Origin of the sequence: Salinispora pacifica DSM 45544 (genome assembly GCF_000378845.1) — a bacterium.
GTDB classification, from domain to species: domain Bacteria; phylum Actinomycetota; class Actinomycetes; order Mycobacteriales; family Micromonosporaceae; genus Micromonospora; species Micromonospora pacifica.
In genome coordinates this window covers 1,078,401-1,193,743 of record NZ_KB905359.1, presented here as the reverse complement: position 1 = coordinate 1,193,743, position 115,343 = coordinate 1,078,401, and the positions used below count along the sequence as shown (strand labels likewise).

General features: G+C 71.4%; 104 protein-coding genes and 1 riboswitch (2 of these 105 cut by a window edge). Of the genes, 93 read left to right on the top strand and 11 right to left on the bottom strand.

Annotated elements, in window-relative coordinates; genetic code table 11:
• From SALPAC3_RS0105340 to SALPAC3_RS0105315, 6 genes are all read left to right on the top strand, one after another.
• A protein-coding gene (locus tag SALPAC3_RS0105340) for a phosphatidylinositol mannoside acyltransferase (protein WP_018220235.1) crosses the window boundary here: on the top strand, positions 1-546 show its 3' portion. 387 nt of this gene lie to the left of the window's left edge; only the last 546 of its 933 coding nucleotides appear in the window; its start codon lies off the left edge, out of view; it ends in the stop codon at positions 544-546.
• Positions 547-562: 16 nt separating this feature from the next.
• On the top strand, positions 563-1,723 hold the full coding sequence (locus SALPAC3_RS0105335) for a glycosyltransferase family 4 protein (RefSeq protein WP_018220234.1): 1,161 nt from the start codon (positions 563-565) through the stop codon (positions 1,721-1,723).
• 63 nt (positions 1,724-1,786) lie between these two features.
• Positions 1,787-2,281: a hypothetical protein gene (locus SALPAC3_RS0105330; RefSeq protein ID WP_018815921.1), complete on the top strand. Its 495-nt coding sequence runs from the start codon at positions 1,787-1,789 to the stop codon at positions 2,279-2,281.
• A gap of 125 nt (positions 2,282-2,406) precedes the next feature.
• Positions 2,407-3,327, top strand: a complete 921-nt coding sequence (pdxS, locus tag SALPAC3_RS0105325) for a pyridoxal 5'-phosphate synthase lyase subunit PdxS (protein ID WP_018220232.1) — start codon at positions 2,407-2,409, stop codon at positions 3,325-3,327.
• A 73-nt stretch (positions 3,328-3,400) separates the two neighbouring features.
• Positions 3,401-4,006, top strand: a complete 606-nt coding sequence (gene pdxT / locus SALPAC3_RS0105320) for a pyridoxal 5'-phosphate synthase glutaminase subunit PdxT (protein ID WP_018220231.1) — start codon at positions 3,401-3,403, stop codon at positions 4,004-4,006.
• A gap of 240 nt (positions 4,007-4,246) precedes the next feature.
• Complete coding sequence (locus tag SALPAC3_RS0105315) at positions 4,247-4,996, top strand: YebC/PmpR family DNA-binding transcriptional regulator (protein WP_018220230.1); 750 nt, start codon at positions 4,247-4,249, stop codon at positions 4,994-4,996.
• A 74-nt stretch (positions 4,997-5,070) separates the two neighbouring features.
• On the opposite strand, the gene SALPAC3_RS0105310 is transcribed toward SALPAC3_RS0105315, so the two are convergent.
• The 4 genes from SALPAC3_RS0105310 to SALPAC3_RS0105295 form a co-directional block, all read right to left on the bottom strand.
• Positions 5,071-6,132, bottom strand: a complete 1,062-nt coding sequence (locus tag SALPAC3_RS0105310) for an ABC transporter permease (RefSeq protein WP_018220229.1) — start codon at positions 6,130-6,132, stop codon at positions 5,071-5,073.
• Positions 6,129-7,013, bottom strand: coding sequence for an ABC transporter ATP-binding protein (locus SALPAC3_RS0105305; protein WP_033662233.1), 885 nt, complete (start codon positions 7,011-7,013; stop codon positions 6,129-6,131). Before SALPAC3_RS0105305 ends, SALPAC3_RS0105310 begins: the two co-directional genes overlap by 4 nt.
• Before the next feature lie 89 nt (positions 7,014-7,102).
• The gene (locus SALPAC3_RS0105300) at positions 7,103-7,795 is read right to left on the bottom strand and encodes a response regulator (protein ID WP_018220227.1); all 693 of its coding nucleotides are present in this window, start codon (positions 7,793-7,795) and stop codon (positions 7,103-7,105) included.
• The gene (locus SALPAC3_RS0105295) at positions 7,792-9,084 is read right to left on the bottom strand and encodes a sensor histidine kinase (RefSeq protein ID WP_018220226.1); all 1,293 of its coding nucleotides are present in this window, start codon (positions 9,082-9,084) and stop codon (positions 7,792-7,794) included. The genes SALPAC3_RS0105300 and SALPAC3_RS0105295 overlap by 4 nt, the downstream gene beginning before the upstream one ends.
• A 435-nt stretch (positions 9,085-9,519) precedes the next feature.
• Here SALPAC3_RS0105295 and SALPAC3_RS0105290 point away from each other — a divergent pair, with 435 nt between their 5' ends.
• The 8 genes from SALPAC3_RS0105290 (at position 9,520) to SALPAC3_RS0105255 (ending at position 20,904) form a co-directional block, all read left to right on the top strand.
• Entirely contained in the window at positions 9,520-11,301 is a 1,782-nt protein-coding gene (locus SALPAC3_RS0105290) for a proline--tRNA ligase (protein WP_018220225.1), read from the top strand.
• 141 nt (positions 11,302-11,442) lie between these two features.
• Positions 11,443-14,976, top strand: a complete 3,534-nt coding sequence (gene dnaE / locus SALPAC3_RS0105285) for a DNA polymerase III subunit alpha (RefSeq protein ID WP_018220224.1) — start codon at positions 11,443-11,445, stop codon at positions 14,974-14,976.
• Between the two features lie 79 nt (positions 14,977-15,055).
• Positions 15,056-16,099, top strand: coding sequence for an aminotransferase class V-fold PLP-dependent enzyme (locus tag SALPAC3_RS0105280; protein WP_018220223.1), 1,044 nt, complete (start codon positions 15,056-15,058; stop codon positions 16,097-16,099).
• A gap of 177 nt (positions 16,100-16,276) precedes the next feature.
• Positions 16,277-17,038: an ABC transporter ATP-binding protein gene (locus SALPAC3_RS0105275; RefSeq protein WP_018220222.1), complete on the top strand. Its 762-nt coding sequence runs from the start codon at positions 16,277-16,279 to the stop codon at positions 17,036-17,038.
• A complete protein-coding gene (locus SALPAC3_RS0105270) occupies positions 17,025-17,717 on the top strand; it encodes an ABC transporter ATP-binding protein (protein ID WP_018220221.1) in 693 nt (230 codons plus the stop codon). The genes SALPAC3_RS0105275 and SALPAC3_RS0105270 overlap by 14 nt, the downstream gene beginning before the upstream one ends.
• A gap of 39 nt (positions 17,718-17,756) precedes the next feature.
• The gene (locus tag SALPAC3_RS0105265; protein WP_026185250.1) at positions 17,757-19,016 is read left to right on the top strand and encodes an ABC transporter substrate-binding protein; all 1,260 of its coding nucleotides are present in this window, start codon (positions 17,757-17,759) and stop codon (positions 19,014-19,016) included.
• A complete protein-coding gene (locus tag SALPAC3_RS0105260; protein ID WP_018220219.1) occupies positions 19,013-19,894 on the top strand; it encodes a branched-chain amino acid ABC transporter permease in 882 nt (293 codons plus the stop codon). The genes SALPAC3_RS0105265 and SALPAC3_RS0105260 overlap by 4 nt, the downstream gene beginning before the upstream one ends.
• Complete coding sequence (locus SALPAC3_RS0105255) at positions 19,891-20,904, top strand: branched-chain amino acid ABC transporter permease (RefSeq protein ID WP_018220218.1); 1,014 nt, start codon at positions 19,891-19,893, stop codon at positions 20,902-20,904. Before SALPAC3_RS0105260 ends, SALPAC3_RS0105255 begins: the two co-directional genes overlap by 4 nt.
• Before the next feature lie 84 nt (positions 20,905-20,988).
• Here the strand turns inward: SALPAC3_RS0105255 and SALPAC3_RS0105250 are convergent, their stop codons facing one another.
• Both SALPAC3_RS0105250 and SALPAC3_RS0105245 read right to left on the bottom strand, forming a co-directional pair.
• Positions 20,989-22,908 carry a helix-turn-helix domain-containing protein gene (locus SALPAC3_RS0105250; RefSeq protein WP_018220217.1) on the bottom strand — a complete coding sequence of 640 codons (1,920 nt, stop codon included), beginning with the start codon at positions 22,906-22,908 and terminating at the stop codon, positions 20,989-20,991.
• 14 nt (positions 22,909-22,922) lie between these two features.
• On the bottom strand, positions 22,923-23,705 hold the full coding sequence (locus SALPAC3_RS0105245; RefSeq protein WP_018220216.1) for a 3-hydroxybutyrate dehydrogenase: 783 nt from the start codon (positions 23,703-23,705) through the stop codon (positions 22,923-22,925).
• A 225-nt stretch (positions 23,706-23,930) separates the two neighbouring features.
• Here SALPAC3_RS0105245 and ruvC point away from each other — a divergent pair, with 225 nt between their 5' ends.
• The 8 genes from ruvC to SALPAC3_RS0105205 all read left to right on the top strand — a co-directional run bounded on the left by ruvC (position 23,931) and on the right by SALPAC3_RS0105205 (position 33,344).
• Positions 23,931-24,461 carry a crossover junction endodeoxyribonuclease RuvC gene (gene ruvC / locus SALPAC3_RS0105240; RefSeq protein ID WP_018220215.1) on the top strand — a complete coding sequence of 177 codons (531 nt, stop codon included), beginning with the start codon at positions 23,931-23,933 and terminating at the stop codon, positions 24,459-24,461.
• A complete protein-coding gene (ruvA, locus tag SALPAC3_RS0105235) occupies positions 24,458-25,060 on the top strand; it encodes a Holliday junction branch migration protein RuvA (RefSeq protein WP_018220214.1) in 603 nt (200 codons plus the stop codon). Before ruvC ends, ruvA begins: the two co-directional genes overlap by 4 nt.
• Before the next feature lie 55 nt (positions 25,061-25,115).
• Positions 25,116-26,174, top strand: coding sequence for a Holliday junction branch migration DNA helicase RuvB (gene ruvB / locus SALPAC3_RS0105230; protein WP_018220213.1), 1,059 nt, complete (start codon positions 25,116-25,118; stop codon positions 26,172-26,174).
• A 144-nt stretch (positions 26,175-26,318) separates the two neighbouring features.
• Complete coding sequence (yajC, locus tag SALPAC3_RS0105225) at positions 26,319-26,657, top strand: preprotein translocase subunit YajC (protein ID WP_018220212.1); 339 nt, start codon at positions 26,319-26,321, stop codon at positions 26,655-26,657.
• A 241-nt stretch (positions 26,658-26,898) separates the two neighbouring features.
• Positions 26,899-28,851: a protein translocase subunit SecD gene (secD, locus tag SALPAC3_RS0105220; protein WP_018220211.1), complete on the top strand. Its 1,953-nt coding sequence runs from the start codon at positions 26,899-26,901 to the stop codon at positions 28,849-28,851.
• Between the two features lies 1 nt (position 28,852).
• Complete coding sequence (secF, locus tag SALPAC3_RS0105215) at positions 28,853-30,037, top strand: protein translocase subunit SecF (protein WP_018220210.1); 1,185 nt, start codon at positions 28,853-28,855, stop codon at positions 30,035-30,037.
• An 87-nt stretch (positions 30,038-30,124) separates the two neighbouring features.
• Positions 30,125-30,691 carry an adenine phosphoribosyltransferase gene (locus SALPAC3_RS0105210; protein WP_018220209.1) on the top strand — a complete coding sequence of 189 codons (567 nt, stop codon included), beginning with the start codon at positions 30,125-30,127 and terminating at the stop codon, positions 30,689-30,691.
• Positions 30,692-30,884: 193 nt separating this feature from the next.
• Positions 30,885-33,344: a RelA/SpoT family protein gene (locus tag SALPAC3_RS0105205; protein WP_018220208.1), complete on the top strand. Its 2,460-nt coding sequence runs from the start codon at positions 30,885-30,887 to the stop codon at positions 33,342-33,344.
• An 86-nt stretch (positions 33,345-33,430) separates the two neighbouring features.
• Here the strand turns inward: SALPAC3_RS0105205 and SALPAC3_RS0105200 are convergent, their stop codons facing one another.
• Both SALPAC3_RS0105200 and SALPAC3_RS0105195 read right to left on the bottom strand, forming a co-directional pair.
• The gene (locus SALPAC3_RS0105200; RefSeq protein WP_018220207.1) at positions 33,431-34,264 is read right to left on the bottom strand and encodes a peptidylprolyl isomerase; all 834 of its coding nucleotides are present in this window, start codon (positions 34,262-34,264) and stop codon (positions 33,431-33,433) included.
• Positions 34,265-34,304: 40 nt separating this feature from the next.
• Positions 34,305-35,210, bottom strand: coding sequence for a peptidylprolyl isomerase (locus tag SALPAC3_RS0105195; RefSeq protein WP_018220206.1), 906 nt, complete (start codon positions 35,208-35,210; stop codon positions 34,305-34,307).
• Between the two features lie 240 nt (positions 35,211-35,450).
• On the opposite strand from SALPAC3_RS0105195, the gene SALPAC3_RS0105190 reads away from it, so the two are divergent.
• From SALPAC3_RS0105190 to SALPAC3_RS26690, 26 genes are all read left to right on the top strand, one after another.
• The gene (locus SALPAC3_RS0105190; RefSeq protein ID WP_018220205.1) at positions 35,451-36,167 is read left to right on the top strand and encodes an MBL fold metallo-hydrolase; all 717 of its coding nucleotides are present in this window, start codon (positions 35,451-35,453) and stop codon (positions 36,165-36,167) included.
• Positions 36,168-36,222: 55 nt separating this feature from the next.
• A complete protein-coding gene (hisS, locus tag SALPAC3_RS0105185; protein WP_018220204.1) occupies positions 36,223-37,551 on the top strand; it encodes a histidine--tRNA ligase in 1,329 nt (442 codons plus the stop codon).
• A gap of 148 nt (positions 37,552-37,699) precedes the next feature.
• On the top strand, positions 37,700-38,635 hold the full coding sequence (locus SALPAC3_RS0105180) for an acyl-ACP desaturase (RefSeq protein WP_018220203.1): 936 nt from the start codon (positions 37,700-37,702) through the stop codon (positions 38,633-38,635).
• A 227-nt stretch (positions 38,636-38,862) separates the two neighbouring features.
• Positions 38,863-40,686 (top strand): aspartate--tRNA ligase, encoded by a 1,824-nt coding sequence (aspS, locus tag SALPAC3_RS0105175; RefSeq protein WP_026185248.1) that lies wholly within the window; start codon positions 38,863-38,865, stop codon positions 40,684-40,686.
• A 190-nt stretch (positions 40,687-40,876) separates the two neighbouring features.
• Entirely contained in the window at positions 40,877-41,473 is a 597-nt protein-coding gene (locus SALPAC3_RS0105170; RefSeq protein WP_018220201.1) for an ArsR/SmtB family transcription factor, read from the top strand.
• The gene (locus tag SALPAC3_RS0105165; RefSeq protein ID WP_018220200.1) at positions 41,473-42,852 is read left to right on the top strand and encodes an MFS transporter; all 1,380 of its coding nucleotides are present in this window, start codon (positions 41,473-41,475) and stop codon (positions 42,850-42,852) included. Before SALPAC3_RS0105170 ends, SALPAC3_RS0105165 begins: the two co-directional genes overlap by 1 nt.
• Before the next feature lie 120 nt (positions 42,853-42,972).
• Positions 42,973-44,481, top strand: a complete 1,509-nt coding sequence (locus tag SALPAC3_RS0105160; RefSeq protein ID WP_018220199.1) for a replication-associated recombination protein A — start codon at positions 42,973-42,975, stop codon at positions 44,479-44,481.
• Between the two features lie 1,601 nt (positions 44,482-46,082).
• Positions 46,083-46,892, top strand: a complete 810-nt coding sequence (locus tag SALPAC3_RS0105155; RefSeq protein ID WP_018220198.1) for a hypothetical protein — start codon at positions 46,083-46,085, stop codon at positions 46,890-46,892.
• Positions 46,893-47,045: 153 nt separating this feature from the next.
• Entirely contained in the window at positions 47,046-47,507 is a 462-nt protein-coding gene (locus SALPAC3_RS0105150) for a DUF948 domain-containing protein (RefSeq protein WP_018220197.1), read from the top strand.
• Positions 47,508-47,537: 30 nt separating this feature from the next.
• The gene (locus SALPAC3_RS0105145) at positions 47,538-47,843 is read left to right on the top strand and encodes a hypothetical protein (RefSeq protein ID WP_018220196.1); all 306 of its coding nucleotides are present in this window, start codon (positions 47,538-47,540) and stop codon (positions 47,841-47,843) included.
• The gene (gene alaS, locus SALPAC3_RS0105140) at positions 47,840-50,518 is read left to right on the top strand and encodes an alanine--tRNA ligase (protein ID WP_018220195.1); all 2,679 of its coding nucleotides are present in this window, start codon (positions 47,840-47,842) and stop codon (positions 50,516-50,518) included. Before SALPAC3_RS0105145 ends, alaS begins: the two co-directional genes overlap by 4 nt.
• A gap of 64 nt (positions 50,519-50,582) precedes the next feature.
• Positions 50,583-51,044 carry a Holliday junction resolvase RuvX gene (gene ruvX, locus SALPAC3_RS0105135; RefSeq protein ID WP_018220194.1) on the top strand — a complete coding sequence of 154 codons (462 nt, stop codon included), beginning with the start codon at positions 50,583-50,585 and terminating at the stop codon, positions 51,042-51,044.
• Positions 51,041-52,246 (top strand): endolytic transglycosylase MltG, encoded by a 1,206-nt coding sequence (gene mltG / locus SALPAC3_RS0105130; protein WP_018220193.1) that lies wholly within the window; start codon positions 51,041-51,043, stop codon positions 52,244-52,246. Before ruvX ends, mltG begins: the two co-directional genes overlap by 4 nt.
• Positions 52,236-53,063, top strand: a complete 828-nt coding sequence (locus SALPAC3_RS0105125) for a shikimate dehydrogenase (RefSeq protein WP_026185247.1) — start codon at positions 52,236-52,238, stop codon at positions 53,061-53,063. The genes mltG and SALPAC3_RS0105125 overlap by 11 nt, the downstream gene beginning before the upstream one ends.
• 235 nt (positions 53,064-53,298) lie before the next feature.
• Positions 53,299-55,230 carry a delta-60 repeat domain-containing protein gene (locus SALPAC3_RS0105120; RefSeq protein ID WP_018220191.1) on the top strand — a complete coding sequence of 644 codons (1,932 nt, stop codon included), beginning with the start codon at positions 53,299-53,301 and terminating at the stop codon, positions 55,228-55,230.
• 87 nt (positions 55,231-55,317) lie between these two features.
• On the top strand, positions 55,318-55,860 hold the full coding sequence (locus tag SALPAC3_RS0105115; RefSeq protein WP_026185246.1) for an acyltransferase: 543 nt from the start codon (positions 55,318-55,320) through the stop codon (positions 55,858-55,860).
• Positions 55,853-57,598 carry a P-loop NTPase family protein gene (locus SALPAC3_RS0105110; RefSeq protein WP_018220189.1) on the top strand — a complete coding sequence of 582 codons (1,746 nt, stop codon included), beginning with the start codon at positions 55,853-55,855 and terminating at the stop codon, positions 57,596-57,598. The genes SALPAC3_RS0105115 and SALPAC3_RS0105110 overlap by 8 nt, the downstream gene beginning before the upstream one ends.
• Before the next feature lie 8 nt (positions 57,599-57,606).
• Positions 57,607-59,019, top strand: coding sequence for an O-antigen ligase family protein (locus tag SALPAC3_RS0105105; protein ID WP_018220188.1), 1,413 nt, complete (start codon positions 57,607-57,609; stop codon positions 59,017-59,019).
• Entirely contained in the window at positions 59,016-60,596 is a 1,581-nt protein-coding gene (locus SALPAC3_RS0105100) for a lipopolysaccharide biosynthesis protein (protein WP_018220187.1), read from the top strand. Before SALPAC3_RS0105105 ends, SALPAC3_RS0105100 begins: the two co-directional genes overlap by 4 nt.
• Positions 60,597-60,604: 8 nt before the next feature.
• A complete protein-coding gene (locus SALPAC3_RS0105095; protein WP_018220186.1) occupies positions 60,605-61,507 on the top strand; it encodes a sulfotransferase domain-containing protein in 903 nt (300 codons plus the stop codon).
• The gene (locus tag SALPAC3_RS0105090; RefSeq protein ID WP_018220185.1) at positions 61,504-62,766 is read left to right on the top strand and encodes a hypothetical protein; all 1,263 of its coding nucleotides are present in this window, start codon (positions 61,504-61,506) and stop codon (positions 62,764-62,766) included. The genes SALPAC3_RS0105095 and SALPAC3_RS0105090 overlap by 4 nt, the downstream gene beginning before the upstream one ends.
• A gap of 103 nt (positions 62,767-62,869) precedes the next feature.
• On the top strand, positions 62,870-63,352 hold the full coding sequence (locus SALPAC3_RS0105085) for a glycosyltransferase family protein (RefSeq protein WP_018220184.1): 483 nt from the start codon (positions 62,870-62,872) through the stop codon (positions 63,350-63,352).
• A 59-nt stretch (positions 63,353-63,411) separates the two neighbouring features.
• The gene (locus SALPAC3_RS0105080) at positions 63,412-63,978 is read left to right on the top strand and encodes a glycosyltransferase (RefSeq protein ID WP_408640410.1); all 567 of its coding nucleotides are present in this window, start codon (positions 63,412-63,414) and stop codon (positions 63,976-63,978) included.
• Positions 63,975-64,913 carry a glycosyltransferase family 2 protein gene (locus SALPAC3_RS0105075; protein WP_050563726.1) on the top strand — a complete coding sequence of 313 codons (939 nt, stop codon included), beginning with the start codon at positions 63,975-63,977 and terminating at the stop codon, positions 64,911-64,913. Before SALPAC3_RS0105080 ends, SALPAC3_RS0105075 begins: the two co-directional genes overlap by 4 nt.
• Positions 64,914-64,992: 79 nt before the next feature.
• Positions 64,993-65,658, top strand: a complete 666-nt coding sequence (locus SALPAC3_RS0105070) for a class I SAM-dependent methyltransferase (RefSeq protein WP_026185244.1) — start codon at positions 64,993-64,995, stop codon at positions 65,656-65,658.
• Positions 65,659-65,751: 93 nt separating this feature from the next.
• Positions 65,752-66,270 (top strand): DUF1990 domain-containing protein, encoded by a 519-nt coding sequence (locus SALPAC3_RS26690; protein WP_332308165.1) that lies wholly within the window; start codon positions 65,752-65,754, stop codon positions 66,268-66,270.
• A 45-nt stretch (positions 66,271-66,315) separates the two neighbouring features.
• Here the strand turns inward: SALPAC3_RS26690 and SALPAC3_RS0105065 are convergent, their stop codons facing one another.
• A complete protein-coding gene (locus SALPAC3_RS0105065) occupies positions 66,316-67,581 on the bottom strand; it encodes a cation:proton antiporter (protein WP_018220180.1) in 1,266 nt (421 codons plus the stop codon).
• A gap of 154 nt (positions 67,582-67,735) precedes the next feature.
• Between SALPAC3_RS0105065 and aroC the strand changes: the two genes are divergently transcribed.
• From aroC to nusB, 6 genes are all read left to right on the top strand, one after another.
• On the top strand, positions 67,736-68,914 hold the full coding sequence (aroC, locus tag SALPAC3_RS0105060) for a chorismate synthase (RefSeq protein ID WP_026185243.1): 1,179 nt from the start codon (positions 67,736-67,738) through the stop codon (positions 68,912-68,914).
• On the top strand, positions 68,914-69,417 hold the full coding sequence (locus SALPAC3_RS0105055) for a shikimate kinase (RefSeq protein ID WP_018220178.1): 504 nt from the start codon (positions 68,914-68,916) through the stop codon (positions 69,415-69,417). Before aroC ends, SALPAC3_RS0105055 begins: the two co-directional genes overlap by 1 nt.
• 199 nt (positions 69,418-69,616) lie before the next feature.
• Complete coding sequence (gene aroB, locus SALPAC3_RS0105050) at positions 69,617-70,690, top strand: 3-dehydroquinate synthase (RefSeq protein ID WP_018220177.1); 1,074 nt, start codon at positions 69,617-69,619, stop codon at positions 70,688-70,690.
• Positions 70,687-71,118 carry a type II 3-dehydroquinate dehydratase gene (gene aroQ, locus SALPAC3_RS0105045; RefSeq protein ID WP_018220176.1) on the top strand — a complete coding sequence of 144 codons (432 nt, stop codon included), beginning with the start codon at positions 70,687-70,689 and terminating at the stop codon, positions 71,116-71,118. Before aroB ends, aroQ begins: the two co-directional genes overlap by 4 nt.
• Before the next feature lie 96 nt (positions 71,119-71,214).
• Positions 71,215-71,772, top strand: coding sequence for an elongation factor P (gene efp, locus SALPAC3_RS0105040; RefSeq protein ID WP_011905742.1), 558 nt, complete (start codon positions 71,215-71,217; stop codon positions 71,770-71,772).
• A gap of 23 nt (positions 71,773-71,795) precedes the next feature.
• Positions 71,796-72,206, top strand: a complete 411-nt coding sequence (gene nusB, locus SALPAC3_RS0105035; protein ID WP_196231340.1) for a transcription antitermination factor NusB — start codon at positions 71,796-71,798, stop codon at positions 72,204-72,206.
• Between the two features lie 106 nt (positions 72,207-72,312).
• Here the strand turns inward: nusB and bldD are convergent, their stop codons facing one another.
• On the bottom strand, positions 72,313-72,801 hold the full coding sequence (gene bldD, locus SALPAC3_RS0105030) for a transcriptional regulator BldD (RefSeq protein WP_011905744.1): 489 nt from the start codon (positions 72,799-72,801) through the stop codon (positions 72,313-72,315).
• A 284-nt stretch (positions 72,802-73,085) separates the two neighbouring features.
• Between bldD and pyrR the strand changes: the two genes are divergently transcribed.
• The 19 genes from pyrR (at position 73,086) to SALPAC3_RS0104935 (ending at position 95,544) form a co-directional block, all read left to right on the top strand.
• Positions 73,086-73,667, top strand: coding sequence for a bifunctional pyr operon transcriptional regulator/uracil phosphoribosyltransferase PyrR (gene pyrR, locus SALPAC3_RS0105025; protein ID WP_018220174.1), 582 nt, complete (start codon positions 73,086-73,088; stop codon positions 73,665-73,667).
• Between the two features lie 58 nt (positions 73,668-73,725).
• Positions 73,726-74,652, top strand: a complete 927-nt coding sequence (locus tag SALPAC3_RS0105020; RefSeq protein ID WP_018220173.1) for an aspartate carbamoyltransferase catalytic subunit — start codon at positions 73,726-73,728, stop codon at positions 74,650-74,652.
• On the top strand, positions 74,649-75,926 hold the full coding sequence (locus SALPAC3_RS0105015; protein ID WP_018220172.1) for a dihydroorotase: 1,278 nt from the start codon (positions 74,649-74,651) through the stop codon (positions 75,924-75,926). The genes SALPAC3_RS0105020 and SALPAC3_RS0105015 overlap by 4 nt, the downstream gene beginning before the upstream one ends.
• A gap of 58 nt (positions 75,927-75,984) precedes the next feature.
• Complete coding sequence (gene carA, locus SALPAC3_RS0105010; protein WP_018810407.1) at positions 75,985-77,145, top strand: glutamine-hydrolyzing carbamoyl-phosphate synthase small subunit; 1,161 nt, start codon at positions 75,985-75,987, stop codon at positions 77,143-77,145.
• Positions 77,138-80,485 carry a carbamoyl-phosphate synthase large subunit gene (gene carB / locus SALPAC3_RS0105005; RefSeq protein WP_018220170.1) on the top strand — a complete coding sequence of 1,116 codons (3,348 nt, stop codon included), beginning with the start codon at positions 77,138-77,140 and terminating at the stop codon, positions 80,483-80,485. The genes carA and carB overlap by 8 nt, the downstream gene beginning before the upstream one ends.
• Before the next feature lie 43 nt (positions 80,486-80,528).
• Positions 80,529-81,545, top strand: coding sequence for a quinone-dependent dihydroorotate dehydrogenase (locus tag SALPAC3_RS0105000; protein WP_018220169.1), 1,017 nt, complete (start codon positions 80,529-80,531; stop codon positions 81,543-81,545).
• A 115-nt stretch (positions 81,546-81,660) separates the two neighbouring features.
• On the top strand, positions 81,661-82,935 hold the full coding sequence (locus tag SALPAC3_RS0104995) for an adenosylmethionine--8-amino-7-oxononanoate transaminase (protein ID WP_018220168.1): 1,275 nt from the start codon (positions 81,661-81,663) through the stop codon (positions 82,933-82,935).
• Between the two features lie 186 nt (positions 82,936-83,121).
• The gene (gene pyrF, locus SALPAC3_RS0104990; protein WP_018220167.1) at positions 83,122-83,958 is read left to right on the top strand and encodes an orotidine-5'-phosphate decarboxylase; all 837 of its coding nucleotides are present in this window, start codon (positions 83,122-83,124) and stop codon (positions 83,956-83,958) included.
• A gap of 177 nt (positions 83,959-84,135) precedes the next feature.
• Complete coding sequence (mihF, locus tag SALPAC3_RS0104985) at positions 84,136-84,453, top strand: integration host factor, actinobacterial type (protein WP_007458370.1); 318 nt, start codon at positions 84,136-84,138, stop codon at positions 84,451-84,453.
• A 26-nt stretch (positions 84,454-84,479) separates the two neighbouring features.
• Entirely contained in the window at positions 84,480-85,013 is a 534-nt protein-coding gene (locus tag SALPAC3_RS0104980) for a nucleoside/nucleotide kinase family protein (protein ID WP_018220166.1), read from the top strand.
• A gap of 43 nt (positions 85,014-85,056) precedes the next feature.
• Positions 85,057-85,323 (top strand): DNA-directed RNA polymerase subunit omega, encoded by a 267-nt coding sequence (gene rpoZ, locus SALPAC3_RS0104975; protein WP_013285517.1) that lies wholly within the window; start codon positions 85,057-85,059, stop codon positions 85,321-85,323.
• Between the two features lie 13 nt (positions 85,324-85,336).
• On the top strand, positions 85,337-86,548 hold the full coding sequence (gene coaBC, locus SALPAC3_RS0104970; RefSeq protein ID WP_018220165.1) for a bifunctional phosphopantothenoylcysteine decarboxylase/phosphopantothenate--cysteine ligase CoaBC: 1,212 nt from the start codon (positions 85,337-85,339) through the stop codon (positions 86,546-86,548).
• Between the two features lie 86 nt (positions 86,549-86,634).
• Positions 86,635-87,834, top strand: coding sequence for a methionine adenosyltransferase (gene metK / locus SALPAC3_RS0104965; RefSeq protein WP_018220164.1), 1,200 nt, complete (start codon positions 86,635-86,637; stop codon positions 87,832-87,834).
• Positions 87,835-87,893: 59 nt separating this feature from the next.
• On the top strand, positions 87,894-89,816 hold the full coding sequence (locus tag SALPAC3_RS0104960; RefSeq protein ID WP_018220163.1) for a primosomal protein N': 1,923 nt from the start codon (positions 87,894-87,896) through the stop codon (positions 89,814-89,816).
• A 256-nt stretch (positions 89,817-90,072) separates the two neighbouring features.
• Positions 90,073-91,056 (top strand): AAA family ATPase, encoded by a 984-nt coding sequence (locus SALPAC3_RS0104955; protein ID WP_018220162.1) that lies wholly within the window; start codon positions 90,073-90,075, stop codon positions 91,054-91,056.
• A gap of 157 nt (positions 91,057-91,213) precedes the next feature.
• Positions 91,214-92,479, top strand: coding sequence for a cytochrome P450 (locus SALPAC3_RS0104950; protein ID WP_018220161.1), 1,266 nt, complete (start codon positions 91,214-91,216; stop codon positions 92,477-92,479).
• A 47-nt stretch (positions 92,480-92,526) separates the two neighbouring features.
• Complete coding sequence (gene def / locus SALPAC3_RS0104945) at positions 92,527-93,084, top strand: peptide deformylase (RefSeq protein WP_018220160.1); 558 nt, start codon at positions 92,527-92,529, stop codon at positions 93,082-93,084.
• A gap of 7 nt (positions 93,085-93,091) precedes the next feature.
• Positions 93,092-94,018, top strand: coding sequence for a methionyl-tRNA formyltransferase (gene fmt / locus SALPAC3_RS0104940; protein ID WP_018220159.1), 927 nt, complete (start codon positions 93,092-93,094; stop codon positions 94,016-94,018).
• Positions 94,015-95,544: an RsmB/NOP family class I SAM-dependent RNA methyltransferase gene (locus tag SALPAC3_RS0104935; protein WP_018220158.1), complete on the top strand. Its 1,530-nt coding sequence runs from the start codon at positions 94,015-94,017 to the stop codon at positions 95,542-95,544. Before fmt ends, SALPAC3_RS0104935 begins: the two co-directional genes overlap by 4 nt.
• Before the next feature lie 156 nt (positions 95,545-95,700).
• Here the strand turns inward: SALPAC3_RS0104935 and SALPAC3_RS0104930 are convergent, their stop codons facing one another.
• Positions 95,701-96,579: a septum formation family protein gene (locus SALPAC3_RS0104930; protein WP_018220157.1), complete on the bottom strand. Its 879-nt coding sequence runs from the start codon at positions 96,577-96,579 to the stop codon at positions 95,701-95,703.
• Positions 96,580-96,853: 274 nt separating this feature from the next.
• Here SALPAC3_RS0104930 and rpe point away from each other — a divergent pair, with 274 nt between their 5' ends.
• The 20 genes from rpe to SALPAC3_RS0104830 all read left to right on the top strand — a co-directional run.
• Positions 96,854-97,534 (top strand): ribulose-phosphate 3-epimerase, encoded by a 681-nt coding sequence (gene rpe / locus SALPAC3_RS0104925; RefSeq protein ID WP_018220156.1) that lies wholly within the window; start codon positions 96,854-96,856, stop codon positions 97,532-97,534.
• Positions 97,470-98,516, top strand: coding sequence for a GGDEF domain-containing response regulator (locus SALPAC3_RS0104920; protein ID WP_018810416.1), 1,047 nt, complete (start codon positions 97,470-97,472; stop codon positions 98,514-98,516). The genes rpe and SALPAC3_RS0104920 overlap by 65 nt, the downstream gene beginning before the upstream one ends.
• A gap of 58 nt (positions 98,517-98,574) precedes the next feature.
• A riboswitch (FMN riboswitch) is annotated at positions 98,575-98,748 on the top strand.
• 159 nt (positions 98,749-98,907) lie between these two features.
• Positions 98,908-99,969: a bifunctional diaminohydroxyphosphoribosylaminopyrimidine deaminase/5-amino-6-(5-phosphoribosylamino)uracil reductase RibD gene (ribD, locus tag SALPAC3_RS0104915; RefSeq protein ID WP_018220154.1), complete on the top strand. Its 1,062-nt coding sequence runs from the start codon at positions 98,908-98,910 to the stop codon at positions 99,967-99,969.
• Position 99,970: 1 nt separating this feature from the next.
• Positions 99,971-100,672 (top strand): riboflavin synthase, encoded by a 702-nt coding sequence (locus SALPAC3_RS0104910; protein WP_018220153.1) that lies wholly within the window; start codon positions 99,971-99,973, stop codon positions 100,670-100,672.
• Complete coding sequence (gene pnuC, locus SALPAC3_RS0104905; RefSeq protein WP_018220152.1) at positions 100,672-101,370, top strand: nicotinamide riboside transporter PnuC; 699 nt, start codon at positions 100,672-100,674, stop codon at positions 101,368-101,370. The genes SALPAC3_RS0104910 and pnuC overlap by 1 nt, the downstream gene beginning before the upstream one ends.
• The gene (locus SALPAC3_RS0104900; RefSeq protein WP_026185240.1) at positions 101,367-102,629 is read left to right on the top strand and encodes a bifunctional 3,4-dihydroxy-2-butanone-4-phosphate synthase/GTP cyclohydrolase II; all 1,263 of its coding nucleotides are present in this window, start codon (positions 101,367-101,369) and stop codon (positions 102,627-102,629) included. The genes pnuC and SALPAC3_RS0104900 overlap by 4 nt, the downstream gene beginning before the upstream one ends.
• A 2-nt stretch (positions 102,630-102,631) precedes the next feature.
• Entirely contained in the window at positions 102,632-103,129 is a 498-nt protein-coding gene (gene ribH, locus SALPAC3_RS0104895; protein WP_018220150.1) for a 6,7-dimethyl-8-ribityllumazine synthase, read from the top strand.
• Between the two features lie 71 nt (positions 103,130-103,200).
• The gene (locus SALPAC3_RS0104890) at positions 103,201-103,464 is read left to right on the top strand and encodes a phosphoribosyl-ATP diphosphatase (protein WP_018215006.1); all 264 of its coding nucleotides are present in this window, start codon (positions 103,201-103,203) and stop codon (positions 103,462-103,464) included.
• A gap of 47 nt (positions 103,465-103,511) precedes the next feature.
• On the top strand, positions 103,512-104,357 hold the full coding sequence (gene hisG / locus SALPAC3_RS0104885; RefSeq protein WP_026185239.1) for an ATP phosphoribosyltransferase: 846 nt from the start codon (positions 103,512-103,514) through the stop codon (positions 104,355-104,357).
• A gap of 144 nt (positions 104,358-104,501) precedes the next feature.
• Positions 104,502-104,981: a PH domain-containing protein gene (locus SALPAC3_RS0104880; RefSeq protein ID WP_018220148.1), complete on the top strand. Its 480-nt coding sequence runs from the start codon at positions 104,502-104,504 to the stop codon at positions 104,979-104,981.
• Positions 104,982-105,319: 338 nt separating this feature from the next.
• Entirely contained in the window at positions 105,320-105,934 is a 615-nt protein-coding gene (infC, locus tag SALPAC3_RS0104875) for a translation initiation factor IF-3 (protein ID WP_018220147.1), read from the top strand.
• A gap of 20 nt (positions 105,935-105,954) precedes the next feature.
• A complete protein-coding gene (gene rpmI, locus SALPAC3_RS0104870; protein WP_011905775.1) occupies positions 105,955-106,149 on the top strand; it encodes a 50S ribosomal protein L35 in 195 nt (64 codons plus the stop codon).
• A 33-nt stretch (positions 106,150-106,182) separates the two neighbouring features.
• Complete coding sequence (rplT, locus tag SALPAC3_RS0104865; RefSeq protein ID WP_018220146.1) at positions 106,183-106,575, top strand: 50S ribosomal protein L20; 393 nt, start codon at positions 106,183-106,185, stop codon at positions 106,573-106,575.
• A gap of 29 nt (positions 106,576-106,604) precedes the next feature.
• Positions 106,605-107,603: a TrmH family RNA methyltransferase gene (locus SALPAC3_RS0104860; protein WP_026185238.1), complete on the top strand. Its 999-nt coding sequence runs from the start codon at positions 106,605-106,607 to the stop codon at positions 107,601-107,603.
• A 166-nt stretch (positions 107,604-107,769) separates the two neighbouring features.
• Positions 107,770-108,837, top strand: a complete 1,068-nt coding sequence (gene pheS, locus SALPAC3_RS0104855; RefSeq protein WP_018220144.1) for a phenylalanine--tRNA ligase subunit alpha — start codon at positions 107,770-107,772, stop codon at positions 108,835-108,837.
• A gap of 36 nt (positions 108,838-108,873) precedes the next feature.
• Positions 108,874-111,459 carry a phenylalanine--tRNA ligase subunit beta gene (gene pheT, locus SALPAC3_RS0104850; RefSeq protein ID WP_018220143.1) on the top strand — a complete coding sequence of 862 codons (2,586 nt, stop codon included), beginning with the start codon at positions 108,874-108,876 and terminating at the stop codon, positions 111,457-111,459.
• Positions 111,460-111,644: 185 nt separating this feature from the next.
• Positions 111,645-112,646, top strand: coding sequence for an N-acetyl-gamma-glutamyl-phosphate reductase (gene argC / locus SALPAC3_RS0104845; RefSeq protein ID WP_018220142.1), 1,002 nt, complete (start codon positions 111,645-111,647; stop codon positions 112,644-112,646).
• Positions 112,643-113,815, top strand: coding sequence for a bifunctional glutamate N-acetyltransferase/amino-acid acetyltransferase ArgJ (argJ, locus tag SALPAC3_RS0104840; protein ID WP_018220141.1), 1,173 nt, complete (start codon positions 112,643-112,645; stop codon positions 113,813-113,815). The genes argC and argJ overlap by 4 nt, the downstream gene beginning before the upstream one ends.
• Before the next feature lie 58 nt (positions 113,816-113,873).
• Complete coding sequence (gene argB, locus SALPAC3_RS0104835) at positions 113,874-114,761, top strand: acetylglutamate kinase (RefSeq protein ID WP_018220140.1); 888 nt, start codon at positions 113,874-113,876, stop codon at positions 114,759-114,761.
• On the top strand, positions 114,758-115,343 hold the 5' end (the start) of the coding sequence (locus tag SALPAC3_RS0104830; protein ID WP_026185237.1) for an acetylornithine transaminase. It continues 734 nt past the right edge of the window; 586 of the gene's 1,320 nt are visible here — the first part of the coding sequence; it begins with the start codon at positions 114,758-114,760; the stop codon falls past the right edge of the window. The genes argB and SALPAC3_RS0104830 overlap by 4 nt, the downstream gene beginning before the upstream one ends.

The following is a 115,343-nucleotide window of genomic DNA, read 5'->3' as shown; positions in this document are numbered from 1 at the left end:
GTCGCGGCGATGGGCTGGCCGATCGCCACGGTTGCCGAGCGGCTCAAGCCGGAGGGGATCTACCAGCGCTTCCTCGCGTTCCGGCGGGACCTGGGGATGGAGATCCTGCCCACTCACGGCGGCGAACGACCCGCCTTCGATGTGCTGGTCGACCGGGTGAAGGCCGGATACGTGGTACCCCTGCTGGCCGACCGGGATCTGTCGGCACGTGGTGTGACAGTCGACTTCTTCGGCTCCCGTACCCGGATGCCGCCCGGTCCGGCCCTGCTGGCCCTGCGCACCGGCGCGCCGCTCTACGTCGCCTCCTTGTGGTATGAGCCGGAGGTCGCGTGTGCCAGGATCGAGGGGCCACTGGAGCTGCCCGATCCCGAGCAGGGCCCGCTCGACGTACGGGTGCGGATACTGGCCCAGCGGGTCGCCGATGGTCTGGCGGCGGGCGTGGCCCGCCATCCGCAAGACTGGCACATGTTGCAACGGATGTGGCTGGACCAGCGCGCCACACCGAACGGCGCGGCGCGGCCCTCGCCGCCTACCGGACAGGTCTGAGGGGAGGGGCGCCAACGTGCGGATCGGCATCGTGTGCCCGTACTCCCTGGATGTGCCCGGCGGCGTGCAGAACCACGTGATGGACCTCGCCGAGGCGCTGATCGGGCTCGGGCACGAGGTGAGCGTCCTGGCCCCCGCGGACGAGGAGTCGCAGCTACCGCCGTACGTGACGCCGGCCGGTCGGGCGGTTCCGCTGCCGTACAACGGCTCGGTGGCCCGGATCGCCTTCGGCCCGGTCTCCACCGCGCGGGTCCGCCGCTGGATCAACCGGGGCGACTTCGACGTGCTGCACGTGCACGAGCCGCTGGCGCTGAGCCTGTCGATGCTCGCCGTGCTCTGCGCGCGGGGGCCGGTGGTGGCGACCTTCCACACGGCGATGACGCGTTCCCGGGTGCTCGCCGCCGCCCAGGGGGTGCTCCAGATCGTGCTGGAGCGCATCACGGCCCGGATCGCGGTGAGTGCCCTGGCCCGCAAGGTGCAGGTTGAGCACATGGACGGCGGAGCGGTGGAGATCCCGAACGGGGTCGCCGTCGCGAAGTTCGCCGATGCCCAGCCGCTGCCGGGCTGGCCGGGTCCGTGCACACCCGGCGACGGCGGCACGATCGGCTTCCTCGGCCGCTTCACCGAAGCCCGCAAGGGCTTCCCGGTGCTGCGAGACGCGTTCGTGTCGTTGGCCGGGGAGCGTCCGGGGCTGCGCCTGCTGGTCGCCGGCCCCGGTGATCCGGCCGACCTGTACGACCAGTTCCCGGCCGAGCTGCGGGACCGCATCACCTTTCTCGGGCTGGTCTCCGAGGCGGACAAGGCGCGCATGTTGCGCAGTGTCCACCTCTACGTGGCACCGAACACGGGCGGGGAGTCGTTCGGCATGATCCTCACCGAGGCGCTCGCGGCGGGGACCGCGGTGGTGGCGAGTGATCTCGACGCTTTTCGCCGGGTGCTGGACCGGGGCCGGGCCGGCCGGCTGTTCCGCACCGGCGACTCGGCGGCGCTGCGGTCGGCGCTGGCCGACCTCCTGGCCGACGCGGACGCACGGACCGAACTGACCGGGTACGCGGATCAGGTGGTGGCGACGTTTGACTGGCCCACGGTTGCCCGCCGGATTCTTGAGGTGTACGCCGCAGCGATCGAGGCCGCTGACGGCCGGGTGATCGACCAGGAGTGGGTGGGGCTCGGCTGACCGGTGGGACGGCGGTAGCGGGGAGGCCGGCGGAGGGAACGGAGCAGCACTACGATGCCGGGCATGTGGTGGTTGGTGGGTGCGACGCTGGTCGGCGCGCTGCTGGCGACGTACCTCGTCTGGACCGCCGGCCGGGTCGAGCGGTTGCAGGACCGGGCGGAACTCGCGGCCCGGGCGCTCGACGCCCACCTGCTGCGCCGGGCGGCGACCGCCGCGGTCCTCGCCGAACGTCGTTACGGCGTCGAGTTGTACGCGGCGGCCCGCGTCGCCCTGGACGTGCGGCCGGACGAGCGAGAGGCCGCCGAGAACGATCTCACCCGGCAGCTGCGGGCGTTGCAGCTGGATCCCGGCGATCCGGACACCGAGGCCATCATTGCCGCCAGCCGGCGGCTGGCCCTGGCCCGCCAGGTGCACACGGATCTGGTTCGGGACGCCCGCGCGGCCCGAGGCCGGCCGCTGGTGCGGCTGTTGCGGATGGGGCGGCGCCGCCCGTGGCCGCGGTATTTCGACATCGACGAGCCAACGCTGGCCGCCCCGGAGGGCATGGTCGAGGACTGACCGGGTACGTGATGGCGGACACAGGGCAGGCCACCATGGGTCTGATTGGCTGTCGGGCTGCCGGGGTGGCTCCTCGTAGCATTCGCACCAGCCACTCGCGCGCACGTCCCTAGGAGCGATGAACCGTGTCCGATTCCCAGACTTCCAATTCTTCCACCAACGCCCCGGTCACCGGCACCGCGCACGTCAAGCGGGGGATGGCCGAGATGCTCAAGGGCGGTGTGATCATGGACGTGGTCACCGCGGAGCAGGCCAAGATCGCCGAGGACGCCGGTGCGGTCGCGGTGATGGCCCTGGAGCGGGTCCCGTCGGACATCCGGGCCCAGGGCGGGGTCTCCCGGATGAGCGATCCGGACATGATCGACAGCATCATGGCGGCGGTCTCGATCCCGGTCATGGCCAAGGTCCGGATCGGTCATCTCGTGGAGGCGCAGATTCTGCAGTCGCTCGGTGTCGACTACGTTGACGAGTCGGAGGTGCTGACCCCGGCCGACTACGCGAACCACATCGACAAGTGGGCCTTCACGGTGCCGTTCGTCTGTGGCGCGACCAACCTGGGTGAGGCGCTGCGGCGGATCACCGAGGGCGCGGCCATGATCCGGTCGAAGGGCGAGGCCGGCACCGGCGACGTCTCCAACGCCACCACCCACATGCGGGGAATTCGTACCGAGATCCGCCGGCTCCAGTCCCTGCCCACCGATGAGCTGTACGTGGCTGCCAAGGAGCTCCAGGCCCCGTACGAACTGGTCAAGGAGATCGCCGAGACGGGCAAGCTGCCGGTGGTGCTCTTCACCGCCGGGGGTATCGCCACCCCGGCCGACGCCGCCATGATGATGCAGCTCGGCGCCGAGGGGGTCTTCGTCGGCTCCGGCATCTTCAAGTCCGACAACCCGGCCCAACGGGCCGCCGCGATCGTCAAGGCCACCACCTTCCACGACGACCCGGAGACGCTGGCCAAGGTCTCCCGCGGGCTCGGTGAGGCCATGGTCGGGATCAACGCCGGCACCCTGTCGCAGTCGGACCGCCTGGCCGAGCGCGGCTGGTGAGGGGAGCGCAGCCCCGGTCGACGCCGGCGGTCCGGCCGCCGGGGCTGCGCGCCACCCTCCGGAAGGAGCGAACATGACGGCACCCGTCATCGGGGTGCTCGCACTGCAGGGCGATGTCCGAGAGCACACGGCCGCCCTGGCGGCCGCGGGTGCGCGCGCCCGCCCGGTCCGCCGCCCCACGGAGCTGGAAACGGTTGACGGACTGGTCATCCCGGGGGGCGAGTCCACCACGATCAGCAAGCTGGCCGACCTCTTCGAGCTGCGGGAACCGATCGACAAGCGGATCGCCGACGGCATGCCCGTCTACGGCTCCTGCGCCGGCATGATCATGTTGGCAGGTGAGGTCCTCGACGGCCGTGCTGACCAGCGGGGCTTCGCCGGCATCGAGATGACCGTTCGACGCAACGCGTTCGGGCGGCAGGTCGCCTCATTCGAGGCGCCGGTGAACCTGGCCGGCATCGACGGCGGACCGCTCCACGCGCTGTTCATCCGGGCGCCTTGGGTCGAGCGTGTCGGCCGGGGCGTCGAGGTGCTCGGCACGGTGACCGAGGGCCCGGCGGCGGGTCGGATCGTCGCGGTCCGTCAGGAAAACCTGCTGGCGACCGCGTTCCATCCCGAGCTGACCGGTGACCGGCGCCTGCACGCGTACTTCGCGGACCTGGTCCGCGCCGCGATCTGAGCGGCCGTCGGTTCGGGTCCGGCGAGCCCCATTGGGTCGTGCCACCCACGACGCGACCCGGTGGGGCCGTGCGGCGCTCACGCCCGGCTGCGCGCCACCGGTAGGATTGCCGGGATTCGGCAGGGCCAGCTCTCCGCCGCGGCTTTCACCAGAGCCGGCCGGCACCCTCCGCGTACGTCGGCGGGAGCGGGCGAGTGCGGTGCGGTCGATGTAGACGGCGGGTAGCAACGGAGGTAGCGGATGTCCGGCCACTCAAAGTGGGCGACGACCAAGCACAAGAAGGCGGTCATCGACGCCAAGCGCGGCAAGATGTTCGCCAAGCTGATCAAGAATGTCGAGGTCGCGGCGCGTACTGGCGGCGGTGATCCGGCTGGTAACCCGACGCTCTACGACGCGATCCAGAAGGCCAAGAAGAACTCGGTCCCCAACGACAACATCGACCGCGCGGTGAAGCGGGGCTCCGGCCTCGAGTCCGGTGGCGCCGACTACCAGACGGTCATGTACGAGGGCTACGGGCCCAGTGGCGTCGCGCTGCTGATCGAGTGTCTGACCGACAATCGGAACCGCGCCGCCACCGAGGTGCGGACCGCACTGACCCGCAACGGCGGCTCGTTCGCCGATGCCGGCTCGGTGTCGTACCTGTTCAACCGCAAGGGTGTGGTGATCGTGGCCAAGGCCGGCACCACCGAGGACGACGTGATGCTGGCCGTCCTGGACGCGGGCGCCGAGGAGGTCAACGACCTGGGTGAGGCGTTCGAGGTGCTCTCCGAGCCGGGTGACCTGGTCGCGGTCCGTACCGCGTTGCAGGACGCCGGCATCGAGTACGAGTCGGCGGAGTCCTCGCTCGTCCCGAGCATGAGCGTCCCGGTGGACGAGGAGGGCGCCCGGAAGGTCCTCAAGCTGATTGATGTGCTGGAGGACTGCGACGACGTGCAGAACGTCTTCGCGAACTTCGACGCCTCCGACGAGCTGCTCGCGCGACTCGGCTGACCCGCCGTTGGTCGCGCGCACCCCGTGGATCCGGCCCGAGCCGGATCCACGGGGTGCGCTTTTCGGGGTGAGATTCAGTTCACCGTCTCTCGTTCCCGCCAGGCCGTTCGGAGCGAGGTGTTGCCGTTGGTCCGCAGCAGCGATCCCTCGTACACCCGGGCACCGGCGGCCAGGACGGCGAGCGCGGTGACCAGGAGCAGGGCCAGGGACAGTGGAGGTTCCCAGCCGGCGGCGTCCCCGGTGAACAGCCGGAGCGGCATCGCGGTCGGCGCCGAGAACGGCACGTAGGACAGCACCTGCATGGCGAACGCGTTGTCACTGAGGAAGATCACCCCGAAGAATGGGATCATTACCACCAACTGCACCGGCATGGCCACCGTGCCGATGTCTTCCAGTCGGCTGACCAGGGCCCCCGCCGCCGCCCACAGCGCGGCGATCAGGACGAAGCCGAGCAGGAAGTACGGCAGGAACCAGCCGATCGCTGGCCCGAGTAGGTTCAGCAGTTCGCTGTCACCGAAGAGTCGCAAGCCCACGACCGCGACGAGCGCCACCAGCGCGATCTGACCCAGGGCCAGCACGGTGCCGGCGATCATCTTGCCGACGAGCAGGGCTCGTACCGGCACGGCGGCCACCAGGATCTCGACGATCCGGGTCTGCTTCTCCTCGATGATGCTCTGTGCGATCTGTACGCCGAAGGTCTGGGACGTGAGCAGAAAGACGAACGCGAAGACGAACGGCACCAGGACGGCCCCCGGTGGTTCCGCCGGGGTGGGGTCCAGCAACCGTACCGGCGGTTCGACGCTGAGCGCCGCCACCACGTCGGCGGGAGCCTCCTCCCGGGCGAGCACCGTTGGCCCGGCGACCACCGCCGCGTCGGTCTCGCCGTTCCGAACCGCCCGTTCGGCGGCGGCGTCGTCGGGTACCTCGCGGACCTCGAGCCCGGCGGCACGCAGTTCGGCCGAGACCTCCGGGGTGGCGGCCACCGTGGCTGGGCCGCCGGACAGTAGCGACGGCAGCGTCGTCGCGGCGGCGGCGATGAGCAGGAAGATCAGCGTACTGAGGAGAAAGGTGCGGTCGCGCAGCTTGGCCCGGACTTCACGGGCCGCGACCAACTGGGTGGCGGCGAGGGTGTTCACAGGGCGACCTCTCGGAAGATCTCGGCCAGCGACGGTACGACGGGTCGGAACTCGCGGACGGGCCCACGGGCGAGCGCGGTGTGGAGTACCGGTTGCTCATCCGTCCCCCGGGGCAACTCGAACACGGCGCGGGCGCCCTCGAGCTCGACCAGGGTCACGCCCGGATGGTCGCGCAGCCAGCCGGCGTCGTGCTCCACCACCAGTTCGTAGCGGGGTGCGGTGTGTGTGGCCCGCAACTGCGCTCGGCTGCCGGCGGCGCGGATCGTCCCCGCGCTGATGATCACCAGGTCGTCGCAGAGCCGCTCCACCACGTCCAACTGGTGGCTGGAGAAGAGTACCGGTACCCCGGCGGCGGCCCGTTCCTTCAGCACGTCAACGACCGTGTCCACGGCCAGTGGGTCGAGGCCGGAGAAGGGCTCGTCGAGCACCAGCACCTCGGGCTCGGGGACCAGCGCGGCGACGATCTGGGCACGTTGCTGGTTGCCCAGCGACAGCTTCTCCAGCAGGTCGTTGCCGCGGTCGGCGAGACCGACCCGTTCCAACAGCGTATCGGTGTTGCGCGCCGCCGCCGGCGCGGTCATTCCGTGCAACCGGGCCAGGTAGACGAGCTGTTCCCGGACCGCCATCTTCGGGTAAAGGCCGCGTTCCTCCGGCATGTACCCGAAGCGCCGACGCGCCGCCCGGGTCAGCGGCGCCCCCCGCCAGGTCACCTGGCCGGCGTCGGCGGCGAGCACCCCGAGGATGATGCGCATCGTGGTGGTCTTGCCGGCGCCGTTGCCGCCGACGAAGCCGGTCATCCGACCGGCCTCCGCGTCGAAGGACACATTCTGGAGCACGCGGCGGCCACCGAAGCTGCGGTCGACGCCGTCGAGTCGGAGCATGTTCGTCACGCTGGCAACGCTAGATCACCTCGCGGCCCGCTCCGTCCCCCCACAGGTGGACGACCGGCTCCACCCCGCGACGGAGGCGGTCACCTCCCCGGCCGCACCACCCCGTGCTCGTACGCGAAGACCACCGCCTGCACCCGGTCCCGCAGGCCGAGTTTGACCAGCACCCGACTGACGTGGGTCTTCACGGTCGCCTCGCCGAGGCCGAGGGTGGCCGCGATCTCGGCGTTGCTCGCCCCGGAGGCGACCAGAACCAGTACCTCGTGCTCGCGTGGCGTGAGGTCCGGCAGCGCCCCGGCTGTCGTCGTTGGCTCGCCGCCCGGCCTGGCGAAGGCGGCGATCACCCGCCGGGTGAGTTCGGGGGCGATGAGGCCATCGCCGCGGGCGACCACCCGGATCGCCGCCACGAGCGCCTCCGGCGTGCCGTTCTTCAACAGGAATCCGCTGGCTCCGGCGCGCAGCGCGGCGAACAGATAGTCGTCCCGGTCGAAGGTGGTGAGGATCAACACCGCCGGGGTGTGCGGTCGGGCCACGTCCGTGACGATCCGGCGGGTGGCTTCCAACCCGTCGACCCGGGGCATCTCCACGTCCATCAGGACCACGTCCGGGCGGAGCGCCCCGGCCATGCTCACCGCCCGCTCGCCGTCCGCGGCCTCCCCGACGACGTGGATGTCGTCCTCCACCTCGAGGATGACCCGGAACCCGGTACGCACGAGGTGGTGGTCGTCGGCGAGCAGGATCCGGATGGCCCCGCCGGTCGCCGGTGCGGCGGTCACGCCGCCTGCCGCTCGGTCAGCGACAGCGGGAAGCGGGCCCGAACCCGCCAGCCGCCGACGGCGCGGGGGCCGACCTCCAGCGTGCCGCCGTGGGTGGCGACCCGCTCGCGCATACCGACCAGACCCACCCCGTCGGTATTCGTCGTGCCGCTGCTGCGGCCGTCGTCGGTCACGTCCACCTCCACCTCGTGCGCCAGGTAGCGGATCCGCACGTCCAGTGTGGTCGCCGCCACGGCGTGTTTGAGCGTGTTCGTCACTGCTTCCTGCACGATCCGGTACGTCGCCTGGGAGATCGACTCCGGGATCGGCACCGGGTCGCCGTACACCCCCAGCGTGGCTCCCAGCCCGGTCTCACGCGCCCGCTCGACCACGGTGGCGACCCGGCTGATCCCGGGAGGCGGTTCGACGGTGTCCGGCTCGTGGTCGCGGGCCCGGAGGACGCCGAGCATCCGGCGTAGCTCGTCCACCGCCGTGCGGGCCGACTCCTCGACCGCGGCCAGCGCGGTGCGGGCCTTGGCCGGATCCCGGTCGAGGACCCGGCGGCAGGCGGCGGCCTGCACCCCCATCACCGAGACGTGGTGGGCGACGACGTCGTGCAGTTCCCGGGCGATCCGCACCCGCTCCCCGACCACGGCGTGCGCTCTCACCTCGGCCTGCGACCGGCGTAGCTCATCGGCCTGCGCCTGGAGTTCGTGCTCGCGTCGGGCGGCCAGCCAGGCGATCTCACCGAAGAAGTAGGCGAACCCGAAGAACAGGATGTTGAGGAGCGCGTCGCTGAGCAGCGCGGCGATCAGCGGGGGAATCGGTCCCACGGCGTCGGCGAACGCCTCGGGCGGCGGGTCCGCCAGCAGACTGCCCAGATTGACCGAGTACCAGAAGCCGAGCCAACCGAACATGGCGACGATCAAGCCGATCCGAACCCGACGGGCCAGGCGGCGGTCCTGTCCCCAGGCGCCGACGGTGTAGAGGGCCGTGAACAGCACCCCCGTGGTGACCCGCGTCTCCGGTGCGGAGCGGGCCTGTGCCGCGACGAACGCGACCGAGATCACCAGCGTCGTCGCTACCGGAAATCGTCGCCGCCAGATCAGCGGTAGGCCCACCGCGACGGCCCAGAGCAGCTGTTCCGGGAACGATGGGGGCGGGCCGAGCAGGAACAGGCCCGTGCCACGGGTGAGGGCGAGGCTGGCTATCGCCAGCCCGGTCACGGCCAGCCCCACGATGAGGTCCCGCCGGCGCTGCTCCGGGGTCGGCCCGGGCCGCCGCCAGTGCGTCCCCGCCGCGGTATCCATCGGTCGATGATGCTATCTCGCCGCATCCGGCGCTGCTCCCGGCACGGGGCCCGGTGCCGGGAGCGGTCTCGCGTGGCCCGCCGGCGGCGTGCCGGCGGCCGGGGGGAGTTTCCGCTACAGTCGCCAGTGGTTGATGTGGAGGGTAGGCGCTGATGAGCGGCATCGAGCAGGGCGGGTCGAGCCCGGTGCTCGTTGTGCCCTCCGGCCCGCCAGCGCCTCGACCTACTCCGCCGGCGCCCCGCTGAGCGACGTTCCGTCGCCGGCGGGTGTCCGCGCCGGCACCCCTTCCGGCGGCTCGTCCTCTGCCGGCGACTGGGCCGCTTCGCGCCTGCCGCCTTCCCACGCTCGCACCCTGAGGTCATTCACCGCACGGACCCGGGTCATTTCGTAATCCTGAGCAGCGCCAGTCTGATTTGTGAGGACATCTCCATGAAAATGTCGACCATGTTCGGCGCCACCCTGCACACCGCGCCGGGACGTTCCGAGTCCGAGGGACACCAACTGCTTCAGCGGGCCGCCATGCTCCGGCAGGTCGGGCAGGGCATCTTCGCCTATCTTCCGCTCGGTTGGCGCACCATCCGCAAGATCGAGGGCGTGCTGCGAGCGGAGCTGGAGCGCGTCGGGGGACAGGAGGTCTCGATGCCGGTGGTGAATCCGGCGGAGCTGTGGAAACAGTCCGGCCGATACTTCACGGTCGGCCCGGAGCTGGCCCGATTCCGGGATCGTCGCGGCCGGGACCTGGTCCTGGCGATGACCCACGAGGAGTTGGTGACGTTCCTCGGCCGGTCGGAGATCGAGTCCTACCGCCAGCTGCCGCGGCTGGTGTTTCAGCTCCAGACGAAGTTCCGGGACGACCCGCGTCCGCGGGCCGGCCTGATCCGGGTACGGGAGTTCGTCATGAAGGACGCGTACAGCTTCGATGTGGACGCGGCGGGGCTGGCGGCGCGGTACCGGGCCCAGTACCAGGCGTACTTCACCATCTTCCGGCGGTGTGGGCTGCCGGTCGCGGCGGTCCGCTCCGACGTGGGCATGATGGGCGGCAGCCTGGCCCACGAGTTCGTCTACCTCACCCCGATCGGCGAGGACACCCTGCTGATCTGTGACTCCTGTGGCTTCGCCGCCAACCGGGAGGCCGCCACCTTCGGCAAGCCGGAGCCGTCCACCGCGCCGTGGGCGGAGTTGGCGGAGATCGCCACCCCGGGGGCCACCACCATCGCGGCGCTGACGGCGGCGCTGGACGTGCCGGCGGCCGAGACCGCCAAGGCGATCTTCCTGGCCGCGTCGCGGGAGGAGCACGACCAGACGGTGCGCACCGAGTTCATCCTGGCGGTCGTCCGGGGCGACATGGAGGCGAACGAGACCAAGATCGGTAACCTCGTGCAGGCGGCGGAGCTGCGTCCGATGACCGAGGAGGAGATCGCCGAGATCGGCGCAGTGGCCGGTTACGGCTCGCCGGTCGGGGTGACGGGCGCGACCGTCGTCGTTGACGAGCTGGTCGCCGCGTCCACGAACCTGGTCGCGGGCGCCAACCGGGAGGGCGTGCACCTGCGCAACGTCAACCTGGGGCGGGACTTCGTCGCCGATCACGTCGGCGACATCACCGCCGCCCGTGCCGGCGACGCCTGCGCGGAGTGCGGCAGCGAACTGCGGACCGCCCGCGGGGTCGAGGTAGGACAGATCTTCCAGCTCGGTACCCGCTACTCGACCGCCCTTGGCGCGGAGTATCTCGACGCCGACGGCGAGCGTAGGCCGGTGACCATGGGCTGCTACGGCATCGGCGTGGGGCGGTTGCTCGCCTGCCTCGCGGAGGAGCACCGAGACGAGCGGGGGCTGCGGCTCCCGGTCACCATCGCGCCGTACCAGGTGCATCTCACCCTCCTCGACGACCTGGCGTCCGCCGCCGGTGAGCTGGCCCGGCGGGTCTACGACGAGCTCTGGGCGGCCGGAGTGGAGGTGCTCTTCGACGACCGGGCCGAGCGGGCCGGCGTCAAGTTCGCCGACGCGGACGTGATCGGTCTGCCGCTGCGGCTCGCCATCGGTCGGCGCAGCGTCGCCGAGGGCGCGGCCGAGGTCCGGGACCGGGTGACCGGGGTCACGATGCGGGTGCCCTTCGCCGAGGTGGTGGCCGAGTTGGTCCGGCGGATCGCCGCCCTGCGGGCCGACATCGACGCGACAGTGGTCCCGGTGGAGCTGCCGGTCGAGGTGCGCGCAAACTGATCCCCGCCGGCGGGGCGCTTCTCCGGCGCCCCGCCCCCGGGCGGGCGCCCCGCGCGGCTCGCTGGAGCTGTGTCGGCGGCCAGGGATAGGGTGGGCCGACCGTTCTTCTCACCACCCATGAAGCGACCCGGGGGGCCACGCATGGGCGATTCGTTCGCGCATCTGCACGTGCACACTGAGTATTCGATGCTCGATGGTGCGGCCCGGCTGAAGGACTTGTTCGCCGAGGTCAACCGGCAGGGGATGCCCGCCGTGGCGATGACCGACCACGGCAACATGCACGGCGCGAACGATTTCTACAAGCAGGCGACGGCGGCCGGCGTCAAACCGATCCTGGGGATCGAGGCGTACGTCGCGCCGGAGTCGCGGTTCCACAAGAAGCGGGTACGTTGGGGGCGGCCGGAGCAGAAGAGCGACGACGTCTCCGGCAGCGGTGGTTACACCCACATGACCATCTGGGCGAAGAACAAGGTCGGTCTGCACAACCTGTTCAAGCTGACCAGCCGCTCCTTCACCGAGGGGTTTTTCGTCAAGTGGCCGCGGATGGACGCGGAGCTCCTCGCCGAGCACGCCGAGGGGTTGATCGCCACCACCGGCTGCCCCTCCGGCGAGGTGCAGACCCGGCTCCGGCTGGACCAGTTCGACGAGGCGCTGAAGGCCGCCGCGAGATATCAGGACATCTTCGGCAAGGAAAACTTCTTCCTGGAGGTGATGGACCATGGCATCGACATCGAACGCCGGGTCCGCCAGGAGCTGACGGAGATCTCCCACAAGCTGGATATCCCGCCGGTGGTTACCAACGACTCGCACTACACCTACCAGGCGCAGTCCGAGGCGCACGACGTGCTGCTCTGCGTGCAGACCGCGGCGAACGTGGCCGATCCGAACCGGTTCCGCTTCGACGGCAGCGGCTACTACATCAAGTCCGCCGACGAGATGCGCGCCGTCGACTCCTCCGACCTGTGGCTCGCGGGCTGCCGGAACACCCTGCTGGTCGCGGAGATGGTCGACCCGGCCGGGATGTTCGACTTCCGGAACCTGATGCCGGTCTTCCCGGTGCCGGAGGGGGAGACCGACGAGTCCTGGTTCCGCAAGGAGACGTTCAAGGGGCTCGCCCGTCGCTTCCCGAACGGCGTCCCGGAGGCCCACGTCAAGCAGGCCGAATATGAGCTGGGCGTCATCATCCAGATGGGGTTCCCGTCCTACTTCCTCGTGGTGGCCGACTTCATCCAGTGGGCCAAGGGTGAGGGAATCGCGGTGGGGCCGGGCCGCGGTTCGGCCGCCGGTTCGCTCGTCGCGTACGCCCTCGGCATCACCGACCTGGACCCGTTGCCGCACGGTCTGATCTTCGAGCGGTTCCTCAATCCCGAGCGGGTCTCGATGCCGGATGTCGACATCGACTTCGACGAGCGTCGGCGCGGTGAGGTGATCAAATACGTCACGGAGAAGTGGGGCGAGGACAAGGTAGCCCAGATCGCGACCTTCGGCACGATCAAGGCGAAGGCTGCGATCAAGGACTCGGCGCGGGTGCTCGGCTACCCGTACGCGGTCGGCGACCGGATCACCAAGGCGATGCCGCCGGCGGTGATGGGCAAGGACATCCCGCTGACCGGCATCTTCGACCCGAAGCACTCCCGGTACGCGGAGGCCGGCGAGATCCGTGGTCTCTACGAGTCCGACCCGGACGTCAAGAAGGTCATCGACACGGCGCGCGGGATCGAGGGGCTGATCCGGCAGACGGGGGTGCACGCCGCCGGGGTCATCATGTCCGCCGAGCCGATCGTCGACCACATCCCGCTGATGCGCCGGGACGCCGACGGGGCGATCATCACGCAGTTCGACTACCCGACCTGCGAGTCGCTCGGGCTGCTGAAGATGGACTTCCTCGGCCTGCGCAACCTGACCATCATCGACGACGCGCTGAAGAACATCGAGAGCAACCACGGGCGCACCGTCGACCTGCTCCAGCTGCCGCTGGACGACAAACCGACCTACGAGTTGCTGTCCCGGGGCGACACCCTCGGCGTGTTCCAGCTCGACGGCGGGCCGATGCGGTCGCTGCTGCGGACGATGAAGCCGGACAACTTCGAGGACATCTCCGCCGTTCTGGCGCTGTACCGGCCGGGCCCGATGGGCGCCAACTCCCACACCAACTACGCGCTGCGCAAGAACGGCCTCCAGGAGATCACCCCGATCCACCCCGAGCTGGCCGAGCCACTGGAGGAGATCCTCGGCCCCACCTACGGCCTGATCGTCTACCAGGAGCAGGTGCAGCGCGCCGCCCAGGTCCTCGCCGGCTACAGCCTCGGTAAGGCCGACCTGCTGCGCCGGGCGATGGGTAAGAAGAAGAAGGAGGTCCTCGACAAGGAGTTCGTGCCGTTCCGCGACGGCATGCGCGGCAACGGCTACTCCGACGAGGCCATCCAGACCCTGTGGGACATCCTCGTCCCCTTCGCCGACTACGCGTTCAACAAGGCCCACACCGCCGGGTACGGCCTGGTCTCGTACTGGACCGGCTACCTCAAGGCGAACTATCCGGCCGAGTACATGGCGGCGTTGCTCACCTCGGTGGGGGACGACAAGGACAAGATGGCGCTCTACCTGTCGGAGTGCCGCCGGATGGGCATCCAGGTGCTCCCGCCGGATGTGAACACCTCGGCCGGGCCGTTCACCCCGGTCGGCCGGGACATCCGGTTCGGCCTGGCCGCGATCCGCAACGTCGGCGCGAACGTGGTCACCGCGATCATGCGCTGCCGGGGGGAGAAGGGCGCCTACGCCGACTTCTACGACTTCCTCGCCAAGGTGGAGGCGGTCGTCTGCAACAAGAAGACCATTGAATCCCTGATCAAGGCTGGGGCGTTCGACTCGCTCAACCATTCCCGCCGGGGCCTGCTCACGGTGCACGCCGACGCCATCGACGCGTACGCCGACGTCAAGCGCAAGGAGGCCGTCGGGCAGTACGACCTCTTCGGCGCCGGGTTCGCCGACACCGACGCCGGACAGAGCACCACGGTGATGCCGGTCATCGCCGAGGGGGAGTGGGACAAGCGGGAGAAGCTCGCCTTCGAGCGCGAGATGCTCGGCCTCTACGTCTCCGACCATCCACTGTTCGGGCTGGAGCATGTGCTCGGCGCGGCGGCCGACACCACCATCGCGGCCCTCTCCGAGGAGGGCACCGTCCCCGACGGGACGGTGGTGACCCTCGCGGGCATCCTCTCCGGGGTGCAGCGCCGGGTCACCAAGCAGGGCCGGGCGTGGGCGTCGGCGACGCTGGAGGACCTCGCCGGCGGGGTGGAGACGCTGTTCTTCCCCAACACCTACGAGGTGATCGGGGAGTACATCGCCGAGGACGCGATCGTGGTGGTCAAGGGGCGGGTCGACCGCCGGGACGACACCCCGCGGATCATGGCCATGGACATGTCGATTCCGGATGTCAGCAGCAACTCGGCCAACAAGCCGGTCACCCTCACCATCCCGGTGACCCGCTGCACTCCACCGTTGGTGGAGCGGCTCAAGGAGACCCTGGTGCTGCACCCGGGCGACGCGGAGGTGCACGTCAAGCTCCTCAACGGCAGCAAGGTGACCCGGCTGCGCCTCGGCCCGTTCCGGGTGGCACCGACGACCGCCCTGATGGCCGACCTGAAGAGCGTCCTGGGCCCGGCCAACGTGGGTTGACCTTGACCGGACCGGTACCGGGCCGCCTGTTCCGAATTGGTCCTCTGTGGCGGCGGGCCCGGTCGCTAGCGTCGGTGCCATGCGGATCGAGCAGGCACAGCAGCTGTGGCAGCCCCATGAGGGCTGGCTGAACACCGCCAGCTACGGGCTGCCGCCCGACCCGGCGTGGACGGCGTTGCAGGAGGCGCTCGCCGGCTGGCGCACGGGGAACATGGGTGTGACAGGGGAGGGCTGGGACGAGGCCCAGACGCGCACCCGGGCCGCGTTCGCGCGTCTGGTCGGGGTCCCCGAACGGGATGTGGCGATCGGCAGCGCGGCGTCGCAGCTGTTCGCGCCGGTGGCCGCGGCGCTGCCGGCGGGCGCGACCGTGCTGGTCCCCGAGGTCGAGTTCACCTCCAACCTCTTTCCCTGGCTGGCCCAGGAACAGCGGGGCGTCCGGGTGCGCACCGTGCCGCTGACGGGGCTCGTGGACGCGATCGACGCCGACACCGACCTGGTCGCGTTCAGCCTGGTGCAGTCCGCCGACGGCACGGTGGCCCGGTACGCGGACATCGTCGCCGCGGCCCGGGCACACGGCGCCCTGGTGGCGGTTGACGCCACCCAGGCCTGCGGTTGGCTCCCGTTCGACGCCGCGCTCGCGGATGTGGTCGTCGTCGCCGCGTACAAGTGGCTGCTGGCCCCGAAGGGGACCGCCCTGGCGTACTACGCCCCCGAGCTGCGGGACCGGATGCGCCCCGACGCCGCCGGCTGGTACGCCGGAGCCGACCCACTGACATCCCTGTACGGTCCGCCGCTGCGCCTCGCCGACGGCGCCCGCCGCTTCGACATCGCCCCGGCCTGGTTCAGCTACCTCGGCGCGGCTCCCGCCCTGGAGCTGCTGCTGCAGGTGGGGGTGCCGGCGATCCACGCGCACAACGTGGCGCTGGCCAACCGATTCCGCGCCGGCCTGGGGCTACCGCCCGGTGACAGCGCGATCACCACCGTCGAGGTGCCGGAGGCGCAGTCGCGGCTGGAGCGCGCCGGCCTACGGGCGGCGGTACGCGCCGGCCGGGTCCGGGTCTCGTTTCACATCTACTCCACCGAGGACGACGTCGATCGCGCCCTCACCGCGTTGACCGGCTGACCGCCCCGAGCATCCGGCGTTCCGGGCGTCGTTCGGCCACGCATCCGGGTGTCGGAATGTGGTGTCCAGCAACATAGCCTCTCCTCGATCTACGGCCGTAGGTTTCCTGCACACCCGACGGACCTGTGACCCCAGTCACCACCTGTGTCCGTCGCCAGGCCGGGGAGAGGGGTGGCGATGGCCGGGCAAGGCCTCCTGTCGGCCCACGGGCTGACCCGCGACTTCCGGGGCTTCCGTGCCGTCGACGGCATCGACCTGGTGGTGGCCGAAGGCAGCGTGCACGCGCTCGTCGGCCCGAACGGTGCGGGCAAGACGACCCTGTTCAACCTGCTCACCGGCTTCCTGCCGCCCACCGCTGGCCGGATCGAGCTGGCGGGACGGGACATCACCGGCCTGCCGGCGGAGCAGGTCGCCCGCCGGGGCATCGCCCGCTCCTTCCAGATCACCAGCCTCTTTCCGCAGCTGTCCACCCGGGAACATGTCGAGTTGGCGTTGCAGAGTCCGAGCGGGCTGGGCTGGCGGTTCTGGCGGTCGGCGAAGCTGATGCGGCGCTACACCGAGCGGGCCGACGAACTGCTGGAGATGGTCGGCCTGGCCGAGCTGGCGGCGGTTCCCGCCGAGGCGCTCGCCTACGGCCGTAAGCGCGCCCTGGAGCTGGCGATCGCCCTCGCCCTGGACCCGAAGGTGCTGCTGCTGGACGAGCCGACCGCGGGTATGGGGCTGGAGGACGTCGACCGCACCGTCGAGCTGATCGCCCAGGTCCGGCAGGGCCGAACCGTGGTGCTGGTCGAGCACAACATGAGCGTCGTCGGGCGGCTCGCCGACACCGTCACCGTCCTGCAGGCCGGCCGGGTCCTCGTCGAAGGCCCGTACGAACAGGTTCGCGCCGACGAACGGGTGATCACTGCCTATCTGGGAGCAGCCGATGCTGCGCATTGAGAACCTCTCCGCCTGGTACGGCGAGGCGCAGGTGCTGCGAGACGCCGGCCTCCACGTGGAACCCGGCGAGGTGGTCACCCTGGTGGGCCGCAACGGCGCCGGCAAGTCGACCCTGCTGCGCTGCGTCATGGGCCTGCACCCCGGCTGGCGGGGCACCGTCGAGCTGAGCGGGACAGCGCTCGGCAACCTGTCGGCCGACCGGCGGGCCCGGCTGGGACTCGGTTGGGTCCCCGACGATCGGGGTAGCTACGCCACCCTAACCGTGACCGAGAATCTGACCCTGCCGCCCACCGTTGGGCCCGACCCGTGGTCGCTGGAGCGGGTGTACGAGGCGTTCCCCGCCCTCTACCAGCGGCGCAACTCGGCCGCCACGACGCTCTCCGGCGGCGAGCAACAGATGCTGGCGCTGGCCCGGGTCCTGCGGATGGGCGCCCGCGTGCTGCTCTGCGACGAACCGACCGAAGGGCTGGCGCCGCTGCTCGTACAGCAGGTCGGTGACCTGCTGCGGGAAGCCAAGCGGCACGGGGTGACGGTGCTGCTGGTGGAGCAGAACCTGCGCTTCGCCACCAGCGTCGCCGACCGGCACTACCTGCTGGCCGAGGGGCGCGTCACGGCGGCGATGGAGAACTCCGAGGTGCGGTCGCGGGAACGCGAACTGCTGTCTTACCTCGGCATCTGAGAGCTCAGGACCGATCCCGCGCGGTGCGCGGACGAAGGGATGGTCATGCGTAGGACGGTGGGTTTGGTCGCGGCGGCAACGGCCACGGCGCTCGTGGTCGCCGGCTGCGGTGGTGGGGGTCCCCAATCTGATGGGGACGAGAAGGTGACCGGTGGCGCGATCGTGCTGGGCGTCCTCAACGACCAGTCCGGTGCCTACTCCGAGCTGTCGGGCCGAAACTCGGTCACGGCCGTGGAGCTGGCGATCGCCGACTTCCAGGCGAAGTACGGCGACCGGGCGGTCACCACGGACATCAGCGTGCGCAGCGCGGACCACCAGAACAAGCCGGACCTGGCGAACAGCAAGGCCCAGGAGATGTACGACCGGCAGGGGGTCGACCTGATCCTGGACGTGCCCACCTCGTCGGCGGCGCTGCGGGTCGCCGACGTGGCGAAGGAGAAGCGCAGGCTCTACTTCAACATCAGCGCGGCGACCACCGACCTCACCGGCAAAAGCTGCAACAAATACACCTTCCACTACGCGTACGACACGTACATGTTGGCCAACGGCACGGGCCGGACCACCACCGAGCAGGTCGGCCGGAACTGGTACCTCCTCTACCCGAACTACGCCTTCGGTCAGGACATGGAGAAGAGCTTCTCCGCGGCCATCGCCGACGCCGGTGGGCGGGTGGTCGGCAAGGACGGGGCGCCGTTCCCGAACACCAGCGGCGACTACTCCAGCTACCTGCTCAAGGCGGCGACGCTGGACCCGAAGCCGGACGTCCTCGGCACCATGCAGGCCGGGGCGGAACTCGTCAACGTGGTGAAGCAGTACAACGAGTTCGAGCTGCGCGACAAGGGCGTGGGTCTGGCCGTCGGCCTGATGTTCATCACCGACATTCACTCGCTCACCCCGGCGGCCTTGGCCGGCACCACCTACACCGACGCCTGGTACTGGAACTTCGACCAGCAGAACCGGGAGTTCGCCGACCGCTTCCAGCAGGAGACCGGCACCCGGCCGTCGTTCGCGCACGCGGCGAACTACTCCGCCGCCACCCAGTACCTGGAGGCGGTGCAGGCGGCCGGCACCGACGACGCCGACACGATCGTCGCCGAGCTGGAGGGCAAGGAGATCAACGACGTCTTCCTGCGTAACGGCAAGATCCGCGCGGCGGACCACCGGGTGATCCACGACGCCTACCTGGCCCAGGTGAAGCCGCAGTCCGAGGTCACCGAGGAGTGGGACTACGTCCGGATCCTCGACACCATCCCGGCTGAGGAGGCGTTCCGAGCCCCGTCCCCAGACTGCACGCTGTGACCGCCTTTCTCCAGAGCACCTTCAACGGGCTGGTCAGCGGGGCGTTCTACGCCCTGCTCGCGCTCGGCCTCGCGGTCATCTTCGGGATGCTGCGGGTGGTGAACTTCGCCCACGGCGCCTTCTACATGCTCGGCGCCTTCGGCGCGTACGTGCTGCTGGCCGAGGCGGGGGTGCCGTTCTGGGTCGCCCTGGTGGTCGTGCCGCTGGCCCTGGCGCTGCTCGGCATGGCGCTGGAGCGGGCGTTCGTCCACCGGCTCACCCGGCTCGACCCGCTCTACAACTTCCTGCTCACCTTCGGCCTCACGCTGATCCTGCAGGACCTGGTGAAGCTCCGGTACGGGGTGCAGTCCAGCCCGTACGAGATGCCGGCCGGGCTCCGTGGTTCGGTCGACCTCGGGCTCTTCGACTTCCCGACGTACCGGGTCTTCATCCTCGGTTTCGCGGTGGCGGTCTGCGTCGGGGTGTGGTGGGCGCTGGCCCGTACCCGGGTCGGCATGGTCGTTCGCGCCGCGACGGAGCGGCCGGAGCTGACCCGGGCGCTCGGCATCAACGTCGGGCGCTGGATCACCCCGGTCTTCGGCTTCGGCATCGCGCTGGCCGGGCTGGCCGGGGTGCTCGCCGCGCCGATGCGGGCGGTCAACCCGCTGATGGGAGCGGACCTGATCATTGTGGTGTTCGCGGTGGTGGTGATCGGTGGGTTGGGGTCGATCTTCGGCTCGGTCGCCGCCGGCTTCGGGATCGGGATGGTGCAGGCGTGGGCCGAGGCCTACCTCTCCGCCTTCCCGATCGTGGCCCAGACGATCGTCTTCATCGTGATGGCCGCCGTGCTGCTCTGGCGCCCGGCCGGACTCTTCGGCCGGGCGGAGGCGCCAGCATGACGAGCACCGTGGAGAGCAGGTCCGAGCCGGCCGGGCGGGGGGCGCCCAGTGGGCTGGTCGCGGCGGCCCGGGCCCCCGGGTGGGTCCGGCACGCGCTGCTCGTCGCCGGCCTGGCGGTGGCGCTCTGGCTGCCGAACGGCCTGTACCCGGCGGTGGCGGTGGACATCCTCTGCTGGGCGCTCTTCGCCGTCGCGGTGGACCTGTTGCTGGGCTTCACCGGCTTGTTGTCCTTCGGGCACGCGGCCTTCTGGGGCGTGTCGGCGTACGCGACCGGTCTGGTGGCGATCCACCTGGGCCTGCCGTTTCCGGCTGCGGTGCTGGCCGGGGCGCTCGCCGCGGCGGTGCTCGCGGTGCCGATCGGCTACCTGGCGGTACGGCGAACCGGAATCTACTTCGCCATGGTCACCCTGGCCTTCGCGCAGCTGGTCTACTACGTCGCCAACGAGTGGCGGTCGGTGACCCGGGGCGAGAACGGCCTGCAGGGGGTGCCGCGGGAGTTGTTCGGGCTGGACCTGACCGACGACTACTACTTCTACTACGCGATCCTGCCGATCGTGCTGCTCGGTCTGGCCGCCGCCTGGCGGATCGTCCACTCGCCGTTCGGTCGGGTGCTGGTCGGGATCCGGGACAACCCGGCGCGCGCCCGGGCGCTCGGCTACCCGGTGCACCGGTACAAGCTCACCGTCTTTGTGCTCTCCGGCTTCGTCGCCGGCCTCGGCGGTGGGCTCTTCGCCGTCAGCCATCGCTTCGTCTCGCTGGAGGTCCTGCACTGGACCACCTCCGGCAAGGCGGTGATCGTGGTGGTCCTCGGCGGCATCGGCACCCTCTGGGGTGGCGTGCTCGGCGCCGGCATCGTGGTCCGCCTGGAGGATTGGCTGTCGTTCTCCGGCTTCGAGGCGATCGGGCTGGTCACCGGCGGCATCTTCGTCGTGGTGGTGCTGCTGTTCCGGCGGGGCATCTGGGGCACCGCGTCCGCGTTGGCCCGGCGCTGGTGGGGGCGCCGGGACTGACTTCGGCCGCCGGCCGCGCGCGGGCTCAGCCGGAGGGGACCCGATCGGGCTGGCTCAACCCGGGCGGGGCTCAACCGGAGTGCCTCAGCCGGGCGGTTGGCGGAGGCGGTGGAGCCGGAGTGCGAGCTGCACCTCGAGCACGCGCTCCGGCTGCTGCCAGTCGACGCCGAGGAGATGACCGACCCGCTCCAGCCGTTGGGTGACCGTGTTCACGTGCACGTGTAGCTGCTCCGCGGCGCGGGTCAGGCTGCTCCCCGCCGCGAAGTACGCCTCCAGGGTCCGCACCAGGGCGGTGCCCCGGCGAGCGTCGTAGTCGAGCACGGGCCCCACGGTGGCTGCCAGGAACCGGGAGACATCGCGGTCGCCGCCGATATCGACCGCGCCCAGCAGCAGACCGACGAAGCCCAGCTCGTCCGCACTGGCGCCCTCCCCGGCCCGCCCGAGCGCGCCGAGCGCGGTCAGGCAGCGCTCCGCCTCGCGGAACGCCGCTGCCAGTGCGGCCGGACCGGTGGCGGGACCAGCGCCGCCGGCGGTCACCCGACGACCGGTCAGCCGGGACAGGTCCCGCGCCACCGCGCGGGCGGCGGCGCCCGCGTCCGAGCCGGGCAGCATCAGCACCACCTTCCCGTCCCGGGCCGCGGCCAGCCCGCCGCGGGTGCCGGCGTAGGTGCTGGCCCAGGAGAGGGTCCGTTGCCGGGCCGAGTCCGTCGCGGCGACCGCGCCGTCGTGCACGCAGACCAGCAGCTGCGCGGTGTCCACGTCCACGTCGAGTCGGCGGGCCCGGTCGCGGAGCGCGTCGGTGTCCCGTGGCGGGTCGGCGATCAGGTCGTCGAGGAGTTCACCGCGGACCCGCCCCTCCGCCTCGGCGACCGTCCGCCGAAACAACAACAGCAGCGCGGTGACCAGGGCGGCCCGCTCCAGGATCTGCTGGTCGGCGTCGACCAACTCGTCGTCCGGGCGAAGCACCAACGCCCCCAGATTCTCGGCGCCGGCGACCACGGCGGCGTACCAGAGTGGGCCGCGACGCACGCTGCGCCCGGCGGCCCGGGACGCGGCCACCGCCGCCACGATCTCCGCCCGCCTCGGTTCGTCGATCGCACCGACCCGGGCCAGGAGCCGGCCCTCGGCGTCCAGGGCCAGTAGCGCCCCACCCAGGACTTCCGGTACGGCGGCGGCGACCTCCTCCACTCCGCCGCCGCGGAGCACCAGCGCGGTCATCCGGTCGTGGGCCGCCGCCGCGCGCTCTACCGACGCGCTGTGCGCCCCGATGGTGGTGTTGGCCGCCGACAGCTCCGCCAACGCGGAGCGGGTCTCGGTGAGCAACCGAGCGGTGTCGATCGCGACGGCGGCGTGCGCGGCCAGCGACGCCAGCAGGGCCACCTCCTCCCGGGCGAACGGGCGCGCCGAGCGGTTGGCCGCGTAGAGCACGCCGATCGAGATCGAGCCCAGCCGCAGCGGCACGCCGAGGATCGCCACCAGGCCCTCCTCACCGACGCCGGCATCGATCTCGCGGGTGTGGTGGAACCGGTCGTCCGCCGGATAGTTCGCGGTGACGTAGGGGGCGCCGGACTGGGCGACCAGACCACCGAGGCCGGCGCCCATCGGTAGCCGTAGCCGTTGGAACCGGGCGGACACCGAGCCGTCGGTCACCCGCATGTAGGTGTCGCCGCGCCGGTCGTCGTTGAGCGTCATGTACGCGACATCGGCGTCGAGTAGGTGCCGGGCCCGGCGCGCGATCGCCCGCAGCACGTCGTCCAGGTCGCGGAGCCCGGCCAGGTCGCTGACGGTGTCGTACAGCCCGGAGAGCTCGCTTTCCCGGCGTCGCCGTCGTTCCAGCAGCGCCCGCACCCGCAGCGCGACCTGCTTGGCCCGTTCCAGCTCGGCCAGCCGCTCTGGGGGTGCGCCGGTGGCGCGCGCGGCCACCAGCGGGCCCTCGAACTCCACCGCCGCGGCTTCGCGGACGAGTAGCTCCAGGAACTCCACCGGCGAGGACATGACGGCCATTGTGTGCCGCTGCCCTAGTTCGCCGTCCACCCCCCATCGAGCGCGATGGACGCGCCGGTGATGAACGCCGCCGGTGGTGAGCACAGGTACGCCACCAACTCGGCCACCTCCTCCGGTTCGAGCAGCCGCTTGATGGCCGCCCGGCCCAGCATGATCTTCTCGACGACCTCGGACTCCGGGATGTCGTGGCGGGCGGCCTGGTCGGCGATCTGGCGCTGCACCAGCGCGGTGCGCACGTACGCCGGGTTGACGCAGTTGGCGGTCACACCGTGCGCGGCCCCCTCCAACGCGACTACCTTGGACAGACCCTCCAACGCGTGTTTCGCCGAGACGTACGCCGCCTTGTACGGCGAGGCGCGCAGCCCGTGCACTGAGGAGATGTTGACGATGCGTCCCCAGCCGGCGGCGTACATGTGCGGCAGGGCCCGGCGGATGACCAGGAACGGGGCTTCGACCATCACCCGGTGTAGGTATTCGAAGCGTTCCATGGCGAGCTCCGGGACCGGGGCGACGTGTTGGAGCCCGGCATTGTTGACCACGATGTCGACCTTGGTGTCGAGGCGGTTGACCGTCTCCGGGTCCGCCAGGTCGGCACCGACGGCCCGGCCGCCCACCTCGGCGGCGACGGTCCGGGCGGCGGTGAGGTCCCGGTCCACTACGACCACGGCGGCGCCGGCGGCGCCGAGTCGGCGCGCGCACGTCCGCCCGATGCCGCTGCCGCCTCCGGTCACCAGGGCGGTGCGGCCGCTGAGATCGACCTGTACGACGTGGGGGGTCGTCCTCGGATCTGCCGTCATGGCGGATGAAACTACGACCTGTACGGTCAGGCGCACATGGGGTAGCGGCACATACTCGTTGTCGGTGCTGTGTGGTCGCAGTCGACATCGGGCGGATCCCGGCACCGCCGTCGGGCTCGGCGCCCGCACCGCCGTCGGGCTCCGGCGTGTCCCGCCGGCTGCGGCTCCGACGATCTCGATAGGGTGTCGAACACACGTACTGCTGGCGGTCGGGGAGGAGGCGGCGTGCGCGTGCTCGGCGTTGACCCGGGGCTGACCCGGTGCGGGGTCGGCGTGGTCGAGGGCGTGCCGGGGCGTCCCTGCACGTTGGTGGCCTACCACGTCGTCCACACGGATCCCGACGACGAGTTGCCGCTGCGCCTGCTGACCCTGGACCGTTCGCTTACCGCCCTGGTGGCTGAGCACCGGCCGGACAGCGTGGCTGTCGAGCGGGTGTTCAGCCAGCACAATGTCCGCACGGTGATGGGCACGGCGCAGGCCAGCGGGGTCGCGGTTCTGGCCGGGGCGCGGGCCGGCCTGCCGGTGCAGACCTACACTCCGAGCGAGGTGAAGGCGGCGGTGACCGGCTCCGGTCAGGCCGACAAGGCCCAGATGACCGCGATGGTGACGCGGCTGCTGCGGCTCTCCGCTCCGCCCCGCCCGGCGGATGCCGCCGACGCCCTGGCCCTGGCCATCTGCCATGTGTGGCGCGGTGGCACTCGCTCGAAGTTGGCGATCGCCGCCGACCGGGCCCGACGAGGAGGAGGAGGCCGATGATCGCCAGTGTCCGGGGGGTGGTGACGGCGACCGGTCCCGACCACGCCGTCGTGGAGGTCGGCGGGGTGGGCCTGGCGGTGCAGTGTGCGCCGGGCACGATCGCCGACCTGCGGGTGGGTCAGTCGGCCCGCCTCGCCACCAGCCTGGTCGTCCGGGAGGATTCGTTGACCCTCTACGGGTTCGCCGACGACGATGCCAAGGCCCTGTTCGAGCTCTTGCAGACGGCCAGCGGGGTCGGCCCCCGACTGGCCCAGGCCGTCCTCGCGGTGCACGCGCCGGAGGCGGTCCGGGCGGCCGTCGCCAACGCCGATATCGCCGCCTTGACCCGGGTGCCGGGGATCGGCAAGAAGGGCGCCGAGCGGCTCGTGCTGGAGCTGCGCGACCGGATCGGTCCGGCCCCGGTCGGTGCCGACGCCGCGGCCGGCGTCACGACCGGCAACTGGCCGGAGCAGGTGCGTCAGGCCCTGGTCGGGCTCGGCTGGACGGCGGCGCAGGCGGATCAGGCGGTCGCCGCGGTGGCGGAGACGGTGGACGGGGAGGTGCCCCCGGTGCCGGTCCTGCTCCGCCAGGCGATTCGACTGCTGGGCCGAGCCCGATGACGGGTGGGCGGAGCGCGTCGGGCGACCGCATCCAGGTCACGGGTGAGGAGTCGGGATGACGGGTGACAATCTGGTTTCGGCGTATGTCAACGACGCCGAGCGGGACGCGGAGGCCAGCGTCCGGCCGCGCCGGCTGGCCGAGTTCATCGCGCAGGAGCGGGTCCGGGATCAGCTTGACCTGCTGCTCCAGGGCGCGCTACGCCGCGGTAGCCCCCCCGATCACATTCTCCTGTCGGGCCCGCCCGGGCTGGGTAAGACCAGCCTGGCCAATATCGTCGCCGCCGAGCTGGGCACCAGCATCCGGGTGACCAGCGGCCCGGCGATCGAGCGTTCCGGTGACCTGGCGGCCATCCTGACCAGTCTCGGCGAGGGGGATGTGCTCTTCATCGACGAGGTGCACCGGATCGCCCGGCCGGCGGAGGAGCTCCTCTACAGCGCGATGGAGGACTTCCGGGTTGACGTGGTGGTGGGCAAGGGGCCCGGGGCGACCGCGATCCCGCTGGACGTGGAGCCGTTCACCCTGGTCGGGGCGACCACGCGGGCTGGGCTGCTGACCGGCCCGATGCGCGACCGGTTCGGCTTCGTCGCGCACCTGGACTTCTACTCCCCGGCCGACCTGGAACGGCTGCTGAACCGCTCGGCCCGCATCCTCGGTGTGCCGATCACCGCCGATGGTGCGGCCGAGATCTCCGGCCGCGCGCGGGGCACTCCCCGGATCGCGAACCGGCTGCTGCGCCGGGTGCGTGACTTCGCCGAGGTCCGGGCCGACGGCGTGGTTACCCGGGAGACCGCGCAGGCGGCCTTGACCGTGTACGACGTGGACGCGTTGGGGCTGGACCGGCTGGACCGAGCGGTGCTCACCGCGCTCGTGGACCTGTTTCGGGGTGGTCCGGTCGGCCTGTCCACGCTGGCGGTGGCGGTGGGGGAGCAGCCGGACACGGTGGAGGAGGTCTGTGAGCCGTTCCTGGTGCGGGCCGGTCTCCTCGCCCGTACCCCGCGGGGGCGGGTCGCCACCGAGGCGGCCTGGCACCATCTGGGGCGTACGCCACCGAATGGTACATTTGGCACGGATACCCCTCCCGCGGGTGACCTGTTCTCGGTGGAGCCTGATTAGCCGTGATGCGAACGTGATCTGTGCCGCATTCGGTGTTCCCAGGTGGAGCGACTAGACTCGCCGCGGTCTGTACAGATGTAAGAAATCGCCTTCACCCCGGTGCCCTCGTGCCGGTATGAGGGCCAATGGGAAGGTTTTACCACCGTGCTTTTGGCACAAGATGGCGGCGGCGCCGGCGGCTTCACGCCCATCCTTATGATCATCCTGCTCTTCGGAGTCATGTACTTCATGATGATCCGTCCGCAGCAGAAGCGGCGCCGAGAGGCGGCGAACATGCAGTCCTCGCTGGGGCATGGTGACGAGGTCGTCACCATCGGCGGGCTCTACGGCACCGTCACCGGCATGGACGACGAGACGGTGCTGCTGGAGGTCGCCCCCGGTGTGGAGACCCGGTACGCCCGTCCCGCGATCGCGCGGGTCGTCACCAAGGCGGAGGAGCCCGCTGAGGCGGCGGTTGACGACGCGGACGCCGTCAAGGAGTGACACCCCGCCCGCCATGCCGGCGGCCCGGGCAGCGCATGAGTTGGACGAAAATTTGACAATCGGGTCGGTACGCCGCGCACGGTAGGTGCAGGGTGTGGTGGCGTTCCGCGCCGGCGCCCCGTGCGCCGCTGCGGCGACCCCCACATAGCTTCGGCCGGTTCGCCCGGCCGACAGCCGCCGCTCGCGTGGCGGCGTGACCCTACAGGGAGACAGGACAGCCGTGGCACCACCTCAGAAACAGATGCGCCCCGGGCGGCAGCTCGCCGTGCTTGGGGCCATCTTCGTGGTCCTCTATCTTCTGGTCTTCTTCGGCGGCGGCGCGAGCGGTAGCTGGCAGGACCGGCTTGAGCCCAAGCTCGGTCTCGACCTGGTCGGCGGCACCCGGCTGACGCTGGAGGCGACCAACACCGTTGACGGCCAGGCGCCGACCGCGGAGAACCTGGAGGAGGCCCGGCAGATCATCGAGAGTCGGGTCAACGCCTTCGGGGTTGCCGAGGCCGAGGTCGTCACCGAGGGCGACCGGAACATCGTGATCTCCCTTCCCGGCGAGAACCGGGACCTGACCGAGGTCGGCAGCGCCGCGGAGCTGCGCTTCCGTAAGGTGCTCCAGATAGCCGACGGTAGCGGTGCGGCGGCGAACCCGGCGCCGAGCCCGACCGACACCCCCTCCGCCACGCCGTCCGGTTCCGCTGCGCCGTCTGACTCCGCTGCGCCGTCTGACTCCGCCTCGCCGTCCGCGACCGGCAGCGCTTCCCCCACCCCGTCGAGCAGCGTCCAGGTCACGGCCTCGCCGACCGGCGGTGCGGGCGGTGGTGCCGCGGCGCCGACCGAGACCCCCACGGCCTCACCCAGCGTCACGCCCACGCCGAGCGCGTCCTCCTCGCCCAGCGCGACACCGGCGGCGAGCGACAGCGCGACCCCGGTCCCGGCCAGCGTCGAGGAGCAGCGCAGGGCGGTCGAGCAGAAGGTCGGCGCGGCCGCCTGGGAGGCCGCGAACGCGCTCCAGTCGCCCAACGACCTGACCACCGACCCGTCGCTGGTCGAAAAGCTCAAGCCGTTCGCGTCGCTGACCGACCGCGAGGTCGCGGTGCTGCCGGCCCAGGTGCAGTTCAACGTCCCGCAGATCACCTGCGCCCAGCTCGACGCCCGCCCGCCGGCGTCGATCTCCGCCGTTGACCAGCAGGTCGTCGCCTGTGAGTTCGGCGGCATCAAGTACCTGCTCGACCAGGCGAAGGTCGTCGGCACCGACATCAACGACGCCAACGCCGTGCTCGACCAGACCAGCCAGTGGGTGGTCAGCCTGGACTTCACCAACTCCGGCCAGGAGAAGTGGACCGCGCTGACCCGCGAGGCGTTCAACAACGAGGGCGCTGCCTGCGACCCGAGCGCGCTCGGGGACAGCGGCAACTGCCGGGTCGCCGTCGTGCTGGACAACGAGGTCGTCTCCTCGCCGGAGATCCTGGGCGTGTTGACCAGCAACTCACAGATCACCGGCAACTTCACCCAGCAGGACGCCAGCGACCTGGCGAGCACGCTGCGCTACGGCGCGCTGCCGGTGACCTTCGAGCCGCAGGCACAGCAGAACGTCACCGCGACCCTGGGCGCCAGCCACCTGCGGGCCGGCCTGCTCGCAGCCGGCATCGGCATGCTGCTGGTGATCATCTACTCGTTCTTCTACTACCGACTGCTCGGCTCCGTGATCTTCCTGAGCCTCGTCCTCTCCGCGCTGCTCGTCTTCGGCGCGTTGGTGGTCCTCGGCCGGCAGATCGGGTTCACCCTCACCCTCGCCGGGATCGCCGGCATGATCGTCTCACTCGGTGTGGCGGCGGACTCCTTCGTCATCTACTTCGAGCGGCTCAAGGACGAGATCCGGGAGGGGCGCAGCCCGCGCAGCGCGGTGTCCCGGGCGTGGGTCCGCGCCCGGCGGACGATCATCTCCGCCAACGCGATCACCCTGATGTCCGCGGTGGTGCTGTACATCGTCTCGGTCGGCGTGGTCAAGGGCTTCGCCTTCGCGTTGGGCCTCGCCACGATCCTCGACCTGGTGGTGGTCTTCCTCTTCCGACACCCGATCATGACGATGTTCGCCCGCACCCGGGCGTTCCTGTCCCCGCGGGTCAGCGGCCTCGGCCGGGCGTTGCCGGCCCGGGCCAAGCCGGCCCAGCCCCGCAACCCGCGCTCGAAGGAGGCCTGAGATGGCCGGTGCTGGTCTCGCGAGTCGCCTCTACCGTGGTGAGGCCGGTCTCGACATTGTCGGCCGTCGCAGGGTGTGGTTCAGCGTCGCCGGGGCGCTGGCCCTGATCTCGGTGCTGAGCTTCGCGTTCCTCCGGTTCGACCTCGGAATCGAGTTCGCTGGCGGCAACTCGATCCAGGTGCCCGCCAGCGTCGGCACCCTGGAGCAGGCCGAGGAGGCGGTTGACGCCGCGCTGGCCGCGGAGGGCGGCGGAGCGGAGGTGGTCACCGCGCAGAAGGTCGGCGGTACCGGTGACGACTTCTACGAGATGCGTACCTCGCAGCTCAGCGCGGAGCAGGCCAACGCGGTCAAGGCGGCGGTAGCCCAGGAGTTCGGCCTCCCGGTCAGCGACGTCGGTGGAGAGCAGGTCAGCCAGGCCTGGGGTAGCCAGGTCACCGAGCGGGCGGTGCTCGGTCTGGTGATCTTCCTCGTGCTGGTGATGGTCTACCTGGTGCTGCGCTTCGAGTGGCGGATGGCGGTCGGTGCGGTCAGCTCCCTGCTGATGAACCTGGTCCTCAGCGCCGGCATCTACTCGCTGGTCGGCTTCGAGGTGACCCCGTCGACCGTGATCGGCTTCCTCACCATCCTGGGCTTCGCCCTCTACGACGTGGTGGTGGTCTTCGACAAGGTCCAGGAAAATACCCGCGGCATCACCGCGAACAACAACCAGACGTACGGCGAGGCGGCCAACCTGGCGATCAACCAGAGCCTGATGCGGTCGCTGAACACCTCGATCGTGGCGCTGCTCCCGGTCGGTGGCCTGCTCTTCATCGGTGCCGGCTTCTTCGGCGCGGGCACCCTGAAGGACCTCGGTCTGGTGCTGTTCGTCGGGATGGCGGTGGCGTTCTTCTCCTCGATCACCCTGGCCACCCCGCTGCTGGTGCTGCTGAAGAACCGGGAGCCGCGGATCCAGGCGCACAACAAGCGGGTGCTGACCCGCCGCGCCGCGCTGGAGCGCGGCGAGGGCTCGGCGAAGAACGCGCCGCAGCCGACGGAGAGCGCCGACGAGGAGATCGACCCGGAGGCGACGGCCCTCGCCGGTGCGGCGCCGAAGGTGGGGGCGCGGCCGGCGGGTAAGCGGCCGGCCGGGGCGCGCGGTGGGCGAGCCGCCGGTGGCGGCAACCGTCCGGGCGGCAAGCGGCGCTGACGCGCCGGTGAAGCGGAGCGACGGCGTCCTTCAGGCTGCGCGAGCGGCCGGAAGGGCGCCGTCGTCGGAACAAGGGAGCGAAACGGCGTGACAGAGACCCACACCACCGTGGTACGGGGGGACAGCGGCCGGGAGATGGCCGAACTGGTGGCCAGCCGGGTGTTGGACGTACCGGACTTTCCGAAGCCCGGGGTGATGTTCAAGGACCTGATGCCGCTCTTCGCCGATGGGGACACCTTTCGCGAGATCATTGATGGCATCGTGCGCCACCACGGGCGGGACTCGTTCGACACCGTGGTCGGGATCGAGGCCCGCGGGTTCGTGGTCGCGGCAGCGATCGCCTACGCGGCCGGCGTCGGTGTGGTGCCGGTACGCAAGGCGGGCAAGCTGCCCCGGGTGGCCTACTCGGCGTCGTACGCGCTGGAATACGGTGCGGCCACCCTGGAGGTGCACCAGGACGCGTTCACGGCCGGGCACCGGGTGCTGGTGGTGGATGACGTCCTCGCCACGGGCGGCACCGCTGAGGCGACCCTCGACCTGGTCGAGCGAGCCGGCGGTACGGTGGCGGGTTTCAGCGTTCTGCTGGAGTTGGGTTTCCTGGGCGGTCGCGAACGGCTGGCGCCGCGCCCGGTCCATGCCCTGCTGACCGTTTGACCGGTCTGTCGGGCGGATTACCCCAGCGGGGCCCGGGTCGGTGAGAACGCGGTACCCCGCCGGGTGCGGGTAGCATTGCGATTTGCTAAACCCAACGCCGGCCGGTGCGGTCGGTTGAATCAGACGTCGGCCGCCTGGCCGGCGCGTCCGGCGAGCGGTGAGGAGGCCGGTGTCTCACGATGTCGCCCCTCCGGTGGAGGACACGGTGCACCCGACAGGCGACGGCTCGGTGACCGACCGCAGTGGTGGCTCCCGCCCCGGGCCGGGCCCCGGTAGCGGTGCCGGAGTGACCGGCGCCCCCCGCACCGGCGCGGACCCGGGGTACGAGGAGGCGATCGTTCCGAAGCGGGGCGATCTGGCGTCCGAGACCGCTCCCGGCGGCGGATTCGCCCTCTCCAGCGCGCCGACCGGGCGCCGGGTGCGGGCCCGGCTGGCCCGGTTCAACGCGCCCTGGCAGTCGTCGCAGGTCAGCGAGGTGCTGGAGCCGCTGATCTCAAGTCACCGGGAAAATCACCCGAAGGCCGATGCGCGGCTGTTGCAACGCGCTTTCGACACTGCGGCCCGCTGGCACTCCGGCCAGTACCGTAAGTCCGGCGATCCCTACATCACCCATCCGCTCGCGGTGGCCACCATCCTCGCCAATCTGGGCATGGACACCACCACGCTGGTCGCGGCGCTGCTACACGACACGATCGAGGACACCGAGTACACGCTGGACCAGATGCGGGCCGACTTCGGCGGCGAGGTGGCGCTGCTGGTGGACGGGGTGACCAAGCTCGACAAGGTCAAGCTGGGCGACGCGGCGAAGGCGGAGACGATCCGCAAGATGGTCGTCGCCATGGCGAAGGACCCACGGGTCCTGGTGATCAAGCTGGCCGACCGGCTGCACAACATGCGTACCCTGATCTTCCTGCCGCGGCCGAAGCAGGAGCAGAAGTCCAAGGAGACGCTGGAGATCCTGGCCCCCCTGGCGCATCGCCTGGGTATGAACACGATCAAGTGGGAGCTGGAGGATCTTGCCTTCGGTACCCTCTTTCCGAAGCGGTACGAGGAGATCAACCGACTGATCGGAGAGCACCAGCCGCAGCGGGAGGCGCTGCTGCGGCAGGTGACCAGGAAGGTCAGCACCGACCTGAAATCCGCCAAGATCAGGGCGGAGGTGACCGGCCGGCCGAAGCACCTGTACTCGATCTACCAGAAGATGATCGTGCGGGGGCGGGACTTCAACGACATCTACGACCTGGTGGGTGTACGGATCCTGGTCGACACGGTGCGGGACTGCTACGCGGCGTTGGGTGTGATCCACGCGAATTGGCAGCCGGTGCCGGGCCGGTTCAAGGACTACATCGCGATGCCGAAGTTCAACATGTACCAGTCGTTGCACACGACGGTGATCGGGCCCACCGGCAAACCGGTGGAGATGCAGATCCGCACGTACGCGATGCACCGTACCGCCGAGTTCGGTATCGCCGCGCACTGGAAGTACAAGGAACACAAGGGCACCCAGGTCGTGGGCCCGCCGGCGCACATCGACGAGATGACCTGGCTGCGGCAGTTGCTGGACTGGCAACGGGAGGCGGCCGACCCGAGCGAGTTCCTGGACGCGCTGCGCTTCGACCTGTCCAGCCAGGAGGTGTACGTCTTCACCCCGAAGGGCGACGTCTTTCCGCTGCCGACAGGGTCAACGCCGGTGGACTTCGCGTACACGGTGCATACCGAGGTGGGGCACAAGTGCATCGGGGCGCGGGTCAACGGCAAGCTGGTGCCGTTGGAGTCGACGCTCTCCAACGGTGATGTGATCGAGATCTTCACCTCGAAGTCGGAGACGGCCGGCCCGACCCAGGACTGGCTGGGGTTTGTCAAGAGCCCGCGGGCGCGCACCAAGATCCGGCAGTACTTCAACAAGGAGCGGCGCGAGGAGGCGATCGAGGCCGGCAAGGACGCACTCGTCAAGGCGATGCGCAAGCAGGGCATGCCGCTGCAGCGGATGCTCAGCTCGGACAACCTGATGGCGATCGCCCGGGATCTCCACCTGGCCGATGTGGCCTCGCTCTACGCGGCGGTCGGTGACAGCCATGTCTCCGCCCAGTCGGTGGTACAGAAGCTGATGGCCTCCTACGGCGGTGAGGAGGGCGCGGTCGAGGACATCGCCGAGACCGCGGTGGCCACCCGCCCGCCGCGGAGCCGGGCCAGCAGCAACGACCCGGGTGTCGTGGTCCGGGGCGTCAGCGATGTGTGGATTAAGCTGGCCCGCTGCTGCACCCCGGTCCCACCGGATTCGGTGTTCGGCTTTGTCACCCGCTCCGGCGGAGTGAGCGTGCACCGGGACGACTGCGCCAACGCCGAGGACCTCAAGGCACAGGGGGAGCGGGTCGTGGAGGTGGGCTGGAAGCTCACCAGCGCGTCCACCTTCCTCGTCGCCATCCAGGTCGAGGCGCTCGACCGGCACAAGCTGCTCACCGACGTGAGCCTGGTCCTCTCCGACGAGCGGGTCAACATCCTCTCGGCGACCGTGACGACCACGCGGGACCGGGTGGCGGTGAGCCGGTTCAGCTTCGAGATGGCCGACCCCAAGCATCTGGGGCACCTGCTGGCCGCGGTGCGCAAGGTTGACGGTGTCTTCGACGCCTATCGGGTTACCTCCGGCTCCTGACCCGACCAGGAGGGGCGGCGCCCCCGGGCAACGACGAGCGCCCCCGGCAGGAGCCGGGGGCGCAGCGTGGTCTTTTCGCTCGGCGGTCAGCCCTGGGGCGCGCTCATCGTGAGGTCGGTGATGGTGACCTCCTTCTTCGGGTGCCCGCCGCCGGCCTGCTGTGCGTAGGCCTCGTCGTCGCCGGCCGCCGCGACCTCCTTGACGATGTCCAGCCCACCGGTGACCGTGCCCAGGACGGTGTAGTTCGGGGGGAGCGGCGAGTCGCCGTAGACGATGAAGAACTGGCTGCCGGTGCTTCCGGGCGCGCCGGAGTTGGCCATCGCGATAACGCCCTCCGGGTACGGGGGCCGCTTGTCCGTGGGCAGGTTCTCCTCGGCCAGCCGGAAGCTCGGCCCCCCGGTGCCGTCGGTCTCCCGCCAGCCGTCGCCGGTCGCGCTCGGGTCACCGCACTGGAGCACCTTGATTCCTTCGGTGACGAGGCGGTGGCACTTGGTGTTGTCGAAGAAGTCCTGCTCGGCCAGGTGGGTGAAGCTGGCGCTGGTGCACGGCGTCTGGGACCGGTCGACCTTGGCCGTGATCGGCCCGAGGTTCGTGTCGATGGTGAGGGTCTGGGTGCCGGTGTTCGGTTGCTGGGCACCCGGCAGGCCGACGTCCTTGATCTGTGGGGTCCGCTGGTCGGCGGGGATCTCGGTGAAGACGCACTCGGTGGCACCGGCGGTGGTGGTCGAGTCGGTCGCCGAGTCGTCGCCGAGGCTCGATACCAGCCAGACGGTGCCGGCGACCACCAGGAGGAGAGCCGCGCTCGCCCCGACGATCGCCTGGGTCTGGCGACGCCGACGAGCCCGGGCGGTCCGCTCGGCCATCTCCTTCTCGAGCCGAGCACGGGCCGCCGCGCGTTGCCGCTCATTGGTGGACGTCACGCCTGGATCCTCCTGCACGATGTGGGTTGGCTGGGATCGGTCAGCCGGCGCTCGGGTCGGCCGCCGGGGTGGCGGTCGGCGTCGCTGCCGGCTCGGTGACCGTCAGGCTCTGGATGACCACGTCGTCGTCCTGCGGCTTGACCTTCGCTCCGCCCGCATTCTCCACGGTCGGTAGCGCACCGATCTTCTCGACCGTATCCAGGCCACCGGTGACACGGCCAATGACCGTGTACGCCGGGTCGGCGGTGGTGAAGTCCTTGAAGAAGATCAGGAACTGGCTTCCGTTGGCGCCGGGCCGGTTGCCGACCATCGCGACCGTGCCCTTCGGGTAGGTCGCGGGCTGGTCGGCTGCCGGGCTGGCGGAGGCATCCGTCGGGGTGGCTGACGCGTCTGCCGGGCTCGCCGGGGCATCCGCCGGGGTGGGCACGTTCTCGTCGTAGAAGGAGTAGGCGGGTCCGCCCAGTCCGGTGCCGCTCGGGTCGCCGCACCGTACCGCACCCTCGGTGGTGATTTCGTGACACTTGGTGTTGTCGTAGAAGGAGTTCGCCGCCAGGTGGGAGATGCTCGCGACGGCGCACGGGGTGGCGGCAGTATCCAGCTCGGCGGTGACCGGGGCGCCCTGGTTCGTGACGACCGTCATCGTCCGGACCCCCTCGGTCGGCAGCCCGGTGGTGGCCGGGGTGCCGACGTCGGTCAGGTTGGTGTTGGCGGTGGCGTCCTCCGGGGTCCAGAAGCAGAGCTCCTCGGCCGCGGTGTTCTCGACCGGGTCCCGATCGAAGGCGCCCAGCGCCCAGGCGGAGCCGGCCACGATCAGAGCGAGGACGACCGCGACGCCCACCCCGGCCTGGACCTGCCGTCGGCGACGGGCCCGAGCGGCCCGTCGGGCCAGCTGTCGGTCGAGTTTTGCCCGCGCCAGTTTGCGCTGCCGATCCCTGCTGGAGGCCACCCGCGCTCCCCTTCCTCTACCCTGGTTCCGTGACGGGCGGCCCGACCGTTGGTCAGGTGTGCCATGCCACACGCCCGCCAGAGTGTACGGCCAGTGGCGGGGATTGTCGTGTACGAGGTGGCGTGGTGGTGACCCGTGGACCTCGCCGCACCCACCACCCGGGCCGCGCCGCGCGAGCGTGGTTGCCTCGGCGACTAGGCTCAGCAGACGACCTGACACTTCGAGGGAAGGGGCGCTGTCGTGCTCGTGGCCGGTTTTCCCGCGGACGCCTTCGGCACCAACTGCTATGTGGTCGCGACGGCGCCGGGGGAGCAGTGTGTGGTGGTCGATCCCGGCATCGGGGTACTCGACCGACTCGACGCCCTGCTGGCCGAGCACCGGCTGCATCCGGCCGCCGTCCTGTTGACCCACGGCCACCTCGACCACACCTTCTCCGTCGCGCCGGTCTGTGGCGCCCGTGGGGTCACCGCGTACGTCCACCCGGCCGACCGGGAACTCCTCGCCGACCCGGCGAAGGGGCTCTCGGCTGACCTGGCCGGGCTCTTCGGCGGCCGGCTGCCGTACACCGAGCCGGAGGACGTCGCCGAACTGACCGACGGCGCCACCCTCGACCTCGCCGGGCTGGAGATCACCGTCGACCACGCGCCGGGCCATACCGGCGGGTCGGTGCTCTTCCGGTTGCCCGGCGCGGACTCCCGCTGGGAGGCAGACGAGCTCTGCCTCTCCGGTGACGTGCTCTTCGCCGGCTCGATCGGCCGTACCGACCTGCCGGGTGGCAGCCATCCGACGATGCTCGCCAGCCTGCGGAGCAAAATCCTCCCGCTGGCGGATGACACGGTCGTGCTGCCCGGCCACGGTCCCACCACGACGATTGGCCGGGAACGCGCCGCCAACCCGTACCTGCTTGAGGTCGCGGGCGCGCCGGCGCGCCCGGCGGCCCCTGCCCGCGGCCTGTAGCCGCCGCACCCTCTTTCCCTCGCGCGGACCGCGCGGGGTTCGCGAACGGAGCACCATGAGTAAGCCCACGCCGATCTCCGGCTTCCCGGAGTGGACGCCCGCCCAGCGGATGATCGAGCAGTCCGTCCTGGAGCGGATCCGGGACACCTTCGAGCGGTACGGGTTCGCCCCGCTGGAGACCCGCGCGGTCGAGCCGCTCGACCAGTTGTTGCGCAAGGGGGAGACCTCCAAGGAGGTCTACCTGCTTCGACGGCTGCAGGCCGACCCCGACGGACCGACCGGCGACGACGCTCTTGGCCTGCACTTCGACCTGACCGTGCCGTTCGCCCGGTACGTGCTGGAGAACGCCGGCAAGCTCCAGTTCCCGTTCCGCCGCTACCAGATCCAGAAGGTGTGGCGGGGCGAACGGCCGCAGGAGGGCCGCTACCGGGAGTTCCTGCAGGCGGACATCGACATCGTCGACCGGGACACGCTGGCACCGCACCACGAGGCCGAGATGCCGCTGGTGATCGGGGACGCGCTGCGGTCGCTGCCGATCCCGCCGGTGCGGATCCAGGTCAACAACCGCAAGATCTGCGAGGGCTTCTACCGGGGGGTGGGGATCACCGACCCGGAGGCGGCGCTACGCGCGGTCGACAAGCTGGACAAGATCGGCCCGGCCCGGGTGGCCGACCTTCTGACCGCCACGGCCGGGGCGACCGAGGCGCAGGCGAAGGCCGTGCTGGCGCTGGCGGAGATCTCGGCGCCGGACGCGTCGTTCGCCGACGCGGTGAACGCGCTCGGGGTCAGTCACCCGCTGCTCGACGAGGGCCTCGCGGAGCTGGTCCAGGTGATGCAGACCGCCGCCGAGCACGCGCCCGGCCTCTGCGTCGCCGACCTGCGCATCGCCCGCGGCCTGGACTACTACACCGGGACCGTCTATGAGACGCAGCTGATCGGGTACGAGCGCTTCGGCTCGATCTGCTCCGGCGGCCGGTACGACAACCTGGCCAGCGCCGGTGCCGTCGCGTTCCCGGGAGTGGGCATCTCGATCGGCGTGACCCGCCTGCTCGGCCTGCTCTTCGGCGCCGGGGCGTTGAGCATTTCCCGCCCGGTCCCCACCTGCGTGGTGGTGGCGGTGACCAGCGAGGCGCAGCGGGCGGTGAGTAACCGGGTCGCGGAGGCGCTGCGGGCCCGGGGCATCTGCACCGAGGTCGCGCCGAGCGCGGCGAAGTTCGGCAAGCAGATTCGCTACGCCGAACGGCGAGGCATCCCGTACGTGTGGTTCCCCGGCACGGACGAGGGCGCGGACGAGGTCAAGGACATCCGTACCGGCGCGCAGGTGTCGGCGCGGGCCGAGGTGTGGCAGCCGCCCGCGGCGGACCTGCGGCCGGTGGTGAGCTGAGTCTCCGCGACCGCCGGCGCTCGTTCGGCCGGGGCGTGGATGTTTCGGCAGGAAGGCGCTGCTCGGAGGGCGCGCGTGGGACGCTACTGGCGCGTACCGACGATCGGACCTACGGTGGCGTAAGTTACGCCGCCGTAGGGAGACCCGCATGACCGTCCTCAGCCAGACCGCCCTCCTGCACGAGCTGGAAGTCGTCGTGGAGAAGAACCTCGACCGGCATCTGTCGATCGCGAAGGAGTGGTTCCCGCACGAGTACGTGCCCTGGAGTGAGGGGCGGACCTTCGACGGTCCGCTCGGGGGGCAGGCGTGGGCGCCGGCCGACTCCCAGCTGCCCGAGGTCGCCCGTACCGCGTTGATCGTCAACCTGCTCACCGAGGACAACCTGCCCTCGTACCACCACCAGATCGCCACGCTCTTTGGCCGGGACGGGGCGTGGGGGACCTGGGTGCACCGGTGGACGGCCGAGGAGGCGCGGCACGGCATCGCGATCCGGGACTACCTGACGGTGACCCGGGCGGTCGACCCGGTGGCCCTGGAGCGGGCCCGGATGACGCACATGTCGGCCGGCTACCGCAACGCGCACGACGAGGAGATGCTGCACTCGCTCGCGTACGTGTCGTTCCAGGAGCTGGCCACCCGGATCTCGCACCGGAACACCGGCCGGGCCACCGGCGATCCGCACTGCGAGGCGCTGTTGGCGCGAATCGCCACCGACGAGAACCTGCACATGCTGTTCTACCGAAACCTGCTCGCCGCCGCCTTCGAGGTGGCTCCCAGCCAGACGATGCGGGCGGTGGCCGACGTGCTGGCCGAGTTCCAGATGCCGGGCAACGGCATCGAGGGGTTCGCCCGGAAGTCTGTCGCGATCGCCCTGGCCGGCATCTACGACCTGCGCCAGCACCGGGACGAGGTGGTGCTGCCGGTGCTGCGACAGTGGGACATCTTCGAGGTGTCGGGCCTGGACGCGGAGGGCGAGGCGGCCCGGGATCAGATCGCGGCCCACCTCGACGGCCTGGAGGTCGCCGCGTCCCGGTTCGAGGAGAAGCGCGACGCCCGTCGCGCCCGACAGGCCGCCCGGAGCTGACGGCCCAGGTCGCGGTGCCACCGGTCCCGGCGCACGGCACCCACCCAGGTTTGGCGCGCGGCGGCTCTCCTTCCGCGCACCCGCTAAACGGCGGTGCGGTAGTCCTGACAGAATGCCGGGGCAGAGACATTCTGCCCCGGAACAGGCTGGAAATGAGGATGCGGCCCCGGGGCGGCCCGGCGAGGATGCCGGGCAGATTCATACCGCAGATGAGGGAGACGCACGCCGTGATCCGTACCCATGACGCCGGAAGCCTGCGCGCGACGGACGCCGGCACCACGGTGACGCTCGCCGGCTGGGTGGCCCGCCGGCGCGACCACGGCGGTGTCATCTTTGTCGACCTGCGGGACGGCTCCGGGGTGGCCCAGGTCGTCCTCCGCGAGGAGGACGCCCACGTGCTGCGCAACGAGTACTGCGTCCGGGTCACCGGCGAGGTGACCCGTCGTCCCGAAGGCAACGAGAACCCGGAGCTGGCCACCGGCGAGGTCGAGGTGACGGCGGAGGAGCTGGAGGTGCTCTCCGAAGCGGCGCCCCTGCCCCTGCCGGTGGATGACCAGGTCGAGGCCGGTGACGACGTCCGGCTGCGCTACCGGTATCTGGATCTACGCCGCAGTGGCCCGGCCAACGCCCTGCGGCTGCGTTCCGCGGCGAACCAGATCGCCCGTGCGGTGCTGCACGAGCGGGACTTCCTGGAGATCGAGACCCCGACGTTGACCCGCTCGACACCGGAGGGGGCCCGGGACTTCCTGGTGCCGGTCCGGCTGCAGCCCGGCACCTGGTACGCGCTGCCCCAGTCGCCGCAGCTGTTCAAGCAGCTGCTCATGGTGGGCGGGATGGAGCGGTACTACCAGATCGCCCGCTGCTACCGGGACGAGGACTTCCGCGCCGACCGGCAGCCGGAGTTCACCCAGCTGGACATCGAGATGTCCTTCGTCACCGAGGACGACGTGATCGACCTCGGCGAGGCGATCGTGTCCCGGCTGTGGCGGGACCTGGCCGGCCACCAGATCACTCGGCCGATCCCGCGGATCACCTGGCACGAGGCCATGGCCCGGTACGGTTCGGACAAGCCGGACCTGCGCTACGGCGTGGAGTTGACCGAGCTGACCGACTACCTGCGCGGCACCCGGTTCCGGGTCTTCGCCGGCGCGATCGAGGCGGGTGGCTACGTCGGTGCGGTTGTGATGCCCGGCGGTGCGGCGCAGTCCCGTAAGGAGTTGGACGGCTGGCAGGACTGGGCCAAGGCGCGGGGTGCGAGGGGCCTGGCGTACGTGGTGCTCGACGCCGAGACGGGCGAGGCGCGGGGCCCGGTCGCCAAGAACCTCTCCACCGAGCACCTGGCGGGTCTGGCCGACGCGGTCGGCGCGAAGCCCGGCGACGCGATCTTCTTCGCCGCCGGGGCGGAGAGCCGGGCGGCGCAGGAACTGCTCGGCGCGGCCCGGGTGGAGATCGCCCGCCGGGCGAAGCTGATTGACGAGAGCGCCTGGGCGTTCTGCTGGGTGGTTGACGCGCCGATGTTCGAGCGGGTCACCGACGGCGAGGAGGGCGGAGCGAGCGGCTGGACCGCGGTGCATCATCCGTTCACCGCGCCGAACGCCGAGTGGGTGGACCGCTTCGAGGAGGCGCCGGACCAGGCTCTCGCGTACGCGTACGACATCGTCTGCAACGGAAACGAGATCGGCGGCGGCTCGATCCGTATCCACCGCGGCGACGTGCAGCAGCGGGTCTTCGACCTGCTCGGGATCACCCCCGAGCAGGCGCAGGACAAGTTCGGCTTCCTGTTGGAGGCGTTCAAGTACGGCGCGCCGCCACACGGCGGGATCGCCTTCGGCTGGGACCGGGTCTGCATGCTGCTCGCCGGTGCCGACTCGATCCGTGAGGTCATTGCCTTCCCGAAGACCCGCGGCGGGTTTGATCCGTTGACCGCCGCGCCGACTCCGATCACCGCGGCGCAGCGCCTGGAGGCGGGCGTGGATGCCCGGCCCAAGCCCGAGGCGCGGGCGCAGGCCGGCACCGCCGGCCCGGCTGCTCCGGTGGCCGACCCCACCTGATCGCCTCGTTGGTCATTCCAGTGGCGGCTCGGCTTTGCCGGGCCGCCACTGTTGGGTGCGGGGTCTGGTCGGGACGGGCGCTGCTCAGCGCCCGGTCTGCCTGGGTGCGGGGCGGTCGACGTCGAAGACATTGCACAACTTTTCTGCACAACTCTTGTGCACAAGAGTTGTGCAGAGATAGTGTGCAAGCATGACTGATGATCGGGAACGGGCCGGGCCGACCCCGCGCGTGGTGCACATCGACCACCGGCAGATTCGGGTGCTGGCGCACCCACTGCGGATCCGGCTCCTCGGGGCGCTGCGGGTGCAGGGTTCGGCGACCGCCACCATGCTGGCCGAACAGCTCGACACCAACACCGGTGCCACCAGCTACCACCTGCGTCAGCTCGCCGATGTGGGGCTGGTCGCCGAGGATCCCGACCGGGGCACCGGCCGGCAGCGCTGGTGGCGGGCCGCGCACGAGATCAGCGACTTCGAGCCCACCGACTTCGACGACGACCCGGACGCCCGTGCCGCCCTGGAGTGGATCCAGGGCCACCAGGTGCGCCTGCTGACCGAGCAGGCGCAGCGGTGGCACGCGGCGCAGAGCGAGTGGTCGTCGGAGTGGCGGGACGCCTTCGGGATGGGCGACGCCTTCCTGACCCTCCCGGCAGACCGGCTGAAGGCGCTCAACGACGAACTCTGGCAGGTCCTGGAGCGATACCGCGAAGCAGCCGACCCGGCGGAGCCCGGCGCCGAGCAGGTCCAGGTCTACCTCGCCGCCTACCCGCTGCCGAAGGAGGCGTGATGGCCACCCTCTCGGTCCATCAGGTCCGGCATCGCTACCTCATCCTGCTCAGCCTGCGCTGGCTGCCGGTCGGCCTGCTGGTCCCGGTCTTCGTCCTGCTGATGCAGGAGCGGGGCCTCACCCTCACCGAGATCGGCGTGGCGTTCGCCGCCCAGGGTCTCCTCGTCCTCGTGCTCGAGTTGCCGACCGCCGGGCTCGCCGACGCCGTGGGACGCCGGCCGGTGCTGGTGCTCGCCGCGGTGGTCAACCTCGTCTCCATAGCGCTCTTCGTCGTGGCTGACTCGTTCGCCCTGCTGGTGGCGGTGTGGGCGTTGCAGGGGGTCTATCGGGCGCTGGACAGCGGCCCGCTCGAGTCCTGGTTCGTGGACAGCACCCTCGCGGCCGACCCCGAGGCCGAGTATGAGCGCGGGCTGAGCCAGGGCGGGACGGCGCTCGGTGTCGCCATGGCGGCCGGCGCGCTGCTCAGCGGCGGGCTGGTCGCGCTCGGACCGGTCGGCCCGTTCAGCGCGTTGACCATGCCGATCGTGGCCATCGTGGTGCTGCAGATCGTCGGGCTGGTAGCCCTGCTCGCCCTGCTGCGCGAGCGTCGTGCCGCCGCCGGGTCGTCGGCGCTCCGCGAGTCGATCGCGGAGGCCCCCCGGATGATCGGCCAGGCGATGGGGCTGCTGCGCCGCTCCCGGGTGCTGCTCGCCCTGCTCGCGGTCGAGCTCTTCTGGGGCTTCGGCATGGTCACTTTCGAAGCTCTCCTGCCGGTTCGGCTCGCCGAGGTGCTCGGCGACTCCGATCGAGCCGGGGCGCTGCTCGGGCCGGCAACCATGGTGGCCTGGCTCGCGAATGCCGGCGGCGCGGCGGCGACCCCGCTGCTCACCCGGCGGCTGGGCGCCGCGCCCGCCGCGGCGCTGCTGCGGATCGCGCAGGGCGTCACCGTGGTCGGGATGGCGCTGCTCGCCGGTCCGGTCGGCGTGCTGATCGCCTTCGTCGTGTGCTACGTCGTGCACGGCGCCTCGAACCCGTTGCACATGGGGCTGGTGCACCGGCAGGTCGACGGGCCATACCGAACCAGTGTGGTCTCCCTGAACTCGATGGTGGCCATGCCCGCCGGTGCCGCCGGGGGGATCGTGCTCGGCCTGGTCGCCGACCGGGCCGGGGTCAGCGTCGCGATGCTGGCCGGCGCGGTCGTGCTCGCGATCGCCGCGCCGCTGTACCTGCCCGCCTGGCGGGCGAGCCGCGATGCTTCGGTCGGTACGCCGACGGCCGCCGCCTCGCCCGAGCCTCCGGTGACCCAGCCCGAGGGCTCGGCGACGGTCAGCGGGCAGCCCGGCGCGCCCCCGGCCCGCGCTGGGGACCCGACCACCGGCGCGGGCGCGGCTCGGCGGTGAGGGCGGTGCCACCGGCCGCGTCGCGCTGCCGGTGGCACCGGCCGGACCGGAGGGGCAGGTCAGCGTTGCCCGGCGGCGCTGATTCTGTTGACCCCGGCCGGGCCCGGTACTGTTCCCGTGATGGATCCCGACGTCCTCTTCTCCTTCGGAGAACCCGCCGCCGCGGCTGTCGCGGCCGCGGGTACCGCCGGCATGACCGGGTTCACGCCGGTCGGTCAGGATGCGCCGCTGGCCGTCCGGATGCGCCCGACCGGGCTCGACGAGCTGATCGGCCAGGACCACCTGCGTGCCCCCGGCGCGCCGTTACACCAACTCGTCTCCGGGGCCGCGCCGATGTCGGTGATTCTCTGGGGGCCGCCCGGCAGTGGGAAGACCACCATCGCGCACCTCGTGGCCGGAGCCACCGACCGTCGCTTCGTGGCGATGTCGGCGCTGAACGCCGGGGTGAAGGACGTCCGTGCCGTCATCGACGTCGCCCGCCGGCAGCGCCGCGCCGGTGGCCCGCAGACCGTGCTCTTTATTGACGAGGTGCATCGGTTCAGCAAGACCCAACAGGATTCGCTCCTCGCCGCGGTCGAGGACCGGACCGTCACGCTGCTGGCGGCGACGACCGAGAACCCGTACTTCTCCGTCATCTCGCCGCTGTTGTCCCGGTGCGTCCTGCTCACCCTGCAGCCGTTGGGTGACGACGCGGTGCGCAGTCTGCTCCGCCGTGCGGTCGCTGATAGTCGTGGCCTGGGCGGCACGCCCGCCCTCGCCCCCGACGCCGAGGAGCATCTGGTCCGGCTCGCCGCCGGTGACGTCCGTAAGGCGCTCACCGCTCTGGAGGCCGCGGCCGCCTCCGCCACCGCGGTCGGCGCCAACCACATCGACCTGTCCACCGCCGAGCAGGCGGTGGACAGCGCCGCCGTCCGCTACGACCGCGACGGCGACAGCCACTACGACGTGACCAGCGCGTTCATCAAGAGCATGCGCGGCTCCGACGTGGACGCGGCGCTGCACTGGCTGGCCCGGATGCTGGTCGCCGGGGAGGATCCGCGGTTCATCGCCCGACGGATGGTCATCTTCGCCAGCGAGGATGTCGGCATGGCCGACCCGGGTGCGCTCGGCGTGGCCACCGCCGCCGCCCACGCGGTGGAGTACGTCGGCCTGCCGGAGGTCCAGCTCAACCTCGCCCAAGCGGTGATCCACCTGGCCACGGCCCCGAAGTCGAACTCGGCGACCACCGCCATCGGGGCGGCCCTCGCCGATGTCCGGGCTGGTCGGGGCGGGGCGGTGCCGCGCGGGCTACGGGACGCGCACTACCCCGGCGCCAAGGGGCTCGGCCACGGCACCGGCTACCGCTATCCCCACGACGACCAACGGGGTGTGGTCAACCAGCAGTACGTGCCCGACGACCTCGTCGGCACCGACTACTACCAGCCCAGCCAGCACGGGGCCGAGCGAGCCGTCGCTGATCGGCTGCCGCTGCTGCGCCGGATCATTCGCCGGTCGGCGCCGACGGCTGACCGCCGGCCGGCGGCGGCGCCCGGTGGCGCCGGGGCGGGTAACGGCCGCCAACTCGAAAGGCCGGGTGACGACGGGGCGTACGAGGGTGGCGCGGACGCCACTGAGGAGGGGCAGCAGTGAAGTCGCGAGGGGCGGACCAGCCCGAGGAGAGCGCCGACCAGCGGCGCAGGGGGCGCCGCTGGGGGCGGGGGAAGGCCGAGGCCGCTGCCGACGAACCGGTCAGCGGTGAGGAGTTCGGCTGGATTGACGACCTGCGTACGGCCAAGGCGCAGCGGGGGGAGTTGGGTCCGGAGGGCGGGCCCGGCCCGGCCACGCCGCCGCAGCGGCCCGGTGCTGACCCGGGCCTGAGCGGCACCGGGGCGGCACCGCCCGGTCGTCGAGACGTGCCCGAAGCGCCGCGTCCGCGTTCCGACGCTGACCGGCTCCCCGCTCCGGCTGGGCCTCCCGCACTGCCTGGGCCTCCCGCACTGCCTGGGCCTCCCGCACTGCCTGGGCCTCCCACACGGCCTGGGCCTCCCGCATCGCCTGGTACCCCCGCACCGCCTGGACCCTCGGCCGCGCGGACCCACGGGCGTGGTGGCCCGCCCGGTCCTTCCACACCTCCCCGGCCGCCCGCTCCTCCCGGCCCCTCGGCCCCCCAGACCCACGGGCGTGGTGGCCCGCCCGGCCCGCCGGCCGCCGAGCCGGTCGGCCGTGGCCGCCCGGCAGCGCCGCCCCGTCCTCCGGCCGCCGCCGCGTCCCAGCCGGGCCTCGCCCCACCGGCCGGCCGGGGTGGACGACGTGGCGCCGAGCCGACGGGCGCTCCGGGCACCCCGCCGGCCGTCCCCGGCCGGGCCGGCGACGACCCGACCGGCGGGATTCCTCCCGCCCCGGGTGGACACCGTGCCCCAGCCGAGGGCGGCAGGTCACCCGGCCACGGTGCTGCCCCGCCGTCCGGTGGTGTCGCTCGGCATGGCCGACGGGAGATGTCGGAGGAGGACACCGTTGTACCTCGGGGCCGCCCGCCCGCCCCCGGGGGTGGCCCGGGCCGGGCCACCCCCGGGGTGAACACCGAGATCCCGAGCCCGCGCACCGACAGCGCTGACCCGGCCACCAGCGAGGGGCGGCGCGCTCGACCGAAGCGGCCCGCCGACTGGCTACGGCAGGCCGGCCGTACTCCCCACCAGACCGATCCCACGCTGCGTTCCCTGAATCAACCGGCGGTCCCCCCCGGCTCGCCGGTAACCCCGCGAAGCGTGCCGCCCGCCGAGGGTCGGGTACCCGCTGACGGTCCGCGGTCCGGACCCGAACCGTCCCGGGGCGCTCCCGCCGCCGGCCGAGCGCGACCCGGCCCCGCTGGTCCGCCCCCGGGAGCGGCTGGCCCCGCGCGGCCACACCCGCCCGCTGGACCGGCTGCCGAGCGGCCCCGCCCGTCCGCCGCCGCGAGCGGCGCGATCGGGGAGCCACCCCCGTCCGGCCCGGGCGTTGTCCGTCCGGTCCGTCCGGACCAGCCACCACCACGGGCCGCCGCTGGGCCGCCCCCGGGCGCGGTTGCCCCGCGGCATGCCGGCCCGCCGACCCCGGCGACGGGCGGAACTGCGCCACCCGTCGTGGCCCGGCCCGGCGCCCCGGACGGTCGACCGGGGATGGCGGCCCCACCCGGCGTAGCCCGACCCGGCGATGCACCAGCTGGTCCGCGGCCCGTGGCTGCGACGGCCCGGCCGGCTGGGCCCCGTCCCAGCGTGGACGAGCGACCGTCGGGTCGCGCGCTGCCGCCACCCCGAGAGCCGGCCCGGGCCACGCCCCAGGGCGGCCCGCCGGCGCCGTTCGAGGCCGCGCCGGACGGGCCACCGCCCGGCGGCGCAGAACCCCCCGCGGTCGACACCACCACGCCGGACGGACCCGGCGGACCCCGCTCGTACCTGCGCCGGCAACCGCAGCAACGGCTCCGGACCGGAGCCCTGGCGCTGGCCAGCATCGTGCTGCTCGGTGTTGTCCCGGCCGTCTTCGGGCTACAGACGCTGAGCCGGGACCCGGTCTTTGCCTCCCTCGACCGGTTGGCGGTCCCCAGTTGGGCAGCGACCGAGACGGTGGACGATGTCAGTGGCAGCCGCTGGTGCCTACTGGACTGTCGACTGCGCGAGCGCACCGTGGCGTCGGAACGTTCTCCGGAGGAGACGGTCCAGGTCTACGAGGCGTCGCTGCGCGGGGAGGGCTGGCGGCCGTGGCGGGTCGACCGCTGCCCCGAGCAACCGGCGAAGGGCAGTTACACCTGCTGGCAGCGGGATGAGCTGACCCTCGACCTGTGGGTGCGCGAGCCAGCCTGTGTGCCGCCGCCAGTCGACGGCGAGCCGGCGCTCGTGCCGTCCCCGGATCCGTCAACCCAGGCGGAGGAGTGCGCCGGCTCGTTGGTATCGGTGAAGGTGCGTAACGCCATCGACGACGACCGGACGAGACCGCAGCCGAGTACCGACCCGTCGCTCACCGGTGAGGATCCCTACCCCACCTCGTCCGTGGATCCGCTCGGTGAACTGACCCCCTCACCATCCTGAGGCGGTCTCCATCACGGACGGTAGGGTCTGGGCTGGCAGGCCCGCCTGCCTCCGGTCAACCAGTGGCCGGGGCGCGCGGCACGGGCGTGGGGGACGACGGCGGCTTGCTGCGAGACGTCCGGTGCCCGCGGATTCGGCTTGAGGAGGACAGGCGTGGACCTTGGAGAAGTCGCGGCGCTGATCGCGGCGATCGCGTTCGCGATGCTGGTGTTGATCCTGGTGCTGCCAATCCTGCGGCTGCGGCACACCGTCGACGCGGCCACCCGGATGATCAACGACGTCAATGAGCGTACCGCGCCACTGCTCGGCGAGGTCGACATCACGGTGAGGAACGTCAACACCGCCCTGGATCAGGTGCAGACCTCGTTGGATGGGGTGAACCTCCAGCTCGCCAAGGTCGATACCATGACCAACCACGCGCAGAGCATCACCGCCAACGTCGCCAATCTCGCCACGATCATCTCCGCCGCTGCCGCGAGCCCGCTGGTCAAGGTGGCTGCCTTCGGCTACGGCGTGCGCCCGGCCACGGCGGCCCGCCGGCACGCGGAGACCGAACGTGAGGTGCGGGACACCATCAGGCAGCAACAACGGGGCCGCCGGCGCGGCCGCGGCTGAGCAGCGTCGGGGGAGCAGGAGGGGGAGAGCATGAGGCGGTTGTTCTGGCTGGGCATCGGGCTGGCCGTGGGCGTGCTGGTGGTTCGCAAGGCCACCCAGGCGGCCCAGGCCTACACGCCGGCCGGCATCGCCGGCGGGCTGTCCGAATCCGCTGGCGGCCTGGCCGATTCGGTACGTAGCTTCGTATCGGACGTCCGGATCGGAATGGCCGAGCGCGAGCAGGAGATTCACGAGGCCTTCGCGCGCGGCGAGGCGTTCGATGACACCGTCGCTGACCTGCGGGAATATCCGCGCACCGGCGACCGAGAGACTTTCCCGGAGGAGCACCAGCGATGAAGACGGCGGAGATCAGGCGGCGGTACCTCGCGCACTTCGAGGCGAACGGTCACACCGTGGTGCCGTCCGCTCCGCTGCCCGCCATCAGCGACCCGAACCTGCTGTTCGTCGCCGCCGGCATGATGCAGTTCGTCCCCTACTTCCTGGGGCAGCAGACCGCGCCCTACAAGCGGGCCGTCAGTGTGCAGAAGTGCCTCCGTACGCCGGATATCGACGAGGTGGGCAAGACCAGCCGGCACGGCACGTTCTTCCAGATGAACGGCAACTTCTCGTTCGGGGACTACTTCAAGGACGAGGCGATCCGGCTGGCCTGGGACCTGTCCACCAAGCCGGTTGCCGCCGGGGGGCTCGGACTCGACCCGGAGCGGATCTGGCCGACGGTCTACCACGACGACGACGAGGCGTTCCAGCTCTGGCGGTCGATCGGGGTGCCGGCGGACCGGATCGTGCGTCGCGGCAAGGCCGACAACTTCTGGTCGATGGGCATCCCCGGCCCGTGCGGTCCGTGCTCCGAGCTGTTCTACGACCGCGGCCCCGCGTATGGCCCGGAGGGTGGCCCGGCGGTTGACGAGGACCGCTACGTGGAGTTCTGGAACCTCGTCTTCATGCAGTTCGAGCGGGGCCCGGGCACCGGCAAGGAGGACTACCCGATCCTCGGTGACCTGCCGGCGAAGAACATCGACACCGGGATGGGCCTGGAGCGGATGGCGTCCATCCTCCAGGGCGTGGACAACCTCTACGAGATCGACGAGGTGCGGCCGATCCTGGCCAAGGCCGCCGAGCTGACCGGCAAGCGGTACGGCGCGCACTCCAGCCAGGTCGCCAGCGAGTCGCACCCGGATGATGTCCGGTTGCGGGTCGTCGCCGACCACGTCCGCACCGCACTGATGCTGATCGGGGACGGGGTAACCCCGAGTAATGAGGGGCGGGGCTACGTGCTGCGCCGCATCGTGCGCCGGGCGATCCGTTCGATCCGGCTGCTGGGCTGGCAGGAACGGGCGATGCCCGAGCTGCTGCCGGTGGCCCGCGACTGCATGGCCGCGTCGTACCCGGAGCTGGCGACGGATTTCGGCCGGATCGCCGACTACGCGTACGCGGAGGAGGATGCGTTCCTGTCCACGCTGCGCGCCGGCACCACGATCCTGGACACCGCCATCGCCGAGACCCGCACCGCGGGCGGGCGGGCGATCTCCGGCGCGAAGGCGTTTCAGCTGCACGACACGTACGGCTTTCCGATCGACCTGACCCTGGAGATCGCCGGCGAGCAGGGCCTGCAGGTCGACGCCGAGGGCTTCCGTCGGTTGATGGCCGACCAGCGCGCTCGGGCGAAGGCCGACGCGCAGGCCCGTAAGACGGGGCACGTGGACCTCTCCGCGTACCGGACGGTGCTGGACGAGGGCGGCCCGGTCACCTTCACCGGCTACCAGGAGGTCTCGCGCGAGTCGACGGTGCGGGCGGTGCTCGGCGCGGCCAGCCCGCACGCCGCGGCGGTGGAGGGCGAGACGGTCGAGCTGGTACTCGACACCACCCCGTTCTACGCCGAGGGCGGTGGTCAGCAGCCGGATCTTGGCGTGATCACCGTCGGCGGGGGCCAGGTGGAGGTCCTCGACGTGCAGCAGCCGGTGCCGGGGTTGATCGTCCACCGGGCCCGGGTGCTGCGGGGGGAGGTGCGGGCGGGTGAGACCGGCTTCGCCGAGATCGACACCGACCGCCGTCGGGCGATCTCCCGGTCGCACACCGCGACCCACCTCGTGCACCAGACCATGCGTAACTTCCTCGGTGAGTCCGCGACCCAGGCCGGTTCGCTGAACGCGCCGGGGCGGCTCCGGTTTGACTTCAACACCCCGACCGGGGTGGCGCCGAGCGTCCTGCGGGATGTGGAACAGCAGGTCAACGAGGCGCTCCTGGCGGACCTGGAGGTGCGTGCGTTCGTCACCTCGCTGGCCGAGGCCCGGCGGATCGGGGCGATGGCGCTCTTCGGCGAGAAGTACGGCGAGCAGGTACGGGTCGTCGAGGTCGGTGACTACGCGCGAGAGCTGTGCGGCGGTACCCATGTGGGCCGCTCCGGCCAGCTCGGCCTGGTGAAGATCCTTTCTGAGTCGTCGATCGGGTCCGGGGTTCGCCGGGTCGAGGCGTTGGTCGGGATCGACGCGTTCAACTTCCTTGCCCGCGAGCATCTGCTGGTGGCCCGCCTCGCCGAGCTGTACCGGGTCCCGTCCGACCAGGTCGCGGAGCGGGTGGAGCAGACCGTCACCCAGCTGCGTGACGCCGAGAAGGAGCTGGAGAAGCTGCGCGCGCAGCTGGTGCTCGGTGGCGCGGCGGCCCTCGCCGCCCAGGCGACCGAGGTGCGTGGGGTGGCGTACGTCGGGACCGAGGCGCCCGAGGGTGCGGCCGGCAATGATGTGCGGACGCTCGCGCAGGAGATCCGTGGCCGGATCGACCCGGCGCGTCCGGCGGTGGTCGCGGTGGCGGCCCGGGCGAACGGCAAGGCTTCACTGGTGGTGGCGGTCAACCCTGCCGCCCGCAGCCAGGGGCTGTCGGCGGCGGATCTGGTCAAGGTAGCCTTCGCCGGTCGGGGTGGGGGCAGCCCCGAGTTGGCCCAGGGGGGCGGTCTGCCGGCGGCGGAGGCGCCGGGGCTGCTCCGCACTGTCGAGAATGCCATCGCCGGGGCGTAAGGTGCCGGGGGACACCCGGTGCCGGAGGCGCAGCCCGCTCGTTCTCTCAGGGAGGTGACCATTCGTGGCGCAGTGGTCCCGGGGCGTACGCCTCGGGGTGGATGTCGGACAGGTCCGGGTCGGCGTGGCTCGGTCCGACCCACACGGCGTCCTGGCTACCCCGCTGGTCACCCTCGCCCGGGATCGCACCGCCGCGCCGGAGGCGGTCCCCAGCGACATGGCCGAGCTGGCCGCGTTGGTGACCGAACACGAGGCGGTCGAGGTGGTGGTTGGCCTGCCGGTGAATCTCGCCGGTCGGCAGGGCCCCGCCGCCGTACACGTGCAGACGTATGTCGGCCGTCTGGTCGAGGTGATTTCGCCTGTGCCGGTGACGCTCGCCGACGAGCGGATGTCGACGGTGGTGGCTAGCCGTAGGCTTGCTGAGCGTGGCGTTCGGGGCCGGCGGCAGCGCGCGGTGGTGGACCAGGCGGCCGCGGTGGAAATCCTGCAGAGCTGGCTCGATGCGCAGCGGAGGCGGATGAAATGATCGAGGAACTGGACCCCGGTTTTGATACCGATCGGGGAGAGAAGGGCCGGCATCGGCGCGGCTACGTGCGGAAGCGCCAGCGCGAACGCCAGCGCGGCTCGGGCGGCGGGCGCGGCAAGACCGTGCTGGCCCTGCTGCTTACCCTGACTCTACTCGGCGGCCTCGGTGGTGGCGCCTACTACGGCTTCGAACGGATCCAGGGCCTGCTCGGCACGCCAGACTACGACGGTTCCGGGACCGAGGCGGTGACGGTCGAGATCCCGGAGGGCGCCCCGATTGCCGCGATCGCGGTCACCCTCTACGAAGCCGGGGTGGTCAAGAGCACCAAGGCTTTCGTCAATGCGGCGGAGGACAACAGCCAGAGCAAGAACATCCAGCCCGGCCGGTACGAGTTGCGTAAGCAGATGAGTGGCGAGTACGCGGTGGCCGCGATGCTGGACCCGAAGAATCGGGTCGTGAACGGGCTCACTGTGCCCGAGGGGCGGACGGCGAAGAGCATCTACAAGCTGCTCGCCGAGGAGACCGAGATTCCGGCGGAGGAGTTCGAGGCGGCGGCGAAGGATCCGCTCGCGCTCGGTGTCCCGGAGTGGTGGTTCAAGCGGACCGATGACCGGAAGGTCGAGCCGTCGATCGAGGGTTTCCTCTTCCCCGACACCTACGAGCTTCCCCCGGATCCCACGGCGGAGTCGATTCTGGCGCTGATGGTGGAGCGGTTCCTCACCGTCGCCGAGGAGCTGGAGTTCGTCGACCGGGTGCAGAACGAACGCCAGATCGCGCCGTACGAGGCGCTGATCGTCGCGTCGCTCGCCCAAGCCGAGGCGGGTACTCCGGAGGACCTCGGCAAGGTCGCCCGGGTCGCCTACAACCGGGTCTACGGCGAATTCGACTGCAACTGCCTGGAGATGGATGTCACGGTCAACTACTACCTGGAGTTGACCGGCCAGGAGACCAAGACCTCGGCCGAGATGACCCAGGATGAGCTGCTCGACACCGACAGCCCGTACAGCCGCAAGCTCAGGGGCCTGATCCCCACGCCGATCAACAACCCGGGTCGGCTGGCGTTGGAGGGTGCTATGGACCCGCCGCCGGGAAAGTGGCTCTTCTTCGTCGCGATCAACAAGGAGGGGGAGTCCGCCTTCGCGGAAACCTACGAGGAGCAGCTGCGCAACGAGGCCAAGGCGAGGGAGGCGGGTGTCATCTGAGCGCAGGCGCGCGGCGGTGGTCGGCGCCCCGATCGCGCACTCCCTCTCCCCGGTGATCCACAACGCCGGCTACGCCGCGGTGGGCCTGGACGACTGGTCCTACACCCGCTTCGAGTGTGCCCAGGCGCAGCTGCCGGCTCTGGTCGCCGGCCTGGGCCCGGAGTGGGCGGGGCTATCGGTCACCATGCCGGGCAAGGAGACGGCGCTCGCGGTGGCCGCGACGGCGTCGCCGGTCGCGGCCGCTGTCGGCGCGGCCAACACCCTGGTACGTCGGCCGGACGGCTCCTGGTACGCGGACAACACCGATGTCGCCGGCATGGTGGAGGTGCTGACCGCGGCCGGGGTTGCCCCGGAGTCGACGCTGACGGTGCTCGGTGCCGGTGGTACTGCCCGGGCGGCGGTGGCCGCGGCGGCGGCGCTGCGGACCCGGACGGTGACCGTGGTGGCCCGGCGGAAGACCGCGATCGACGAGTTGCGTCCGGTCGCCGCGGCGGTGGGCGTGCCGCTGACCGGGGCTCCCTGGGCCGACGCGGTCGCGGCCTGCTCCGCCGACGTGGTGATCTCGACCGTGCCGGCCGGGGCCGCCGATCCGCTCGCCATGGCGGTGGCGTGGCGGCCCAGCACTGTGCTCTTTGACGCCCTCTACGACCCGTGGCCGACCCCGCTCGCGTCCGCGGCGCAGACCGCCGGCTGCCGGGTCTGCTCTGGTCTGGATTTGCTGCTGGCCCAGGCGGTCGGTCAGTTTGAGCAGTTCACCGGGGTGCCGGCGCCGCGGGCGGCGATGGCCGCCGCCCTCACGGCGGCTCGGGCTGGCTGACTCCCGTCGCGGCGACTCGTCCCGCGTCAGAGGCGACCCGGCGGTGCCGTGCGCCGAGCATGGGAGGCCGGGCGTGGTCGGACCGCTGCGGCGGCGGGGCAATTGCCAACCAATCGGTGGATATCGCTGACCGGGTGGGGCAAGGCACGCTACGCGAGTCCTTGCCCTGTGGAGGTGTAGCGTGCCTGACTTCTCGCTTCGTTGGCAGATTTCGAATCGCCCTGTTTGGACGGCTGTGGTTTGCGCGGTAGCCGTCGTCGCCGCGTTGCTCGTACCCACCGCGGCCGCGGCCACCGTCCCGCCGGTGCCCGAGACGCAGATCCTGGTGTCGAGCGATCCGGTTGACGAGACACCGCACGCCCGTGACGGTGAGGTCCGTGCCTTCGCGCAGATCGGCTCGACGGTGTACGTCGGGGGCACCTTCACGCAGATCCGACCGGACGCGACCGCGGGGTGGACCAACCGGCGCTACCTGTTCGGCTACGACAGGGCCACCGGGGCGATCTCGACGACCTTCCTGCCGGTGCTGGACGGCGCGGTGAACACCTTGATCGCCGGTCCGAACGACACGTTGATCGTTGGTGGGGCGTTCCGGAACGCCAACGGGGTGTCCCGGAAGAATCTGGTGGCGCTCGACCCGAGTACCGGCGCCACCGTCGCCAGCTGGGTGGGCCGCTCCGACGGCGGCACCGTGCGGGATATGGCGCTGTCCGGCGGCTGGCTCTACCTGGCGGGCGCCTTCAACTGGGTGAACGGCACTCCGCACGCCGGGCTCGCCCGACTGCACGCCAGTACAGGGGCGATCGACCCGACCTTCGCCGTCAACGCCACCGGGGGGCGACACGGCACCAGTTCGTATGTCTGGACCATCGACGTGTCCCCGGACGGGCAGACGTTGGTAGCGGGTGGCAACTTCACCGACATCAACGGCTTGTCGCGGAACCAGATGGCGCTCGTCGACCTCTCCGGTACGCCGAGTGTCCTCGACTGGAGCACGGAGAAGTTCGTGGCGCCGTGCGGTGGGCAGCCGGCTTTTTCCTACGTGCAGGATGTCCGGTTCGGCGGTGCCGGCAGCTGGTTCGTCGTCGGTACCAACGGCGGGTCGGGCTGGCCGGCGGGGTACTGCGACGCGCTCGTGCGGTTCGAGACCGCGGCCCGCGGCGACGGTCAGCTCGGCACCTGGGTGAACTACACCGGTCGGGACACCATCACCTCGGTCGAGGTGGTCGACAACGTCATCTACCTCGGCGGGCACTTTCGCTGGCTGAACAATCCGACCGCGTACCGGGGCGGCGCCGGCGACGGCGCCATTGACCGGCTCGGGATCGCCGCGGTCACCCCGGCCACCGGGATGCCGGTGAACTGGAATCCGCGTCGCAGCGGCGGCTCGTCGCTGCCCCCCGGCGCCACTCCGTGGGGCTCCACCGTGCCGGTGCTCTGGCGGGGCGACGACGGGCTCTACTTCGGGCACAACTCCGACGGAATGGGGGGCGAATACCATGGCCGGCTCGGGATGTTCCCCCGCTCCGGTGGTCGGACGATCATCCCGAAGACCCCGTCCACCGCGACCAGCGGCAACCTCTACCTGGGCACCGGGGAGGGCGAGCTGGCCCGGATTCCGTTCGACGGCGCCGGCATCGGCGCACCGACCACGGTCAGCCAGCCGAACTACACCGGCGCCGGGGCGACCTGGGGAATGGGTGACCGGATCTACTGGGCACACACCGTCGCCGGTTCCCCGACGGGCAGCCGGATCGACATCTCGATGTTCCCCGGGGGAGTTGTCGGTGCCCCGTGGAGGTCGTCCGGCTACAACGACTGGTTCGACGCGGCGGAGCTGACCGGCGCCTTCTTCCTCGGCGGTCGCCTCCACTACACCCGGGCCGACTCCGACGCCCTGCACTACCGGTACTTCGAGACGGATGGGAACTACCTCGGTGCCACCGAGTTCACGCTGCCCACCACCGGGGTCGACTGGTCGACGGTGCGGGGCATGGCGTGGGTGGACGGCAAGATCGTGTACGGGAACACCGACGGGAACCTGCGCGGCGTCCCCTTCCGGCCGGCGGTCGACCCGGTGGTGGACGGCGCGGAACGCGTCCTGCTCGTGACCGCGGGACCGGAGCTGACTTGGTCCACTCCACGACTGTTCTTCACCGTGCAGTAAGGCGACCGACGGTCGTCGATTATGGTGGGTGCTTCACGTTGGCTGACGGTGTTCTGTGCCGTCGTCCCCGGACGTGAGGAGGGGTCGTTGCGGGGCATCCGCCGTGGTATTGGGGTAAGAGCCGGGTTCGCGCTGAAGCGCGGCTGGTACCGGTTGCGCTATCCGGGGCTGAGCCTCGGCCGGGATGTGGAGATTCGTGGGCGGGTCCGGCTACGCCGTGGCGTGCGGGTGCGCATCGGTGACCGGACCCGGATCAACAAGCTGGTGCGGTTCGCTGGTCCGGGCGAGGTTCGAGTCGGCGCCGACTGTCTGCTGAGCGCGACCTGGGTCGGCGTCTGGACCTCGGTCACGATTGGGGACCGCTGCCTGTTGTCGAACTGTGAGGTGCGGGACAACGATTTCCACAATCTACGGCCCGAGGTGCGACACGACCCGCCCACCTCACGGACCCGAGCGCCGATCGTCCTTGAGGACAACGTCTGGATCGGCGCACACGCACTCGTACTGAAGGGTGTGCGGATCGGCCGGGACAGTGTCGTGGGTGCCGCCACGGTGGTGCGGACGGATGTCCCGCCCCGGGTGGTGGTTATCGGAAATCCGCAACAGACGGTGAAGAGTTTCGATGACTAACGCCGGTGGTGGCGGCTGGACCGCCGACGCCGCCGCCGGCGGGGGGACGCCGGGTCGAACGGTCACCCTGACCGACCTGCTCCGCGTGCCGCTGCACCGGATCCGGGTGCTGGCCGGTGCGGCCGTGCTCGGGCTGCTCGCCGCACTCGGCTACGTGCTGTTGGTGCCGAGCGCGGTGACCGCCGACGCCGTGGTGGCGGTCCGACCAGTGGTCACCGACGCCTTCACCCCGAGCGGCGCCTCCGCTGACCGCGCAGTGAACATGAACGTGGAGCGCGGCATCGCCACTGGGACCGAGGTGGTGCGGCGGCTGGTGGACGCTACCGGCCGGGACCAGCGTGACGTGCAGGACGCCCTCGAACTGGAGGTGCCGACCGGCGGCCAGATCCTGCGCTTCCGATTCACCGCGAACTCACTTCAGGAGGCGGTGGCGGGCGTCAATCTCGCCGCCGCGGCCTACCTCGACGTGCGCCGCACCATGTACGAGCAGCAGCGGGCGGACATCCTGCGCTCGTACGACGAGACCATCAGCGAGGTGCAGGCCCAGCAGGCGGCGTTGCAGCGTCGGATTGCCAGTGCTCGGGAGGGCGAGGCGGACGCGGCGGTGGCCGAGCTGTCCGGTGTGAACAGCCAACTGGTCCAGCTCGGCTCGGCCCGGACCGAGATCGCGGCGGTCGACGTCAACCCCGGCTGGGTCACCCGCGAGGCGGAGCCGGACCTGGTCTCCACCGGTGCTGACTGGCTCTTCCCCCTGCTCGCGGGACTCCTGGGCGGTGCGCTGCTCGGCGTCGTGCTGGCCTACGGGTGGGAGTCGGTGGACCGACGCATCCGGTCGGTTGACGACGGCCGGGACGCGACCGGCCTGACCCTGCTCGGTACCGCCCGCGGCCCGAAACCACGCAGCTCACCACAGGCCGTGGACGCTGATATCCGGTACGTGGCGATGGCCATCGCTGGGCGGACTCGGGAACCGACCCGAATCGTGTTGTTGACCACCCGGGGGGATCAGTCCGCGATGAGCGCCGGGCTGGCGGTGGCGCTCGCCGGGACCGGTCGGGAGGTGTACCTCGCCGATGACACCGGTCGCCTGGGGGGGTTGCGTAGTGAGGTGCTGGCTAGTGTGGCGCGACTGCCGGCAACGGCGCACTTCGCCCGGCCGGTGGCGCCGCAGCCGCGCCAGGGCCGGCGGACGGCCCCCGTTGATGAGGTTACCGAGCCGATTGCCGTCCGGCGACCATCCCCGCGCCCGAACGCTGCGCCGCGCCCGAACGCTGCGCCTCCGAACGCTGCGCCGCGCCCGAACGCTGCGCCGCACCCGACCGTTCTTCCCAGCCAGGCCACCGTCCACCGGGCGACCGGGACCGGTCACGGCGCTGCCACCAACCGCCCGGCCTCCGACGACCCGGATGGCACGATTTCGCTGCCCCGGATTGCATCCACCACGCCGAGCAGTGGAAAGAGCGCCGTCGCAGCGCCTGCCGACGCGGTTGTGGTGGGCGCCGGCACCATCCGGTTCGGCACCTGGGGACAGCGGGCCGCCAGCGGCTTGGTGCTGTTCAACGCCCCACCGACCGAGGCCGATGAGCGGGGCGTCGCGGCGGCCCGACAGGGCGTCGCGGTGGTGGTGGTCGAGCAGGACCAGACCCGGCAGAGCGAACTACGTCGGCTGGCGGAGCGGCTGCGAGCGGCCGGCGTGGTCCCGCTCGGCTTCGTCCTCACCCACCGCGGTCGGGGCTGACCGTGCCCGTGGGTGGGATCCCGGCGACGAGCGAGCCGGCCGGGGACGGGGCCGCCGACGTCCTAGCGCCGCCACCACAGCCCGCGCCGCCACCACTGCCACCACCGCTGCGGCTACCGATCTGGCCGCTGGCGCTGATGTTCGGCCTGGTGCCGATCTGGTGGCTGGCCGGTGCGTTCTATCTGGGCTGGCCGTTGTTGGGTGCCGTGCTGCTGGCCCTGCTGCTGGTCCGGGGTCGGGTTCCGCTGCCGCCCGGCACCGGGGTCTGGCTGCTCTTCCTCGCCGTGGTCCTGGTCAGCGCCACCCGACTGGGGTCGCCCAGTTCGGTGTTGACCTTTGGGCTACGGCTGGGGTTCTACGCCACCGCGCTGGTGGTCGGCGTCTACGTCTACGTGGTGGCCCGGGAGCGGGCCGGAGGCAGCGAGGTGCTCCTGCCCCTCTGCGCGTTCTGGCTCGGGTTGGTGGCGTTGGGCTGGCTCAGCGTGCTCGCCCCCCGGCTCGGCCTGACCACCCCGGTGGAGGTCCTGCTGCCCGATGCGATCGCCGCGGAACCATTCGTCCAAGACATGGTCCACCTCTCCACCGCCGAGTACAGCACCCGGTCACCGAACCCGGTCTACCGTCCCGCGGCGCCGTACGCGTACACCAACAACTACGGCAGCGCGTACGCGATGGTGTTGCCCGGTGTGATCGCGGTGATCATGCTGCGGCGGCGTGGGGTGCTGCGCTGGCTGCTGCTCGGGTCGTTGCCGCTGTCCCTGGCACCGGCTTTCCTCACCCTGAACCGAGTGATGTTCCTCAGCCTCGGTGTCGGCCTGCTGGTGCTCGGTGTCCGGGCCGGTTGGCGCGGCAACACCCGGGTCGCCACCTCGATTGTCGGGGTGGTGCTGGTGGGTCTTGTCGCCACCGTGTTCATTCCGGTCACCCAGCTGATCGGGGACCGGGTCGAGAACAGCGGCACCAACACCGACCGGCTCGCCCTCTACCGAGCGGTGCTCGGGCGGGTCGGTGAGTCGCCGTGGCTCGGCTACGGCGCTCCGGTGAACGTCGACACCGTCTCGGCCGAGGCGCCGATCGGCACCCAGGGGCAGTTGTGGATGGTGCTGTTCAGCCACGGGATCCCCGCCCTGCTGTGCTTTCTGGCCTGGTTCGTCGTGGCCGCCCTCCGCTGCGCCCGGGGGGTCTCCCCGGCGGGGCAGTGGCTGGCGATCATCCCGGTGGTGTGCCTGGTGCAGATCCCCTTCTACGGCATGGCCAACCAGAACCTCGCTGTCGCCTTCTACGCGGTCGCCTTCGCCATGGCACGCGCCGAGGGCGAACGGGCGCCACGGCACCGGCCCCCGCTGGACCCCGGCCCGGCTGGCCCGGCACGAGGGCAGCCCCCGCGGCTGCCGACGACTCTTCGCCGGGTGGCCGCATGACCGCCGGCACCGCTCCCGCGGCGGCGTCCGGCCGCGCCGTCGGGCAGCCGGACGAGGCGGAGCACCGGGGCAGTGTGCGCAGCGGGGTCGCTGGGTTGCTCGGCGCGGCGACCAGCGGCCTCTTCGGCTTTCTCCTTGCGGTGGTGATCACCCGCGGCTACGGCCCCACCGGCTCCGGCGTCTTCTTCGCCGCGATCGGGGTGGTCACAGTGGCCACCGCCGTGTGCACGCTGGGTGCCGAGACCGGTCTGCTGTGGGCGCTGCCGCGCCGCCGTGCGGCCGGGGGGCCGGGGGAGGCCGCCCGGGTGCTGCCGGTGGCCCTACTCCCACCGTTGGCGGTTGCCGTGGTGGTCGCGCTGATCGGGTGCTTCGCCGCCGACTCCCTGGCACCCCGGGTGTTCGGCCCGGCCGCCGGGTCGCAGCTGCTGGCGGTGAGCTTCGCCGCCGTTCCGGTGGTTGTCCTCCTGACGCTGCTGCTCGCCGCCCTGCGGTGTGTGCGGCCGATTCGGGCGTACGTGTCGGTGCAGTTCTTCCTCCTGCCGGTGGCCCGACCGGTCCTGGTCGGCGTCGCGGTTCTGGTCGGCGGTGGCCTGGTGGCCGGCGTGTCCGCCTGGCTGGTTCCAGCTGCCCTGGCCCTGCTGGTCTGCCTGGCCCTGGTCGGGGGGCCGCTGCGCATCGGGCGGGGTGCCCGGCTCCGCCCCAGACCGCAGGACTGGTCAACCTTCTGGCGGTTCGCGCTGCCCCGAGCCGTCTCGGCCGCCATCGATGCCGGCAACCTGTGGATCGGGGTGCTGTTGACCTCGGCGCTCGCCGGGGCGGAGGAGGCCGGGGTGTTCGGTGCCGTCGGCCGGTACGTCCTCGCTGGCCAACTCGCCATCCAGGGGCTGCGGGTGACGGTTGCCCCCCGGCTGTCCCGGCTGCTCGGCGCGGGCCAGACGGCCCTCGCGGCGGCCGTGCACCGGCGGTTGACCACCTGGGGGTTGGTGCTCTCCTGGCCGGTGTACCTGCTGCTCGCTGTCTTCGGGATGGCCTTCCTGGAACTCTTCGGGCCGGGATTCACCGCCGGAGCCACCGCGCTGACCGTCCTTGCCCTGGCCATGCTGGTGCGCACGGGATCGGGCAATGTGCAGAGCCTGCTGCTGATGGGGGGTCGCAGTGGCCTACACCTGGCCGCCACCCTGGGTGGGCTGCTGGTGACGGTCTCGCTCGGCCTGGTGTGGATTCCCGGGCATGGCGCCACCGGCGCAGCGATCGCCTGGGCCGCGGGCATCCTCACCGAGAACCTCACGGCCGGGACGTGCGCCTGGCTCGTGGTGCGGCACCCGCTGGTGGACCCGGCGATGCTACGCGCGGCGGCGATCACCGCCGCCGTGGTGGCCGCCGCCGCCGGAGTGGGGGTGCTGGTCGGCGGGCGGGGCATTCCCGGCCTGCTGGTGGCGGTGGCGGTGCTGGCGGTCGGTGGGGTCGGCACGTTGTCCCGAATCCGGCCCGTTGTCGGTGCGGTCCTGAGACAACTCCGCGGCGCGGGGGCGGCCGTCCCGGCCACCCCCGCCCCACCAGAGCAGAAGGACAGGTGAGGTCCGTCGTGTCGGCGATCCGAGACCGGGTGAAGTGGTTCGTGCCGAACCAGGTGACCGAGCGGGTGCGGGAGTCTCTCGTCGGCTACGGCGTGCAGACCAGTGACCGGCGGCCACTGCCAGATTTCCTGGTCATCGGCACCAAGCGGGGCGGTACCACGTCACTGTGGAACTATCTGGTCCAGCATCCGCTGGTGCCGCGGCTCTTCCCGGCCTGGAACACCAAGTCCACCCACTACTTCGAGGAGCACTGGCGGCGGGGCGAGGCGTGGTACCGGTCGCACTTCCCGACCCGGCGCCAGCGGGCGGCGCTACAGCGACGGCACGGCGGCCCGGCCCGGGCCGGTGAGGCCGCCCCGCTGTACATGTTCCATCCGCTCGCCGCCGAGCGGGTCGCCGCGTTGATGCCCTCGGTCAAGCTGGTGGTGCTGCTACGCGATCCGGTGCAGCGGGCCTACTCGCACTGGAAGGAGCGGCGTACGCACGGCATCGAGCCGCTGGACTTCGCCGCCGCCCTCGACGCCGAGCCGGAGCGTACCCGGGGGGAGCGGGAGCGGCTGGCGGCCGAGCCGGAGTACGTCAGCGAGGCGTACGACTGGTACACCTACCGGGCCCGGGGCCGCTACCTCGAACACCTTCAGCCGTGGCTGGACCGGTTCGACCGCACGCAGTTCCTCTTCCTGCGCAGCGAGGACCTCTATCGAGACGCCCGGTCGACGTACCGCCGTACCCTGTCTTTCCTCGGGCTGCCGGCGTACGACCTGGCGAGCTTCCGGGTCTACAACGACCGCCGCTCCGCGCCGCTGGACCCGGCACTTCAGGCGGAGCTGACGGCCTACTACCACCCCTACAACGAGGCGCTGCGGCAGCGGCTCGGAATCGCCCTCGACTGGCCGGGTGACGCCGGGTGACCGGGCGGGCCACGGCCTCAGCCGACCCGCGGACCCGTACCGATGGGTTGGGTTGGGTCACCCGGGCGGTCTTCGGTGCCGAGCAGGTCGGGCTCACCATGGCCGGCCGGCCGCCGACCGGGCACCGGACGGTGGCGCGGTACGCGATCGTGCCCTCTGTTCGGCGGGCCCGGTTTCTGTTGCCGTTGGGCGCCCCGCGGGCGACGGCGGCGTCGCTGCTGGCGTACAACGCGCTGCGACCACCCCGGGTGCGGGCGGCGCGGGCGGTTCTCGGTGGGCTCGCCCGGCTCGGTGGGCTGGAACTGGCCCGATTCCCGGTCCTGACCGTGTCGCTGCCCGACGCGGTCGCCGCGGAGGAGGCGCTGCTCAGCCACCGACTCGCCGCCGTGCTGGGCGGGGGAGCCGCGTACGCGGCGTGTGGGGTGCGACCGCCGGATCCGAACCACAAGCCGACCCTGCAACTGTTCGCCCCCAATGGCCGCCCGCTCGGCTTCGCGAAGATCGGCTGGAACGACGCCACCCGGGCCCTGGTGACCGCCGAGGCGGCGGCCCTGCGGGAACTCCCCGCGCTGGCCCGGGTGCCGGGCCACCCGGTGGCGCCGCGGCTGCTGGCCGAGCTCCGGTGGGCGGGGCGGTCCGTCGCGTTGGTGCAGCCACTGCCGCCGGCGGTCCGTGGGCTGTCCACCACCGCCGATCCCGAGGTCGCCGCGGTGCTCGCGGTGGCTCGCCGGGGCCGCCCGCCCGCCCAGCACCGGCCACTGGCCGGATCGAGCTTCCTGGCCCGGCTCACCCGGACCGCGCACCGGGCCGTCGCCACGATGTCGGCCGACACCCGGGCGGTCGTGGCGGCGGCGAGGCTCACCTCGCGGCACGGGGAGACCCTGGTCGAGTTCGGGCACTGGCATGGCGACTGGGTCCCGTGGAACCTCGGTCGGCAGGCCGACCGGCTGGTCGCCTGGGACTGGGAACACAGCGCCCCGGACGTCCCGCTCGGCTTCGACCTGGCCCACGACGCGTTTCAGCGGGCCCTGGTGCTGCGGGGTTCCTCCGCCGCCGCGGCGGCCGGCGCTGTTGACCTCCAACTCCGACGGTACGGCGACGCGCTCGGCCTGAACCAGGCCGGGCAGCGTCTGGTCGCTGACGCGTACCTGCTGGAGCTGTGGTTGCGGACCTGGCGCCTGGCCAACGCCGGGGCGGGCTGGAACCCCGCGCTACACCCCGCCCTGCTGGAGCTCCTAGCGCGGCGGGACCACCGGTGACAGACCGGTTTCCCGATGCCCCCACGGCGCGATACGTGGTCTGCTTTCGCAGGCCATCGGTCGATGCCGAAGTAGACCGAAGGAAGCGGACGGTGAGGCTCGTATGGAGATGTACCCCAGGGGTCGCGGTGATTCCCCGGTCCTGCTGCTCGTCGGATCGAGCGGTGGGCACCTGGCCCAGCTGCTGGCGCTGCGTTCCTGGTACGAGCGCTGGCGTCGCTGCTGGGTAACCTTCGACACCCCGGACGCACTGTCCCAGCTCGCGGGGGAAGAGCTCGTCGCGGCGCACCACCCGACCACCCGCAACATTCCCAATCTGGTGCGCAACGCGGTGCTGGCGGTACGGGTGCTGCGGCGGCATCGGGTCGCCGCGGTGGTGACGACCGGAGCCGGGGTCGCGGTGCCGTTCGTGGTCTTTGCCTGGCTGCGGCGAATTCCCACTGTCTACGTCGAGGTGTACGACCGGATCGACACCCCGACCCTGACCGCGCGCCTGTGCCGCCCGTTTCTCTCCGCGATGCTCGTGCAGTGGGAGGAGCAACGCCGGCACTACCCGGAGGCCACTGTGGTGGGGCCGCTGCTGTGAGCGGGTTCGAGTCCAGCCAGGCACCCCGGCGCCGGAGCTCTGGTGTCGGTCGGCTGCAGGTGTTGGTCATGGTCGGTACTGACAAGCACCCGTTTGACCGGCTGGTTGCCTGGCTTCGGGACTGGCATCCCACCGTCCCCGACCGCGTGGCCCTGACCGTCCAGCATGGGCACACCGGAGCGGCCGGAGTCCCCGGCGCCCTGGCCTTCCTGGGGCACGACGAGCTTCAGGCGGCGATCTCCACGGCCGACCTCGTGATCTGTCACGGCGGCCCGGCCACCATCCTGGAGGTTCGTCGGCACGGCCGGGTGCCGATCGTGGTACCCCGGGATCCGTCCCACGGCGAACACGTCGACGACCATCAGCTGCGGTTCGCACGTCGACTCGGGGCGGCGGGCCTGGTGGTGGTGTGCGAAACCCCAGCGGCGTTCGTGGCGACGCTCACCGCCGGCCTGGCCGAGCCGGCCCGGTTCGTCGTCCGGGCGGACCTCGATTCGGCCCGGGAACGGGAGGCCGCGGTGGTCCGGGTCGGGGAGACCGTGGAGAGCTTGGTGGTCGCGGCGAACGGCCGACGGGCCTGGTGGTGGCCGTGGTCCCGGTCGCCGTGGAGTGGAGCGCGAGGATGACCGCGCTGCCGCGGGCGACCGCACGGCCGAGGGTGAGTGCGGTGGTGCCCACCCGGGATCGCCCGGAGTTGCTGCGGGCCGCGGTCCGCGCCCTCCTCGACCAGGACTATCCGGGTGAGCTTGAGGTGATCGTCGTGTACGACCGTTCAACGCCGGATTCGAGCCTGACCGAGCTGTCCCGACCGGGTCGGCCGGTCCGGGTCACCGAGAACGGCCGGACGCCGGGCCTCGCGGGTGCCCGCAACACCGGCACCCTGGCTGCCACCGGCGAGTTGATCGCTTTCTGCGACGACGACGACGAGTGGTTGCCCGGCAAGCTGTCGGCGCAGGTTGCGGCGCTCACCGCCCTCCCCGACGCGGAGTTCGTCTCGGGTGGCATCCGGGTGAGCTACGACGGACACACCGTCGACCGGTCGCTGTCCCGGGACCGGATCACGCTCGCCGACCTGTTGCGGGATCGGCTGACCGAGCTGCACCCGTCAACCTTCCTCTTCCGCGCCGCCGTGCTCCGCGACGGCTTCGGACTGGTCGACGAGGAGATTCCGGGCAGCTACGCCGAGGACTACGAGTTCCTGCTGCGGGCGGCCCGCCGGGCGCCGTTGGTCAACCTGCGCACCCCGCTGGTGCTGGTGCGTTGGCACAACCGGTCGTACTTCACGCAGCGCTGGGACACCATCTCGGTGGCGCTGCAGTGGCTGCTGGAACGCTACCCGGAGTTCGGCAGCCAGCCGGCCGGCGCGGCCCGGGTGGCGGGGCAGATCGCCTTCGCCCGCGCGGCCTCCGGTGACCGCCAGGGCGCGCTGCGCTGGGCCCGCCGTACCCTCCGCGGCAATCCCCGGGAGCCACGGGCGTACCTGGCGCTCGCGGTGGCGGGGCGGGTGGTCCGGGCGGACGCGGTGCTGCGCACGCTGCACAAGCGCGGCCGAGGCATCTAGGGCCGCAGACCACCCCATTCATCCGTACGAGCCGCGAGAGCAGCAATCCCGGCGGCGCAGCAGGTAAGGAGCCCGTTCGATGGCATTTCACTCGTTGAGATTTCGTTTGGTGGACTCACCTTCCTCGGTGGGTGCCAAACGGAGGGCGCGCCGGGCGGCCTGGCTCTCCGACACGTTTCCCGACCTCGCCGAGATGAATGTGCTTGATCTTGGTGGACGGGTGGAGAGCTGGGCGACGGTGCCGGTCCGACCCGCGCACGTGCACGTGGTGAATCTGGAGCCGTTGCCGACGGAGCTGCCAGCTTGGGCTGAGGCCGATCAGGCCGACGCCTGCGAACTGCCGAAGCGGTTTTTTGGCCGCCGGTACGACCTGGTGTTCAGCAACAGCGTCCTGGAGCATGTCGGCGGGTACGAACGTCGTCGTCGGATGGCGGAGGCGGTCCGTGAGCTGGCCCCGGCGTACTGGGTGCAGACCCCGTACCGGTACTTTCCGGTAGAGCCGCACTGGGTGGCTCCCGCCATGCAGTTCCTGCCGGTGTCGGCGCGGGTGGTGGTGGCGCGGAAATGGCCCCTGGCCTACACGCCGGGCAAGTCGTACGAGGCGGCCATGCGGCAGGTCCTGACGACCGAATTGATCGGTCGAGCGGAGCTGCGTTATCTCTTTCCGGACGCGGGTATCCGTAACGAGCGGCTACTGGGCATCACCAAATCGTTGATTGCGATTCGAGGGTTGTCGTCGGCGTGACCGGCGCCTGTTTCGTCAGGGCCGGGAAGTTTGGGTCGTGGTGTTATCCGTGCAGCGCGGGAGTGACCAAAGAAAGCGCGACCTTGATTCGGGGTGGCTGTGGGGTGGGGTGAGCTAACCTATCCGGAGGTTGGTGCGTCAGCGGGCGTTCTTCCCTCCGGCTATCGACACGTCCATCGCATTGCATTTCTGGGTGCGGATGTTCAGGTCTTTGACCGGGCTGTTCAGGCCTTGCTTCGGTGGCGTATGCACCGGCGGGCTGGGATCAGCATTGATCGCCCAGAGCTGAGACCGGAGCCGGGGGTGGACTTTCGGCTGAGGGTCGGGTGGCGAGGGCTGCTGGTGCAGGCTCCCTGCCGTATTGTCTTCACGATTGACGAAAAAGATCGTGCTGGATTTGCCTACGGTACGCTCTCGGGGCATCCGGAGTGTGGCGAGGAGGCGTTTCTGGTACGTCGGGACGGGGCTGGGCGGTCATTTTTCGAGGTGCGAGCCTTCTCGCGGCCGGATTCGTTGACTGCTCGAATAGCTGGGCCGCTGGGGCGGTTCGCGCAGGATGTCATAACGTCGAGATACCTTGGCGCGATGCGGTCCCTGTCCCGGGCTGCCTGACCGGCTCCCACCTCCGGCGACCCCTCCCGACAGGTTGGGAGCGGCCTACGGCGGCGGCTGAGCGCCGTCGCCGGGGTGTTCTCGGCGATCGGCCGAGGCCGCCCGCAGTCGTTCTGACCACTGGGGGGTCATCGCCGGGTCGAAGATCCGGGCGACCAGGACGTCGGTTGACGAGTGCGCCAGGATCGACAGGACGACGGTCAGCGCCACCAGGTGGAACACCTCGTCACCCGCGGTGATCCCGGCCTGGAGCACGAGCAGGCCGTAGACCACCGAGGCGAAACCCTTCGGGCCGAACCACATGGCGGCGAACTGCTCGGTGCGGCTCAGCTTCGAACCGAGGAACGACACCGCGAGCGCGAGTGGGCGGGCCACCACGATGGCCAACACCGCGAAGAGCCAGCCGGTCCAGTTGATTTCACTGAGGAACTTCACCGAGATCAGGGCGCCGAACACCAGCAGGGCGGCGAGCTTGAACAGCTCGGCGACCAGCTCGCCGAAGTGTTCGAAGCTCTCCCGCTGTCGCTCGCCGAAGGTGGCCACGGTGATGCCGGCGGCGAACGCGGCGAGGAACAGGTTGGCGTGGGTGATCAGCCCCAGCGCGAGGACCAGCAGGCCGATCGCCACACCGTTGAGGGGCTCGTACTGGGTGGAGGCGGAGAAGTACCGCCCCTTCTCCAGCCGCAGGGCGAGCCATGGCACCGCCACCCCGATCACCAGGCCCAGGAGCAGCTCGATGCCCAACTCGTCGAGGTGCAGGTCGTCGGAGCCCTCCACGACCGCCAGGAAGAGGATGACGAACGGCAGTGCGAGGCCGTCGTTGATGCCGGACTCGACGTTGAGCAGGTGCCGCAGTCGGCGCGGGACGCCCACGTTGCCGACCAGGGCGGCGGCGAAGACCGGGTCGGTGGGGGCGAGGACCGCCCCGATCAGCAGCGCCTCGGGCCAGTCGAGTCCGGCCACGTAGTGCGCCAACACGGCGGTGATCAGGAGGGTCAGCGGCAGGCCCCAGCCGAGCGCCCGCCCGGGCAGCCGCCACGCCGCGCGTAGGTCGGCGAAGCCGACTCGCATGCCGTCGGTGAAGAGCACGGTGAAGAGCGCCAGCTCCGCGAGCCCGGCGACGAGCTCGCTGTCGGCGGTGATCTCCAGGACACCGGTGGTGTCCGGGCCGAGCAGGACGCCGGCGAGGAGGAAGACCACGGCCGTGGAGAGGATGCTGCGGTGCGCGAGGCTGGACAGCAGGACGGCCAGCAGCAGCACGGCTGCGAACGCGAGGAGCAGCACCGGGGCCTCCGGGTGGGTCGAAACCACGTCGTCGCCGACCAGACTTCCGGGAGGCCGCCATGATCGTACGGATTCGCTGCCAACGGGGTGATCGTGACCGTCCCGCGGACAGTTGTGTCCGCAGGGCGGGACGGGCCGGGTGTGGCACCTGGCGCCTACCGGGCGTGCCAGACTGGCCGTTGTGTTGCGCTGGTTAACTGCAGGGGAATCACACGGTCCCGCCCTGGTCGCGTTGCTTGAGGGGGTCCCGGCCGGGGTCGAGGTGACCACCGAGGAGATCGCCGGAGAGCTGGCCCGGCGTCGCCTCGGCTACGGCCGTGGTGCCCGGATGGCGTTCGAACAGGACGAGATCGAGGTCATCGGTGGGCTGCGGCACGGGGTGACCCTGGGCAGCCCGGTGGCGATCCGGGTCGGCAACTCCGAGTGGCCCAAGTGGCGCACGGTGATGGCCGCCGACCCGGTTGACCCGGCGGAGCTGGCCGGGCAGGCCCGTAACACGCCGCTGACCCGTCCCCGACCGGGGCACGCCGACCTGGCCGGCATGCAGAAGTACGGGCACACCGACGCCCGCCCGATCCTCGAACGGGCCAGCGCCCGGGAGACGGCGGCCCGGGTCGCCGTCGGTACCGTCGCCAAGGCCCTGCTCCGGCAGTCGCTGGGCATCGAGGTCGTCTCGCACGTCGTGGAGCTGGGGTCGGTCGCGACGACACCGGGGCTGCGACCCAGCCCGGCCGACGCCGAGCGGATCGACGCGGATCCGCTGCGCTGTCTGGACCCGGAGGCGAGCCGCCGGATGGTCGCCGAGGTCGACGCCGCGAAGAAGGACGCCGACACGCTCGGCGGCGTGGTCGAGGTGCTGGCGTACGGGGTGCCCCCGGGGCTCGGCAGCCACGTGCAGTGGGACCGGAAGCTGGACGCCCGGCTGGCCACCGCGCTGATGTCCATTCAGGCGATCAAGGGGGTGGAGATCGGCGACGGCTGGCAGCAGGCGCGTTCCCGGGGCTCCGTCGCACACGACGAGATCATTCCCACCGCGACCGGGGTCCGGCGAGTCACCGACCGGGCCGGCGGCCTGGAGGGGGGCATCACCACCGGTGAGCCGCTGCGGGTGCGGGCCGCGATGAAGCCGATCTCCTCCCTGAACCGCGCGCTGTCGACGGTCGATGTCACCTCCGGTGAGCCCGCCACCGCGATCAACCAACGCTCGGACGTGTGCGCGGTGCCGGCCGCGGGGGTCGTCGCCGAGGCGATGGTGGCGCTGGTGCTGGCCGAGGCGGCGGTGGAGAAGTTCGGCGGCGACTCGGTGGCCGAGCAGCGCCGCAACCTCGCCGGCTACCTCGAAGCGCTGGTTGTCCGCTGATGGCGCCGGTCTGTGTGTTGGTGGGCCCGCCCGGCTCGGGCAAGACCACCGTCGGGCGAGCCCTCGCCGAGCTGCTCGGGGTGGAGTTCCGGGACACCGACCTGGACATCGAGGCGACGGCGGGCAAGCCGATCTCGGAGATTTTCATCGACGAGGGGGAGGCGCACTTTCGTAACCTCGAACGGGCGGCGGTGGCGACGGCGCTCGCGGGTGCCACCGGGGTGCTCGCCCTCGGCGGCGGTGCGGTGCTTGCCGAACAGACCCGGGCCGCGCTGACCGGCCACACCGTCGTGTACCTGTCGGTGGAGCTGCCCGACGCGGTACGCCGGGTCGGGCTGGGTGCGGGGCGACCCCTGCTCGCGGTCAACCCGCGGGCCACCCTCAAACACCTGCTGGAGCAGCGCCGGCCGCACTACGCGGCGGTGGCGACGGCGACGGTGGTAACCGACGGCCGGACGCCGGAGCAGCTCGCGTCCGAGGTCGCCACGCTACTGCCCGCCTGACGGGCGCCGGGGCCGACCGGGCGGCCAACGGTTCCGGGTCTGGTCCAGTTCCGAGTCCGAGTCGGGTCCTGGCCCAGTACCGGGTCCTGGCCCAGTACCGGGTCCTGGCCCAGTACCGGGTCCGGTTCTGGTTCCGCGCCCCGGGACACCTTCGACCGTCGCCGCCACCGGTACGGCCGGCTCGGTTAGGCTGCGCGCGATGGACGAGATTACCCGGATCGCGGTTGGCGGTGACCAGCCGTACGACGTGTTGGTGGGGCGCGACCTGCCGGACCTGCCGCGGTTGCTGCCGGGCGCGCATCGGCTGGCCGTGCTGTACGCGTCGCCGCTGCAGGGCCGGGCCGAGCAGCTGGCGGAGCGGACCCGGGCGGCCGGGGTGACGCCGCTGCTGGTCGAGGTGCCGGACGCGGAGGCGGGCAAGCACATCGACGTCGCCGCCACCTGTTGGGAACGGCTCGGTGCGGCGGGCTTCACCCGTGCCGACGCCGTCGTCGGGGTGGGCGGCGGCGCGGTTACCGACCTGGCGGGTTTCGTCGCGGCCTGCTGGCTGCGCGGGGTGCGCTGGGTGCCGGTGGCGACGTCGCTGCTGGGCATGGTGGACGCGGCGGTAGGTGGCAAGACCGGCATCAATACCTCCGCCGGCAAGAACCTGGTTGGCGCGTTCCACCCGCCAGCCGGGGTGATCTGTGACCTGACGGCGCTGGACAGTCTCGCTCCGGTCGACCTGGCCGCGGGAATGGCCGAGGTGGTCAAGTGTGGCTTCATCGCCGACCCGGTGATTCTTGAGCTGGTCGAGCGGGAGCCCGCCGTCGCCGTCGACCCGGCGGGGCCGGTGCTCCGGGAGCTGGTCGAGCGGGCGATTCGGGTCAAGGCGCAGGTCGTCGCGGGTGACCTTCGCGAGTCGGGGGCCCGGGAGATACTCAACTACGGGCACACCCTGGCGCACGCCATCGAGAAGGTGGAGGGCTACCGCTGGCGGCACGGCCACGCGGTCGCGGTGGGGCTGGTCTACGCGGCGACCCTGGCCCAGCTCGAAGGCCGGCTGGACGCGCAGACCGCGCAGCGGCACCGGGCGATGCTGGGCGCGCTCGGCCTGCCCACCGGATATCGGGCGGAGGCCTGGCCGGACCTGCTCGCCACGATGCGGGTGGACAAGAAGGCGCGGGGCAGCATCCTGCGCTTCGTGGTGTTGGCCGGGCTCGCCCACCCGACGATTCTCGAGGCGCCCTCCGACGAGTTGCTGCACGCCGCCTACCAGGAGATCGCCGAATGAGGGTGTACGTGCTCAACGGGCCCAATCTGGGCCGCCTGGGCACCCGGCAACCGGAGGTCTACGGCACCACCACCCACGCCGACCTGGTCGAGCTGTGCCAGCAGACCGGGCGGGAGCTGGGGCTGGAGGTGGTCGTCCGGCAGACCGACGCCGAGCACGAGCTGCTCGGCTGGCTACACGAGGCTGCTGACCTGGGCGCTTGCGTGGTGCTCAATCCCGCCGCCTGGTCGCACTACTCGATCGCGGTGCGGGACGCCTGCGCCCTGCTGCGCGCCCCGTTGGTCGAGGTGCACCTCTCCAACATTCATGCCCGGGAGGCGTTCCGGCACCACTCGGTGGTCTCGGCGGTGGCGACCGGGGTGATCTGTGGGCTGGGCGTGGACGGCTACCGCCTGGCTCTGCACCACCTGGCGGCCCAGGCCCGCTGATCGCCGGTGGGGCCGCGGCCCGCTCGGGCGAGCCTGCCCAAACACGGCCTAGTAGACTTGCCGGGTCTGTCCGCCACCTTATGATCAAGGCAGGAAATGGCCACCACCAACGACCTGAAAAACGGCATGGTACTCAACCTCGACGGTGAGCTCTGGGCCGTCGTCGAGTTCCAGCACGTCAAGCCCGGAAAGGGTGGTGCGTTCGTGCGCACCACGCTAAAGAACGTGCTCTCCGGCAAGGTGGTCGACAAGACCTTCAATGCGGGCACCAAGGTCGAGACCGCGACCGTTGACAAGCGTACGATGCAGTACCTGTACGCCGACGGCGAGGACTTCGTCTTCATGGACCTGGAGACGTTCGACCAGATCAATGTGCTCGGTGACACGGTCGGCGAGGCTGCGAACTACCTGCTCCCCGAGGCCGAGGCGACGGTCGCCACCCACGAGGGGGTGCCGCTCTACGTGGAGCTGCCGACCAGTGTGGTGCTCGAGATCACATACACCGAGCCGGGGCTCCAGGGAGACCGTTCGACCGGCGGCAGCAAGCCGGCCACGGTCGAGACCGGCGCGACCGTGCAGGTGCCGCTCTTCATCACCACCGGCGAGAAGATCAAGGTCGACACCCGCGACGGCCGTTACCTCGGCCGTGCCTGATGGCCGAGGGGCCCAAGCAGCAGATGCCGGCGCGTCGCAAGGCGCGCAAACGGGCGCTGGACGTGCTCTTCGAGGCGGACCTGCGGGGCCGTCCACCGGTTGAGGTTCTCGCCGGCTACGTGGAGCGGATCGAGAAGCCCCGACCGGAGCATCTGGGATACGCGGTTGGCTTGGTTGAGGGGGTCGCTGCCCACCTGGACCGGGTTGACGAGCTGATCGCCAGCTACGCCGAGGGGTGGACGCTGGACCGGATGCCGACCGTTGATCGGAACCTCGCCCGGATCGCGGTCTACGAGCTGATCTACGTGGACGAGATCGACGACGCGGTGGCGATCAGCGAGGCGGTGGAGCTGGCCCGGCAGATGTCGACCGACGATTCACCGCGGTTCCTCAACGGCATTCTCGGCCGGATCGCGGAGTACGCCACCCGGTAGCCGCCACCCCGGGGCGCTGGCTCGAAAGCGAGCTGGCCGCAAGCGCGACCGGATAGGCTAAAAGGGCCCGTGCCGACCGGCACGGGCCCTTTTCGGGTGGCGCTACTCAGGAGGCGAAGAACGCCCGCGGGTCGGCGACGAGGACGCCGTGCTCGTTCAGCCGCTCGATCAGGCCAGACGGCGAGGCGTCGTAGACGATCGCCAGGGCGCGCAGGTCGTCGGCGCGGATCGACAGCACCCGGCCGTTGTAGTCGCCGCGCTGCTGCTGGATCGCGCGGGCGTACCGGGCGACGTAGGCGAGGTCCTCCGAGGCCTCGTCGTAGAGCCGCTCGAGGTCCAGCACGATCTTGCTGGTGGGCTCGTGGCGGACGCCACTGCCGTCGGGCAGCAGCTCGGAGACGGGAACACGGTAGAAGTCGGCCAGCTCGGCGAGGCGGGACACGGTGACGGCTCGGTCGCCGCGTTCGTACGAGCCAACCACGACGGCCTTCCACCGTCCGTTGGACTTTTCCTCTACGCCCTGCAGGGACAGGCCCTGCTGCTGGCGAATGGAGCGCAGGCGGGCGCCCAGCGACTTGGCGTACTCAGAGGGCATTCGGACACTCCCAGTGCTGCTCGGGGTTCTCCCGTCGATCGCTACGGAGCGTGACGGTACGGGGATTGGGACAGCCGGTCAAGTGGTCGTGGACATTCCCGGTTCATCCTGGGTGAGTTGTCCCGGTTTTGCCGTTCTGTCGCCGGGCCCTCGGCCGGCGACGGTCGAGACGGTGACCACTGGTAACGTTGCCCGAAGCCCCGGTCCGGTCCGTTCGCGGTCCGCGCCGGTCACTCCGACATCCTTTAACGACCCGTCCCGTGAGGCGGGGAAGGAGGTCCGCCGTGGCGTACCCACCGGCTGCCCACTCACCGACCACCCGACAACCCTCGGTGAAGGTGATACTCACCAGCGCCGACGTGCAGCGCGTGGTGGACCGCATCGCCCACCAGATCCTTGAGAAGACCCAGGGCGCCCGACAGACCGTCCTGCTCGGAATCCCCACCCGGGGCGTGCCGCTCGCCCGGCGGCTCGCCGCCCGGATCAGCGCCTTCGAGGGGGTGGATGTCCCGGTCGGCGTGCTCGACATCACCCTCTACCGGGACGATCTGCGTCAGCACGGCACCCGCGCCGTCGGCCCCACCGACGTTCCCGCCGGCGGCATCGACGGCCGGCGGGTCGTCCTCGTCGACGATGTCCTCTTCTCCGGCCGGACCGTGCGGGCGGCACTCGACGCCCTGAACGACGTCGGCCGGCCAGCCTCGGTCCAACTCGCCGTCCTGGTCGATCGCGGCCACCGGGAACTGCCCATCAGGGCCGACTACGTGGGTAAGAACATCCCGACCGCCCTCGCGGAGAGTGTCCGGGTCACCCTGGCCGAGCCCGACGGCGTGGACGAGGTCCGGCTCTACGGCGGTGACCGGTGAGCCCGCGGTGCGCGGCGCCGCGCCGCCCGTTGGTCGCGGCCGGAAGGGAGCTCGGCGCATGATCCGTCACCTGCTCTCCTGCGCCGACCTGGACGCTGGCACCGCCCTTGAGATCCTGGACACCGCCGCCGAGATGGCGACCGTGGCCGGGCGGGAGGTCAAGAAGCTGCCAGCGCTGCGCGGCCGGACCGTGGTGAACCTCTTCTACGAGGACTCCACCCGGACCCGGATCTCCTTCGAGGCCGCCGCCAAGCGGCTCAGTGCCGACGTGATCAACTTTTCGGTCAAGGGGTCCAGCGTCGCCAAGGGCGAGAGCCTCAAGGACACCGCGCTCACCCTCCAGGCGATGGGCGCGGACGCCGTCGTCGTCCGGCACCCCGCCTCCGGCGCCCCGTACCAGCTGGCCGACTGGGTTGACGGCTCGGTCGTCAACGCCGGCGACGGGACGCACGAGCACCCCACCCAGGCGCTACTCGACGCGTACACGATGCGTTCCCGGCTGGGTCGGCTCGCCGGTCTGTCGGTGGCGGTGGTCGGTGACGTGCTGCACAGCCGGGTGGCGCGCTCCAACGTCCTGCTGCTCTCCACCCTCGGCGCCAAGGTCACCCTGGTCGGCCCACCCCCGCTGATCCCGGTGGACATCGCCGCGGCCCTCGCGCCCGGCGCCGCCGTCTGCTATGACCTGGACTCGGTGCTGCCGCAGTCGGACGTGGTCATGATGCTGCGCGTGCAGCGGGAACGCATGAACGACTCCTACTTTCCCTCCGCCCGTGAGTACGCCCGCCGTTACGGCCTGGACGGCTTGCGGATGCGGCGGCTGCCGGAGCACGCGATCGTGATGCATCCCGGCCCGATGAATCGGGGCATGGAGATCACCTCGGAGGTGGCCGACTCGCCCCGCTCCACCATTGTCGAACAGGTCGCCAACGGCGTCTCCGTCCGGATGGCCGTCCTCTACCTGCTGCTCGGAGGGAACAACCGGTGACCGCCTATCTGATCACCAATGTGAGCGTCCTCGGCGCCACGCCGACCGACCTGCTGATCCGCGAGGGCGTCGTGGCCGAGACCGGCGTGGGGCTGACGGCCCCCGGCGCGGTCACGGTTGACGGCACCGGCCTGGTTGCGCTGCCCGGCCTGGTGGACCTGCACACCCATCTGCGCGAGCCCGGCCGGGAAGACGCCGAGACCGTCGAGACCGGCTCCCGGGCCGCGGCGCTCGGCGGCTACACGGCGGTCTGCGCGATGGCGAACACCTCCCCGGTCGCCGACACCGCCGGGGTGGTCGAGCAGGTCTGGCGGCTGGGCCGGGAGGCCGGGCTGGTGGACGTGCAGCCGATCGGGGCGGTCACCGTCGGGCTGGCCGGCGAGCGTCTGGCCGAGTTGGGCGCGATGGCCGACTCCGCCGCCCGGGTCCGGATCTTCTCCGACGACGGACACTGCGTCGCCGACCCGCGGTTGATGCGCCGGGCCCTGGAGTACGTGAAGGCGTTCGACGGCATCGTCGCCCAGCACGCCGAGGAGCCGCGGCTCACCGAGGGCGCCCAGATGCACGAGGGGGAGATCTCCACCCGGCTCGGCCTGACGGGCTGGCCGGCGGTCGCCGAGGAGGCGATCATCGCCCGGGACGTGCTGCTCGCCGAGCACGTGGGGAGCCGCCTGCACATCTGCCACGTCTCCACCGCCGGCAGCGTCGACGTGCTGCGGCAGGCCAAGGCCCGCGGCGTTCAGGTCACCGCCGAGGTCACCCCGCACCACCTGTTGTTGACCGACGAAAAGGCCGTCACCTACGACCCGGTCTACAAGGTCAATCCGCCGCTGCGGACGGCCGCCGATGTCGCCGCGCTGCGCACCGCGTTGGCCGAGGGGGTGGTGGACATCGTCGCCACCGACCACGCCCCGCACGCCGTGGAGGACAAGGAGTGCGAGTGGGCGTATGCCCGGCCGGGAATGCTCGGCCTGGAGACGGCGCTCTCCATCACGCTGGACGTGCTCGGCCCGCGGTGGGACCTCATCGCCGAGCGGATGTCCCGCACCCCCGCTCGGATCGCTGGCCTCACCGAACACGGCCACGACCCGGCGCCGGGGGCACCGGCGAACCTGACTCTGGTGGATCCGGCGGCGCGTCGCGTCATCGAGCCGACCGAGTTGGCCAGCCGCAGCCGCAACACCCCGTACGCCCGCATGACGCTGCCGGGTCGCATCGTGGCGACCTTCCTGCGCGGCGAGGCGACGGTTCTGGACGGAAAGGCAGTGAAGTGATTCGAGTACGGAGTGCGGTGGGGCAGTACCGCGTGGCCCGGAGTGCGGGGTGCGTGGCGTGAGGCGGCGATCGGCGATCCTCGTCCTGGAGGACGGGCGCACGTTCCACGGCGAGGCGTACGGCAGCGTCGGGGAGACCTTTGGCGAAGCGGTTTTCAACACCGGGATGACCGGCTACCAGGAGACGCTCACCGACCCGTCCTACCACCGGCAGGTGGTGGTGCAGACCGCGCCGCACATCGGCAACACCGGGGTCAACGGCGAGGATGACGAGTCCGGCCGGATCTGGGTCGCCGGGTACGTGGTCCGTGACCCCGCCCGGATCGGCTCGAACTGGCGAGCCACCGGCGGCCTGGAGGACCGGCTCGCCGCCGAGGGGGTGGTCGGCATCAGCGGTGTGGACACCCGGGCGCTCACCCGGCACCTGCGGGAGCGGGGCGCGATGCGGGTCGGGGTCTCCAGCGTCGAGACCGACCCGCAGGCGCTGCTGGCCCGGGTCCGGCAGGCCCCCCCGATGGTCGGCGCGGACCTCTCCGCCGAGGTGACCACCCCGCAGCCGTACGTGGTCGAGGCGCAGGGGGAGCACCGGTTCACCGTCGCCGCCCTGGACCTCGGCATCAAGCGAAACGTGCCCCGGCGGCTCGCGGCACGGGGTGTCACCACCCATGTCCTGCCGGCGCACTCGGGTATCGACGAGATGCGGGCCACCGGCGCGGACGCGATCTTCCTCTCGCCCGGCCCCGGTGACCCGGCGACCGCCGACGGGCCGGTGGCCCTGGCGCGCGCGGTGCTCGCCAGCGGTGTGCCGCTCTTCGGCATCTGCTTCGGCAGCCAGATCCTCGGTCGGGCACTGGGATTCGGCACGTACAAGCTCGGTTACGGCCACCGCGGGATCAACCAGCCGGTGCTCGACCGGGCGACCGGCAAGGTCGAGGTGACCAGCCACAACCACGGTTTCGCCGTCGCGTTCCCCGGTGCCGAGCCGGGGGCCGTCGTGCCGGACCGGGTGATCGAGTCCGAGTTCGGCGGGATCGAGGTCTCGCACGTCTGCCTCAACGACAACGTGGTCGAGGGGCTGCGGGCGCGCGACGTGCCCGCCTTCACCGTTCAGTACCACCCGGAGGCGGCGGCCGGTCCGCACGACGCGGACTACCTGTTCGACCGCTTCGCCGAGCTCATCGAGGGTCGCAACCACAGCGGGGGGCGCGCGAATGCCTAAGCGGACCGACCTCAAACACGTCCTGGTGATCGGCTCTGGGCCGATCGTGATCGGGCAGGCCTGCGAGTTCGACTACTCCGGCACCCAGGCGTGCCGGGTGCTACGCAGCGAGGGGATCCGGGTCAGCCTGGTCAACTCGAACCCAGCGACGATCATGACGGACCCGGAGTTCGCCGACGCCACGTACGTCGAGCCGATCACCCCGGAGTTCGTCGAACTGGTCATCGCCAAGGAGCGGCCGGATGCGGTGCTGCCCACCCTGGGTGGCCAGACCGCGCTGAACACGGCGGTCGCGCTGCACGAGGCCGGGGTACTGGAGAAGTACGGCGTCGAGTTGATCGGCGCGAACATCGACTCGATCCGCCGCGGCGAGGATCGGCAGCTGTTCAAGGATGTCGTCGCCAGGGCGGGGGTCCGGATCGGGGTCGAGGACCCGGCCACGCTGGTGCCGCGGTCCCGGGTCTGCCACTCGATGGACGAGGTCCGCGAGACCGTCGCCGAGCTGGGCCTGCCGGCGGTGATCCGGCCGTCGTTCACGATGGGTGGCCTCGGCTCCGGCATGGCCCACACCGAGGCGGACCTGGAACGCATCGCCGGTGCCGGCCTGGCCGCCAGCCCGGTGCACGAGGTACTCATCGAGGAGAGCGTGCTCGGCTGGAAGGAGTACGAGCTCGAGCTGATGCGGGACCGGAACGACAACGTCGTGGTGGTCTGCTCGATCGAGAACGTTGACCCGATGGGCGTGCACACCGGCGACAGCGTCACCGTGGCGCCGGCGATGACCCTCACCGACCGGGAGTACCAGCGCCTGCGGGACCTCGGCATCGCGGTGCTGCGCGAGGTCGGGGTGGACACCGGGGGCTGCAACATCCAGTTCGCGGTGAACCCGGCCGACGGCCGGATCGTCGTGATCGAGATGAACCCCCGGGTCTCCCGCTCGTCGGCGCTCGCCTCGAAGGCGACCGGCTTCCCGATCGCGAAGATCGCCGCGCGGCTGGCCATCGGCTACACCCTCGACGAGATCCCGAACGACATCACGCTGAAGACGCCGGCCGCCTTCGAGCCGACGTTGGACTACGTGGTGGTCAAGATTCCGCGCTTCGCGTTCGAGAAGTTCCCCGGCGCCGACCCGGAGCTGACCACCACCATGAAGTCGGTCGGTGAGGCGATGAGCCTGGGCCGCAACTTCACCGAGGCGCTGAACAAGGCGATGCGCTCGATGGAGACGAAGGCGGCCGGCTTCTGGACCGCGCCCGACCCGGCGGGTGCCACCCGGGAGGACACCCTCGCGGCGCTGCGGGTGCCGCACGACGGGCGGCTCTACACGGTGGAACGGGCGCTGCGGCTCGGCGCCTCGATCGCCGAGGTGGCGGCGGCGTCCGGTGGGATCGACCCGTGGTTCCTGGACCAGATCGCCGGCCTGGTGGAGTTGCGGGCCGAGATCGTGAACGCCCCGGTGCTCGATGACGACCTGCTGCGCCGGGCCAAGCGGGCGGGGCTCTCCGACCGCCAGCTCGCCGCGTTGCGCCCGGAGCTGGCCGCCGAGGACGGGGTTCGGACGCTGCGGCACCGGTTGGGTGTCCGGCCGGTGTACAAGACCGTGGACACCTGCGCGGCGGAGTTCGAAGCGACGACGCCCTACCACTACTCCACCTACGACGCGGAGACCGAGGTGGTCGGGTCGGACCGGCCCAAGGTGCTGATCCTCGGCTCGGGGCCGAACCGGATCGGGCAGGGCATCGAGTTCGACTACTCCTGCGTGCACGCCGTCATGGCGTTGCGGGACGTCGGATACGAGACGGTTATGGTCAACTGCAACCCGGAGACCGTCTCCACCGACTACGACACCGCGAACCGGCTCTACTTCGAGCCGCTGACCTTCGAGGACGTCCTCGAGGTGTGGCACGCCGAGGACTCCTCCGGCCGGGCGGCCGGAGGCCCCGGGGTGGTCGGGGTGGTCGTACAGCTTGGTGGCCAGACCCCGTTGGGGCTGGCGCAGCGGCTCAAGGACGCCGGGGTGCCGGTCGTCGGCACCTCCCCGGAGTCGATCCACCTCGCCGAGGAGCGGGGGGCGTTCGGCGCGCTGCTGGCCCGCGCCGGGTTGCGGGCGCCGGCACACGGCACCGCCATCTCGTACGACGAGGCGAAGACGATCGCCGCCGAGATCGGCTATCCGGTGCTGGTCCGGCCCTCGTACGTGCTCGGTGGTCGGGGCATGGAGATTGTCTACGACGACGCCACGCTGCGTGACTACATCGGCCGGGCCACCGACATCTCCCCGAATCATCCGGTGCTGGTGGACCGGTTCCTCGATGACGCGATCGAGATCGACGTGGACGCGCTCTGCGACGCCGCCGGCGAGGTCTACCTCGGCGGGGTGATGGAGCACATCGAGGAGGCCGGGATCCACTCCGGCGACTCCTCCTGCGCGTTGCCGCCGATCACCCTGGCCGGTTCCCACGTCGCCGAGGTCCGTCGGTACACCGAGGAGATCGCCCGGGGCATCGGCGTACGGGGCCTGCTCAACGTGCAGTACGCCCTCAAGGACGACCAGCTCTGGGTGCTTGAGGCCAACCCGCGTGCGTCCCGGACCGTGCCGTTCGTGTCCAAGGCCACCGCGGTGCCGTTGGCCAAGGCGGCGGCTCGGATCGCGCTCGGTGCCACCATCGCCGAGCTGCGTGCCGAGGGCCTGCTCCCCGCCGACGGCGACGGCGGCACCCTCCCCGCGGATGCGCCGATCGCGGTCAAGGAGGCGGTGCTCCCGTTCAAGCGGTTCCGCACCCCGACCGGGAAGGGGATCGATTCGCTGCTCGGACCGGAGATGAAGTCCACCGGTGAGGTGATGGGCATCGACACCGCATTCGGGTACGCCTTCGCCAAGTCGCAGTCGGCAACCTACGGCTCGTTGCCCACCAGCGGGAAGATCTTCGTGTCGGTCGCCAACCGGGACAAGCGGGGCATGATCTTCCCGATCAAGCGCCTGGCCGACCTGGGCTTCCAGCTGATCGCCACCACCGGCACCGCTGAGGTGCTGCGCCGGCACGGCGTCGCCTGCGAGCAGATCCGCAAGCACTACGAGTCGGGGGAGAGCGCGGACGCGGTCTCGCTCATCCGGTCCGGCGAGGTGGTGCTCGTGGTGAACACCCCGCAGGGTTCGGGAGCGAGCGCCCGCTCCGATGGCTACGAGATCCGCAGTGCCGCCGTGACGGCGGACATCCCCTGCATCACCACCGTCCCCGGCGCCGCCGCCGCGGTGATGGCGGTCGAGGCCCGGATCCGTGGTGACATGGTGGTCCGTCCGCTGCAGGCGCTGCACGCCTCGCTGCGAAGCGCCCGGTGAGCCCGAGCGGCCCGAGGTCGCTCACCCGGCCGGGGAGGATGAGGTGATCTTCGAACGGGTGGTGCGGCCACGGCTGTTCCGGCTGGGGGGCGGGGACGCGGAGACGGCGCACGAGTTCACGGTACGGCGGCTGGCCGGCCTGGCTCGGGTGCCCGCGGCGCTGGCCGTGCTCCGGGCCCGGTACAGCGTCTCGGCTCCCCGAACGGTGTTCGGGCTGCGCTTCCCGAACCCGGTCGGGTTGGCCGCCGGGATGGACAAGAACGGGGTGGCGCTGCCGGCCTGGCCGGCGTTGGGCTTCGGTTTCGTCGAGGTGGGTACGGTCACCGCGCACCCGCAGCCGGGCAACCCGCGGCCGCGGCTGTTTCGGCTTCCCGAGAGCCGGGCGGTGGTGAACCGGATGGGCTTCAACAACGCCGGCGCCGACGCGCTCGCGGCGCGGTTGGCGGCGCTGCCCCGCCCGCTCGGGGTGCCGCTGGGCATCTCCCTCGGCAAGTCCAAGGTCACCCCGCTCGAGGAGGCGGTCGCGGACTACCAAGCGTCGTACCAGGCCCTGCGCGGGTACGGCGACTACTTTGCGGTCAATGTCTCCTCGCCGAACACGCCGGGGCTGCGTGCGCTGCAGGACCGGGCACATCTGGATGCCCTGTTGGCCGCTCTGGTCGGCGAGAAGCCGGTGCTGGTGAAGATTGCCCCAGACCTTCCGGATTCGGCAATCGCGGAGCTGCTGGAGGTCTGCCTGGCGCGGGGCGCGGCGGGGGTGATCGCCACGAACACCACGCTCTCCCGCGACGGCCTCGCCCCCGCCGATCAGGCCGGCGGCGCCGAGGCGGGTGGGCTCTCCGGCCGCCCGTTGGCGCAGCGGGCCCGGGAGGTGGTCTCCTTCGTGCACGCCGAGACCGGCGGCCGGCTGCCGATCGTCGGCGTCGGCGGCATTCTCACTCCGGACGACGCCGAGCGCATGTTCGACGCGGGCGCCTCGTTGGTGCAGCTCTACACCGGCTTCATCTACCGGGGGCCGGCCTTGGTGCGGGCCGCCGCGGCGGCGGCCCGCACGCCGTGACACCGTGCGGGTGGTACGCGCCCGGTGACTGCGGACCGCCCGCCGGTGGTGCGCCGGGCTACTGGGACCCGAGGGCCGGTTGACACGGTGACCGGCTGGTGAGGAGGCGACGTCGTTGACCCCGGAGGAGATCAGTGCCGCAGACGCGGCGCACGTGTGGCATCCGTACGAGGCGCTGCCGCCGGCCATGCCGCCGCGCGTCGTGGAGAGCGCGGCCGGGGTGCGGCTGCGGCTGGCTGATGGGCGGGAGCTGGTTGACGGGATGGCGTCGTGGTGGTCGGCGATCCACGGCTACCGGCACCCGGTGCTGGACGCGGCGGTGACCGATCAGCTGGGCCGGATGAGCCACGTGATGTTCGGCGGGCTCACCCACGAGCCGGCCGTCACCCTGGCCCGCACCCTCGTCGAGCTGGCGCCGGAGGGGTTGGAGCACGTCTTCCTGGCCGACTCCGGCTCGGTGAGTGTCGAGGTGGCCGTCAAGATGTGCCTGCAGTTCCAGCGGGCCACCGGCCGGCCGGAACGCCGTCGGCTGGGTACCTGGCGGGGCGGCTACCACGGCGACACGTTCCACCCGATGAGTGTCTGTGACCCGGAGGGGGGCATGCACCACCTCTGGGGGGAGGTGCTGCCCCGGCAGGTCTTCGCGCCGGTGCCGCCAGCGGGGTTCACCGCACCGCCGGATCCGGCGTACGAGGCGGTCCTGGCGGACGCGGTCGCCCGGCACGCCCACGAACTGGCCGCGGTCATCGTCGAGCCGGTCGTCCAGGGGACCGGTGGCATGCGGTTCCACCACCCGCGCTACCTACAGGTGCTGCGGGAGGTCACCCGTGCCCACGGGGTTCTGCTCATCTTTGACGAGATCGCTACCGGTTTCGGTCGGACCGGGGCGATGTTCGCCGCAGAGCACGCCGGCGTGACGCCGGACGTGCTCTGTGTGGGCAAGGCGCTCACCGGGGGGTACCTCACCCTGGCTGCCGCGCTCTGCACCGCGGAGATCGCCCGTGGGATCTCGGCCGCCGGTGTACTCGCGCATGGTCCGACCTTCATGGGTAATCCGCTCGCCTGCGCGGTGGCGAACGCCTCGCTCGGCCTGCTGCGGGCCGGGGACTGGCCGGCGCGGGTGGCGCGGATCGAGAGTGGTTTGCGGGCCGGCCTGGAGCCGCTACGGGCGCAGCCGGGCGTCGCCGACGTCCGGGTGCTGGGCGCGATCGGTGTGGTGCAGCTCGACCATGAGGTGGACCTGCCGGCGGCGACCACGGCGGCGGTAGCCGCCGGCGTCTGGCTGCGACCGTTCCGGGATCTGATCTACACCATGCCCCCGTACGTCACCGCGGATGCCGATCTGGCCCGGATCACCGCGGGGATCGCCGCCGCGGCTCGGGCGGGCTGATCCGCCGGCTGCGGCGGCGAGTGGGGCCGGGGTGGCGGGTGGGTGGGCGTGCGGCGGAAGCCCGCCGGGTGGGTGGGCCGTGCGGAGCCCGCCGGGTGGGTGGGCGGTGCGGAGCCCGCCCGGGTGCGGGCGGCATCAGCCGCCCGCTGAGACGACGCGTGCGTGGCACGCGAGAGGAGGTCTGCGATGGAGAGCTTCGGCGCCCGGTTGCACCGGGCGGTTGGCGAGCGGGGTCCGCTCTGCGTGGGCATCGACCCGCACCCGGGTCTGCTCGCACGGTGGGGCCTCGATGACGATGTTCGCGGTCTGGAGCGGTTCGCGGGCACGGTCGTGGAGGCGTTGGGTGACCGGGTCGCGGTGGTCAAGCCGCAGTCGGCCTTCTTCGAGCGGTTCGGGTCTCGGGGCCTGGCGGTCCTAGAGTCAACTATCCGACAGTTGCGGGCGGCTGGTTCGCTCGTCCTCCTTGACGTCAAGCGTGGCGACATTGGCTCGACGGTCTCCGCGTACGCCTCCGCGTACCTTGATCCATCGAGCCCACTGCATGTCGACGCGGTGACGGTGAGCCCGTATCTCGGGGTTGGCGCGCTCGCCCCGATGTTCGAGCTGGCCGCCGCGCAGGGTGGCGGAGTCTTCGTGCTGGCGCTGACCTCCAATCCCGAGGGCGCCGCGGTGCAGCGGGCTCGCACCGCCGACGGGCGGACCGTCGCACAGCTGGTCATCGACGAGATTTCCCAGCTCAACGCGGGTGCGCAACCACTGGGCAGCGTGGGGTTGGTGGTGGGGGCGACCATCGGTCAGACGGGTCACGATCTCACCGCGGTCAACGGTCCGCTGCTCGCTCCGGGGCTGGGAGCGCAGGGCGCCAGCGCCGCTGACCTCCGGGTGGTCTTCGGCTCCAGCCTGTCCGCCGTACTGCCCACATCCTCCCGTGAGGTGCTGGCCGCGGGGCCCGATCCGGCGGCTCTACGGGACGCCGCGGACCGGGTCCTGGCTGACTGTCGAGCGGCTTTGACCGGTTCGTAGCTGACTGACGGCTCGGTCACTTTCCGCCGATCTTCGCGTGCCCACGTTGCCGAATGCGCCGTTGACCGCTAGTTTTCCCCGCGCTGGGAACCTTGGGCCTCCCTGGTTCGCAGCGACACCACGTTTCACAGTGCGGCGGTGCGTTCGCCCGTCGCGATAGGGACCTGAGGAGAACTGGTGCCGCTCCCGTCACTGACCCCTGAGCAGCGCGCAGCAGCGCTGGAGAAGGCCGCGGAGATCCGCAAGGCCCGTGCTGAGCTGAAGGAGCAGCTCAAGCAGGGCAAGACAACGCTCGGAGCCGTTCTCGAGCGGGCCGAGTCCGACGATGTCGTCGGCAAGCTGAAGGTATCCGCTGTCCTGCAGGCGATGCCGGGAATCGGCAAGATCCGGGCGACCCAGATCATGGAGAAGCTCAAGATCGCCGATAGCCGGCGCCTGCGTGGCCTCGGCGAGCAGCAGCGCAAGGCCCTGCTTGGGGAGTTCGCTGCCAACTGAGGTCGGCGGCCGTGTAGAAACGAGCAGTGAGCACGGATGGTGAGGCGCGCCCGGCGGCCCGGCTCACCATCCTGACCGGACCGTCGGGTTCCGGTCGGGATGGTGTCGCTGGGTTGGTCCGGGCGCGTCTGCCTACTGTGTGGACGCCGGTGCCGGTGACCACCCGCCCCCGGCGGGATGGCGAGGTGGCCGGGGTTGATCGCGTCTTCCTCGACCCGGCCGAGTTCGACCGGCTGCTGGCCGCCGGCGATCTGCTGGAATGGAGCCAGATCGGCCGATACCGGCGCGGTACGCCGGGGCAACCCCTGCGGTCCCGACTGGCCGCTGGGGCGCCGGCTCTGCTCCCGATGGACCTGGCCGGGGCGCTGCGGCTGCGGGCCGTGTTGCCGACGGCCCAGCTCGTTCTGCTGCACCCACCCGGCTACGTGGCCGATCCGGTCACCGAGCCGCATTTCGCGCATACGATCGTGCATGGCCGGACCGTGCAGGTCGTGGACGAGCTGGTAGGATTGTTCGGTTCGTCATTCAAAGCTCCGGCGCGACCGCGCGTGCGCGGTTGACCGCCAGCACCGCGAGCGGTGTCACAGACGCAGAGGTCAACACGTGGGATCCATCGCCACCAACCCCGAAGGCATCACCAACCCGCCGATCGACGAGCTCCTTGAGAAGACCACCTCGAAGTACGCGCTGGTCATCTTCGCCGCCAAGCGGGCCCGTCAGGTCAACGCCTACTACAGCCAGCTCGGCGAGGGCCTGCTGGAGTACGTCGGCCCGCTGGTCGAGACGACCCCGCAGGAGAAGCCGCTCTCGATCGCCATGCGGGAGATCAACGCGGGCCTGCTCACCGCTGAGCCCACCGACCAGCCGTAACGCGTACCCAGCGATGTCCCCCCGGATTATCCTCGGGGTCGGTGGCGGGATCGCCGCCTACAAGGCCTGCGAGTTGCTGCGGCTCTTCACCGAGTCCGGCCACCAGGTCCGGGTCGTGCCGACCGCGTCGGCGCTCCATTTCGTCGGGGCCGCGACCTGGTCGGCGCTCTCCGGTCAACCAGTCGCCGACGACGTCTGGTCCGACGTGCACGAGGTGCCGCACGTGCGGTTGGGTCAGCAGGCGGACCTGGTCGTGGTGGCTCCGGCCACCACCGACCTGCTTGCCCGGGCCGCGCATGGGCTCGCGGATGACCTGCTCACCAACACTCTGCTGACGGCTCGCTGCCCGGTGGTCCTGGCGCCGGCGATGCATACCGAGATGTGGGAACATCCGGCGACGGTGGCCAACGTGGCGACGCTGCGCTCCCGCGGGGTGCGGGTCGTGGAGCCGGCGGTCGGCCGGCTCACCGGAGCGGACACCGGCAAGGGGCGGCTACCGGACCCGGCGGAGCTCTTCGCCGTGGCTCGACGCGTTCTCGCTCGCGGCGCCGCCGCGACGGCGGACCTCACCGGGAAGCACGTGCTGGTCACCGCCGGGGGCACCCGGGAGCCGCTGGACCCGGTCCGGTTTCTCGGTAATCGCTCCTCCGGCAAGCAGGGGTACGCGTTCGCCCGCGCCGCGGTGGCGCGAGGAGCCCGGGTCACCCTGGTCTCCGCCAACGTCGCGCTGCCCGATCCGGCCGGCGTGGACCTGGTGCGGGTCAGTACGACCGCCGAGCTGCGCGAGGCCACGCTGACTTCTGCCGACCGCGCGGACGCGGTGGTGCTGGCGGCGGCTCCCGCCGATTTCCGGCCGGCGACGTACGCGACTGGCAAAATCAAGAAGTCGGACGACGGCAGCGCGCCCACCATTGAGCTCGTCGCGAACCCGGACATCGCCGCCGAGCTCGGGAAGCGTCGTCGCCCGGAGCAGGTGCTGGTGGTCTTCGCCGCGGAGACCAGTGACGCCGAGGCCAACGGTCGAGCCAAGCTCGCCCGTAAGCGGGCGGACCTCATCGTCATCAACGAGGTCGGCCCGGACCAGGTTTTTGGCGCCGACACCAACGCGGCGACCGTCATCGGCGCGGACGGATCGGTCAGCCGGATGCCCGAGCAGTCCAAGGAAGACCTCGCTGACGGTGTCTGGGACCTCATCGTCTCCCGGCTGACCGGCTGTCCCGGATAGCTGGATCAGTGCGCGATAGGGGGATCCGGTACCCGGCGCGAGTGACTAAACTGCCGCGGAACGAGTTTCCCTGACTTAGGAGTGCCGTGACACGCCGCCTCTTCACTTCCGAATCGGTAACCGAAGGTCACCCTGACAAGATTGCTGACCAGATCAGTGACGGGATCCTCGATGCGTTGCTGGCAGAGGACCCGCGTAGCCGGGTTGCAGTGGAGACGCTGATCACAACCGGTCAGGTGCATGTTGCGGGCGAGGTAACCACGAAGGCCTACGCCGACATCCCGTCGATCGTGCGTCGGACGATTTTGAACATTGGTTACGACTCGTCGCGAAAGGGTTTCGACGGGGCGTCCTGCGGAGTAAGTGTGTCGATCGGGTCGCAGTCGGCAGATATCGCCCAGGGGGTCGACAACGCGATTGAGCTGCGTACCGGCGCATCCGAGCACGTGTTGGACGCGCAGGGCGCTGGCGACCAGGGGATGATGTTCGGGTTCGCCTGCTCGGAGACCCCAGAGTTGATGCCGCTTCCGATCGCGTTGGCGCATCGGCTGTCCCGCCGCCTGGCACAGGTGCGGCGCGAAGGTGTGGTGCCGTACCTGCGTCCGGATGGTAAGACGCAGGTGACGGTGGAGTACGAGGGAATGCGGCCGGTGCGGCTGAACACCGTGCTGGTGTCGTCGCAGCACGCGGCCGATGTGTCGCTGGAGTCGCTGCTGACGCCGGACATCCGGGAGCACGTGATCGCGCCGGAGGTGGAGAGTCTCGGGCTGGGGCTGGACATCGAAGACTACCGGCTGCTGGTGAATCCGACGGGCCGGTTCGAGGTTGGTGGCCCGATGGGAGACGCGGGTCTGACCGGTCGGAAGATCATCGTGGACACCTACGGCGGGTACGCGCGGCACGGCGGCGGAGCGTTCTCCGGCAAGGACCCGTCCAAGGTGGACCGCTCGGCGGCGTACGCGATGCGGTGGGTGGCCAAGAACGTGGTGGCGGCCGGGCTGGCGGAGCGGTGCGAGGCGCAGGTGGCGTACGCCATCGGCAAGGCGCAGCCGGTGAGCCTGTTCCTGGAGACGTTCGGCACGGAGACGGTGCCGGTGGAGCGGATCGAGAAGGCGGTGACGGAGGTGTTCGACCTTCGGCCGGCGGCGATCATCCGGGACCTGAAGTTGATGCGGCCGATCTACTCGCAGACCGCGGCGTACGGACACTTCGGTCGAGAGCTTCCCGACTTCACCTGGGAGAGCACCGATCGCGCCACTGATCTCAAGTCGGTGGCGGGCGGCTGAGTAGTACCCCGCGTAGCGACCGGCGGCCTGCCAACGGGTCGCCGGTCGCTCGTGTCTGCGTGGACCTACCCCTGGCCCACCTCGATCGGCCCTTCGACTACCTGGTGCCCGAGGCTCTCGATGGCGATGCTGCTCCCGGCACCCGGGTGAAGGTCCGCTTCGCCGGTCAGCTCGTCAACGGCTGGCTGTTGGAGCGGGTGAGCGAATCCGCCCACCCCCGGCTCGCGTACCTGGAGAAGGTCGTCTCCCCGGAGCCGGCCCTCGCTCCGGAGATCGCCCGCCTGGCCCGCGCCGTCGCCGACCGGTACGCCGGCAGCCTCGCCGACGTGCTTCGCCTCGCTGTTCCGCCCCGGCACGCCCGGGTCGAGAAGGAGCCGCAACCGCCTCCCGCGGCCGGTCCGCCCGTGCCGGATGCGGGAACCGGGCCGGTTGATCCGATTGGTTGGTCGGGCTACCCGGCTGGCCCCGCCCTCCTGCGAGCCCTCGTCGACGGCCGTGCCCCCCGCGCGGTCTGGTCTGCGCTGCCGGGGGAGGAGTGGCCCACCCGTTACGCCGAGGCGGTCGCGGCGACCGTCGCCGGTGGTCGGAGCGCGGTCGTGGTCGTCGCCGACGCCCGGGACCTTGACCGGCTCGACTCGGCGCTGACCGCCGTGCTCGGCCCCGGCCGGCACGTCCAACTGACCGCCGCGCTCGGTCCGGCCCGCCGGTATCGGGCCTTCCTCGCCGCCCGGCGGGGCCAGGTGCCGGTGGTGATCGGCACCCGGGCCGCCATGTTCGCGCCGGTGCCCCGACTCGGCCTCGTCGCCATCTGGGATGACGGTGACGACCTGCACGCCGAGCCCCGTGCCCCCTACCCGCACGCCCGCGAGGTGTTGCTGACCCGCGCCCAGCTGGCTGGCGCCGCTGCCCTGATCGGCGGTTATGCCCGAACCGCCGAGGCGCAGCTGCTCGTGGAGACCGGGTGGGCCCGCGAGGTCACGGCTGCCCGCGCCGCCGTCCGGGCGCGGATGCCGGCGATCGCCCCCACCGGCGACGACCCCCAGCTGGCCCGGGACCCGGGTGCGGCTACCGCCCGGCTGCCCAGCCTGGCCTGGACCGTGGCGCGCGCTGCCCTCTCCGCCGACGCGCCGGTCCTCGTCCAGGTGCCCCGTCGCGGCTACCTGCCGGCGGTGGCGTGCGCCACCTGCCGGGCTCCGGCGCGCTGCCCACACTGCGCCGGGCCGCTCGCGCTTCCCTCGGCGCGGGGCGCGCCGGTCTGCCGCTGGTGTGCCCGCGTCGCCGCCGCGTACGCCTGCCCGGAGTGCCAGGGACGGCGGCTACGCGCCTCGGTCACCGGCGCCCGACGGACGGCCGAGGAGCTGGGCCGGGCCTTCCCCGGTGTGCCGGTGCGCACCTCCGGGCGGGAGGAGGTCCTCGCGACCGTCCCCGGTGGCGCCGGGCTGGTCATCACCACCCCGGGTGCCGAGCCGGTAGCCGATGGTGGTTACGGGGCGGTGCTGCTGCTGGACTCGTGGGCTCTGCTGACCCGGGCCGATCTGCGGGCGGGGGAGGAGGCGCTGCGGCGCTGGCTCGCCGCCGCCGCCCTGGCCCGCCCCGGGTCGGACGGCGGTCGGGTGGTGGTGGTCGCCGACGGTGCGCTCGTCCCGGTGCAGGCACTGCTCCGCTGGGACGCTGGCTGGTTCGCGGCCCGCGAACTCGCCGAACGCCGGGAGCTCGGCTTTCCACCGGCGGTGCGGATGGCGAGCGTCACCGGGCCGCCGGCCGCCGTCGCCGAGCTGCTCGACGAGTCCCGGCTACCGGTGGAGGCGGAGTTGTTGGGACCGGTGCCCGCCGACGGCGACCGGGAACGGATGCTGGTCCGGGTTCCCCGTGCCCGGGCCGCGGCCCTGGCCGCCGCCCTGCACTCGGCGGCCGGGGTGCGCACCGCCCGTAAGGCTGCTGATCCACTCCGGCTCCAGATCGACCCGCTGACCCTCTTCTGACCTAGCGACTCAACGGAGGTTGACAGCTACCAAGAGTTACCGAAGTTGTCGCGACGGACACGCTGTGTGGGGATGGGGGCGGATCCGGGTGATAGCATCGCCCCTCATGTCGGGCCGGATGAAGGCTCAGGTCATGGTGTGTCGTCCGATGCGCCCGGCCGGAGCTGGGGCCGGTTCGGCGGCGATGGCGACGGAGCGCGTCGGGTGGCGCGGTGCCGGCGAGTGTTAACAGCCCGCAATCATAGGTGGACCAGTCGTGATCGTTCCTCAATCGATTGTCTTCAACGGCGACCTCGGCAGTGGCAAGAGCACCGTCTCCGTGGAGATCGCCGAGCGCCTCGGCATGCGTCGGGTCAGCGTGGGTGATCTCTATCGGCAGATGGCCCAGGAGCGGCAGATGACCGCCCTCCAGCTCAACCTGCATGCCGAGCTGGATCAGGCCGTGGACGGCTATGTCGACCAACTTCAACGGGATATCGCGGCCTCCGGTGAGTGCCTGGTGATGGACTCGCGGCTCGCCTGGCACTTCTTCACCGACGCGCTCAAGGTGCACATGATCACCGAGCCCGGGGAGGCTGCCCGGCGAGTGCTGCTGCGTCCATCCGGCCCGGCTGAGCAGTACACCTCCCTGGAGGAGGCGAAGGCCCGGCTCCTGGAGCGCAGCGAGAGTGAGCGGAACCGGTTCATCATCCGCTACGGCGTGGACAAGGCCCAGCTGCGCAACTACGACCTGATCTGTGACACCACCCGGGCCGGCGCCGCGGAGGTGATCGAGCACATCGTCGCCGCGTACGAAGGGCGGCTCTGCCCCGAGGTGCTGCGGGAGGCTCCGCCGTTGCTGCTGCTCGACCCGGCCCGGGTGTACCCGACCGAGGACATCGTCACCCTCCGCGGCCGGTGGGACGCCGCACCCGCCGACGATGTCGCCGCAGCTGGCGACGAGCCGCTGGAGCCGCTGCGGATTGGTTACACGGGGGAACACTTCTTCGTTGTGGACGGGCACCGTCGACTCAGTGCCGCGTTGCGGGACGGGTGCCAGCTGGTGCCCGCCCGGCTCGCCGCCGAGGTTGACGAGCCCGTCGTCGGTGGGATGAGCGCGATCGACTACTTCGCCGCCCAGGTCCGGCCCAGCATGATCCACGACTGGTCGGCCGCGCACGGCATCGATCTGCCGCTGCCCGAACCGGCTCTGTTGGGCGGCGGTACGGTCTTGGCGGGGGAACCCGGCGTCGGCGCCTGAGCACCACGCTCGTCCGTCGGCGCCGCAGGGCCGCATCTGGCCGTCGACGCCTGGCCGCCACGCCGCCCTCCCCGTCAACCTCCCGGCGCAGGGGGTTACGGTCTGCCGACTGAGCGTGCATGATGGGCCACCTGACCCCTGATATCGGAGGTGGCGAATGGATGCATCTGAGGCGGTCGCACTGCTGACATCTCCGCCGGGCCGACTCGACCCCTATCCCACGTACGAGCGGCTGCGCGCGCACGGACCGGTGGTTTCGACGGCGGCCGGTTTCTTCGTGGTCACCGGGTACACCGAGGCCGACACGGTGTTGCGGAACCCTCGGTTTGAGGTGATGGACGACGAAGAACGCGACGGTGTCTTCCCGCATTGGCAGGACAGCCCAGCGATGATCTCGATCTCCCGGTCGATGATCCGGGCCAATCCACCGGACCACAGCCGCATGCGCCGCCTGGCCGCGGGCGTGTTCACTCCGCGCCGGGTCGCCGCCCTCCGCGAGGTGGTGGCCGCCCAGGCCGACGGCCTGGTCGACGAGATGATCCGGGCCGGTCGGGGCGGTGCTGCGGTGGATTTCATGGGTAGCTTTGCCTACCCGTTGCCGGTCACGGTGATCTGCGCCCTGCTCGGGGTGCCGGCGGCCGACTGGGCTCGGTTTCGGCACTGGGCCAGTGATCTGACCGGTGTCCTGGAGCCGGAGATCACCCCGCAGGAGTTGGCCATCGCCGACGCCGGCGCCAGTGAGCTGCGTGACTACTTCACCGAGCTGATCGCCCAGCGCCGCCGAGCCCCGGCCGACGACCTGACCACCGCCCTGGTGCAGGCGCACGACGCCGACGGTGACCGGCTGTCCGGCGAGGAGCTGTTGGCCAACCTCGTGTTGCTGTTGGTCGCGGGCTTCGAGACCACCACGAACCTGCTCGGCAACGGGCTGGTCGTGCTCCTGACCCACCCCGACTCGGCGACTGCCCTGCGCGGTCAGCCCGAGCTCGCACCCGGCTACGTGGAGGAGTTTCTGCGGTACGACTCCCCCGTGCAGTTGACCAGCCGTACGGTCCGCGAGTCGGTATCCCTCGCCGGGGTTGAGCTGCCCGCGGGGAGTTGGCTGCTGGTTCTGCTCGGCGCGGCCAACCGCGACCCGGCGCGTTTTACTGATCCGGCTCGCTTCGACCCGCGGCGGGCCCAGTCGCCCCCGCTGTCCTTCGGCGCCGGCGCGCACTACTGCCTCGGCGCCGGGCTGGCCCGACTGGAGGCCCAGGTCGCCTTTCCGCTGTTGCTGCGCCGGCTGCCCGAGCTCGCGCTGGCCGGCGAGCCCACTCGGCGGCACCGGCTGACCCTGCGTGGCTACGAGACGCTTCCGGTGACCGTCGGTGCCGTACCCGCTGATCCCGGTACGCCGGCCGGGGTCGCTCTGGGCACTCCGTAGACTGGTACGGCACGCCCGTTGCCAAGCCCACGAAGGAGCCAATCCGCGTGACCGTCCAGCCCATCCGCCTCTTCGGCGACCCGGTGCTGCGCACGCCGGCTGACCCGGTGGTCGACTTCGATGTCGAACTGCGCAAGCTTGTCGCTGACCTGATCGACACGATGCGTGAGCAGAACGGCGCCGGTCTGGCCGGGCCGCAGCTCGGCGTGGGCCTGCGGGTGTTCGCCTTCGACGTGGACGACGTGGTCGGTCACCTGGTCAACCCGGTGTTGGAGTTCCCCGACGCCGAGGAGCAGGACGGCCCGGAAGGCTGCCTGTCGCTGCCGGGTCTGTACTTCGACACGAAGCGCCGGCAGAACGTGGTCGCCAAGGGCTTCAACGGGTACGGCGATCCGGTGCAGATCGTCGGTACCGGTCTGATGTCCCGCTGCGTGCAGCACGAGACCGACCACCTGGATGGGGTGTTGTTCATCGACCGGCTCGACCCGGCCGGTCGCAAGGCGGCGATGAAGGAGATCCGCCGGGCCGAGTGGTACGACCCGGCGGCCCCGCCGACGGTGAAGCTCAGCCCGCACGCCGCCAACCCGTTCGGCCTCGGGCGGTGACCGGCCGATGCGCGTGATCTTCGCCGGTACGCCGGCCGTCGCCGTCCCCACCCTCGCCGCGGTGGCCGCCTCCCGCCATGAACTGGTCGCGGTGCTCACTCGCCCGGATGCTCCGGCGGGCCGGGGCCGGGGCCTGTCCCGTTCCCCGGTGGGCGCCTGGGCCGACGAGCACGGCGTCGAGGTCCTCACCCCGGCCCGGCCGCGGGAGCCGGAGTTCCTCGACCGGCTGCGTACCCTGGCACCGGACTGTGTGCCCGTCGTCGCGTACGGTGCCCTGGTCCCGCCGGCCGCCCTGGAGATTCCGCGGCATGGCTGGGTCAACCTGCACTTCTCCCTGTTGCCCGCCTGGCGCGGCGCGGCTCCCGTGCAGCACGCCCTGTTGCACGGCGACGAGGTGACCGGTGCCAGCGTCTTCCAGCTTGAGGAGGGCCTGGACACGGGCCCGGTGTACGGCACCGTCACCGACGAGGTTCGGCCGGCCGACACCTCGGGCGACCTGCTGGAGCGGCTGGCGCACTCCGGCGCGGAGCTGCTGATCGCGGTGCTGGACGCGATCGAGGAGGGCTGCGCACGGGCGCAGCCGCAACCGAACGACGGGGTGAGCCTGGCGCCGAAGCTCACCGTGGCGGATGCCCGGGTGCGCTGGGGTGACCCCGCCTTCGCCGTGGACCGGCGCGTCCGCGCCTGCTCCCCGGCTCCCGGCCCGTGGACGACTTTCCGCGGCGAGCGGGTCAAGCTCGGCCCGGTCACCCTCGTCGCGGATGGCCCCGAACTGAAGCCGGGTGAGCTGTTGGTGGAGAAGTCCCGGGTGCTTGCCGGCACCGCCACCACCCCGGTTGCGCTCGGTGAGATCCGGGCGGCGGGCAAGAAGGCCATGCCGGCGAGTGACTGGGCGCGCGGCGTTCGGGTGAGCGCTGGGGAGGTCCTTGCATGACGGGCCCGGTAGACGGCCAGGACGTGGACCGGGCCGGTGGTTTCCGGGCCGGTCGTCCCGCCGCCGACCGTGGTCGTGCTGGTGCCGGATTCGAGCGCCGCCCGGAGCGGCGGGGCCGTGGCGGCCAGCGGCCGACGGCCGGCGGGCGCGGGCGCCCCACCGGCCGGAGCGCCGCTGACCTACCCCGGCACGCCGCCTATCAGGCGGTCGCCGCGGTCAACCGGGATGACGCGTACGCCAACCTTGTGCTCCCGGCGATTCTGCGCGACGCGGATCTGGTCGGCCGGGACGCCGCCTTCGCCACCGAGCTGACGTATGGGACGCTGCGCCGGCTCGGCACCCTCGACGCGATTCTCACCGAGGCCGCCGGTCGGGATGTGGCCCGCATCGATCCGCCGGTTCGGGACGCGTTGCGGCTCGGCGCGTACCAACTGCTCCATACCCGGGTACCCGCCCACGCCGCTGTCTCGGCAACGGTTGACCTGGTCCGCTCGGTTGGGCCGGGGGCGACCGGGTTCGCCAACGCGGTGCTCCGAGAGGTCGCCAGCCGGGATGTCGACGCCTGGGTGGCCCGGCTCGCCCCGCCGCTGGAGACCGACCCGATCGGGCACCTGGCACTCGCGTACAGCCATCCGCAGTGGATTGTGCGGGCGTTCGCCGAGGCGCTCGGCGGCGACCTTGGTGAGACCACCCGGTTGCTCATCGAGGACAACGAGCGCCCGCCGGTGCACCTCTGTGCCCGCCCGGGGCTGGCCGACCCGGTGGCCCTGGCCGACGAGGTCGGCGGTGCCCCGGGCGCCTTCTCCCCATCCGCGGTCTACTCCGGTGGGGGCGCCCCCGGCGACCTGCCGGCGCTCATCGAGGGGCGGGCCCATGTCCAGGACGAGGGCTCCCAACTGGTGGCCGAGGCTCTCACGGTGGCGCCGCTGGACGGCCCAGACGGTCGCTGGCTCGACCTGTGCGCGGGGCCGGGGGGCAAGTCCGGCCTGCTTGGCGCCATCGCCGCCCAGCGTGGCGCGCGCCTGACCGCGGTGGAGGTGTCCGAGCACCGGGCCCGTCTTGTCCAGCAGGCCACCCGCGACCTGCCGGTGACCGTGCTCAACACGGATGGTCGCACCGTCGGCGCGACGCCGAAGCTCGCGGAGGGGCACTTCGACCGGGCGCTGGTGGACGCACCCTGCACCGGTCTGGGCTCGCTGCGTCGGCGACCCGAGTCACGCTGGCGCCGGCAGCCGTCGGACCTGCCGGCGCTGACCCGGTTGCAGCGGGAACTGCTCAGCGCGGGGCTGCGGGCGGTCCGCCCGGGTGGCCTGGTGGCATACGTGACCTGTTCGCCGCACGTCGTCGAGACACACGTGACGGTTACCGAGGCGGCGCGCCGCGCGGGGGTGCCGGTCGACTTCGTTGACGCCCGTCCGCTGTTGCCGACGGGAATGCCGGGGCTCGGCGACGGGCCGACGGTACAGCTGTGGCCGCACCGGCACGGCACCGACGCCATGTTCCTTGCGGTGCTGCGCCGGGGTTGACCCTTGCGGTGCTGCGCCGGGGTTGGTCTGGTCCCGTGCCGTTCGGTCGGCCGCGTTCCGCTGACCCGCCGGGGGTGGTCAGTCCGCGCGATGCGCGGCGTGACCACCCCCGGCTCAGGCAGCCCGGGTGGTCAACCGTCCCGGATGCGGCCCGCACTACCGCGGCAGGCCGGCCTTGCCCGCGTCCTTCATCGACCGGGTCAGGCTCCGGCCGCTGACGTAGAGAAAACACTGCACCCCCCGGTTGCCGGTGAGCCACTCCTCCTCCAGCGGGGCGTAGAGGATGTAGCCGGTGCGGTACTCCACGTCGCTGCGGGGCACCTCGGCGTACTCGGCAATCAGCTTGTAGCAGCTCTCGCCGGTCCGGTCCTCGTTGCGTTGGAACTCGGCGTAGTCGGTCTCCGGTGCGGTCCAGACGCCGACGAACTCGGCGCGGTGTTTCTCGGTGCACTCCACCGGTGTCATCGCCTCGACCCGGTCGTCGCTCACGGTCGGCTTGAAGCAGGTGTGCCGAAGCGGGGAGTCGCCCTTGAGTGCTCCAACCAGGCTGGCGGCGCGGGACACCCTGCCCAAATCGTCCAGGCTCTCGTACTCGTTCACGTCGCAGCGGAACCAGCGGAAGCCCCCCTCCCATCCAGCTCGCGACGGGAGGATGACGGAGAGGCCGATCCGTCCACTGCGCCAGTCGGCACCCAGTGCCTCGTTTACCTCCCGCTCACAGGTGGCGTAGGCGGTCCGCATCGCGGTCGAGTCGGTTTCCGGTGGCCGGGAACCCGTCGCGTCGGCCCCGGTCAGCGTGCCGACGTACAGGGTCTCCGACGTGTGCGGCTGGTCGCAGGGAGTCGGCGCGTACGCGCTGCGGTAGCCGACCTCGGATACGGTGGGGTGGCAGGTGCCCGCCTCGGGCGTGAAACCCGTCGCGGCGGCGAGGGGGGCCCAGTCGTCAACCAGATCTCCGTCGGTTCCCGGCGGCGCGGCAGCACATCCGGCGAGCGTCAGGGCCACCACCGTGGCGGACAGCGTGACTCGTTTCATCCGGCGTCCTCCCGGGCGCGGTAGGTATGGCGTCCGAACACGCCACGGTGCGGCAGCTTACGGCACGTGGCAAACCGGTTCCGTGTGCCGTCAGCGACTCGGTAGGCGTGGCTGCCCGCCGGCTCGCCCGCCGACGACCGCTGTGGAGCGACGGCGCCGCCCGGCGTCCCGGTCCGCAATGGTCAGTTCCCGTCGGGTAGCCGCGGGATGCGCCCGAGCGGCTCGGCGGGGCCGCACCGGTGGCGATGGGAGGCTGCGTTCGTACACTGGCCTCGTGACCGTACCGCTGCCAATCGTCGCGCCGAGCATTCTGGCCGCCGACTTCGCCCGCCTCGCCGACGAGGTCCGTGCCATCGAAGACACCGCCGACTGGGTGCACGTGGATGTCATGGACAACCACTTCGTGCCGAATCTGACGATCGGGTTGCCGGTCGTGCAGAGCCTGCGGGCCGCCACCCGGCTTCCCTTTGACGTGCACCTCATGATCGAGGATCCGCGGCGGTGGGCGCCCGGCTACGCCGACGCCGGGGCGTACAACGTGACGTTTCACGCCGAGGCCTGTGCCGACCCGGTCGCGCTGGCCAAGGAGCTCCGTTCGGCCGGTGCGAAGGCGGGGTTGGCGATCGACCGGGACACCCCGATCGAACCGTACCTGGACCTGCTGCCCAGCTTCGACACCTTGTTGATCATGACGATCAAGGCGGGGTTCGGTGGGCAGCGGTTCATTCCGAACCTGTTGGACAAGGTGCGCACCGCCCGTCGACACGTCAACGCTGGTCACCTGGAGCTGCGCATCGAGGTCGACGGTGGGATCGCCGTGGACACCATCGCCGAGGCCGCCGAGGCGGGCGCGGACGCCTTCGTCGCCGGCACCGCCGTCTTCGGCGCCGATGACCCGGCCGAGGCCGTACGCCGGCTGCGGTCCCTGGCCCAGTGCGCGGCGCCCCGGGCCTGACGTGGAGCCCGAAGGGGATCGCCAGGACGTCATTCTGGTCGTTGACGACGACGAGGACATCGCCCGGTTCGTCGAGTTCAACCTGCGGTTGCACGGCTATGAGGTGATCCATGCCGGGGACGGCCAGGCGGCGCTTGAGGTGATCGCGCGGCACCGCCCCGACCTGGCCGTGGTCGATCTGATGATGCCCCGGATGGACGGGATGGAGCTGACCCGACGGCTTCGGGCCAACCCGATGACCGCCGCCCTCCCGGTGATCATGCTGACCGCCAAGGGGATGACCGTGGACAAGGTGCACGGCCTCAGCGCCGGTGCCGACGACTACCTGGTCAAGCCCTTCGATACTGCCGAGTTGGTGGCCCGGGTCAGCTCCACGCTGCGCCGGAACAAGGAGTTCCGCGAGGTCTCGCCGCTGACCGGGCTACCCGGCAACAGCCGGATCCGGCGGGAGATCGCCGACCGGATCCGGGTCGGGGCCGACTACGCGGTCGGCTACATCGACATTGACCGTTTCAAGAGTGTCAACGACGTCTACGGGTTCGTCCGTGGCGACGACTTCATCTCCGCGTTGGCCCGCAGCCTGCACCAGGCGGTCGTCTCGGTGGGGCTCCCACCGGCCTTCCTGGGCCACGTCGGCGGTGACGACTTCATCTTCGTCAGCACCCCGGACCAGGTCCGGCAGCTGACCTCGCAGGTCTCCGCGGACTTCGAGCAGGCGGCCGACGCGCTGTACGACCCGCCCGACGCGGCTCGCGGCTACGTGGAGCTCAAGGATCGGCGGGGCAACCTACGCCGCGCCGCGCTGGTCACCCTCTCGATCGGCGTCTCGGTCTCGGATGCCGACAAACGGCTCACGAATCCACTGGCGGCGATGACGATCGCCTCCGAGATGAAGTCGGTGGCCAAGAGCCAGCCGGGGTCGTACGTGGCGGTGGACCGGCGTCGCGGAGTGTCGGATTCGAGTCATCGTTCTGTGAAGTAGCGCGCTGGGGGTAGCCGTTGACCCCCCAGAGCGTGTAAGACTTCGGGTGGTACCCACCACGCGCTGGCGGGACTCGGTGTAATTCCGAACCGGCGGTGATCCACGGCCTGGCTGTGGTAAGCCCGCGACCCGGGAGCGGTTCGTCCGCCCGGTGGACCTGGTGAAAATCCGGGGCCGACGGTTGGGTGCGGGCCTGCCCGCGTCCAGACAGTCCGGATGGGAGACAGCGCGCGGGACGGACGGGCCCTGCCCGGCCGCCGGTCTCGGCGTGCCGTGCGGCCCTCCCGGGGCGGCTGTGCCGTTGCCGGATCTCCGCCACCGCACGCCCGCGGCCCGATGCCGCCGCTCCCATCGCCGCCCGCGCACCGATCGGCGGGCGGGAGGGCAAGGCATGGCCGGCGTCTCCGTGGACGAGGCGATGCGTCGCGCAGTTGAACTTGCCGCACGCGGCCTCGGCACCACCAGCCCCAACCCGGTCGTCGGCTGCGTGCTGCTCGACCCGGGCGGTCAGGTCGTCGGTGAGGGCTTCCACGCGTACGCCGGTGGGCCGCACGCCGAGATCGTCGCGCTCGCCCACGCGGGGGAGCGGGCGCGGGGCGGCACCGCGGTGGTCACGCTGGAACCCTGCGATCACACCGGCCGTACGGGCCCGTGCAGCACCGCGCTGGTGCAGGCGGGCGTTGCCCGGGTGGTGATCGCCGTACCCGACCCGAACCAGGCCGCCTCCGGTGGCGCCGCCACGCTGCGGGCCGCCGGGGTCCGGGTCGACCTGGGCGTACGCGCCGTTGAGGCGGAGGCGGGCAACACCGCGTGGTTGACCTCAACGCGTCGGGGCTGGCCGTACCTCGTCTGGAAGTACGCGGCGACGCTGGACGGGCGGTCCGCCGCAGCCGACGGCACCAGCATGTGGATCACTTCCGAGGCGGCCCGGATGGATGTGCACGCGCTGCGCGGCACGGTGGACGCCGTTCTCGCCGGGGTGGGCACGGTCCTCGCCGACGACCCGCGCCTGACCGTTCGGAACCTGCGCGACGGCAGCCTCGCCATCCGGCAGCCGCTGCGGGTGGTGGTGGACTCGGCGGGCCGGACCCCGGCCGGAGCGCGGGTCCGCGACGACGCCGCGTCCACCTGGATCGCCACCGCCGAGGAGGTTGGTACTGATTCGGTGGGCCGAGTCGATCTGTCGGCGCTGCTCGCCGCGCTCCACCAGCGCGGGGTGCGCGCCGCGCTGCTGGAGGGAGGGCCGCGGCTGGCCGGTGCCTTCCTCGCCGCCGGGTTGGTCGACAAGATCGTTGGCTACGTCGCGCCCCGGTTGCTCGGTGCCGGCCCTACCGCGTTGGCGGACGCGGGGGTGACCACGATCACCGATGCCATCGACTGTGAGGTCGTGGACGTTACCCAGGTCGGTCCCGACCTGCGGATCACCGCACTGCCCCGGAAGAGGGAGGGCTGACATGTTCACCGGCATCGTCGAGGAACTCGGTGAGGTCATCCGCATCGCGGAGAGCGCGGAGGATTCCGCGGTGGTCACCATCAACGGCCCGTTGGTCGTCGCCGACGCCCGGCCCGGTGACTCCATCGCGGTCAACGGAGTCTGTCTGACCGTGGTGGAACTCGCCGGCGGTACCTTCACCGCCGATGTGATGGGCGAGACCTTGCGGCGCTCCGCACTCGGGATGCTGCGCGTCGGTGACCGGGTGAACCTGGAGCGGGCCGCCGTCCTCGGCAGCCGCCTCGGCGGCCACCTGGTTCAGGGGCATGTCAACGGTGTTGGCGAGCTGCTGGCCCGGGAACCGGCCGCGCGGTGGGAGACGGTCCGCTTCCGCCTCCCCACTGACCTGGCTCGCTATGTGGTGACGAAGGGGTCGATCACCGTTGACGGGGTGTCCCTGACCGTGGCGGGTGTCGGACCCGACTGGTTCGAGGTGGGCCTGATCCCCACCACCCTGCGGCTGACGACGCTGGGCTCTCGGAGCGTCGGCGACGCGGTCAACCTCGAGGTTGACGTCCTGGCCAAATATGTCGAGCGGTTGCTCGGCGGGGGCCAGTTGGCCGGGCCGGCCGACCAGTCCGCCGCTGACGACCAATCCGCCGCTGACGACCAATCCGTCGCTGTTGACCGGCCCGGTGCCGCGCCAGTGGGCGGGGCGGCGTGATGGGGCCGCTCGGCTGGCTGCTGGAAGCGCAGGTGAGTCTCGCCGGCTCACCGGTGCTGGTCCGCGAGATCGTCGGCAACGTCTTCGGCCTGGCCGCCGCGATGTTCGGCCTGCGCCGGGTGGTGTGGGCCTGGCCGGTCGGCATGATCGGTAACGCGCTGCTGTTCACCGTCTTCCTCGGCGGAGCGTTCGCCACCCCACAGGCACACGACCTCTACGGCCAGGCCGGCCGGCAGGTCTTCTTCTTCGGGCTCGGCCTCTACGGCTGGTGGCGCTGGTCACGGAATCGCCGCCGGGGCGACGCCGGTTCCGCCGCCGCGGTGGAGCCCCGCTGGGCCACCGGACGGGAGCGGCTCGGACTGCTGGTGGCTGCCGTCGTCGGGACCGCCGTCAGCTACCCGGTCCTCGCCGCCCTGGGCTCGTGGGGGCCGCTGCCGGATGCCTGGATCCTGACCGGCAGCCTGCTCGCCACGTACGGCATGGCCCGTGGATATGTGGACTTCTGGCTGATCTGGATCGCCGTCGACGTGGTCGGACTGCCACTGTTGCTGCGCGGCGGGTTCTATCCCTCGGCGGCCATGTACCTCGTCTACGGCGCGTTCTGCGTCTGGGGACTCGCCGCCTGGTGGCGGACGTCGCGTGCTGCTCGTACCGACCTCGTGCCGATTCCATCGAGCTATGCGGAGGCTGCGGCGTGACCACTTTTGCCAGGATCGAACGAGCGATGGCGGAGATCAACGCCGGTCGGCCCGTCGTCGTGGTCGACGACGCCAACCGGGAGAACGAGGGCGATCTGATCTTCGCGGCCGAGCTGGCCACGCCCGAGCTGGTCGCCTTCATGGTCCGCTACACCTCCGGCTACATCTGTGTGGCGTTGACCGAGGGTGAGTGTGACCGGCTGGACCTGCCGCCGATGCACCACACCAATCAGGACCGGCGCGGCACCGCCTACACGGTGACCGTGGATGCCCGGGAGGGCGTGAGTACCGGCATCTCCGCCGCCGACCGGGCGCACACGATCCGGCTGCTCGCCGACCCCGGCACCAGGCCGGAGGATCTGGCCCGGCCCGGTCACGTGGTTCCGCTGCGGGCCCGCGAGGGGGGTGTGCTGCGCCGGCCCGGTCACACCGAGGCCGCGACCGACCTCACCCGGTTGGCCGGGCTACGCCCCGTGGGCGTCCTCTGCGAGCTGGTCAACGACGACGGCACCATGATGCGGGGCCCGGACCTGGAGCGGTTCTGCGCCGAGCACTCGCTGCTCCTGGTCACCATCGCGGACCTGATCGCGTATCGCCGGCGGACGGAGAAGCAGGTCGAGCTGGTCGCCGAGGCGCGGCTCCCCACCCGGCACGGGGTCTTCCGGGCGCTGGGGTACTGCGGCGACTACGACTCGGCCGAGCACGTCGCCCTGGTGCTGGGTGATCTCGGCGACGGTCGGGACGTGCTGGTACGGGTGCACTCCGAGTGCCTCACCGGTGACGTCTTCGGCTCGTTGCGCTGCGACTGTGGCCCGCAACTGGACGCTGCCCTGGAACGGGTCGCCCAGGAAGGCCGCGGAGTCGTGCTCTACCTCCGCGGCCATGAGGGGCGCGGCATCGGGCTGTTGCACAAACTCCAGGCGTACCAGTTGCAGGACCTGGGCCGGGACACCGTTGACGCGAATTTGGAGCTCGGCCTGCCGGCGGACGCGCGGGACTACGGCACCGGCGCGCAGATCCTCTACGACCTGGGGGTGCGGTCGATGCGGCTGTTGACCAACAATCCGGCCAAGCGGGCCGGCCTGGAGGGGTACGGCCTGACCGTCACCGGCCGCCTGGACCTGCCGGTTCGCCCGCACCCCGAGAACGTGGACTACCTGCGAACCAAGCGGGACCGGATGGGACATCTGCTGGAGTTCGACGAGGTTGTTGAGGCGCCGACGGGTCGTACCGTCGTCGGTGATGGGATTGGAGCATAGGGATGGCGGGCTTCGGGGAACCGGGCATCGATGCTGTTGCTGCGGCGGGTTTGACCGTCGGGGTGGTCGCCGCCCGGTGGCACAGCGAGCTCACCGATCACATGCTCGACCGGGCGGTCGCCGCCGCCGAAGCGTGTGGCGCCGGTGCCACGGCGGCCCGGGTGGCCGGCTCGGTAGAGCTACCCGTGGTGGCGCAGGCGCTCGCCCGGCGCTGCGACGCGGTGGTGGCGCTCGGGGTGGTGGTCCGGGGGGCCACCGCTCACTTCGACTACGTCTGTCGGTCGGTTACCGATGGGCTTACCCGGATCGCCCTGGATGAGGGGAAGCCGGTGGGGCACGGTGTGCTGACCGTGGAGACGATCGAGCAGGCTCGGGACCGGGCTGGCCTGCCCGGCTCGGCGGAGGACAAGGGATGGGCGACGACCATCGCGGTCCTCGACGCGGCGCTCGCGGTTCGGGGCCTGGCTGGCGTCACCCCGCGGGTGGGCTTCGGCGCCTGAGGTTTCGGCATCGTGGGACACTCCGATCCCGGTGGAGCCGCGGTTGCCGGCGGGTTGCAAGAATTGAGCCTGTGAAGACGTTCGAGGAGTTGTTTGCCGAGCTGCAGGCCAAGGCCGCGGCCGGCACCCCCGGATCGGGGACCGTCGCGGCCCTGGACAAGGGGGTGCACTTCGTCGGCAAGAAGGTCGTCGAGGAGGCGGCCGAGTCCTGGATGGCAGCCGAGCACGAGGGGCCCGAGCGGACCGCCGAGGAGATCTCCCAGCTGCTCTACCAGGTGCAGGTGTTGATGCTCGCCACTGGCCTCGACCTTGAGGACGTCTACCGACATCTGTGATGTCTCCCGTGCCGACCCTTCCGCTTTCCGACAAGGAGCATTCCGTCATGCTGCGAGTCGCGGTACCCAACAAGGGGACCTTGGCCGAGAAGGCCGCTCAGATGCTGCGCGAGGCGGGCTACCGCCAGCGAACCGACCCGAAGGACCTGGTCTGCCGGGACGATTCGAACGACATTGAGTTCTTCTATCTGCGTCCGAAGGACATCGCTACCTACGTCGGCTCCGGGGACCTGGATGTCGGCATCACCGGCCGGGACCTCCTGGTCGACTCCGGCGCGCCCGCCACCGAGGTGGTCGACCTGGCCTTCGGCCAGGCCACCTTCCGGTTCGCCGCTCGGCCCGAGGACATCGCCTCGGCGCAGGACCTGGACGGGCGTCGGGTCGCTACCGCATACCCCGGCCTGGTGGAGCGGCACCTCGCCGAGCTGGGCGTCAAGGCCGACGTGATCCGCCTGGACGGCGCGGTGGAGAACGCCATCCGGCTGGGCCTCGCCGACGTGGTCGCCGATGTGGTGGAGACCGGTGCCACGCTGCGTCAGGCCGGCCTGGTGGTCTTCGGTGAGCCGCTACTGCGCTCGTCCGCCGTCCTGGTTTGCCGCTCTGCCGCGCCGCCCCACCCGCAGTGTGAGCTGCTGCTCCGCCGTCTGCAGAGCGTGCTCGTCGCCCGGCGTTACGTGATGCTGACGTACGACGTCCCGGCCGACCTGTTGGCTCGGGCCAGTTCGTTGACTCCGGGCATCGAGTCGCCAACCGTCTCCCGGCTGCACCGGGAGGGCTGGGTGGCGGTGCAGGCGATGGTGCTCCGTGACGATGTGCACCGGGTCATGGACGAGTTGTACCAGGTCGGTGCCCGCGCGATCCTGGTCACGAACATCCAGGCCTGCCGTCTCTGAGCCGGGCCGGGGATACGGAGCCGGGCCGGGAGCACGGAGCCGGGACTTCCGTCCCCGGCCGGGCCGTCGCCTCGGCCCGCGCCTCGCCGTGCCCGGCTGCGTGCCGGGCGCGGGCCGCCCGGGCGGGGGTGGCAGACTGGTGCGGTGAGCGAAACCGAAGCGTTCCGGATCCGGCCCCGGCGCATCCGGGTGGTCTGCTGGGCCTCGGCGATTGCCCTGGTGTTGCTGTTCACGGTGTTGGCGACGTCGCTGCACGGGGCGACCGGCAGTGGCTATGGCTCGTTTCAGCGAGGCGACCAACTCGGCATGGTCGGCCTCGGCGTGCTCGGCGCGCTTGCCTTCCTGCTCTTCACCCGGCCGCGGGTGGAGGCCGACGCGCAGCGGGTCCGGGTGCAGAACGTGATCGGCTCGTACGAGCTGCCCTGGGAGCTTGTTCGTGGTGTCCGGTTCGACCGCGGGGCGCCCTGGGCCAGCCTTGAGCTGCACGATGACGACCTGGTGCCGATGCTTGCTCTTCAGGCTGCCGACAAGGAGTTGGCCGTGGACGCGGTCCGCCGGCTGCGCCGGCTGCATCAGGCCCGGCTGGCTGGGGGCGCAGCCGCCACTGACCCCGCCGGCCACTGACCCCGCCGGACCGTGGCGCGGGGTTGATGCCCGGTTTGGGGTGGACCAGGCGCGGGGTGTAGGCTATGGGAAACGACCAGGCCAGCTGCCTTCGCGGCTGGCTTCGAAAGCGGAGCGCCTGCTCCCACCTGAGTCGCCGCGCGGCGGCCGGGTCCGGTCTCCGATTCTGAGCACGCCTCGGTGTCGGATGCGCGACTATATGGTCGTGCCGACCGGTCGAGCGGGCCCCGGCAGCTGTCGGGGCCTTCTGCTTTCCGTGTCGGTTCCCACCCGGGAGCCGCCGGGTCGGCAATGCAGAAGACTCGACTCGAGGAGGCCCCATCAGCGTCGAACCACGCGTGAACGAGCAGATCCGGGCACGTGAGGTCCGACTGGTCGGTCCCGAGGGTGAGCAGGTGGGCATCGTCCCGCTGGAGCGCGCCCTTCAGCTGGCCGCGGACGTCGACCTGGACCTGGTCGAGGTTGCGCCAATGGCGCGCCCGCCGGTGTGCAAGCTCATGGACTTCGGCAAGTTCAAGTATGAGAGCGCACTGAAGGCGCGCGAAGCGCGGCGTAATCAGCAGCAGACCGTCATCAAGGAAATGAAGCTTCGGCCGAAGATCGATCCGCATGACTACGAGACCAAGAAGGGTCACGTGGTGCGGTTCCTCAAGGCCGGCGACAAGGTCAAGGTGACGATCATGTTCCGGGGTCGCGAGCAGAGCCGCCCGGAGCTGGGCTACCGGCTCCTGCGTCGGCTCGAGTCCGAGATCTCGGAGCTGGGGTACGTCGAGGCCGCGCCGAAGCAGGACGGCCGAAACATGATCATGGTGCTCGCACCGCACCGCGCCACCAAGGCTGCCGCCACCGCGGCCCGCGGTGGCACGCTGCCGCGGGGCGAGCGGGAGTCCGGTGCCGCCGCGGCAGCACCGCCGGCCGAGGCGGCCGGACCCGCCGGAACCGCCGGCGAGTAGCAGGGGAGAAGACGTTCCACATGCCGAAGATGAAAAGCCACACCGGGATGGGCAAGCGCGTCCGGGTGACCGGCAAAGGCAAGATCGTGAAGCAGCAGGCCGGCCTGCGCCACAACCTGGAGAAGAAGTCCTCCACCCGTACCCGCCGGCTGACCGGGCTGGTCGAGGTGGCCAAGCCGGATGTCAAGCGCATCAAGAAGCTGCTCGGCCGCTGACGCGCGCCACCCTGAACCAACGAAGGAGCTGAGATGGCACGCGTCAAGCGGGCTGTGAACGCCCAGAAGAAGCGCCGTACCCTGCTGGCGACCGCGAGTGGCTACCGCGGTCAGCGCTCCCGGCTGTACCGCAAGGCCAAGGAGCAGATGCTGCACTCGATGCAGTACTCCTACCGGGACCGTCGTGACCGCAAGGGCGACTTCCGGCAGCTGTGGATCCAGCGGATCAACGCGGGTGCCCGCGCCAACGGGCTCACCTACAACCGACTGATCCAGGGCCTCAGGCTGGCCGGCATCGAGGTCGACCGGAAGATCCTGGCCGACCTGGCCGTCAACGACGCCGCCGCCTTCGCGGCGATCGTCGAGAAGGCCCGTGCGGCCGTCGCGGAGCAGGGCACCGGCGGCGCCGGCGCCCAGGCCGCCTGATCCACCCACGGCAGCGCGAGGCGTCTCCCATGCAGTCACCATCGCACGGGAGGCGCCTCGACGCCGTCTCCGGACCACTCACCCCCCGCACCCCACGGATCGTGGCGGCCCGTCGGCTGCACCGCCGCCGGGACCGCGAGGCCACCGGTCGGTTCCTGGCCGAGGGGCCACAGGCGGTCCGCGAGGCCCTGGCTCGGTCGGGCACGGTCCTGGAACTCTTCGGTACGCCGGCCGCCCTGGACCGGTACCGGGACCTGGCCGCCCAGGCCGCCGCTGCTGACCTACCCGTCTCCGAGGTGACCGACGCGGCACTCGCCGGGCTCGCCGAGACGGTCGCTCCCCAGGGCCTGATCGCCGTCTGTCAACATCTCGACCTACCGCTGGCCACCGCTCTCGCGCGCGCGCCGCGGCTGGTCACCGTCCTCGCCGACATCCGCGATCCGGGCAACGCCGGCACGGTCCTGCGTACCGCCGATGCGGCCGGAGCCCAGACGGTGGTCTTCGCCGGTACGGCTGTCGACCCCTACAACGGCAAGGTGGTGCGAGCGTCGGCCGGCAGCCTGTTCCACGTGGACGTGGTGCGGGCGCCCGATCCGCTGCAGGTGATCGCCGACCTGCGGGCCGCCGGGCTCGCCGTGTTGGCCACCACCGGGTACGGCGCGGACGACCTGGACGACCTGGTTGATGCCGGCCGGTTGGCCGCCCCCACCGCCTGGGTCTTCGGCTCCGAGGCGCACGGCTTGCCCGCCGGGTTGACCGCGGCCGCCGCGGCCCGGGTCCGGGTACCACTGCATGGGCGGGCGGAGAGCCTTAACCTGGCTGCCGCGGCGGCGGTGTGCCTGTACGCTTCAGCGAGAGCACAGCGCCGGCCGTCGTCCCCGCGCCCGGTCGAGGCCACAACCGCGGTTGCGGCCACACCCGCGGTCGAGGAGGTAGCAGCGGTCGAGGAAGTAGCCGCTGTTGAGGAAGTAGCCGCTGTTGAGGCCGGCACCGCGATCGAGACAGCGAAGGAGAGCGGCCGCCCGTGAACGCGCAACGGCGTTCGTTTAGCCAGCCCGCCGGTGCCGGCGGGCGGCGGGCCTGACCCGCTCTCCGCGCGACTCCCACCGGCGGGCTGCGGCACAGCCGCGCGTCCGTAGACTCGCTTCGCCGCCTGACAAGGCTGGCGCCGCCGTGAGGGAGTGCCTGTACGCCATGTCCTATCGCAACGACCCGTACGACCCGAAGCAGGTCGCCCTGCTCGACCCGGCCGCACTGGCCGAGGCCGTCGCCACCGCCGAGGTGGCCTTCGCCGCCGCCGCCAATCCGGATGAGCTGACCGCGCTGCGCCCGGCCCACCTCGGGGACCGGGCCCCGGCGTCGCTGGCCCGACGTGAGATCGGCGCGTTGCCGCCGGCCGCCAAGGCCGACGCCGGCAAGCGGGTCAACGAGGCCCGCCGGTCGATCGAGAGCGCCTACGCCGCGCGCGCGCAGGTACTGGAGCGGGAGCAGGCCGAGCGGATGCTGGTCGAGGAGCGGGTGGATGTCACCCTGCCGTCCGACCGGCGTCCGGCCGGGGCCCGCCACCCGGTCAGTACGTTGATGGAGCAGATCACCGACTTCTTCGTCGGAATGGGCTATGAGGTGGCCGAGGGCCCCGAGGTCGAGTTGGAGTGGACCAACTTCGACGCGCTCAACATCCTGCCGGACCACCCGGCGCGGGGGTTGATGGACACCTTCCACGTCGCGCCGGAGCACTCCGGCATGGTGCTGCGGACCCACACCTCGCCGGTGCAGGCGCGGACGATGCTGACCCGCACGCCGCCGATCTACGTGATCTGCCCGGGCCGGGTCTACCGGACCGACGAGTTGGACGCCACCCACGCGCCGGTCTTCCACCAGGTCGAGGGCCTGGTGGTGGACCGTGGCATCACGATGGCGCACCTGCGCGGCACGCTGGACCACTTCGCCCGAGCGATGTTCGGGCCCCAGGCGCGAACCCGCTTCCGGCCGCACTATTTCCCGTTCACCGAGCCGTCGGCGGAGTTCGACGTGTGGTTCCCGGAGCACCGCAGGGGTGCGCAGTGGGTTGAGTGGGGTGGCTGCGGCATGGTGAATCCGCGGGTGTTGCGGGCCTGCGGCATCGACCCGGAGGTCTACTCCGGATTCGCCTTCGGCATGGGCATCGACCGTACGGTCATGTTCCGGCACGGCGTCAGCGACATGCGGGACCTGGTGGAGGGGGACGTCCGGTTCGCCCGGGCGTTCGGGTACGGCGCGTAGGCGCGGGCACGAGTTACGGAGACGGTGATCTGAGTCATGCGAGTTTCTGTCAGTTGGCTGCGTGAGTACGTTGACCTGCCGGCGCACCTGACCCCGGCCGACCTTGAGCAGTCCCTGGTCGGCCTCGGTATCGAGGTGGAGTCCGTCGTGGACCTGGCCGGTACGGTCACCGGGCCGCTGGTCGTCGGCGAGGTGCGGGAGATTGAGGAGCTGACCGGTTTCAAGAAGCCGATTCGCTTCTGTCGGGTGGACGTGGGGGACGCCAACGGCACCGGCGAGTTGCAGGAGATCGTCTGCGGGGCGCGTAACTTCGCGGTCGGCGACCGGGTGGTGGTGATCCTCCCCGGTGGGGTGCTGCCCGGTGACTTCGCCATCGGGGCGCGCCGGACGTATGGGCGCAACTCCAAGGGCATGATCTGCTCGGTGAAGGAGCTGGGCCTGGGCGACGACCACGCCGGCATCATCGTGCTGCCCGACTCCAGCCCCGCCAAGCCGGGTGACGACGCCCGCCCCGTGGTGGGCCTCGACGATGTGGTGGTCGAGGTGGAGCTGACCCCGGACCGGGGTTACCAGATGTCGGTGCGGGGGATCGCCCGGGAGTTGTCGCACGCCTTCGGGGTGCCGTTTCGGGACCCGGGTATCGCGTCCGCCCCGGCCGGCACCGAAGCCCCCGCGTACCCGGTGGAGGTGCGGGATCCGGTCGGCTGTGACCGGTTCGCGGCGCGGATGGTCCGCGGTGTCAACCCGGCCGCGCCGTCGCCGGCCTGGATGGTCCAGCGGCTCACCACCGCCGGTATCCGCAGCCTCTCGCTGCCGGTCGACATCACCAACTACGTGATGCTCGAGCTGGGCCAGCCGATGCACGCCTTCGACGCCGACCGGATCACCGGCCCGCTGGTGGTCCGCCGGGCGGTGGCGGGGGAGCAGCTGACCACCCTGGACGGGGTGGCGCGCACGCTGGTCGCCGAGGACATGGTGATCTCTGATGCCGGGTTGCCGAATCCGATCCCGGCTGCTGGCGCCGACGCCGGTGTCCCGATCTCGCTCGCCGCCGTGATGGGTGGGGAGAGCAGCGAGGTGGTCGCGGAGACCGGCAATGTGTTGTTTGAGGCTGCCCACTGGGATCCGGTGATGGTGGGGCGCACGGCCCGCCGGCACCGGCTGTTCAGCGCGGCGGCCAAGCGGTGGGAGCGGGGCGTTGACCCGGCCCTGCCGTTGGTCGCCGTCGACCGGGCGGTGCGGCTGCTGGTGGAGCACGGCGGCGGCGCGGCCGGTGCGGAGATCCTCGATATCGATCAGGTGTCGGCGCCGACCCCGGTGGTCCTGCCGGCGGATCTGCCATCTCGACGGGTCGGGGTGACTTATTCGCCGGAGCGGGTGGCTGCCCTGCTCACCGAGGTTGGCTGCACGGTCGTTGGCGGCCCGGATCGGCTCGCCGCGGATCCGGGTGCGGTGGGCGTCGCCGCTGGTGGCGCGGTGTCGTTCCTGGTTACCCCGCCGACCTGGCGACCCGACCTGACCGACCCGGCCGACCTGGTCGAGGAGGTGGTTCGCCTCGACGGCTACGACCGGGTGCCGGCGGTGCTGCCGGCGGCCCCCGTCGGTCGGGGCCTGACCTGGCAGCAGCGGCGTCGGCGGGCGGTGGCCAGGATGCTCGCCGACCAGGGGTACGTGGAGGTGCTCTCCGCGCCGTTTGTGGCAGTCGAGCTGGCTGACCAGCTGGGCCTGCCGGCCGATGATGCCCGGCGGCGGGCGGTGCGGCTGGCCAACCCGCTGTCGGAGGAGGAGCCGGCACTGCGGACGACGCTGCTCGGCCCGCTGCTCGGGGTGCTCCGACGGAACCTGGGCCGAGGCCAGCGGGACCTCGCGCTGTACGAGATCGGCACGGTCTTCCACCCGCGCGCGGAGGCCGGCTCTCCGCCGGCGATGGGGGTGGACCACCGGCCGTCGGACGCGGAGTTCGCCGCCGCCGACGCGGTGTTGCCGGAGCAGCCTCGGCACGTCGCCGTGGTGCTCGCCGGTGAGGTCGAGCCGGGTGGCTGGTGGGGCGAGGGGCGCCCGGCTGGCTGGGCGGACGCGGTCGAGGCGGCTCGGTCGGTGCTCGCCGCCGCCGGCATTCCCGCCGACCGGGTGGCCGTACGGGCGGTGGAGCACGCCCCCTGGCACCCGGGGCGCTGTGCGCAGCTGGTGGTGGATGGCGTGGCTGTCGGGTACGCGGGAGAGCTGCATCCGGCGGTGATCTCCGGGCTGGAGTTGCCGCGCCGTACCGCCGCGATGGAGTTGGACCTGGACGCGGTTCCGGCGGCCCCGGTGCGGCAGGCCCCGGTGCTCTCGTCTTTCCCGCCCGCCCTGATCGACGTGGCGCTGGTGGTCGATGTCGACGTGCCGGTGGCCGAGGTGCAGGGGGCGCTGGTGGCGGGGGCCGGTGCGCTGTTGGAGTCGGTTCGGCTCTTCGACGTGTACGTCGGTGAGCAGCTCGGCGCGGGTCGTCGGTCGTTGGCGTACAAGCTGACCTTCCGGGCGCCGGACCGGACGCTGACGGTGGAGGAGGCGGTCGCGGCGCGGGACGCGGCGGTTGCCTGTGTCGCGGAGCGCTTCGGCGCTACTCTCCGCGGCGTGTGAGGGCAGACCTCGCCTCTTCCCGCCGTTTGGGGTTTTCCGTCGAAGGGCCCGCGTCGCGACACGCGACGCGGGCCCTTCCGTGGGTGGCAGCTGGTGATCCAGAACACGGTCTCATCACCATGCATTGCTTTGTATGATCATGCGGTCACTGCTAACCTTTCCTGCATTGTCATACGGAGGTAGGTATGGGGATCCGAGTTGCGGTCGCTGGGGCGAGCGGCTACGCCGGGGGTGAACTGCTGCGCCTGATCGCCGGGCACCCGGAGTTCGACCTGGTCGCCGCCACCGCGCACAGCCAGGCCGGACACCGGCTGGACACCGTGCACCCGCAGCTGACCGGGCTGGATCTGGTGCTGGCCAAGACCGACCCGGCGGCCCTGGCCGATGCCGACCTGGTCTTCCTGGCGCTGCCGCACGGCGAGTCGGCAGCGCTGGCCGCGCAGCTGCCGCCGGAGGCGCGCGTGGTTGACCTCGGTGCCGATCACCGGCTGGCCGACCCGTACGCCTGGGCCAACTACTACGGCGGCACCCACGCCGGGCAGTGGACCTACGGTCTGCCCGAGCTACCGGGTCAGCGCGAGCGGATCGCCGCCGCGACCCGGGTGGCCAACCCCGGCTGTTACGCCAACGCCATCATCCTGGCGCTCGCCCCGCTGATCGCCGCCGGCGCGGTCCAGCCCGCCGACGTGGTGGTGGTGGCCGCCTCCGGGACCGCGGGCGCCGGCCGCGCCACCAAGGCGCACCTGCTGGCCAGCGAGGTCATGGGGGATCTGTCGCCGTACCGGGTCGGTGCGCACCAGCACGTTCCGGAGATCAAGCAGGCGACCGGGGCGACCAGCCTGTCGTTCACCCCGGTGCTGGCACCGATGCCACGGGGGATCCTCGCGACCGTCACCGCCGTGCCCGTACGCGAGGTCGACCCGCAGGCGGTGCTCGCCGAGGCGTACGCGGGCGCGCCCTTCGTGCACGTGCTGCCCGAGGGGCGGTGGCCACACACCGCCGCGACCCTCGGCTCCAACTCCTGCCACCTGCAGGCGACCGTCGACGTCGACGCCGGACGGATGATCGTGGTCAGCGGCCTGGACAACCTCGGTCGGGGCGCGGCCGGCCAGGCGGTGCAGAACGCCAACATCATGCTCGGCCTGCCGGAGGCCACCGGCCTGTCCGTCTGGGGGGTTACCCCGTGAGCGTCACCACTCCCCGTGGATTCCGGGCGGCCGGGGTGCCCGCCGGGCTCAAGGAGGGCGGGACGGCCGATGTCGCCCTGGTCGTCAACGACGGCCCGCACGCCGGGGCAGCCGGTGTCTTCACCGCCAACCGGGTGAAGGCCGCGCCGGTGCTCTGGACCCAGCAGGTCGTCCAGGGCGGTCTGGTGCGCGCCGCGATCCTCAACTCGGGTGGCGCCAACGCCTGCACCGGCCCCGGTGGTTTCCAGGACACCCACGCCACCGCGGAGCACACCGCGGCGGTACTGACCGCCGTCGCCCCCGGGTTGGACCTCGGCGCGGGCGAGGTGGCCGTCTGCTCCACCGGCCTGATCGGCGAGCGGCTGCCCATGGACCGGCTCCTGCCCGGGGTGGGTACGGCGGTCGAGGCGTTGAGTCAGGACGGCGGACCGGCCGCCGCCGAGGCCATCATGACCACCGACTCCCGGCCGAAGAACGCGGTCGGGCACGGCGCGGGCTTTACCGTCGGTGGGATGGCCAAGGGCGCGGGCATGCTCGCACCGGCGATGGCCACGATGCTCAGCGTGCTCACCACCGACGCGGTCGCCGACCCGGAGACCCTGGATGCGGCATTGCGGGCCGCCTGCCGGCTCACCTTCGACCGGGTCGACTCGGACGGGTGCATGTCCACCAACGACACGGTGCTGCTGCTGGCCAGCGGCGCGAGCGGCGTCGCGCCCACCGAGGCCGAGCTGACCGCCGTGGTCACCGCCGTCGCCCACGACCTCGCGCAGCAGCTCGTCGCCGACGCCGAGGGCGCCACCAAGCAGATCACGATCGATGTGGTCGGCGCGGCGAGCGAGGATGACGCGGTCGAGGTGGGCCGGAGCGTGGCCCGGAACAACCTGGTCAAGACCGCGCTGTTCGGCAACGACCCGAACTGGGGGCGCATCCTCGCCGCCGTCGGCACCACCGCGGCGGCGTTCGAGCCGGAGCGGGTCGATGTGGCCGTGAACGGGGTGTGGGTGTGCCGGGGCGGTGCCGCCGCCGAGGACCGGTCCAAGGTCGACCTCGGGGGTATGGACGTGACGATCTGCATCGACCTGGGGGCGGGCGCCGCCGCGGCGACGATCTGGACCAACGACCTGTCCCACGGGTACGTGCACGAGAACTCGGCGTACTCGTCGTGAGCACGAGGATCGCCGCGCGGCGCGGCACCGCGACCGGAGACGGAAGGCAGGTTCGGGCATGAGCGTCACCGCGGATCTCACCGGCGCCCAGGCCAAGGCCGCCACCCTGATCGAGGCGTTGCCGTGGCTGGCCCGCTTCGCGGGCTCGACCGTCGTGGTCAAGTACGGCGGCAACGCCATGGCCGATCCGGAGCTGCGGCGGGCGTTCGCCGCGGACATGGTCTTTCTCCGCCACGCCGGCCTGAAGCCGGTCGTGGTGCACGGCGGCGGGCCGCAGATCTCGGCGATGCTGGACCGCCTCGGCATCGAGAGTGAGTTCCGGGGCGGGCTGCGGGTCACCACGCCAGAGGTGATGGACGTGGTCCGGATGGTGCTCCTGGGTCAGGTCGGCCGGGAACTGGTCGGGCTGATCAACGCGCACGGTCCGTTCGCGGTGGGGCTCTCCGGCGAGGACGCGGGTCTGTTCACCGCGGTCCGACGCCCGGCGTACGTCAATGGGCTGCCGGTCGACGTCGGCCAGGTCGGCGATGTGGAGTCGGCGGACATCTCGGCGGTGACCGACCTGCTCGAGGCCGGTCGGATCCCGGTGCTCTCGACGGTGGCCCCGGATGCGGACGGCGTGCCGCACAACCTCAACGCGGACACCGCCGCGGCGGCGTTGGCGATCGCGCTGCGGGCGCGCAAGCTGGTCGTCCTGACCGATGTGCCGGGCCTGTACGCCAACTGGCCGGACCGGTCCAGCCTGGTCGGTGAGGTCACCGCGAACGAGCTGGCGAAGCTGCTGCCGTCCCTGGAGTCGGGGATGGTTCCCAAGATGGAGGCGTGCCTGCGGGCGGTGCGCGGGGGCGTGCCCGCCGCGCACGTGGTGGACGGGCGGGTCGCGCACTCGACCCTGCTGGAGATCTTTACCTCGGAAGGCTTCGGAACCATGGTGATTCCCGGATGAGCCCGCTTCGTGACCGCTGGCAAGATTCCATGATGGACAGCTACGGTACGCCGCCGCTCGCGCTGGTCGGCGGCGCAGGCGCCGTGGTGGTCGACGACACCGGCCGGGAGTACGTGGACCTGCTCGGCGGCATCGCCGTCAACACCCTCGGCCACGCCCACCCGGCGGTGGTCTCCGCCGTCTCCAAGCAGGTCGCCACGCTGGGGCACGTGTCGAACCTGTACGCCGCCGAGCCGCCGGTGGCCCTGGCCGAGCTGCTGCTCGCCCTCGCCGGCCGCCCGGGACGGGTCTTCTTCGCCAACTCGGGCGCCGAGGCGAACGAGGCGGCGTTCAAGATCTCCCGGCTCACCGGGCGGACCGAGGTCGTCGCGACCCGGGGCGGCTTCCACGGCCGCACGATGGGGGCGCTGGCGCTCACCGGCCAGCCGGCCAAGGCCGACCCGTTCCGTCCGCTGCCCACCACCGTCACCCACGTCGATTACGGCGACAGCGCCGCGCTGGCGGCGGCCGTCACGGATGCGACCGCGATGGTGATCCTGGAGCCGATCCAGGGAGAGAACGGCATCGTCGTACCGCCGGCCG

Excerpts from the sequence above, each read along its gene's own strand:
- dnaE (WP_018220224.1), top strand. The coding sequence starts at position 11,443 with ATGGGCGATTCGTTCGCGCATCTGCACGTGCACACTGAGTATTCGATG.
- alaS (WP_018220195.1), top strand. The coding sequence starts at position 47,840 with ATGAAGACGGCGGAGATCAGGCGGCGGTACCTCGCGCACTTCGAGGCG.
- ribD (WP_018220154.1), top strand. The coding sequence starts at position 98,908 with ATGGCCGGCGTCTCCGTGGACGAGGCGATGCGTCGCGCAGTTGAACTT.
- SALPAC3_RS0105075 (WP_050563726.1), top strand. The coding sequence starts at position 63,975 with ATGACCGCGCTGCCGCGGGCGACCGCACGGCCGAGGGTGAGTGCGGTG.
- SALPAC3_RS0105290 (WP_018220225.1), top strand. The coding sequence starts at position 9,520 with ATGTCGACCATGTTCGGCGCCACCCTGCACACCGCGCCGGGACGTTCC.
- ruvA (WP_018220214.1), top strand. The coding sequence starts at position 24,458 with ATGATCGCCAGTGTCCGGGGGGTGGTGACGGCGACCGGTCCCGACCAC.
- mltG (WP_018220193.1), top strand. The coding sequence starts at position 51,041 with ATGATCGAGGAACTGGACCCCGGTTTTGATACCGATCGGGGAGAGAAG.
- SALPAC3_RS0105070 (WP_026185244.1), top strand. The coding sequence starts at position 64,993 with ATGGCATTTCACTCGTTGAGATTTCGTTTGGTGGACTCACCTTCCTCG.
- pnuC (WP_018220152.1), top strand. The coding sequence starts at position 100,672 with ATGGGGCCGCTCGGCTGGCTGCTGGAAGCGCAGGTGAGTCTCGCCGGC.
- ribH (WP_018220150.1), top strand. The coding sequence starts at position 102,632 with ATGGCGGGCTTCGGGGAACCGGGCATCGATGCTGTTGCTGCGGCGGGT.
- secF (WP_018220210.1), top strand. The coding sequence starts at position 28,853 with ATGGCCGGTGCTGGTCTCGCGAGTCGCCTCTACCGTGGTGAGGCCGGT.
- SALPAC3_RS0105160 (WP_018220199.1), top strand. The coding sequence starts at position 42,973 with ATGGATCCCGACGTCCTCTTCTCCTTCGGAGAACCCGCCGCCGCGGCT.
- pheS (WP_018220144.1), top strand. The coding sequence starts at position 107,770 with ATGTCCTATCGCAACGACCCGTACGACCCGAAGCAGGTCGCCCTGCTC.
- argC (WP_018220142.1), top strand. The coding sequence starts at position 111,645 with ATGGGGATCCGAGTTGCGGTCGCTGGGGCGAGCGGCTACGCCGGGGGT.
- pheT (WP_018220143.1), top strand. The coding sequence starts at position 108,874 with ATGCGAGTTTCTGTCAGTTGGCTGCGTGAGTACGTTGACCTGCCGGCG.
- argB (WP_018220140.1), top strand. The coding sequence starts at position 113,874 with ATGAGCGTCACCGCGGATCTCACCGGCGCCCAGGCCAAGGCCGCCACC.
- pyrF (WP_018220167.1), top strand. The coding sequence starts at position 83,122 with ATGGAGAGCTTCGGCGCCCGGTTGCACCGGGCGGTTGGCGAGCGGGGT.
- SALPAC3_RS0105145 (WP_018220196.1), top strand. The coding sequence starts at position 47,538 with ATGAGGCGGTTGTTCTGGCTGGGCATCGGGCTGGCCGTGGGCGTGCTG.
- SALPAC3_RS0104935 (WP_018220158.1), top strand. The coding sequence starts at position 94,015 with ATGACGGGCCCGGTAGACGGCCAGGACGTGGACCGGGCCGGTGGTTTC.
- secD (WP_018220211.1), top strand. The coding sequence starts at position 26,899 with ATGCGCCCCGGGCGGCAGCTCGCCGTGCTTGGGGCCATCTTCGTGGTC.
- aroB (WP_018220177.1), top strand. The coding sequence starts at position 69,617 with ATGGACGAGATTACCCGGATCGCGGTTGGCGGTGACCAGCCGTACGAC.
- SALPAC3_RS0105265 (WP_026185250.1), top strand. The coding sequence starts at position 17,757 with ATGGTCATGCGTAGGACGGTGGGTTTGGTCGCGGCGGCAACGGCCACG.
- fmt (WP_018220159.1), top strand. The coding sequence starts at position 93,092 with ATGCGCGTGATCTTCGCCGGTACGCCGGCCGTCGCCGTCCCCACCCTC.
- SALPAC3_RS0105020 (WP_018220173.1), top strand. The coding sequence starts at position 73,726 with ATGATCCGTCACCTGCTCTCCTGCGCCGACCTGGACGCTGGCACCGCC.
- SALPAC3_RS0105330 (WP_018815921.1), top strand. The coding sequence starts at position 1,787 with ATGTGGTGGTTGGTGGGTGCGACGCTGGTCGGCGCGCTGCTGGCGACG.
- SALPAC3_RS0104910 (WP_018220153.1), top strand. The coding sequence starts at position 99,971 with ATGTTCACCGGCATCGTCGAGGAACTCGGTGAGGTCATCCGCATCGCG.
- SALPAC3_RS0105245 (WP_018220216.1), bottom strand. The coding sequence starts at position 23,705 with ATGACGGCAGATCCGAGGACGACCCCCCACGTCGTACAGGTCGATCTC.
- hisS (WP_018220204.1), top strand. The coding sequence starts at position 36,223 with ATGAGTAAGCCCACGCCGATCTCCGGCTTCCCGGAGTGGACGCCCGCC.
- nusB (WP_196231340.1), top strand. The coding sequence starts at position 71,796 with ATGCCGGCGCGTCGCAAGGCGCGCAAACGGGCGCTGGACGTGCTCTTC.
- SALPAC3_RS0105085 (WP_018220184.1), top strand. The coding sequence starts at position 62,870 with ATGGAGATGTACCCCAGGGGTCGCGGTGATTCCCCGGTCCTGCTGCTC.
- rpmI (WP_011905775.1), top strand. The coding sequence starts at position 105,955 with ATGCCGAAGATGAAAAGCCACACCGGGATGGGCAAGCGCGTCCGGGTG.
- SALPAC3_RS0105250 (WP_018220217.1), bottom strand. The coding sequence starts at position 22,908 with ATGGCCGTCATGTCCTCGCCGGTGGAGTTCCTGGAGCTACTCGTCCGC.
- hisG (WP_026185239.1), top strand. The coding sequence starts at position 103,512 with ATGCTGCGAGTCGCGGTACCCAACAAGGGGACCTTGGCCGAGAAGGCC.
- SALPAC3_RS0104920 (WP_018810416.1), top strand. The coding sequence starts at position 97,470 with ATGACCCGGCCGAGGCCGTACGCCGGCTGCGGTCCCTGGCCCAGTGCG.
- SALPAC3_RS0105275 (WP_018220222.1), top strand. The coding sequence starts at position 16,277 with ATGGCCGGGCAAGGCCTCCTGTCGGCCCACGGGCTGACCCGCGACTTC.
- SALPAC3_RS0104950 (WP_018220161.1), top strand. The coding sequence starts at position 91,214 with ATGGATGCATCTGAGGCGGTCGCACTGCTGACATCTCCGCCGGGCCGA.
- efp (WP_011905742.1), top strand. The coding sequence starts at position 71,215 with ATGGCCACCACCAACGACCTGAAAAACGGCATGGTACTCAACCTCGAC.
- SALPAC3_RS0105305 (WP_033662233.1), bottom strand. The coding sequence starts at position 7,013 with ATGCTCCGACTCGACGGCGTCGACCGCAGCTTCGGTGGCCGCCGCGTG.
- bldD (WP_011905744.1), bottom strand. The coding sequence starts at position 72,801 with ATGCCCTCTGAGTACGCCAAGTCGCTGGGCGCCCGCCTGCGCTCCATT.
- SALPAC3_RS0105165 (WP_018220200.1), top strand. The coding sequence starts at position 41,473 with ATGGCCACCCTCTCGGTCCATCAGGTCCGGCATCGCTACCTCATCCTG.
- SALPAC3_RS0105100 (WP_018220187.1), top strand. The coding sequence starts at position 59,016 with ATGACCGCCGGCACCGCTCCCGCGGCGGCGTCCGGCCGCGCCGTCGGG.
- SALPAC3_RS0104930 (WP_018220157.1), bottom strand. The coding sequence starts at position 96,579 with ATGAAACGAGTCACGCTGTCCGCCACGGTGGTGGCCCTGACGCTCGCC.
- SALPAC3_RS0105295 (WP_018220226.1), bottom strand. The coding sequence starts at position 9,084 with ATGGATACCGCGGCGGGGACGCACTGGCGGCGGCCCGGGCCGACCCCG.
- carB (WP_018220170.1), top strand. The coding sequence starts at position 77,138 with ATGCCTAAGCGGACCGACCTCAAACACGTCCTGGTGATCGGCTCTGGG.
- SALPAC3_RS0105270 (WP_018220221.1), top strand. The coding sequence starts at position 17,025 with ATGCTGCGCATTGAGAACCTCTCCGCCTGGTACGGCGAGGCGCAGGTG.
- ruvB (WP_018220213.1), top strand. The coding sequence starts at position 25,116 with ATGACGGGTGACAATCTGGTTTCGGCGTATGTCAACGACGCCGAGCGG.
- SALPAC3_RS0105255 (WP_018220218.1), top strand. The coding sequence starts at position 19,891 with ATGACGAGCACCGTGGAGAGCAGGTCCGAGCCGGCCGGGCGGGGGGCG.
- SALPAC3_RS0105055 (WP_018220178.1), top strand. The coding sequence starts at position 68,914 with ATGGCGCCGGTCTGTGTGTTGGTGGGCCCGCCCGGCTCGGGCAAGACC.
- pdxT (WP_018220231.1), top strand. The coding sequence starts at position 3,401 with ATGACGGCACCCGTCATCGGGGTGCTCGCACTGCAGGGCGATGTCCGA.
- SALPAC3_RS0105110 (WP_018220189.1), top strand. The coding sequence starts at position 55,853 with ATGACTAACGCCGGTGGTGGCGGCTGGACCGCCGACGCCGCCGCCGGC.
- coaBC (WP_018220165.1), top strand. The coding sequence starts at position 85,337 with ATGTCCCCCCGGATTATCCTCGGGGTCGGTGGCGGGATCGCCGCCTAC.
- SALPAC3_RS0104860 (WP_026185238.1), top strand. The coding sequence starts at position 106,605 with ATGCAGTCACCATCGCACGGGAGGCGCCTCGACGCCGTCTCCGGACCA.
- SALPAC3_RS0105170 (WP_018220201.1), top strand. The coding sequence starts at position 40,877 with ATGACTGATGATCGGGAACGGGCCGGGCCGACCCCGCGCGTGGTGCAC.
- SALPAC3_RS0105180 (WP_018220203.1), top strand. The coding sequence starts at position 37,700 with ATGACCGTCCTCAGCCAGACCGCCCTCCTGCACGAGCTGGAAGTCGTC.
- rplT (WP_018220146.1), top strand. The coding sequence starts at position 106,183 with ATGGCACGCGTCAAGCGGGCTGTGAACGCCCAGAAGAAGCGCCGTACC.
- aroQ (WP_018220176.1), top strand. The coding sequence starts at position 70,687 with ATGAGGGTGTACGTGCTCAACGGGCCCAATCTGGGCCGCCTGGGCACC.
- SALPAC3_RS0105280 (WP_018220223.1), top strand. The coding sequence starts at position 15,056 with ATGCGGATCGAGCAGGCACAGCAGCTGTGGCAGCCCCATGAGGGCTGG.
- SALPAC3_RS0105315 (WP_018220230.1), top strand. The coding sequence starts at position 4,247 with ATGTCCGGCCACTCAAAGTGGGCGACGACCAAGCACAAGAAGGCGGTC.